Annotated in this window: 109 protein-coding genes (1 of these 109 running past the window's edge); 57 read left to right on the top strand and 52 right to left on the bottom strand. The window is 46.4% G+C overall.

Annotated features, from left to right (window positions below; all coding sequences use genetic code 11):
• The 5 genes in view from ACJJIE_RS08610 to ACJJIE_RS08590 are tightly spaced (at most 14 nt apart) and all read left to right on the top strand, a layout consistent with a single transcriptional unit that may run on beyond the window.
• A protein-coding gene (locus ACJJIE_RS08610) for a potassium channel family protein (protein ID WP_413665197.1) crosses the window boundary here: on the top strand, positions 1–718 show its 3' portion. 353 nt of this gene lie to the left of the window's left edge; only the last 718 of its 1071 coding nucleotides appear in the window; its start codon lies off the left edge, out of view; it ends in the stop codon at positions 716–718.
• Positions 703–1356 (top strand): YjfK family protein, encoded by a 654-nt coding sequence (locus ACJJIE_RS08605; protein WP_413665198.1) that lies wholly within the window; start codon positions 703–705, stop codon positions 1354–1356. Before ACJJIE_RS08610 ends, ACJJIE_RS08605 begins: the two co-directional genes overlap by 16 nt.
• A 14-nt stretch (positions 1357–1370) precedes the next feature.
• Positions 1371–1787: a DUF350 domain-containing protein gene (locus ACJJIE_RS08600; RefSeq protein ID WP_282933398.1), complete on the top strand. Its 417-nt coding sequence runs from the start codon at positions 1371–1373 to the stop codon at positions 1785–1787.
• Between the two features lie 12 nt (positions 1788–1799).
• Positions 1800–2414 carry a DUF1190 domain-containing protein gene (locus tag ACJJIE_RS08595; RefSeq protein WP_282933397.1) on the top strand — a complete coding sequence of 205 codons (615 nt, stop codon included), beginning with the start codon at positions 1800–1802 and terminating at the stop codon, positions 2412–2414.
• A 3-nt stretch (positions 2415–2417) separates the two neighbouring features.
• Complete coding sequence (locus ACJJIE_RS08590) at positions 2418–3584, top strand: glutathionylspermidine synthase family protein (protein WP_444894304.1); 1167 nt, start codon at positions 2418–2420, stop codon at positions 3582–3584.
• Between the two features lie 57 nt (positions 3585–3641).
• On the opposite strand, the gene ACJJIE_RS08585 is transcribed toward ACJJIE_RS08590, so the two are convergent.
• Positions 3642–4274: an acyloxyacyl hydrolase gene (locus ACJJIE_RS08585; RefSeq protein WP_444894303.1), complete on the bottom strand. Its 633-nt coding sequence runs from the start codon at positions 4272–4274 to the stop codon at positions 3642–3644.
• Between the two features lie 778 nt (positions 4275–5052).
• Between ACJJIE_RS08585 and ACJJIE_RS08580 the strand changes: the two genes are divergently transcribed.
• The 3 genes from ACJJIE_RS08580 to ACJJIE_RS08570 all read left to right on the top strand — a co-directional run bounded on the left by ACJJIE_RS08580 (position 5053) and on the right by ACJJIE_RS08570 (position 10468).
• Positions 5053–6528 carry a lytic polysaccharide monooxygenase gene (locus ACJJIE_RS08580; protein ID WP_444894302.1) on the top strand — a complete coding sequence of 492 codons (1476 nt, stop codon included), beginning with the start codon at positions 5053–5055 and terminating at the stop codon, positions 6526–6528.
• A 1653-nt stretch (positions 6529–8181) separates the two neighbouring features.
• The gene (locus ACJJIE_RS08575; protein WP_282933392.1) at positions 8182–9804 is read left to right on the top strand and encodes a vanadium-dependent haloperoxidase; all 1623 of its coding nucleotides are present in this window, start codon (positions 8182–8184) and stop codon (positions 9802–9804) included.
• Between the two features lie 85 nt (positions 9805–9889).
• Positions 9890–10468 carry a hypothetical protein gene (locus ACJJIE_RS08570; protein WP_444894301.1) on the top strand — a complete coding sequence of 193 codons (579 nt, stop codon included), beginning with the start codon at positions 9890–9892 and terminating at the stop codon, positions 10466–10468.
• A 281-nt stretch (positions 10469–10749) separates the two neighbouring features.
• Here ACJJIE_RS08570 and ACJJIE_RS08565 read toward each other — a convergent pair whose 3' ends face one another.
• Entirely contained in the window at positions 10750–12363 is a 1614-nt protein-coding gene (locus tag ACJJIE_RS08565) for a hybrid sensor histidine kinase/response regulator (protein ID WP_282933390.1), read from the bottom strand.
• A 331-nt stretch (positions 12364–12694) separates the two neighbouring features.
• On the opposite strand from ACJJIE_RS08565, the gene ACJJIE_RS08560 reads away from it, so the two are divergent.
• The 3 genes from ACJJIE_RS08560 (at position 12695) to ACJJIE_RS08550 (ending at position 15950) form a co-directional block, all read left to right on the top strand.
• Positions 12695–14107, top strand: coding sequence for an amidohydrolase (locus ACJJIE_RS08560; RefSeq protein ID WP_444894300.1), 1413 nt, complete (start codon positions 12695–12697; stop codon positions 14105–14107).
• A complete protein-coding gene (locus ACJJIE_RS08555) occupies positions 14104–15405 on the top strand; it encodes an amidohydrolase family protein (protein ID WP_444894299.1) in 1302 nt (433 codons plus the stop codon). Before ACJJIE_RS08560 ends, ACJJIE_RS08555 begins: the two co-directional genes overlap by 4 nt.
• 149 nt (positions 15406–15554) lie before the next feature.
• Positions 15555–15950 carry an MAPEG family protein gene (locus ACJJIE_RS08550; protein ID WP_108732703.1) on the top strand — a complete coding sequence of 132 codons (396 nt, stop codon included), beginning with the start codon at positions 15555–15557 and terminating at the stop codon, positions 15948–15950.
• A gap of 84 nt (positions 15951–16034) precedes the next feature.
• On the opposite strand, the gene ACJJIE_RS08545 is transcribed toward ACJJIE_RS08550, so the two are convergent.
• From ACJJIE_RS08545 to ACJJIE_RS08535, 3 genes are all read right to left on the bottom strand, one after another.
• A complete protein-coding gene (locus ACJJIE_RS08545) occupies positions 16035–16334 on the bottom strand; it encodes a YebG family protein (protein WP_108732704.1) in 300 nt (99 codons plus the stop codon).
• A 300-nt stretch (positions 16335–16634) separates the two neighbouring features.
• Complete coding sequence (locus ACJJIE_RS08540) at positions 16635–17252, bottom strand: LysE family translocator (RefSeq protein ID WP_282933387.1); 618 nt, start codon at positions 17250–17252, stop codon at positions 16635–16637.
• The gene (locus tag ACJJIE_RS08535; RefSeq protein ID WP_282933386.1) at positions 17252–17860 is read right to left on the bottom strand and encodes a DUF924 family protein; all 609 of its coding nucleotides are present in this window, start codon (positions 17858–17860) and stop codon (positions 17252–17254) included. Before ACJJIE_RS08535 ends, ACJJIE_RS08540 begins: the two co-directional genes overlap by 1 nt.
• A gap of 170 nt (positions 17861–18030) precedes the next feature.
• Here ACJJIE_RS08535 and ACJJIE_RS08530 point away from each other — a divergent pair, with 170 nt between their 5' ends.
• From ACJJIE_RS08530 to ACJJIE_RS08515, 4 genes are read left to right on the top strand one after another with little or no spacing between them, the layout of a single operon-like run.
• Positions 18031–18321, top strand: a complete 291-nt coding sequence (locus ACJJIE_RS08530; RefSeq protein ID WP_282933385.1) for a hypothetical protein — start codon at positions 18031–18033, stop codon at positions 18319–18321.
• A 60-nt stretch (positions 18322–18381) separates the two neighbouring features.
• Complete coding sequence (locus ACJJIE_RS08525) at positions 18382–19176, top strand: DUF6249 domain-containing protein (protein WP_282933384.1); 795 nt, start codon at positions 18382–18384, stop codon at positions 19174–19176.
• A gap of 11 nt (positions 19177–19187) precedes the next feature.
• On the top strand, positions 19188–19742 hold the full coding sequence (locus ACJJIE_RS08520; protein ID WP_282933383.1) for an RNA polymerase sigma factor: 555 nt from the start codon (positions 19188–19190) through the stop codon (positions 19740–19742).
• On the top strand, positions 19735–20109 hold the full coding sequence (locus ACJJIE_RS08515) for a hypothetical protein (RefSeq protein ID WP_282933382.1): 375 nt from the start codon (positions 19735–19737) through the stop codon (positions 20107–20109). Before ACJJIE_RS08520 ends, ACJJIE_RS08515 begins: the two co-directional genes overlap by 8 nt.
• A gap of 140 nt (positions 20110–20249) precedes the next feature.
• On the opposite strand, the gene ACJJIE_RS08510 is transcribed toward ACJJIE_RS08515, so the two are convergent.
• The 12 genes from ACJJIE_RS08510 to ACJJIE_RS08455 all read right to left on the bottom strand — a co-directional run bounded on the left by ACJJIE_RS08510 (position 20250) and on the right by ACJJIE_RS08455 (position 34386).
• Positions 20250–21305 (bottom strand): alpha/beta hydrolase, encoded by a 1056-nt coding sequence (locus ACJJIE_RS08510; protein WP_444894298.1) that lies wholly within the window; start codon positions 21303–21305, stop codon positions 20250–20252.
• 339 nt (positions 21306–21644) lie between these two features.
• A complete protein-coding gene (locus ACJJIE_RS08505; protein ID WP_444894297.1) occupies positions 21645–22529 on the bottom strand; it encodes an alpha/beta fold hydrolase in 885 nt (294 codons plus the stop codon).
• Between the two features lie 205 nt (positions 22530–22734).
• The gene (locus tag ACJJIE_RS08500) at positions 22735–24162 is read right to left on the bottom strand and encodes a hypothetical protein (RefSeq protein WP_444894296.1); all 1428 of its coding nucleotides are present in this window, start codon (positions 24160–24162) and stop codon (positions 22735–22737) included.
• 180 nt (positions 24163–24342) lie between these two features.
• Positions 24343–24942: a glutathione S-transferase N-terminal domain-containing protein gene (locus ACJJIE_RS08495; protein ID WP_444894295.1), complete on the bottom strand. Its 600-nt coding sequence runs from the start codon at positions 24940–24942 to the stop codon at positions 24343–24345.
• A gap of 183 nt (positions 24943–25125) precedes the next feature.
• A complete protein-coding gene (locus ACJJIE_RS08490; RefSeq protein ID WP_444894294.1) occupies positions 25126–25578 on the bottom strand; it encodes a hypothetical protein in 453 nt (150 codons plus the stop codon).
• Positions 25579–26497: 919 nt separating this feature from the next.
• Complete coding sequence (locus ACJJIE_RS08485; protein ID WP_282933376.1) at positions 26498–27223, bottom strand: hypothetical protein; 726 nt, start codon at positions 27221–27223, stop codon at positions 26498–26500.
• A gap of 744 nt (positions 27224–27967) precedes the next feature.
• Complete coding sequence (locus ACJJIE_RS08480) at positions 27968–29041, bottom strand: hypothetical protein (RefSeq protein WP_282933375.1); 1074 nt, start codon at positions 29039–29041, stop codon at positions 27968–27970.
• Positions 29038–29739, bottom strand: a complete 702-nt coding sequence (locus ACJJIE_RS08475; RefSeq protein WP_282933374.1) for an OmpA/MotB family protein — start codon at positions 29737–29739, stop codon at positions 29038–29040. The genes ACJJIE_RS08480 and ACJJIE_RS08475 overlap by 4 nt, the downstream gene beginning before the upstream one ends.
• Entirely contained in the window at positions 29732–31042 is a 1311-nt protein-coding gene (locus ACJJIE_RS08470) for a MotA/TolQ/ExbB proton channel family protein (RefSeq protein ID WP_282933373.1), read from the bottom strand. Before ACJJIE_RS08470 ends, ACJJIE_RS08475 begins: the two co-directional genes overlap by 8 nt.
• Positions 31042–32274, bottom strand: coding sequence for a class I SAM-dependent methyltransferase (locus tag ACJJIE_RS08465; protein ID WP_444894293.1), 1233 nt, complete (start codon positions 32272–32274; stop codon positions 31042–31044). Before ACJJIE_RS08465 ends, ACJJIE_RS08470 begins: the two co-directional genes overlap by 1 nt.
• 70 nt (positions 32275–32344) lie before the next feature.
• Entirely contained in the window at positions 32345–32959 is a 615-nt protein-coding gene (locus tag ACJJIE_RS08460; protein WP_282933371.1) for a bactofilin family protein, read from the bottom strand.
• A 1034-nt stretch (positions 32960–33993) separates the two neighbouring features.
• Positions 33994–34386: a hypothetical protein gene (locus tag ACJJIE_RS08455; protein ID WP_444894292.1), complete on the bottom strand. Its 393-nt coding sequence runs from the start codon at positions 34384–34386 to the stop codon at positions 33994–33996.
• A 166-nt stretch (positions 34387–34552) separates the two neighbouring features.
• Here ACJJIE_RS08455 and ACJJIE_RS08450 point away from each other — a divergent pair, with 166 nt between their 5' ends.
• Positions 34553–35494: an IS1595 family transposase gene (locus ACJJIE_RS08450; protein WP_444893221.1), complete on the top strand. Its 942-nt coding sequence runs from the start codon at positions 34553–34555 to the stop codon at positions 35492–35494.
• Positions 35495–36126: 632 nt separating this feature from the next.
• Here the strand turns inward: ACJJIE_RS08450 and ACJJIE_RS08445 are convergent.
• The 7 genes from ACJJIE_RS08445 to ACJJIE_RS08415 all read right to left on the bottom strand — a co-directional run bounded on the left by ACJJIE_RS08445 (position 36127) and on the right by ACJJIE_RS08415 (position 41901).
• Complete coding sequence (locus tag ACJJIE_RS08445; protein ID WP_444894291.1) at positions 36127–36912, bottom strand: PhzF family protein; 786 nt, start codon at positions 36910–36912, stop codon at positions 36127–36129.
• Positions 36913–37097: 185 nt separating this feature from the next.
• On the bottom strand, positions 37098–37715 hold the full coding sequence (locus ACJJIE_RS08440) for a hypothetical protein (RefSeq protein WP_444894290.1): 618 nt from the start codon (positions 37713–37715) through the stop codon (positions 37098–37100).
• A 645-nt stretch (positions 37716–38360) separates the two neighbouring features.
• A complete protein-coding gene (locus ACJJIE_RS08435) occupies positions 38361–38777 on the bottom strand; it encodes a YbaN family protein (protein ID WP_108732723.1) in 417 nt (138 codons plus the stop codon).
• A 239-nt stretch (positions 38778–39016) separates the two neighbouring features.
• Positions 39017–39853, bottom strand: a complete 837-nt coding sequence (locus ACJJIE_RS08430) for an energy transducer TonB (protein ID WP_444894289.1) — start codon at positions 39851–39853, stop codon at positions 39017–39019.
• Positions 39850–40284: a biopolymer transporter ExbD gene (locus ACJJIE_RS08425; protein WP_444894288.1), complete on the bottom strand. Its 435-nt coding sequence runs from the start codon at positions 40282–40284 to the stop codon at positions 39850–39852. Before ACJJIE_RS08425 ends, ACJJIE_RS08430 begins: the two co-directional genes overlap by 4 nt.
• Complete coding sequence (gene exbB, locus ACJJIE_RS08420; protein ID WP_444894287.1) at positions 40284–41237, bottom strand: tonB-system energizer ExbB; 954 nt, start codon at positions 41235–41237, stop codon at positions 40284–40286. Before exbB ends, ACJJIE_RS08425 begins: the two co-directional genes overlap by 1 nt.
• A 31-nt stretch (positions 41238–41268) precedes the next feature.
• Positions 41269–41901: a biliverdin-producing heme oxygenase gene (locus ACJJIE_RS08415; RefSeq protein WP_444894286.1), complete on the bottom strand. Its 633-nt coding sequence runs from the start codon at positions 41899–41901 to the stop codon at positions 41269–41271.
• Positions 41902–42127: 226 nt separating this feature from the next.
• Between ACJJIE_RS08415 and ACJJIE_RS08410 the strand changes: the two genes are divergently transcribed.
• The 4 genes from ACJJIE_RS08410 (at position 42128) to ACJJIE_RS08395 (ending at position 49058) form a co-directional block, all read left to right on the top strand.
• Positions 42128–42643 carry a sigma-70 family RNA polymerase sigma factor gene (locus tag ACJJIE_RS08410; protein WP_282933363.1) on the top strand — a complete coding sequence of 172 codons (516 nt, stop codon included), beginning with the start codon at positions 42128–42130 and terminating at the stop codon, positions 42641–42643.
• A gap of 29 nt (positions 42644–42672) precedes the next feature.
• Positions 42673–43659 (top strand): FecR domain-containing protein, encoded by a 987-nt coding sequence (locus ACJJIE_RS08405; protein WP_444894285.1) that lies wholly within the window; start codon positions 42673–42675, stop codon positions 43657–43659.
• Between the two features lie 263 nt (positions 43660–43922).
• Positions 43923–46619 carry a TonB-dependent receptor gene (locus tag ACJJIE_RS08400; protein WP_444894284.1) on the top strand — a complete coding sequence of 899 codons (2697 nt, stop codon included), beginning with the start codon at positions 43923–43925 and terminating at the stop codon, positions 46617–46619.
• A gap of 18 nt (positions 46620–46637) precedes the next feature.
• Positions 46638–49058 (top strand): PKD domain-containing protein, encoded by a 2421-nt coding sequence (locus tag ACJJIE_RS08395; RefSeq protein WP_444894283.1) that lies wholly within the window; start codon positions 46638–46640, stop codon positions 49056–49058.
• Positions 49059–49150: 92 nt separating this feature from the next.
• Here the strand turns inward: ACJJIE_RS08395 and ACJJIE_RS08390 are convergent, their stop codons facing one another.
• The 4 genes from ACJJIE_RS08390 to ACJJIE_RS08375 all read right to left on the bottom strand — a co-directional run bounded on the left by ACJJIE_RS08390 (position 49151) and on the right by ACJJIE_RS08375 (position 53209).
• On the bottom strand, positions 49151–50632 hold the full coding sequence (locus tag ACJJIE_RS08390; RefSeq protein ID WP_444894282.1) for a ricin-type beta-trefoil lectin domain protein: 1482 nt from the start codon (positions 50630–50632) through the stop codon (positions 49151–49153).
• A gap of 293 nt (positions 50633–50925) precedes the next feature.
• Entirely contained in the window at positions 50926–51207 is a 282-nt protein-coding gene (locus ACJJIE_RS08385) for a 2TM domain-containing protein (protein WP_444894281.1), read from the bottom strand.
• Positions 51208–51372: 165 nt separating this feature from the next.
• Entirely contained in the window at positions 51373–52002 is a 630-nt protein-coding gene (maiA, locus tag ACJJIE_RS08380) for a maleylacetoacetate isomerase (RefSeq protein ID WP_444894280.1), read from the bottom strand.
• Between the two features lie 76 nt (positions 52003–52078).
• Positions 52079–53209 carry a homogentisate 1,2-dioxygenase gene (locus ACJJIE_RS08375; protein WP_282933356.1) on the bottom strand — a complete coding sequence of 377 codons (1131 nt, stop codon included), beginning with the start codon at positions 53207–53209 and terminating at the stop codon, positions 52079–52081.
• 273 nt (positions 53210–53482) lie between these two features.
• On the opposite strand from ACJJIE_RS08375, the gene ACJJIE_RS08370 reads away from it, so the two are divergent.
• The 6 genes from ACJJIE_RS08370 to ACJJIE_RS08345 all read left to right on the top strand — a co-directional run bounded on the left by ACJJIE_RS08370 (position 53483) and on the right by ACJJIE_RS08345 (position 59865).
• A complete protein-coding gene (locus ACJJIE_RS08370; RefSeq protein WP_444894279.1) occupies positions 53483–53983 on the top strand; it encodes a MarR family winged helix-turn-helix transcriptional regulator in 501 nt (166 codons plus the stop codon).
• A 26-nt stretch (positions 53984–54009) separates the two neighbouring features.
• Positions 54010–55200, top strand: a complete 1191-nt coding sequence (locus ACJJIE_RS08365; RefSeq protein WP_444894278.1) for an amino acid aminotransferase — start codon at positions 54010–54012, stop codon at positions 55198–55200.
• A gap of 69 nt (positions 55201–55269) precedes the next feature.
• Positions 55270–56661: a class II 3-deoxy-7-phosphoheptulonate synthase gene (locus ACJJIE_RS08360; RefSeq protein ID WP_444894277.1), complete on the top strand. Its 1392-nt coding sequence runs from the start codon at positions 55270–55272 to the stop codon at positions 56659–56661.
• Between the two features lie 220 nt (positions 56662–56881).
• Complete coding sequence (locus tag ACJJIE_RS08355; protein WP_444894276.1) at positions 56882–57490, top strand: hypothetical protein; 609 nt, start codon at positions 56882–56884, stop codon at positions 57488–57490.
• Between the two features lie 756 nt (positions 57491–58246).
• Complete coding sequence (locus ACJJIE_RS08350) at positions 58247–58954, top strand: hypothetical protein (RefSeq protein WP_444894275.1); 708 nt, start codon at positions 58247–58249, stop codon at positions 58952–58954.
• 95 nt (positions 58955–59049) lie between these two features.
• The gene (locus ACJJIE_RS08345; RefSeq protein ID WP_444894274.1) at positions 59050–59865 is read left to right on the top strand and encodes a DUF817 domain-containing protein; all 816 of its coding nucleotides are present in this window, start codon (positions 59050–59052) and stop codon (positions 59863–59865) included.
• A gap of 27 nt (positions 59866–59892) precedes the next feature.
• On the opposite strand, the gene ACJJIE_RS08340 is transcribed toward ACJJIE_RS08345, so the two are convergent.
• Positions 59893–60963, bottom strand: coding sequence for an alkene reductase (locus ACJJIE_RS08340; RefSeq protein ID WP_444894273.1), 1071 nt, complete (start codon positions 60961–60963; stop codon positions 59893–59895).
• A 96-nt stretch (positions 60964–61059) separates the two neighbouring features.
• Here ACJJIE_RS08340 and ACJJIE_RS08335 point away from each other — a divergent pair, with 96 nt between their 5' ends.
• The 3 genes from ACJJIE_RS08335 to ACJJIE_RS08325 all read left to right on the top strand — a co-directional run bounded on the left by ACJJIE_RS08335 (position 61060) and on the right by ACJJIE_RS08325 (position 62952).
• Entirely contained in the window at positions 61060–62031 is a 972-nt protein-coding gene (locus ACJJIE_RS08335) for a LysR family transcriptional regulator (protein WP_444894272.1), read from the top strand.
• Positions 62032–62406: 375 nt separating this feature from the next.
• The gene (locus ACJJIE_RS08330) at positions 62407–62565 is read left to right on the top strand and encodes a VOC family protein (RefSeq protein WP_444894271.1); all 159 of its coding nucleotides are present in this window, start codon (positions 62407–62409) and stop codon (positions 62563–62565) included.
• A gap of 6 nt (positions 62566–62571) precedes the next feature.
• On the top strand, positions 62572–62952 hold the full coding sequence (locus ACJJIE_RS08325) for a RidA family protein (protein ID WP_444894270.1): 381 nt from the start codon (positions 62572–62574) through the stop codon (positions 62950–62952).
• A 117-nt stretch (positions 62953–63069) separates the two neighbouring features.
• On the opposite strand, the gene ACJJIE_RS08320 is transcribed toward ACJJIE_RS08325, so the two are convergent.
• Both ACJJIE_RS08320 and ACJJIE_RS08315 read right to left on the bottom strand, forming a co-directional pair.
• Entirely contained in the window at positions 63070–64032 is a 963-nt protein-coding gene (locus tag ACJJIE_RS08320; RefSeq protein WP_444894269.1) for a right-handed parallel beta-helix repeat-containing protein, read from the bottom strand.
• 329 nt (positions 64033–64361) lie between these two features.
• Positions 64362–65312: a right-handed parallel beta-helix repeat-containing protein gene (locus ACJJIE_RS08315; RefSeq protein ID WP_444894268.1), complete on the bottom strand. Its 951-nt coding sequence runs from the start codon at positions 65310–65312 to the stop codon at positions 64362–64364.
• A gap of 910 nt (positions 65313–66222) precedes the next feature.
• Here ACJJIE_RS08315 and ACJJIE_RS08310 point away from each other — a divergent pair.
• On the top strand, positions 66223–68439 hold the full coding sequence (locus tag ACJJIE_RS08310; RefSeq protein ID WP_444894267.1) for a M3 family metallopeptidase: 2217 nt from the start codon (positions 66223–66225) through the stop codon (positions 68437–68439).
• A gap of 321 nt (positions 68440–68760) precedes the next feature.
• Here the strand turns inward: ACJJIE_RS08310 and ACJJIE_RS08305 are convergent, their stop codons facing one another.
• From ACJJIE_RS08305 to ACJJIE_RS08280, 6 genes are all read right to left on the bottom strand, one after another.
• Positions 68761–69372 carry a hypothetical protein gene (locus tag ACJJIE_RS08305; protein WP_444894266.1) on the bottom strand — a complete coding sequence of 204 codons (612 nt, stop codon included), beginning with the start codon at positions 69370–69372 and terminating at the stop codon, positions 68761–68763.
• Between the two features lie 249 nt (positions 69373–69621).
• Positions 69622–70083, bottom strand: a complete 462-nt coding sequence (locus ACJJIE_RS08300) for a GNAT family N-acetyltransferase (protein ID WP_444894265.1) — start codon at positions 70081–70083, stop codon at positions 69622–69624.
• 209 nt (positions 70084–70292) lie between these two features.
• On the bottom strand, positions 70293–71945 hold the full coding sequence (locus ACJJIE_RS08295; protein WP_444894264.1) for an amidohydrolase: 1653 nt from the start codon (positions 71943–71945) through the stop codon (positions 70293–70295).
• Positions 71946–72404: 459 nt separating this feature from the next.
• Positions 72405–72806, bottom strand: coding sequence for a hypothetical protein (locus ACJJIE_RS08290; protein ID WP_282933338.1), 402 nt, complete (start codon positions 72804–72806; stop codon positions 72405–72407).
• Between the two features lie 1173 nt (positions 72807–73979).
• Positions 73980–74348, bottom strand: coding sequence for a DUF805 domain-containing protein (locus ACJJIE_RS08285; protein ID WP_353057047.1), 369 nt, complete (start codon positions 74346–74348; stop codon positions 73980–73982).
• Positions 74349–74378: 30 nt separating this feature from the next.
• Positions 74379–75842, bottom strand: coding sequence for an MltF family protein (locus ACJJIE_RS08280; protein ID WP_444894263.1), 1464 nt, complete (start codon positions 75840–75842; stop codon positions 74379–74381).
• Positions 75843–75989: 147 nt separating this feature from the next.
• Here ACJJIE_RS08280 and ACJJIE_RS08275 point away from each other — a divergent pair, with 147 nt between their 5' ends.
• The 7 genes from ACJJIE_RS08275 (at position 75990) to ACJJIE_RS08245 (ending at position 77974) form a co-directional block, all read left to right on the top strand.
• The gene (locus ACJJIE_RS08275) at positions 75990–76304 is read left to right on the top strand and encodes a hypothetical protein (RefSeq protein ID WP_282933336.1); all 315 of its coding nucleotides are present in this window, start codon (positions 75990–75992) and stop codon (positions 76302–76304) included.
• A gap of 97 nt (positions 76305–76401) precedes the next feature.
• Positions 76402–76671: a hypothetical protein gene (locus ACJJIE_RS08270; RefSeq protein ID WP_282933335.1), complete on the top strand. Its 270-nt coding sequence runs from the start codon at positions 76402–76404 to the stop codon at positions 76669–76671.
• Between the two features lie 65 nt (positions 76672–76736).
• Positions 76737–76961: a hypothetical protein gene (locus tag ACJJIE_RS08265; protein ID WP_282933334.1), complete on the top strand. Its 225-nt coding sequence runs from the start codon at positions 76737–76739 to the stop codon at positions 76959–76961.
• 20 nt (positions 76962–76981) lie between these two features.
• On the top strand, positions 76982–77179 hold the full coding sequence (locus ACJJIE_RS08260; RefSeq protein ID WP_282933333.1) for a hypothetical protein: 198 nt from the start codon (positions 76982–76984) through the stop codon (positions 77177–77179).
• 5 nt (positions 77180–77184) lie between these two features.
• Entirely contained in the window at positions 77185–77436 is a 252-nt protein-coding gene (locus ACJJIE_RS08255) for a hypothetical protein (RefSeq protein ID WP_444894262.1), read from the top strand.
• A 12-nt stretch (positions 77437–77448) separates the two neighbouring features.
• A complete protein-coding gene (locus ACJJIE_RS08250) occupies positions 77449–77685 on the top strand; it encodes a hypothetical protein (protein WP_282933331.1) in 237 nt (78 codons plus the stop codon).
• Positions 77678–77974 (top strand): hypothetical protein, encoded by a 297-nt coding sequence (locus ACJJIE_RS08245; protein WP_282933330.1) that lies wholly within the window; start codon positions 77678–77680, stop codon positions 77972–77974. Before ACJJIE_RS08250 ends, ACJJIE_RS08245 begins: the two co-directional genes overlap by 8 nt.
• A gap of 160 nt (positions 77975–78134) precedes the next feature.
• On the opposite strand, the gene ACJJIE_RS08240 is transcribed toward ACJJIE_RS08245, so the two are convergent.
• Positions 78135–79301 (bottom strand): PQQ-dependent sugar dehydrogenase, encoded by a 1167-nt coding sequence (locus ACJJIE_RS08240; RefSeq protein WP_444894261.1) that lies wholly within the window; start codon positions 79299–79301, stop codon positions 78135–78137.
• Between the two features lie 122 nt (positions 79302–79423).
• Here ACJJIE_RS08240 and ACJJIE_RS08235 point away from each other — a divergent pair, with 122 nt between their 5' ends.
• Positions 79424–79630, top strand: coding sequence for a DUF2905 domain-containing protein (locus ACJJIE_RS08235; RefSeq protein WP_282933328.1), 207 nt, complete (start codon positions 79424–79426; stop codon positions 79628–79630).
• A gap of 44 nt (positions 79631–79674) precedes the next feature.
• Here the strand turns inward: ACJJIE_RS08235 and ACJJIE_RS08230 are convergent, their stop codons facing one another.
• Entirely contained in the window at positions 79675–80781 is a 1107-nt protein-coding gene (locus ACJJIE_RS08230; RefSeq protein ID WP_444894260.1) for an L-dopachrome tautomerase-related protein, read from the bottom strand.
• Positions 80782–80808: 27 nt separating this feature from the next.
• On the bottom strand, positions 80809–81543 hold the full coding sequence (locus ACJJIE_RS08225) for a glycine betaine ABC transporter substrate-binding protein (RefSeq protein WP_282933326.1): 735 nt from the start codon (positions 81541–81543) through the stop codon (positions 80809–80811).
• A gap of 123 nt (positions 81544–81666) precedes the next feature.
• On the opposite strand from ACJJIE_RS08225, the gene ACJJIE_RS08220 reads away from it, so the two are divergent.
• Positions 81667–82578, top strand: coding sequence for a LysR family transcriptional regulator (locus ACJJIE_RS08220; RefSeq protein ID WP_444894259.1), 912 nt, complete (start codon positions 81667–81669; stop codon positions 82576–82578).
• A gap of 151 nt (positions 82579–82729) precedes the next feature.
• A complete protein-coding gene (locus tag ACJJIE_RS08215; RefSeq protein WP_282933324.1) occupies positions 82730–83323 on the top strand; it encodes an SRPBCC family protein in 594 nt (197 codons plus the stop codon).
• A 92-nt stretch (positions 83324–83415) separates the two neighbouring features.
• Here the strand turns inward: ACJJIE_RS08215 and ACJJIE_RS08210 are convergent, their stop codons facing one another.
• Complete coding sequence (locus ACJJIE_RS08210) at positions 83416–85587, bottom strand: TonB-dependent hemoglobin/transferrin/lactoferrin family receptor (protein WP_282933323.1); 2172 nt, start codon at positions 85585–85587, stop codon at positions 83416–83418.
• A 230-nt stretch (positions 85588–85817) separates the two neighbouring features.
• On the opposite strand from ACJJIE_RS08210, the gene ACJJIE_RS08205 reads away from it, so the two are divergent.
• The 6 genes from ACJJIE_RS08205 to ACJJIE_RS08180 all read left to right on the top strand — a co-directional run bounded on the left by ACJJIE_RS08205 (position 85818) and on the right by ACJJIE_RS08180 (position 94172).
• Positions 85818–86348 carry a MotA/TolQ/ExbB proton channel family protein gene (locus ACJJIE_RS08205; RefSeq protein ID WP_444894258.1) on the top strand — a complete coding sequence of 177 codons (531 nt, stop codon included), beginning with the start codon at positions 85818–85820 and terminating at the stop codon, positions 86346–86348.
• Positions 86348–86701, top strand: a complete 354-nt coding sequence (locus tag ACJJIE_RS08200) for a DUF2149 domain-containing protein (RefSeq protein ID WP_444894257.1) — start codon at positions 86348–86350, stop codon at positions 86699–86701. Before ACJJIE_RS08205 ends, ACJJIE_RS08200 begins: the two co-directional genes overlap by 1 nt.
• A gap of 2 nt (positions 86702–86703) precedes the next feature.
• The gene (cobN, locus tag ACJJIE_RS08195) at positions 86704–90645 is read left to right on the top strand and encodes a cobaltochelatase subunit CobN (RefSeq protein ID WP_444894256.1); all 3942 of its coding nucleotides are present in this window, start codon (positions 86704–86706) and stop codon (positions 90643–90645) included.
• 284 nt (positions 90646–90929) lie between these two features.
• Entirely contained in the window at positions 90930–91877 is a 948-nt protein-coding gene (locus ACJJIE_RS08190) for a hypothetical protein (protein WP_444894255.1), read from the top strand.
• A gap of 613 nt (positions 91878–92490) precedes the next feature.
• On the top strand, positions 92491–93168 hold the full coding sequence (locus ACJJIE_RS08185; protein WP_444894254.1) for a protease inhibitor BamI-like protein: 678 nt from the start codon (positions 92491–92493) through the stop codon (positions 93166–93168).
• A 233-nt stretch (positions 93169–93401) separates the two neighbouring features.
• Entirely contained in the window at positions 93402–94172 is a 771-nt protein-coding gene (locus tag ACJJIE_RS08180) for a zinc-dependent metalloprotease family protein (protein WP_282933318.1), read from the top strand.
• Positions 94173–94278: 106 nt separating this feature from the next.
• Here the strand turns inward: ACJJIE_RS08180 and ACJJIE_RS08175 are convergent, their stop codons facing one another.
• From ACJJIE_RS08175 to ACJJIE_RS08165, 3 genes are all read right to left on the bottom strand, one after another.
• Complete coding sequence (locus tag ACJJIE_RS08175; protein ID WP_282933317.1) at positions 94279–94635, bottom strand: DUF4870 domain-containing protein; 357 nt, start codon at positions 94633–94635, stop codon at positions 94279–94281.
• 45 nt (positions 94636–94680) lie between these two features.
• Positions 94681–95427, bottom strand: coding sequence for a metallophosphoesterase family protein (locus ACJJIE_RS08170; protein ID WP_444894253.1), 747 nt, complete (start codon positions 95425–95427; stop codon positions 94681–94683).
• Between the two features lie 87 nt (positions 95428–95514).
• Positions 95515–96147, bottom strand: coding sequence for a LysE family translocator (locus tag ACJJIE_RS08165; protein ID WP_282933315.1), 633 nt, complete (start codon positions 96145–96147; stop codon positions 95515–95517).
• Positions 96148–96273: 126 nt separating this feature from the next.
• Between ACJJIE_RS08165 and ACJJIE_RS08160 the strand changes: the two genes are divergently transcribed.
• On the top strand, positions 96274–97350 hold the full coding sequence (locus ACJJIE_RS08160; RefSeq protein WP_444894252.1) for an FAD-dependent oxidoreductase: 1077 nt from the start codon (positions 96274–96276) through the stop codon (positions 97348–97350).
• An 8-nt stretch (positions 97351–97358) separates the two neighbouring features.
• Here ACJJIE_RS08160 and ACJJIE_RS08155 read toward each other — a convergent pair whose 3' ends face one another.
• The 7 genes from ACJJIE_RS08155 to ACJJIE_RS08125 all read right to left on the bottom strand — a co-directional run bounded on the left by ACJJIE_RS08155 (position 97359) and on the right by ACJJIE_RS08125 (position 102552).
• The gene (locus tag ACJJIE_RS08155) at positions 97359–97736 is read right to left on the bottom strand and encodes a phytanoyl-CoA dioxygenase family protein (protein ID WP_444894251.1); all 378 of its coding nucleotides are present in this window, start codon (positions 97734–97736) and stop codon (positions 97359–97361) included.
• Positions 97736–97990, bottom strand: a complete 255-nt coding sequence (locus tag ACJJIE_RS08150) for an NAD(P)-binding domain-containing protein (protein WP_444894250.1) — start codon at positions 97988–97990, stop codon at positions 97736–97738. The genes ACJJIE_RS08155 and ACJJIE_RS08150 overlap by 1 nt, the downstream gene beginning before the upstream one ends.
• 24 nt (positions 97991–98014) lie before the next feature.
• Entirely contained in the window at positions 98015–99097 is a 1083-nt protein-coding gene (locus tag ACJJIE_RS08145) for a permease (protein ID WP_444894249.1), read from the bottom strand.
• Positions 99098–99231: 134 nt separating this feature from the next.
• Positions 99232–100665 (bottom strand): hypothetical protein, encoded by a 1434-nt coding sequence (locus ACJJIE_RS08140; RefSeq protein WP_444894248.1) that lies wholly within the window; start codon positions 100663–100665, stop codon positions 99232–99234.
• 284 nt (positions 100666–100949) lie between these two features.
• Positions 100950–101294 (bottom strand): ArsR/SmtB family transcription factor, encoded by a 345-nt coding sequence (locus tag ACJJIE_RS08135; RefSeq protein ID WP_413665278.1) that lies wholly within the window; start codon positions 101292–101294, stop codon positions 100950–100952.
• A gap of 246 nt (positions 101295–101540) precedes the next feature.
• The gene (locus ACJJIE_RS08130; protein ID WP_444894247.1) at positions 101541–101828 is read right to left on the bottom strand and encodes a phytanoyl-CoA dioxygenase family protein; all 288 of its coding nucleotides are present in this window, start codon (positions 101826–101828) and stop codon (positions 101541–101543) included.
• A gap of 367 nt (positions 101829–102195) precedes the next feature.
• Positions 102196–102552, bottom strand: a complete 357-nt coding sequence (locus ACJJIE_RS08125; protein WP_282933309.1) for a hypothetical protein — start codon at positions 102550–102552, stop codon at positions 102196–102198.
• A 386-nt stretch (positions 102553–102938) separates the two neighbouring features.
• Here ACJJIE_RS08125 and ACJJIE_RS08120 point away from each other — a divergent pair, with 386 nt between their 5' ends.
• From ACJJIE_RS08120 to ACJJIE_RS08095, 6 genes are all read left to right on the top strand, one after another.
• Complete coding sequence (locus ACJJIE_RS08120; RefSeq protein ID WP_444894246.1) at positions 102939–105221, top strand: TonB-dependent receptor; 2283 nt, start codon at positions 102939–102941, stop codon at positions 105219–105221.
• A gap of 468 nt (positions 105222–105689) precedes the next feature.
• Positions 105690–106301: a CHAP domain-containing protein gene (locus ACJJIE_RS08115; RefSeq protein WP_444894245.1), complete on the top strand. Its 612-nt coding sequence runs from the start codon at positions 105690–105692 to the stop codon at positions 106299–106301.
• A 490-nt stretch (positions 106302–106791) separates the two neighbouring features.
• Positions 106792–107715, top strand: coding sequence for a haloalkane dehalogenase (locus ACJJIE_RS08110; RefSeq protein WP_444894244.1), 924 nt, complete (start codon positions 106792–106794; stop codon positions 107713–107715).
• 248 nt (positions 107716–107963) lie between these two features.
• Positions 107964–108365 (top strand): GFA family protein, encoded by a 402-nt coding sequence (locus ACJJIE_RS08105; protein WP_444894243.1) that lies wholly within the window; start codon positions 107964–107966, stop codon positions 108363–108365.
• Between the two features lie 58 nt (positions 108366–108423).
• Complete coding sequence (locus tag ACJJIE_RS08100; RefSeq protein WP_444894242.1) at positions 108424–109572, top strand: alpha/beta hydrolase-fold protein; 1149 nt, start codon at positions 108424–108426, stop codon at positions 109570–109572.
• Between the two features lie 121 nt (positions 109573–109693).
• Entirely contained in the window at positions 109694–110617 is a 924-nt protein-coding gene (locus ACJJIE_RS08095) for a DMT family transporter (RefSeq protein ID WP_444894241.1), read from the top strand.
• Positions 110618–110746: 129 nt separating this feature from the next.
• Here the strand turns inward: ACJJIE_RS08095 and ACJJIE_RS08090 are convergent, their stop codons facing one another.
• Complete coding sequence (locus ACJJIE_RS08090) at positions 110747–111670, bottom strand: alpha/beta fold hydrolase (RefSeq protein ID WP_282933303.1); 924 nt, start codon at positions 111668–111670, stop codon at positions 110747–110749.
• Positions 111671–111852: 182 nt separating this feature from the next.
• Here ACJJIE_RS08090 and ACJJIE_RS08085 point away from each other — a divergent pair, with 182 nt between their 5' ends.
• The 4 genes from ACJJIE_RS08085 to ACJJIE_RS08070 all read left to right on the top strand — a co-directional run bounded on the left by ACJJIE_RS08085 (position 111853) and on the right by ACJJIE_RS08070 (position 114998).
• Positions 111853–112203 (top strand): winged helix-turn-helix transcriptional regulator, encoded by a 351-nt coding sequence (locus tag ACJJIE_RS08085; protein WP_282933302.1) that lies wholly within the window; start codon positions 111853–111855, stop codon positions 112201–112203.
• Between the two features lie 271 nt (positions 112204–112474).
• Positions 112475–113248: a class I SAM-dependent methyltransferase gene (locus ACJJIE_RS08080; protein WP_444894240.1), complete on the top strand. Its 774-nt coding sequence runs from the start codon at positions 112475–112477 to the stop codon at positions 113246–113248.
• Between the two features lie 314 nt (positions 113249–113562).
• The gene (locus tag ACJJIE_RS08075; RefSeq protein ID WP_444894239.1) at positions 113563–114369 is read left to right on the top strand and encodes a right-handed parallel beta-helix repeat-containing protein; all 807 of its coding nucleotides are present in this window, start codon (positions 113563–113565) and stop codon (positions 114367–114369) included.
• Between the two features lie 170 nt (positions 114370–114539).
• Positions 114540–114998, top strand: coding sequence for a cupin domain-containing protein (locus tag ACJJIE_RS08070; protein ID WP_444894238.1), 459 nt, complete (start codon positions 114540–114542; stop codon positions 114996–114998).
• The last annotated feature ends 345 nt before the right edge of the window (positions 114999–115343 follow it).

Genomic DNA, 115343 nt, shown 5'->3' with positions numbered 1-115343 from the left:
TGATCACACAGTAATTATCGGCTGGAACGGTACCAGAACGCTCCGCTTGATTGAGTTGCTACTCTCCAAAACAAACGGTAGCGCAGCAGAGATTGTCCTCTGTGTTGAAGCCGATATCGAAAATCCGATGCCGGGTAAGATTGATTTTGTCCGGGTGGAATCGTTTTCCCACGGGGAAGGTATGCAGAGGGCAGGGTTGGCCGATGCCGCTCGAATTATTATCGACAACCCTCTGGATGATGTAACCCTTACAACCGCCTTATTCTGCGACAAGCTCAGCCCGAACAGCCATAAAACGGCTTATTTCCAAGATGAAAATGTGGGTGAATTGCTCCGTGCCCACTGTCCCAATATTGAATGTATTCCCTCTGTCGCTGTAGAGATGTTGGCAAAATCCTCGCTTGACCCCGGTTCCGCAAGGTTGCACCGACAGTTGCTCGATAGCACTTACGGCATGACCCAATACAGCGTTGAATATCGGGGAGAGAAGCCTCTTCCTGTCGGTGAATTATTTGACCATTTTAAGCGGGATCTCTCCGCGACCTTAATTGCGGTACGTAGAAAGGGAGTGGTTAAAATTGACGTGAACCCGGGGCTTACCGATCAGGTCACCGAAGGCGACATGCTGTATTATATCTCTGCAAAGCGGCTCGATGAAAAAAGCTGTTTCGATATAAAAAGTAATGAAGAAGGTGTTGGTACATGTTTACCAAACTGATAAATAAAATAAAGGGAAAGGACGCTCCAAAGGTCAAGACTCCAGAAATTATGGGCTTGCGAATGGGGGCGAGTTTTGAGCTGGACCCTTTGGCTATTCGTCTGATACTCGATGAACTGACCATTGAATCCTGTTCACCGACCCAGATCATTAAAGCGGCCGGTGTTGTCGAATTAGATGGTACCTGGATTTATCGCTTTTACACTGATGATGATGCCTGGCTGCAAGTGATTGCTGAGGGCGGTCAGCGGGATGAGCATGTTGTCGATGTAAAGTTGTTCCATTTTTACGACACTCTGGATGTCGGTTCGGAGCAGGCTTGGAATAAATTGTTAAAGAGTGATATTGGCGCACCCAGTTATCACCTGCAGGATCGCTCTTATAGCCGTGTATGGACCGCAGCAGGGGATTACCACAACCCAGTGCATATGGCCGAGAAGACTTACGATGAAGATGGTGATTATTCAGTAACGGATCAATTCACCATGCTTTTCGAACGCGAATTGTCTGATCAGCAAACCGAATCCCTTTTTCTCTCAGCTGAAGAGAAAGAAGAGGATGCAGGCTACTTAAGCCGCAGCCTGGTGATTAGCACCGGCATTACTCTGACCCCCTCACAAATAACAATACACGGATAATAAGGAGATATTTAATGGACCAGCCTTATGATTTACTGACTGGTATCTTGCATTTTGCGGCCTACTTTGGCCTGTCGCTGGTACTTTTGATCGCGTTTAAATTTTTATACGCACTGGTGACGCCTCACGATGAGTGGAAGTTGATCCGCGAAGATAAGAATACGGCTGCCGCTATTGGTTTTGGTGGTGCTGTTTTGGGTTTTGCAATTGCCGTTGGTGGTGCTGCAAGTAACTCTATTTCTATTGTCGATTTCGCCATCTGGGCCTTGGTTGCATTGATCGCCCAGTTAATTGCTTTTGCCATTATCCGCTTTGGGTTTATGCCGCGTATTGTTGAGCGCATCGAAGATGGAGAGGTGAGTGCCGGTGTTATGTTGGCTGCAACTACAATCGCTGTTGGCGTATTGAATGCGGCTTGCATGAGCTACTAATTGGGGGTGGTAATGAAGCGTACCAAGAATATTAACCTGGCAAGGATGCGCAAGGGCGGTGGCTCCAATTTTTTACTGCGCCCACTTGCCTTAGGTGTAGCGGCTGCCCTGGTCGGTTGCTCCTCAGATGAGGAAGTTAAAGTTGTCTCTTCAGTAGATGACTGTGTGGCCAATACCCAGCTGGACGAAGCTCAATGTGAAGCAGCTTATCAGCGCGCGGTTGAGGAAGCGGAGCGCACCGGGCCCAAGTATTCCCGTCTCTCTCAGTGTGAGGCTGAGTTCGGTAGCTGCCAAGAGACCAGTAGCGGCGTCTGGATGCCTCTGATGGCGGGCTTTATGGTTGGCTCCATGCTCAATGACAGGGATCGCCACTATAACTATGGCTACTACAACCCGGTCTACCGCTATTCAGGTTCCCGTTACCGCGACAAGCTGATGACAGCTGACGGCGGCATCATTGGCGATTATGGCCGTTCATCTTATAAGGTGGATAAAAGCGCTACGGCGCCTAAGCCTAAAGTTACCAAAACTGTTTCCCGTGGAGGCTTTGGTGCAGTGGCATCGGCCAAATCCAACTGGGGAGGGGGTCGCTCCAGCAGTGGTGGTTCGCGCGGCTGGGGAGGTTGATTTGTGCTGAGGTTGCCGATTGGTGAGCGCCCGCGTTGGCAAGAGCGAGCGCAGGAGTTTGGGTTTCACTTCCATACCATGTATGGCGAACCCTACTGGGATGAAAGCGCCTACTATCAATTCTCTTTGGAGCAGATAGAAAAGCACATAGAAGATCCCACTGAAGAAATTCACCAGATGTGCCTGGATGTCGTTGCCCGTGTGCTAGAGGATGAGGAGTTGCTGAGGCGGTTCTGTATACCCGAGCAGCACTGGGACTTTGTGCGAACATCCTGGCGTAACGGCGACCCCAGTCTCTATTCTCGCCTGGACTTTGCCTATTCCGGACAGGGGCCGGCAAAGCTCTATGAGAACAATGCTGATACTCCCACTTCTCTGTATGAAACCGGCTTCTGGCAGTGGTTGTGGCTGCAGGACAATGTCGATCGCAGGTCTCTGCCGCTACAGTCTGATCAGTTCAATAGCCTGCAGGAAAAGCTGGTTAACCGCTTCCATGATTTACAGTTCCTGACCCCGGGGCGGGAGTTGCATTTCGCCTGCTGTAAAGATACGGAAGAGGACCGGGGCACGGTTCAATATTTACAGGATTGTGCCTCCGAAGCGGGGATCAATAATCATTTTGTCTTTATCGAAGATATTGGTCGGGATGAAGTGGGTCAGTTTACCGATTTGAATGATCAGGTAATTACCTGGATGTTTAAGCTGTACCCATGGGAATTTATGCTCCGCGAGGAGTTCGGGACCCTGTTGGCAGGAAGTAATGTCCGTTGGTTGGAACCGCCCTGGAAGGCGATTATTTCCAATAAGGCGCTTCTGCCAATGTTGTGGAAGCTTTTTCCAGAGCACCCGAATCTGCTTCCCTCTTTTTTTGAGGATGAGCTGGACAAGGCTGCGGATTTCCCGGAATTAGTTAAGAAGCCAATCTTTTCACGAGAAGGGGCGAATATTTCGGTAGTAAAAGGAGCGGATACCACTTTGCTATCCGATGGCCCCTATGGGCAAGAAGGATTTATCTATCAGGCTCTGCATCCTCTGCCCAAGTTTGGAAAGAACCATACCCTGGTGGGAAGCTGGCTCGTTGATGACTTGGCAGCGGGAATGTCCATCCGGGAAGATTCAAACCTGATTACCCAGGACATGAGCCGTTATCTGCCGCATATCATCCTCTAGGGCCCGCTAACGACTACAGGCGCTGACATCTAGCCGGCGCCCGCTCAATCCTCTTCTTTAAAAGTTATAGTGCAACCGCAGCTCAAAAAAATTCACTCCGGAATTTTCAGAACAGGTTCCTGCATTTGAGTAGTGCAGTGCGTAAGTTGTGACTCCCCAGCGGCGCTCACTCCCAAAGTCAGAGCCCAATCCAATTCGATCCTCAAACTGGAAATGACATCCCAGAGTTGTGTGATTTGTGTTTTTACTCACAATATTGGACTCAGTAATGTAACTGGCCCCCACGGAAAACTCGAAGTAGGGAAAGATAGGCTTGTCCCACTGGGGCAGGTACTCAAGCCTCCATACCGGACTCACTGACATACCGTGAACTAAATCCTCTCCCCGTTTGGAGACGTCTGGATCGCTATCGTCCAGGCTGGAGTGCCATTCAAAGTAACTGGTCTCCAGTCGTGTTTTGAGCGTCCATTTTTCAGCAAGGGACCACTGCCAGGGCAGGTCCTTGGATATGGCAAGGCGATATTGGGTGAGCTCGTTGCGACGATTGGAAAATCCCGGGCCGGCTCCAACAATTGCAGCCCACCGTTTATCCGGGTTTTTTGCCGTTTCAGCCAAAGACCAGGCTGGAAGCAAAAGAGAAGAGCATAACAGACACAGGCCGAGCCTGCGGATAATCAAGTACAACATCATCCCTGATCCTACCTTTCCTACTACGAATGGTGACTACAAGAAAATGATTGGTTAGGGAAACTCAAAATCATCCGGGTTCTTTTCCAGTGTAGACAGAGGTGAGCGAATATAGGTCTTTTATCCCAGTGGTAATTTACTAATAGGAATAATTTACTGGTCTGCAGTTGTATTTGTTGCCAGGAAAACACTTGCAGTGACAGTTTAAAAAAAGCGGTGACAGTGATAGTTCTCTGATTTGTAAAGAGGTCTTTTTCTCAGGATGAAATACGTGTTCGTAGGTTGGGGTAGCTGCCAATTTCCGCCCTGCTGGCAACTTTTGCGGGTAGGTAATATCGAGAGATTTATGGTTTTAAGGCAGTCAGGCTTATCTGTTTTGAATTGTAATAGGGGGTTGTTCGTGAGAGAGGGGTGTCACCTATTGATAATTAATGAGTGTGGGGGCTTGTATTAAGTTAAAAATCGTCTGTGAAATTTCTCATCCTGTTAAAGGTTTGCCTGTTCTCTATTTTAGGAGTCTCTGTAGTTTTTTCGTCCTATTTTTTAATCGATTATTTTTTCTTGAAAAAAAATACCCCTTAATATTATTTTCAAGGGAAAATGGTGCACTGGTGATCTTCTGAAGTTTGTAAATTTATATCAATAATTGTCAGGAACCGTGCTGTTAAGTAGCGGTCCATAATTCTGTCGCCAACATTACACATCGAATATGTGTATTGAGGATAAGGACCTGGTTCAGCTGGGGAAGGAGGTTGGACGAAATTGAATAACAGGCATAGATATGATTTTACGAAAAACCAAACTAGCATCTGCAATTAAACTACCTGTATTAAATAGTGCCCTGATGGCAATAGCACTGGCCGGTATGAGTTCAAATGCACTTAGCCATGGCTATGTAGAGGCCGCTGATGGTGGCGTTGCATCCGCTCGTGGAACCTTGTGCAAATATGCTCTCGATACGGGAGAGATGAATGTTGACTGCGGTGCTGTTCAATGGGAACCGCAAAGTATAGAAGGGGATGAAGGTTTCCCTGAAAGTGGTCCTGCTGATGGGCAGATAGCCAGTGCAGGAGATAGCTCTTGGTCAGAATTAAATGAGCAGTCCTCTGATCGCTGGGTTAAGAATTATATTAGCTCCGGTTGGCAAACTTTTAAATGGCGCTTTACCGCCAATCATGTAACCCGGGACTGGAAATATTACATTACCAAAGAAGGTTGGAATCCAAATGCGGTTTTAACCCGCGATCAATTTGATTTGGATCCATTCTGTGAGGTTGATGGCAACTATGAGCAGCCTGCGGTCAATACGACACACGAGTGTCAGGTGCCAGAACGTGAAGGCTACCACGTAATTCTTGCAGTTTGGGATGTAGGTGATACGGTTAATGCCTTCTATAACGTTATCGATGTCGAGTTTGATGGTGATAATGTTGTCAATACTGACTGGAGTGTTGCAGGCACTATTAATCCAACTCAAGATTTAAATGTGGGCGATAAAGTTTATACTCGTGTATTTGATAGCTCCGGTGAAAACTCCTCATATTCTACTGTCCTGGAAATTGCTTCAGATGAGCAGGGTATCGCTGAAAACTGGTCTCACGACTTGGCTGAGCTGATTAACCAGGAACAGAGTAGCATCCGCGCCGGTGATTACGATGGAAGCAGTAGTTTTGAGCCTCTATATGGCATCAACAGTATCTACTTGTTAGAAGGTAGCAGTTTAGAGAGTGTTGAAATTGGATATGAGCTTATCCAAGACCAGGATGATGACTCTACCGATGACGACAATAATTCCAGTGACGATAATTCGGATAATAGTGGAGACAATGGCGACTCTGGAAATTCCGGAAACTCTAGTTGTGAAGCGTTTGTCCAGCAGTATGGTGGTGATCCAGGCTACTCGATTGGCGACGTAGTTATCTATGACAATGTTGCTTATGAATCTACACATGAGCCAAACTGGTGGTCGCCGAGTGCTGCACCGCAATTCTGGAATGAAACTACCTGCGATGGCTCCGATGGTGGTTCAGACGATAGCTCTGATAACGGCTCCGATGACAGCTCTGATAGTAATAGTGGAGACGATAGCTCCGCAGTTTCCTGCCCTGAGTTCAATCAACCCTACGCGGGAGATAGCGCTTACCAGGTTGGCGATAGAGTGACCTTCGGTGGCCAGGTCTATATCTCAACCTATGGACCAAACTGGTGGTCTCCATCTGCTGCTCCGCAGTTTTGGGAAGAGAGCTCCTGTCAGTAACTAGCAAATTCAATCACCTACCTTTTGGTAGGTGATTGAACTGGGTTCAATCTAAGAGCATGGTTTCCTGAAGTTGGAAAGATTTATTAACCTATCTGGTGTATTACTTCTTGTGATACACCAATCTCGCTCTCTCCTGTTAGATGAACAGGCTTATTTCCCCACTCCTAATCAGCTCTCTGCTCCTGGGTTGAGATAATCAAGTGTTGTTAGTGGATGGCTCCATGAACAATGATCAATCTCCATTTCTGCACTATGTCCGCTTTATTGGGTCAAAAATGGCTCAATAGTTAGCTTGCACGCCTGATGTTTTATCTCCATATCGGTATTTTCGATCGAATAATACCGTCTAGCTATGGAGCTATAAATAAGTAATAGCAATTGCTTTTTTAGGCTTGGTTATTGAAGTTCTGGATTATATCGTCTGTCATTCCAAGTAAAATTTAGTTGAGTAGATAGAGTGTTTCAGGGGCAATAGTTGCTGAAACTGGAAAATAAACTATTTGCCTAGTCTAAGTGTTGATCTAAAAGTCTAACTGTCTGCATGGAAAGTTGTTAATCCCTTAAGCGGTGTTTACATTGGGTCATAGTGAATGTGCAATGTATTTTATTATTTTACTGCCTTAATAGCGTGATAGTGGAGGGTGCTTCTATAGGTTCTGTATGTGTGTGATCTCAAGAGTATATTTCTCATAGCACTGTCTGTGAATTGTCATCTACTGGCAATTTAATTGTTTCGAATGCTCAGGGCCTTGCGTATGACGACTTTGTTTTTGTTGTGCTGACTATGATTTTCGCGTTTAGATGTTAATTGTAGTTACGTATTTATTAATATTTTTTAGTATTGGGTTTTTGGTTGGGAATTGGTTGTGGAAGTTTTTCTTGTGGTGGGAAATTCCACTGGTTTGAATTTAACGGGTGTGTAAATTTATGAAAATAATTGTCAGGAACCGTGTTGATAAACCGTGGTCTATAGATTTGTAATAATTATTATATTCGAGGTTTGCCTCGCCAGGTAATACTAACTTGTTTCAAATGGGGAAATTAGACAAGGTTGAATAACAGGTAAAGAGATGAATTTACAAAAATCCAAACTAGCATCGGTAGTCAATCAATCCGTTTTTATGTGCTTGCTTAAGGCTGGAGTATTTTTCGAGGTTAGATCAAAGACTTTTAGTCGTAGTGATGAAGAGGCTGCCGATGGGTAAATTGTCGGTGCGGGAAACAGCGTCTGATCGCTAATTTTAAAATCATATTCGCTCTGATTGAAAAACCTTTATCTAGCACTTTTATACAGGTCCATTGTCCGCAATTTGTTGAGAAAATGGTCTCCCTTAGTAGCAGGAAATGGGAGGGCGAGCCGTATTCAGCTTGGCTCAGCATCTAAGAAATAACTACCTGATAAGAGAATCATTTTGATGTTTGGCCTTCTCTTCATTATCGGCGCCATGTCTATAGGGATGTATGAAATTAATCGATATGAAGCGGTAGGGATCAACATAGGGGGCAGGTTTGTAGTTTGCAAGCAGAGACTTGCGAGAAATATTACTCGGCATGATTTCTACAGCCTGATGCGATTTACGAAAGCATACTTACGGCCACTGATAGATGTACTGATTCAGCGCGCCCTTTAATATCTAAGGACGTAATACAATGAACCATATCTTTTTAAAAACATCAGCCTGCTTTTTAGCAGCCGGCTTATTACTGGCAACGGATGTTGTACAGGCTCAGAAGACGAAGGGTAAGCAGCCCAAGGGACAAACCAGTGCTTATCTAGGAGAAACCAGCCGATCAACTCTTTCCAAAGGTGTACTTGATCGGCTTGAGCGGACATCGGGGAAGTCTGGTGAGCTTAATAGACCTAGAGATCGTGTTGTATTTTGGTTTAACACGATGCTCGACTCATCGGCTATCGATCATACTCCCGACCCTGATACCGGTGAAGTGGATTTCTACCAGGGGGGGCCTACCCGGTCCAGTCGCGCATTCGCCATCGTACAAACTGCTGTGTTTGACGCTCTGAACGCCTTTGACGGTAAATACCAACCTTATAATGATCTCGGTGTGCTCGACACCAGAGATGCATCCAAAGATGCAGCTATCGCTTACGCCGCTTACGAAACCTTGCGCGCACTCTACCCCGATCAGGCAGAGCGATTGCAGGAATTACTGCAATCCGACCTCGACCAGTCAAGAGATAGTGCCGAAAGAATTGCCAAGGGCCAAGTGATCGGCGAAGCCGCCGCTGCGGCCATGCTCGCGGTGCGAAGCAACGATAAGGCCGACCACTTGGAGCCCGCTTATGGTGAGGGCGGTGCTGTCGCGGATGGGGATGACACCTATCACTCTACTTCGGTCAACACGGGTGCTACGGTACCGGGAGAATGGCAGCCAGATCCTGTGGACCCAGTTGGGCACGACTCCGTGGCCCTCGGAGCCTATTGGGGCAGTGTGACACCTTTTTCACTGAGTTCAGGTGATCAATTCCGCAGTCCGATTCCGCCTACAATTACGTCAGAGGAATATGCCGAAGCCTATGAGGAAGTGGCGGCCCTCGGCGGGTCCCCAGCCAATACTATTACCCCATCGACATCCACAGCAGAGACACGATTTATCGGGAATTACTGGGGATATGACGGCGTACCGTTATTGGGCATTCCCCCGAGACTATATAACCTTATCGCCCTGCAGGCAGCACTGGATAACAAAGTCGAGAATGAGCTGGATCTGGCCCGGTATTTTGCTTTGATCAATGTGGGGCTGGCGGATTCTGGTATCGCTGCGTGGGACAGTAAATACTATTATAATTACTGGAGACCGGTTACCGGTATTCGCATCGATGACGACAACCCATCGACCTTGCAGGATGAGCAATGGTTGCCGGTAGGGGTGTCAGTCATCAATACCACCATTGCGATTAGGCCAACACCGCCGTTCCCCTCCTACCCATCGGGTCATGCTACCTTCGGTGCTTCCACCTTCGAGATTATGCGCAGTATGTTTGGAGACCAGCCCTTTACTTTTGTATCGGAAGAATACAATGGGGAAGGCTTCGACCCTTTCACGCCGGATACACCGAGGCCTTTGGTACCTGTCCGTTTTGAATCCTATACCGCCGCTCAACAGGAAAATGGCCTCAGCCGCATTTATAACGGAGTGCACTGGGACTTTGACAATATTGCAGGCCAAGTCATGGGCGAGCAGATCGCGCAGAATTTAATGAACAACGTCGAAGCATTTAGCCTGATTAGTAGATCAAGGGCTCGCAGGTAAACGATTTTTACGCTATGAGCTAAATTCTCGCTCTCCATCAGGTGCCGCTCCGTAAGGGGCGGCCACACCAAAGGTAACTCACCGTATGAATAGCAAACGATATATTGCAGTGGCAGTGTTCGGAATAATCGCTTTTGGGTTTTTAGCTACGCACACACTCATAGAGCCAGTCGAAAACGAGAAGGTCTGGGTAGGTGAACAGGAGTCGGCACCGGATGTTGAAAGCGTTATCCACCCCGCAAAAACACCCGCTTCAGTGGCACTGGCTAGCAATGACATTAAGGCTGCATTCGAGCGGGATACTGTTATCAAGTTGAACAGTATTGTTCGTCGTTCCCTGACTACTATTCGTAAGTATGATGCTGAGATAAAGGCCGTCCGAGCGGAGAGTCTTGCGGCGACTCAAGACCGGGTTGATGGGCAGCAAGTGGCATCTGCGAAGGCGAGTCTCGCCAAGCTGCAGGAGTGGGATTTGGAAGCATCCAGGGCTCTCAAGGATATGAACGCAGCCGTTGAGGAGCTTGAGGCAAGTGGAGAGCACTATAACGCAGCAATTTTAGCGGGCATGGTACGCTTCGTGGAGGCTGTGTCCACTGAAATAGGAGACGAGCATACCAAGCTGACAAGATTGGTAGGGAAGGGGACCGTAGCGGCAAAATTGTGACATACCACTAAGAAAGCATCGGCTTGAAAATTATCGAGATTGTACTGAGCGGGAAGATGATGACATATCGATTGATTTTGGTTGGGGAGCTGCAAGCGCTAAAGTTATAGGAAGTTCCGCTTGAGCTGCTTTTGGGTAGCCTTATCCTGATTACTTTATCACTTCACTTTTTACAGCGAATTATCATAGAGGTCATTCCATAAGCCAACTAACTGGTATCTGAACTCTGTGGCGTAGTTGTTAGCTAGGCTGGTCGCGGCGATTCAGATAGAATTTTTTTGTTACCTGGGTAAAGTTATTTTTCCGCTGGTAATCATCTCTTCAATCTTTTTACTGAGACGCTCGAACGTAAATGGTTTCTGAATGCAATCCAGAACCCCGTCAGAAATTACTTCCTGAACTTTACTATCCACGCTGTAACCGGTGGAAAGAATAGCTTTCACTTCGGGGTTAATCCGTTTTAAAAAAGCGAACAATTCTTGCCCATCCATGCCTGGCATAATCATATCCAGTAGGACCAAATCTACTTCATCACTATATTTTCGGTAGTAAGTTATTGCCTGCTCCGCCGTCGCAAAGGTAACGACGTTGTGGCCGTTCATTTCGAACAGGGCTTTAGAGTAGGTGCGGACAATTGCCTCATCGTCGACAACCATAATGCGCAACTTGCGCTCGCGAGCCAGTTTCTTGGCCTGGTAAGTTCTCTTTTTGACTGGGGGCTTGGAAATTGGCAGGTATAGCTTAAAGCAGCTGCCAATTCCCTCACGGCTCTGACACTGTATAGCGCCCTTATGTAAATGAATGGTGCCGTGCACTGCGGCAAGGCCCAGTCCAGCACCACGTCCACTTTCCTTGGTGGTGAAAAATGGTTCAAAAATACGACGCCGCACTTCGTCAGACATGCCAGTGCCGCTATCGGTAATTGTTATTAAAAGATATTGACCCGGTTGAACTTCAAAATCAGCGATAGAAGCTGATCTTTCAATGGTGATATTACTTGTTACAAAACTCAGTGAACCACCGCAGGGCATGGCATCCTTGGCATTGATCCCAATATTCAGTAGGGCGCTCTTAAGTTGAGCGGGATCACCTACGATATGTGGGCGACTTGCATTTAACTGCTGCTCAATTTCGATTCTACGATCAATTGTGCGGGTCAGCATGGCGCAAACATCACGAATAATTTCGTGAGTATTACAGTCCTTAAGTTGGTAATTTCCTTTTCGAGCGAAGGTAAGCAGCTGCTTGGTAAGCTCTGCCGCATGCCGGGCTGTCGTTAATATATGATTGGTATACTCATTGATACGGGCATCAGTGGATATTTGTCGAATAACTTCAGCATAACCATTGATACCATGAATCATATTATTGAAATCGTGGGCAATTCCACCAGCAAGCTCACCGATGGCTTGCATTTTTTGAGCTTGTCGAAGCTCTTCTTCCAGTAATCGTTGTTTAGTGATGTCCGAGCCAATGCTGAGAATTCCCGCAGGATTGCCTTTTTCATCTGAAATGATTTTATTGGTCCAGGCGATCCATATACGCTTACCGCTTTTGGTAACGTTTTCATTAATATTGTAACGGTGTTCCTCTGGGGATTGGCAAATACGCTCTATCAATTGTCGTAGATCTCGGCCGCTTGTCTCGCTAGCAGGGACAATTGTGCCAATTAAATGTCTGCCAATTATCTCGGCTTCTGTATAGCCAAATAACTGTTGAGCGTACTCGTTAAAGGATGTGATACGACCGTGTTGATCGCAGCGCATAATGATCGAATTGGCATGTTCAACCAGCTCCCGATAACGTTCCTCACTTTTACGCAAGGCTTCATAGACTTGAGTTGAGTCTTTATCCGAATTGGTAGCAATCGATGGGGAGAGCGGAAAAATGGGCATGTTGTTTTCCTTGATCACCTATTTTTCCTCCTGAATGCGGCGGCCTGTTTTCCCGCCAGAAATTCCACCATGAAGATGTTCAAAAGTATATAGGCAGGGCGGTGTATTTTGACCGTATAGACATTCTTTGTTGACTGGCTGTTCTTTTTAGTTCGTTATGTCATCCCGTGTATTTTCGCGTTGCAGTAGCGATGCTTGCAGGCTGCTATGAATACTTTTGTGAGGGGGTATTTGTTTATTGCCGGTCATTTGTGACAAATTGGGTAGTGGCTCTGTCGGTACAAACTGGTAGCATTCACCGCCAATATTCAAAACAATTGGATGAATGACTATGCAGCTGCAATCCCGAATTCTCGGGCGCAGTATCGCGGCTCTATTAGGTGCCTCGCTACTGCTGTCCGCATGCGGAGAGAAGCGTGTTGACAGCGAACCGAGATCCCTCGATTTCGCTCGTGTGGACGCCTTCCCCTCCACTTATTCTGTAACTCAGTCCCGCCCTGTGTTGATTCAGGGAGCTACCCTGCTTACCGGCACTGGGGAGCAGCAAGAAAATGCGGACCTGTTGTTTGAAAATGGCAAGATCAAGGAGATCGGTAAGGGGTTGCAGGCCCCCGAAGGCGCCTTGATTGTCGATGGCAACGGTAAGTGGGTCACTCCCGGCATTATCGATGTGCATTCTCACCTGGGTGATTATCCAGCTCCAGGGATCGAATCTGCCCAGGATGGCAATGAGATGACCTCGCCAAACACTGCCCAGGTTTGGTCGGAGCACTCTGTCTGGACCCAAGACCCCCAGTTTCCCTTGGCTCTTGCCGGAGGTGTAACAACCCTGCAAATCTTGCCGGGCTCGGCCAACTTGTTTGGTGGCCGCAGTGTCACCCTGAAAAATGTACCCGGCCGCAGTGTCCAGGATATGAAATTCCCCGGCGCTCCCTACGGTTTGAAAATGGCCTGTGGTGAAAACCCCAAGCGGGTTTACGGTGGCAAAGGTAGCTCCCCCTCAACTCGAATGGGTAACGTAGCCGGCTATCGCGATGCCTGGATTAAAGCGAGTGCCTACAAGCAGGAGTGGGAGGATTACGTTGAGAACGGAGGGGATGAGCCCAAGCGCGACCTGCAGATGGAAACTCTGGCGGGCGTACTCAATGGCGATATTCTCGTTCACAACCATTGCTACCGCGGTGAGGAAATGGCGGTGATGATGGACGTTGCCAAGGAGTTTGATTTCAAAATTTCCACTTTCCACCACGCAGTGGAAGCTTACAAGGTTGCTGACCTGCTGGCTGAAAACAATGTCTGTGCGGCAATGTGGGCTGATTGGTGGGGCTTTAAGCATGAGGCCTACGATATGACCGAGGCCAATATCGCCATTGTGGATCAAGCCAAAGCCTGCGCAATGATTCACTCGGACTCCGGTGTTGGCGTACAGCATTTGCACGAGGAGACCGCGAAGGCAATGACTGCAGGCCAGCGTGCGGGCTTCGATATTCAGCCCAAGGATGCAGTGGTTTGGATGACCTTGAACCCCGCCAAGGCTCTGGGTATTGCCGATCAAACTGGCAGCCTTGAGAGCGGCAAGATGGCGGATATCGTTGTTTGGTCCGGCAGCCCCTTCAGTGTTTACACCCATGTAGATCAAGTTTTCATCGATGGGGAATTGATGTTCGATCGCGCGGACAAGAAACGTCAGCCACGCACCGATTTCGAGTTGGGTATTCTCGATGCAGAGGGAGAGCGACTGTGAGAAAAGTAGCTGTTTATTGTGTGCTGGCCCTGGGGTTGATGTCAGCCACTGGCCAGGCAGAGACCATCCTGATCAAGGGTGGCAAGGTACACACCCTGGCGGGGCAGGGCAGCCTGGAGTCCGCAGATATTCTGGTTGTGGATGGCAAGGTCCAACGGGTGGCCCCCTCTCTGGAGGTGACTGCAGATCAGGTAATTGATGCGCGCAACAAGGTGGTGACGCCCGGTGTGATAGCGCCCATTTCTGAACTGGGGTTGGTCGAGATTAGTGCGGCCAGTGCCACCAACGATCACCAAGTGACCGGTGACAGTATCGGTAGCGCCTTCAATCCGGTACCTGCTTACAACCCTAAGTCCACCCTGATCCCATTCAACCGGGCGGGTGGAGTCACCAGTGCCGTTGTTTCACCGGGAATCAGCACTTGGGACAGCGGTGCTATCGATGCTCAGCAGATATTTGCAGGGCGCAGTTTTGCTATCAAGTTGAATGGTGAATTTGATAGCGTCAAAGTAAAGAATGTTGCGCAAAAAGCTTATCTGGGAGAGTCCGGTGGTGAATTGGCCGGCGGCAGCCGTGCCAATGCTTATGCCAAGGTGGAGAACGCTCTGCGTGAAGCTCAGGAGTATCGTGATAATCGTGCAGCAATTCACCGTGGAGAGTGGCGAGAGCTGGATTACGATCTGGCAGATCTGCAAGCTCTGCAGCCGGTGATCGATGGTAAGGAGCCTTTAATGGTAACTGCCAACCGTGCCAGCGATATTCTTGCTGTACTGGAGCTGGCTAAAGCCTACAAGGTGAAGCTCATCATTGTCGGTGCAGCAGAAGGTTGGATGGTTGCAGACAAACTGGCACAGGCCCAGGTGCCTGTAGTCATAGATGCGATCAACAATATTCCGGCTTCATTTTCCAGTTTGGGGGCGCGGCTGGACAATGCTGCGATTCTGACCAAAGCTGGGGTAAAGGTAGCAATCAGTGGGCCCGATTATGTGGCGACTCACAATGTCTACCTTTCCCGTCAGTCCGCCGGAAATGCTGTAGCCAATGGCTTGCCCTACGAGGAGGCCCTAAAAGCGATCAGTAGTAATGTTGCTGAGATTTTTAATCTTGAGGGCGGTACGTTGGAGCAGGGCGCGGTTGCGGATATTGTGATCTGGAGCGGTGATCCCCTGGAAGTTACCAGCTACGCTGAGCAGGTCCTGATTGAGGGTGAGAATCAATCTCTGGTGAATCGCTCAACGCGCCTCAGAGATCGACACCTCAAGCCCGCAAAGGGCCATGAATTTGGTTACAAGCACTAAGATGCAAAGAGCGGGCTTCTAGCCCGCTTTTCTTTTCCCGTCTACCTATTGGTCTGAATGGTCCATTGGATTGTGCAGGATTTGTGTGGCGGAATACTCGCTTTCGGGGATATATTCCCTGGCCTGATTGATAAGAACAAGGAAAAAACATGGCGAATATCACAGCACTCTACACCGGCCTTTGTGCGCTTCTGATTATTTACTTGGCATTCAGGGTAGTCGAGTTTCGTCGCACAAAGAAAGTGGGAATTGGAACCGGAGATGATCGTTTCAATGAGATTAGGGTGCGAGTTCACGCTAATGCGATTGAGTACACTCCGATAGCGCTGCTTCTGTTGCTGGCTGCAGAATTGGGTGGTTTGCCCGCACTGTGGTTACACCTCTTTGGGGCGCTCTTTTTTATCTCACGGGTATTTCATGCCTATGGACTGACCAAGGGCAAAGGCGGGCTGCACTTTGGACGCTTCTGGGGAACTTTAATCAGCTGGGTCGTTATCGTTGTGTTGGCGGTCATTAACATTGTTAATGCCGTAATTAATCTTTGAAGTTTATTGGTGAGGCTCAGTATGAGCCCCACGCAAAAAAGCCCGGTAGAACCGGGCAGAGTACAGGGATGAATCTATAAGCGTTTACTGATTGGCGGCGAGCGGGGTTACGCGATCATCTTCGCTCTCCTGCACCATGTTTTCGTCTTCTTCGAGTAGTACTTCAGGCTTCCCTTTACAGGCTTTAGCCAGGGCATCGCGGCGTTTGGCCAACAGCAGGCCGATCTCTTCGCCCACTTGCTCATCAATGCTGTCGATGTGGCGCTCAATCAGCGACGTGATATTAGCTGCGAGCTCCAGCATCTTATCGTGTTCTTCAGCGTCTTTTTTGTTGTCGAACATTGCTCCGTCTCTATCGCATTTCCAAACAGCTACTACGGCCATCGTGTGCCTCCCAATCGTCTATTAGACTGTCCACTTAGTTTGTATGCCGCTACCCTAACTGTATAAATATTCAGTGTCAACGATGCGGTGAAGAAAGGGCCCTATGCGGTCAAAAGACCAGCAGGTGCGATGATTGGTCCGCCATTAAGCGTGAACACTGTCATAATGTGCATACAGCCAGACGCATTCCCCCCGGGGCGACTGGCTGTCTTCACATCATTTAACAGGCCCGCTTGCGGGCCTGTTTTTTATTTGGGTGTGGTGAACTGAGGTAGTGAAGCTTTCTGCAGGCCTGTGGCTTTAGATGCTAAGGATCAGCCGGGCAGCCAGTCCTATCAGTAAGATCCCGAAAACCTGTTGGATGCGATGGCCAATATGCTTGCTGACCAGCTGGCGTTTACGGCTGGCGTGAACCGCCAGGGCAACGATGCAGTACCAAATTGCATCCACTCCTGAAACCAGCGCTGCCATGCCCAGCTTGGTGCTCAGGGCTTGCTGTTCTGACACAAACTGGCTGAATAGGGCGGTGAAAAATACGGCGATCTTGGGGTTGAAGAAGGCAACACCAAAACCTTGAGCGATAGAGCGCTTCAGGCTCTGGTGTGGAGGTTGTACGGTTGCAGTACTGGTACCCGGTGCGGGGGCACTGAGGGCTTTCCAGCCCAGGTAGACCAGCATTGCTGCACCGGCCCACTGCAGAATGTTAAATAGAAGAGGAGAGCTAGTAATCAGCACCGCCAGGCCAAATGCGGTAAGAATTGCGTATATAGCGACCCCGGCTCCGTGAGCAATAGCACTGGCCAGGCCTTGTTGTAGGCCTGAGGAGGCGCTGCGTAAGACGATAAGAAGACTTGGTCCCGGTGACATGGCACCGAGGGCACAGATCCCTGCGAGAGATAACCAACTGAGTAAATCCATTATTTAAAGCCGCCCCCTTGAGCCAGCCATTCTTTTTCTGCTTGAGTGGAAGTGCGACCCAAAGCCGCATTGCGGTGAGGGAAGCGCCCAAATCGCTCGATGACCTCTTGATGGGCAAGGGCGTATCGATAATGAGTGTCGAGATAGGGCGAGGCAATTTTGTCTTCTGCGAAGGTTTGCTGCAACTGTCGAAAGTAGTCTACCGAGTGTTGCTGGGTCACGAGGTCTTCGCTGTGCTCTAGCGGCATGCCCAGGAATACCTGCTGGTAGAGCCCAAGATTCGGGGCCTCTCCGCGCTGAATCAGCGACATTGTAATTGCCAGAGCTTGGGAGTCTGCAGCGAACGCCTGGCGGGTGCCCCGGTAAATGTTTCTGGATAGTTGGTCACATACCAGTAGCAAGGCGAGTTCGCCTTTCAAAGTTTGCTGCCAATGGTCCAGCTCTCCACGCTGCGCTGACTCGGCAATAGCTCCAAACCTTGTCTTGATGTCGGCGTCCACTTCCGGAGTAGCGGCAAACCATAAACCCTGCTTCTCCGCAGCAATAGAGTTGCCACGAATATCAGTGCTGCCAAACCAAAAAACCAGGACATCATCAGGGGTTGTCATATCGAAGTTCTCATTCCGTATTGTGTTCCGAGTTTATCCGATCGTTCCAGCCCAGTGATGACCATTAGAAGGTGGTTCCAAGTGTTGGCGTAAAAAAAAATATACAGCTGCATCCAACTGGGCTCCACGAATCGTCATAGTGGCGTGCAAGGGAAAAACGGGAGATCACAATGTTTACTGCGAGATCAACTAAAAAGGTACAATTTTGCGTCGCGCTATCTCTAATAGTTGCGGCTCTGCAAGTGGGTCAGGTTAATGCCTCCGAGCTGACGCTTTCCCAGGATGGGATTCACCGAGAGCTCACACAGAAAATTGATCAGCAAATACTTAGGAAGCTTGGTGAGTGCACTGATAAGAGTGAGAAGGTTAGCCGGCTAACTCCTGTGCGTATTGCTGAGGAAAAGGAGCCCCGAGGAGGAATGGCTTACCCCTACTCCAAGGCTCGAATGATGGTGATGTAGGTCACCTCCCCCCAACGACGGTTTACACCACTGATAACGAAAATGATTAGAGAGTAAGTAATGAGAGCGAGAAATAAACAATCATTCCAGGCAGTCATCTGCTGTTGGGTGGCCATTGCGGCATCCAGCATAAGCATGGGCAGCTGGGCCCAGGAGGAGGACTCATTTGTCCCAGAGCCCCCGCCGCCGCCAGGTGTGGAGGCCTCCGAATCTGAAACCCGCGTCCGTATATTGCGTGAGGATGGTGTTCTCACGATCAAATCCGAAGGCGAGAATGGTGAGAAAAGTGAGGTTCGGGTTGACTTGGGGCAGGAATTTGGCGGCCCCCTAAGCCAGGAAATTATTGAACGGCTGAAAAGCAAGGGCATTCTGGATGTAGACGGCAAGGTTACTGAAGATACCCTGAATAGCGTACCGGACAATGTCAGAATCAGGTTATCGGAAAGTCGTGACTACCGGGGTAGGCACTGGGATCACCATGACTCACACCACTCTGGAAGTGACGACTCATCTGTAATCCCAATAGTAGCGCTGCTCTGTGTATTTGGCATGCCAGTGTTTATTGTCTGGTTGGTAACGCGCAGCAGCTATCGCAAGAAACAACTGGTTATGAGTAATATCAACCAGATGGTTGCTGATGGTCGGGATGTGCCCCCGGAGCTAATTGATCTTTTGGATGAGAGAGAGCCAAATAGCTCCAGTGATCGCGGTATCACTCTGATCGCAATAGGCGCTGCAGTATTCATCTCACTCTCAGCCCTTGCGGGTATTGGAGTAGGCAGTCTCGGCTTGATCCCTCTGTTTATCGGTGTGGCTCGCTATGTGAACTGGAAGCTTGATAACAAGCAGGTGTAGGAAAGGCGAGTATGGACCTCAATGACGAGGAATTAATCAGGCGGGCCGTCAAAGACGGGGACCAGCGGGCATACGCCCAGCTGGTTCGTCGCTATCAATCTCAGCTGCGATACTCGCTCCGACAGCTGTGTGATGGTGACCAGGGTCTGGCAGACGATATGGCGCAGGAGGCCTTTATTAAGGCCTATAAGGCGTTGCCGGCGTTCAGGGGGGATGCCCGCTTCAGCACCTGGCTGTACCGTATCGCCTATAATCTCGTCATGAGCCACAAGCGTAAGAATATGCCCGATGTGGATCAAGAGGCAGTGGATAGGGCTCAGGCCGATGAGGCTATTGAAGAATCCCGGCAGTTAGGGATGGCTAGGGACCTCACTGCCGCGATGGATACCCTGAGTGGCCCGCAACGGCAAGCAATCCATCTGTGTATGCACAGGGGCTTTTCTCACGAGGAGGCGGCAAGTATTATGAAATTGCCGCTTGGTACGGTAAAATCCCATGTCAACCGTGCTCGGGCTAAGCTGCGTAGCTTGCTACAGCCCTGGCGTGAGGAGGTGGTAAATGGTTAACTTTGAACAGCGCAACACGAAAGGTAACGCCTTGAGTGAAATGGCATTAGAGGGCAACGACCGGGAGTTTGACGCCTGGCTAAGTGAACAGCTCCAGTTCAATGAGCCCCATTTGGATAACGATGGTTTTTGTGACCGCGTGATGGCCGCGCTCCCTGCACAGCCTAAACGCTCAAAGCGTCGTTCCAGTTACTCTCAGTATATCGCGGTAGCAGCTGCCTTAGGGATCATTGCCTGGCAGTTCCCTTTCAGTGAGGTAGTTGCCGAGATGGCCAAGCAATCCATTAGCTTGTATAGCTTGGTAGGTGTTGGACTTTTATCTTCTTTAGCGGTAATGACCGGTGGCATTTTCGCCGCACGCCGCTAACGAGAGCCTGCCTTTATAGAAGCCCGCACCTAAATCATGATAGGGCGGGTAGCTTCCTTTTTTACTCTGTAAACTTTCCGATAAGTTTTAGTGGGCTCGCTTCACATTGAGAGTGTGTCTGGCCTTCGAGCTGATTTTTGTCAGCCTTTGCAGCGAGCGTGCTCTTCAGCCTGGTTGCACATCTCTTTCAATATGGTTTCCCCTGCCTCTTCATAGCCATTGTTCAGCAGGTAGTCTGCTGTTTCGACTGTGGCATCGACCCCGCCCGAAATTTCTTTAATGGTGTATGCGATATGGAGTTTTAATTCGCTAGCTGCGTTTTCAGAGTTGGAAATGGCATGGTGGGCCATCAAGCGCTGCAGGGTATTGGTGGGAATAACTACTTTGAAGCCAAATTTATCTGATAAATTATGGTAGTGGTTTGTCAGTCCATCAAACCCACTTACCTTAATTTCGTAAGTAGGTTCCCACCCTGTAAAGGTGTGTTGAAGGGCAAATTGCATAGAGTGATGTTTAGTCGTTCTGTGGGATTGCTCTGGGAATTTCTGGAAGGTAAAGGTTGCACCCGGTACATTTGCGAGAGCTTGGCTCAATTCGTCAAATGGGACTTGCATATGACTCCCCTCGTTAGCGATGGTCACGGTCAGCGGGGAAAGCTCTTTGAGTTGTTTAGGTGCTAAATTGGAAACTCGCCCGGTTATATATTTATCCTCTAATGATGGGCTAAACGCAAAGTACTGTGAAAATGGTGCTTTGTCGTTTAGCCAGTAGTCCAGTACGAAGCGGCCAGAGTTGGAGTGCCCAGACAAAATACTAAAATCTGCGGTTCGATAGTTTGTATTGACATAGGGCACAACTTCGTCCGCTAGGAACTGAGAAAATACTGTCAATTTACCTTGATCCGGGCGCAACTCCTTACCCATTCCCTCTACACCAATCACGATAAAATTGGGCACTTGGCCTTCAAGTAAATCGATAGTAGACAAAGTAGAAAGCATGTCCCACTGAGCATGTAATACGTAGAGCACGGGATATTCTTTGTCATTATCCTTATATTGTTCGGGAAGTTTCACCAAGATGGTTCGGTTTTCACCAAGGAAATCTGATTTGATTTCCGTCTTTTGTGCGAGAATAAAATCTGAAGCATTTGCTATCAGCGAACAAACACTTATCAAGGCTAAAAATAGAACTCTCATTTTCCACTCTCCATGTAGGTATTATTTTAGGGTGTAATACTAAAGTTCGGGTTAAATTAACCAGCTAAAACTGGCTGAAGAAAGCTGCTTTTGCCTACTTGTCAGGTATTTTCAGTAGAGGGTACTCGTGTCGACGTGCGCCGATGTTTGTGCCGGAAGAAGTAAACAATTTATTGTTATATGACTTAAATCTATTTATTGACCCTTTAGATGTCAAGTGCCTTGACTGGGAGATATGCCTTGTTGAGCGGGGGGTAAGTCGAAGAAGTAGGGCCTGCAGACTTAAAGCTTAGGGCAGGCTGAAGTCAGTCTTCCCTAAGTTTAACAAAATAGTGAATGCTACTTAGTTTCTATATTCTCCAGAAATTGATCGACCACTGCATTGAATTCATCGGGCCTCTCCCAAAACATCATATGCTTTCCCATATAAGCGGTAGTGGCGGAAGGGGTATTAGCTTTGATCCATTTGTCAGCCACTTCCTTAGCTTCATTTCGTACCACATATAGCATGGGAATCTTCCCTTCAAGGCCGATAAGGTCTTTGCTGTAGTCGAGGTAAAAACCAGTAGCGCTGGTAATTGCGGCGACGCTGCTAGAGGTTTGATTGGCGATATTAGACACCCAGGCAATATTTTCTGCAGTGGGATTTTCAAGCATCCATTTGACGAACTCTACAATCACATTTTCGCGATCCTCAATAATCCCCTCAGTGAATGAGCGCGAGTATCCGTCTGAATCATCATTCAGATACCAGACCCACTCGTCCCGGCTGGCCCCAGAAATATCCGGGCCAGTGTCGATCATAATCATGGCTTTTATCTTGTCAGTGCCGAACTGGTTGAGATAGGCCAGTTGCTCGGTCACTCCATAGGACCAACCCGCGAGAATCACGCTATCAAGCCCCAGCTTGTCAATCAGTGCAGCTAAGTCTCGAGCGTGTTGCTGATAAGTATGGCCCTCAACAGGCTTGGATGACATGCCCTGGCCGCGGGGATCATAAGCTAGCGCGCGATACTTGGTGGAGTCCTTGAAATGGGCAAGTTGATGCTCGAAAACCTTTGTAGACATCATCCAGCCGGGAATAAAGATGATTGTCGTATCGCCATTACCCGCTTGTTCGTAGTGGATAGTGAGAGAGTTGTCGATCTTAATTCTCTCTGCTGCCACATAAGTAGAAAAAATAGACAGGATGCTAAATAAAATTACCAGATGAAGAGTCTTCATGACGCAAATTAACCCAATAAAATTTCTATAACGTTATCAGAGGAAGTTCGTAGGCGAAGGGGCCTCGGCTACCAATATTCGCTTATGTCCACATTGTACCGTGGAATTACTCCTGTTAGTTGTTGCTGCAATATTGCCGGCCATATAAATTGCACAAACGTCCGTTTTATAGGGTTTATTACTTAAAGCCAAAGTAGGTGGGAGCTTACGGTAGTTGGTTATGATTTTTCCCATTTGGGTTGGTATAAAAATCTATATTGGGTGTGATTGCTCGGTATTTATCCAGGATGATCATAATGAAGAATAAAGGAATAAGTGACAGTGCTGAGAAGTGTAGTGCAATGAATTTGGTCTCCTCTTGTATGGGAGTGGAGGAAAATATAATTACTTCGATAATAAGTAAGAAAATAAATAAAAAACACTTATTGAAATCTGATATTGAGTCAAATATTTTGGGACCCAATATCCAATGCTTCCAGGATTTGTGCGCAATAGCATCTAGTAAGTAATAGAGACCGCAGGTAAAGCTAACCGATGTTGTAAGCAGTAGTTCAAATACCCAGGCGGGAGGCTTGCCTGGTGCGGGAGGCCAAGCATTCGTAACTCCAAATTCCGTAAAAGAGAGAATGGCAAAGAGACCGGTCGCCAGCAGTACAACTGGAAATCGAAAGACTAAAATTACCATACAGATTGCAGCAAAGGTCTCGAATACTCTCTGGGTTGGCATAAAGATCTCGGCGTGATCCGCTACCCAGGCCAAGGCTCCCCGATACCAATACGGTGTATTCCCGTATTCGACATAGGAGTTAATGAGACCTCGGTACCCTTCTACAGTAAACCAATTTAATAGCCCATCCTCAAAAACCTGAAAGACTAACATTACCCCGATGGTGAAGGTAAAAAGATCAATCCAGCGCCCTAATATCGGAGTTGAATCCTGTTTGGGGGGAGTATTTCGATACTTGTCTAAATACTTTGAAGCTATTGATAAAATGGCAACGGTAATGCTGGATAGGGCGCTTACAGTGAATACGTAATCGCCACCATTGCGTGACATTGTAAAGACCCCAAATAAGAGAGCAGATGCTACAACAATCGCACAACCCCAGGTTAATAGGCTTACTCTCGGTGCTATCACCGCGCCTAAAAACCGAGAACGAAAATTGTATTGAGAGTCTTTATGGAGCTTGTAAATGCTAACTGCCAAGATTAAGGCAAATAACGCAGGTGACAAAAACTCGAAGTACCAGCTGTTTTCTCCCATGTAAGTCAATCCCCACAGCAAGATAAAGCCGAAAAACATGAGTGTCGCGCCCAAAACAATAAAAACACGCAATATCAAGAGGGTTCCAGCAAGCAATAGTGCCAGGTGGAGTGTATAGGTCACAAAAGCTGAGTAGGGGATAAGGTAGCTGACCAGTGATTTGACAAGTGCAGGTGTGCCCTTAGTCTGTACAAACTGATGTAATAAACTTGCGAAGACATCCGGTGCCATTTGCCCATTAAAAAAGCGCATGATAACTAACTGAATACAGGCTGCGCCTAAGAGGAGGCTGATAATGGCTAGCCAAGTAGTTTGAGATGTGGCGCTTCTTGCTTGCTCAGTACTTAAGTGTAGGCTGGATATAAGCATGTATCTTATCCGAGGCCCTTTAAGATTGATTGCCTTATTAGTGATTATGGCAAATTAGGTAAATAACTTACAAATTTTCGCCGTGTTGATACTGTTGTAACTACAAGGCTGGCTACAGCCAACCTTGTAATCGATGAGTTGATAAGAAATTTCCAAAGCGACATTTGGTGACAGCTTTAATTATGAGTTTCTCCACTCTGCAGCCAGGTCAATTGCTTGCTGCAAGATTGGCCACTCCAAAAGACTTTGCTGGTATTTGGTAGCTTTCTCGCTTAATGAGATATTATAAACATATAGTCTATAAGCGAGTATTGCGTAAAATGCGTCTACAGCCCCAGCAGAGCCGAACATGAAGGGCAGTTTTGCTTTCGAGAAAATATCTTCAATCCTTTTTAACTCAGCCTGAATTCCAGAGTTAATATCCGGAGAGGAGTTGCTTTTATCTAAAGTGAAAGGGCAGTTGCTTCTTAAAGCGATAAAACCGGAGTGAAGTTCAGCACATAGGCTTCTTGATTGTGCTCGCTCAATATTTGAAGAAGGGTACAAGATGCCTTTGGAGAGCTCATTAAAATACTCAGCGATTGCTAGTGAATCATGAATGTAAGTATCTTCAAGCAACAATACAGGTACAAGTCCAGCTTGGGAATATTTAAGTACTTCGTTTTTGTAGTTAGGGCTGGAGAGGTCTATGGCTTTGATCTCAATGTCAAGGCCTGCGATTTGGGCGCATATCCAGACTCTTAAGGACCAGGTGGAATCAGTGCCTGTGATTAATTTCAAAACATGTACTCCTTTTTGGTGTTGCTGGAGAAAGTGGCAGGGTATTCAAGAGTATCCGAGAAGCTGTATGTTGCCTCCCTTCGCGATATTTAGAATAGAGTATACAGAATCTAGTGTTTAAACATTATACTGAGACTTTCATGCTGACTGAAAATTTAAGGGTGAATTTAGAGGTAGCATTAATTAGTCAGATAGCTTCTTCAGTAGTTCAATAATGTTAGGTTTTTCATCTGTTTTTCTCATAAAATACCGGGGGTATACCTTGTTTAAGTTTGGACCTCTCAGCAGAAAAATAAATTCTCCGCCTAATGATGACCCTTGGATATTGCCGAGTTGATAGTGCCACATTTCCCAAAATTCTACGTAAAATTCCGGGGGGACATGATCAAGATTGTTTTTAATTACACCATTTGGCATCAATTTAACATGGAGCCTAATCTTATTCCCTGATAAGGGACTGGTTCTCCCATCTGGATTAAAGGTGATTTCTCCGCTTGAGGTGATCATATCTACCTTTTGAACCAGAGCATGTGGAACGTGATCGGTGCTTTCTAGAAACTGTCCCAGTGTTGCAGGCTCTATAGATGTTCCATTTGCACAGCTAGAAAATAGTAGAAAGAAAATCAACTTTTTCATGAGTATTATCTATTTTTGTAGGTTATACCAGGCACAACATTGATTGCCTAGGGCGGAGCTTTTTAATAGCTGTTTTCGTCAGTAATGTTAGTATTTCTGTCTGGTTTCGATGGTTTTTCTATTCTAGTCAGAATATGAAGAGCCAATTCACAAGCCGCTACTTACTTGTACCTCATTATTCATTGGTACCTCAATAATGGCCAATCACACCATCGTTTACAAAGATATATCTCTATGCTTTGGTGTTAAATCCTTCTTGAGTTGAATTTTGGTGGTTGCTATCTAGGGCTTTAGTAAGTATTTGTTCGGGAAACTCCTGTAACAAATCGTCGGCATGTACGATAACGGTTGTCGGTAAAAAGTGATTGTAAGAAGGGCTTTTGATAGAGTTTTATTATGCCTTGTCTGCATCTTAATAAGTCTGAATAAATTTTTTAAGGCAAATGCTGGATCTGTGTTTGTGGGCGTATGTTGTGTCGGTTGGTATGTTCTCGGATTTTGATGTCATAAAGGGTTTTGGTACACTCCTGTCAAATTATTGTTTTAAATGTCACTTGTTTCGCGGATCATTATTTTCAGGAGGTGCTATATAAGTATGTGTTATGAAGTATTTTTTCTTGAGCGGCTGTAGGATGTAGGTTGGGTTTTTATGTTAGATGGATTTGGTTACTGCTAATTTTATAGGTTTTGTTCGATGAAATGTTCGGAAATATAGTCATTTAGCCGTTTCCAGTTATGGAGGCTATATTTGGCATCTGTTCGAGATGGTATCAGTGTGAGAGAAGCCCGCCAGCAATTTGAGTCGGTGGAGCTTGCTGACGGAAAAAGAAAGTTTGTGTCATTTCTAAGAGTTCATCTCAAGTGAGATGAAGGTTATATGCTGAGAAAGTAAAAGAATAAGCAAGAGCTTTTAGGGTTCCTAGATGGCAAGATTTGGAGCTCGAAAAATTCTGTCGCGAGGAACAAATTGAATGTGAAGGTCCCGAGAAATATTTGGTTCGCTGATATGCGAATAATCTCCGGTCGCTGTGAATTTATACATTTGTAAATTTCGTCCAGCGATATACCTTCCTAATCCCCAATAGCCTTGGTAATTAATGGCCTGATCATCAGGGATTTGATTTGCAAGAGTGCTTATTCTGCGATCAACACGTCGATTTCCAATCATGTTCCTTCCCATTCTTAATCCTGTTACGTGTGCAGACCCAATAGGGATTATTCCTCCTGGGCGCCCACCTATATTAAAATGGTGAATAACACGTCTCGCTATTCCTTTTTGACGTTTTTCTGAAGATTTCCAAGCTCCATTTCCTCTCCATGAGTCTACGCATGCTATATCCCAATTTTTTCGAGTAGCCAATTTGATTAATAGCTCTGATGTTTCAGTGTCAGTTACACCCCCTGCGAAGTAGTCTTTTATCCTTTGAGGGTAAGTGGCTAGGCTCCCCGCAGCTTTAATTTCATGTGGTGCTTCAACGAACAGCGAGTGAGGTTGATCGCTATTGTCCGCTATAGCTTCAGCAGCAAAGGAGAAACCGTGGGGAACATCGTTATGTGGCTCTTGTATAATTACTAGGCCGCCGGCCTGTAAAGTAGCTCGAACACGGGCTTTTGCATCTTGCAGGGTTATATTATTTACTGGCATTTTTCTATCTCCATCTTACTATAGAATGACTGATTCAGAGTCAAATGTAATCGGTATCCCTCTCGTTGAGGAGCACCTTTTATTTGGCTCGGACTCAACTACAAATGCAGGAGCTATCATAATTCGGTTTGTGTCATGCTCATTTAATTATCAAGCTACTCTTCATTAAAGTTGGGTTCAAGCGATAATTTCAGCATTCTTTTAATGTTTACTTAAATTCACGAATTATTTATTTATCGGCTCGTCGTTATGGTAGATGGTGGCTGCCTAGTAATGCTGTAGCTACTTTTTTGGTTTGTAGCATGGGTTCTATTTTTTCTGCTGGTCGTAAATTTCTGTGCCGGATATGGTTGGTGTTATGGAGGGGGTGATTAAATTATTTAGATTTTTATGATGATTGTTCTTTCTGGCGTTTTACTGAATTACGGTTCCGAGTCATCCTGGCATATGGGGAATAACTTTCTTGTGAAAAACAGTAACGAATTGATAGGGTGTTTCGAGTACACACAGCGAAGTAATTATTATTGTGCATTGCTTGCAATGCAGGATGCGTCTCTATTATTTTGAGCTTAAAAGCTATAAAAGATTTTGGGAGGGCTTCTATATTTCTGCTATAGCAAGTAAAAATATCGGAATCTTCAGGGCGAGTTTTGAAGCAATTAAATAGGCTAGCTCTTTGATTAAAGTGGGTTAAGAGGGAATGGTATCAAAAGCAAGCTGCCGATAGGCAGCACTTTGAAGTGGCTAGTTGCTTAGCCCTAATTCCCGCTCAATCTGAGCCTTTTTCCAAACTGAGTAACTGGCTGGTATCTTTGCCTCTTTGGTGCCATCGGCAATAATGGCGCGGCCGAGGTTTGGCCAGCATAGTACGGCCAATACCCTAGGCGCGATTACTTGGAAGACTTTGGGTGGCCCCATTAAGGATTTAAGCCTCTGTATTAATGGTAGCCAGGATGCGGGGACTACCTGTTCTGCGATCATCCATGAGGCCTGGGGATCACTGCCCAGTTGCTTTGCCAAGGATTCATAGCGCAATGTAGCGGCTCTCAGTGAGGCTTGGGGTGGTGCGAGTATGACAGCGCGGGCCCTTCTCTCTGCACAGAGCAAGCAAATCTCTTTGGGGAGACCGCTACTTTCTGCAAGCTTTTGGTTGAGTGCCCATCCACTGGCTTTGATATCGCATTGGCAGATAGAGCAGTTATATTTCGGGTTTTCAGGGGTAAATACAGAGCTAACTTTTTGGGGGCGTTCGCCATTTTTCCAGATGAGAGAGTGTCTTCGAAAAATATTGCTGGCAAAGTATCGGGTATAGGTCAGCCAGTCGATATTGGTTACATTGCCGAAACGGTCTTTGTGTACAACGTCGGGAATATTGTGGCTGTAAAGGTGACGTAAGCAGTGAGGGCATGGCTTTAATTGATCCTGGGGAAATGACTTGCACGCTTCGCTATAGTCACTACTGATCCAAACCGGCCCCTTATAGCTATTCACTATTGGGCATTTGGGGTAAATATGAACTTGACCAAAAGAGTCCGGGTTTTGTTCCAGGCCAAATAAAAAAACCGGAATACCCCGGTAGCGCCAAGCCACAGGTACGCTATCCAGATCGCTTGAATCGAGTTGCATTCCAGTACGGATGGCTTTGGCTAAGCTGTTTCGATCAGACATTTCAGATAAGCGCTGTGCTAAGGGGCGTTTGCCGGCTGGGAATGAATCTCCACCGCTAATCTCATAGGATACTGACAATGCTCGTGTGGCGCTTGGCAGCGCTGTGATAGCCTGACGGTTTTGAATAGGCTGAAATTTTGTGAGGTTCACAGAGCTTCCTCAAGGATTTGCAGGATATGGCTTTCTGAGTCTCTAACTACCCTGAATGCTACCCGGCGGGAGCGATCCGGATCTTCTACCCCATTCTTATCCAAGACTGGGCGAGCCGAGGAGTAACCGACAGCTGCTACCTTGGCCCGTACCAGGACGGCTTGCTGCGAAGGCAGTAATGAATGGGCATATTGCATTACGGCTCGTGAGCGCTGTTGGGAAAGTCGCAGGTTGTGGAAATAACCTGCTTCCGGTGCGGATTGGTCTCCCCATTCAGAGCTTGTGTGCCCTTCGATCTGTATTGCGGCAATGGAATCCATATAGGGCGTCAGCACTTCGATGTAGCGAGGTACAAAGGAGGACATAATCTCGCGGGCATTGTCGCTTAGGGTAAAGTCACCGGTTTTAAATAAGGCATCACTGTTATTAAATGAGATGGCCAAGGTTTGCTTATCCAGGGACGCTCCCCATCGAGTTAAGTCGTGGGCAAATTCCTGTTGCAGAGTTTGATAGATGGCCAACTGGGTGTCCCGGTAAGACTCAGCGAGTTCACGAATCTTGGCACGTTCGTCGATAAGGGAGCGCATTACAAAGACGGCAATACAGAGAAATACCATCATCAGGCCAGCCATCATGTCCGATAGACTAATCCATTGACTATCGCTGGACTCACTACTGGCTTGCGTGCTTTCAAACATGCGCCTCTCCAGTGATTCTCTGAGCCTGCGCATCGATTCTCTTCATTTGCTGGATGAGCTGGCGGAAGTCTCTGGAGAATTCTCCGCTTAAAGTGCCTAGGGCATCGCCCATCGCTGCCATAACACTATCTACTTCATCGCGTAGACGTTCATCCAGAAGCTCATATTGGCGCTTGATGCTGACATCGGCATTACTCAGATCGCGAGTAATCACTTGTGACAATTCGGTAATCATCTGGTTGTGAGTTTTGGCGATCAGCTGAGCTAGCTCGGCCACGGATTCCCGGTGACTGGTAGCCTGCTCGTGAATTGCTTTAGAGAAGTGGTTGGGGTCCATACTGGTAACCACATCGGCCAGGGCTACGACCCTACTGGTTCTTTGGTCGAATACTTCCGCCTGGGTCCTACTCAGGGAGATCAGGTTGGAAACCTGGGCCCCCAGTTGCTGTTGAGCTTGGTCAATTCCTCGGGTGAGCGCTTCAAACTTGGGCGCAATATCGGGGATCGATTGCTGTAGAACTTCAATAGAAGCTTGCTGCTCATTCAGCATGATTGATATCTGCTCTGCGTGATTGCGCTGCTGCTCTACCAGGGTGGGAATCACGTTGAAAATTTCTGGCAGCTCAGTAATACGTTGGTGTAACAGTAGAAGGTTTTCCTGAGCACCATTAATTTCATTGAGAAGAGTTGCAGTTTGGTCGCGGTAAATAGTTGCGAGTTCTGCGTGCTGCTGATGCTGATCTATTAGGGCTTGCAGGGCAGGGGATACGGCCTCCAATTGCTGGGTAAACTGCTGTAGGTTCTCACCCATCTGGGCATTCAGGCCGCTATTAAACTTTTCTACAACCGCAGTGAGTGACTGTAGGACTTCATCACTAATCTGTCGCTGGAATTTTGCCAGATCTTCGCGCTGGCCATTAATAGCTTGCAGTATGTCATCTGCTGTCGCTTTAGGGGCTTGTTCTTTAGTGAATATTTGAAAAATTGTTCGCAATATCAGGGAAAGGAAGAGTCCCAAAATACTGGTCATAAAGGCGGTTTCCAGACCTTGCATCAGTTCTGAAATTGAGGTGTCAATATCGTTTAGATCAAACCCGTAGATACCGATAATGATACCGATAAAAGTACCTAAAATACCGAGGGCCGTCAGTAGTGATGGTGTTTCCTTTACAAAGCGGGGAAACTTGCCTAAAGGGTAGAGGATTATGGCTATAGCACCAATGGCAAGCATGACCATAAGAAAGGTGTCGGTAACCTGTTCCGCAGACAACTTGGTTAACCAGTGGTAGAAAAACTGGGTCATTATTTATCCTTTACAACTTTTTGCATTGTTATTTCGTGATAAAAAGGTCCGTTGGGTATTCGCCCGGTTCCCTGGCTGAGTACTTTCATCTCTGGTAGAGATTTCACAACATCGGTGATGGTGCGGAGTTGGGTTTGCTTACTACCTGAAGCGTGAATATAGGTTCCAACCTGGCCCGACTTTTGAATTTCAAATACACCACAGTTAACGGGAAGCTTGTTTTGTTTAAATAGCAAAAAGTGCATCACGCCACCCTCACTGAGATATTGATACAGGGCCTTAGTGATCGATTGTATTTGCTCGGTGGAAAAGAAGTTGAGAAGATCCCAGAGGAGGATGCAATTGAGATCCTTTGGCAGAGTTGCCTGTCGCAATGCGGCCTGCACTGCTTCTTCAAATGGCACTTTTCTGCTGGTTTGCCAAGCGAGCGATGAGTAAAAATCAGAAATAAACAGTTCACCGACCTCCCTTTGGAGGTGCTCCATATTTCTCCCAGCCTTTTGCCCAATATCCAGAACTTTGCTGACCGGTGAGCGCTTAACGTGAGTCAGGGCGGTGCCTAGAGCGGTTAGCGAAATATTAGTAAGGCGGTTTTTCTGGAAGGCGGATACCGCTGCTGATGATCCACTGGCCATTACGGAAGTTGGCGATTTTACATTGCCATATTCAAACATTAATTCGATAAGGTCTTTACGCATCCCCTCTCTTTGTAGCAGGGAGGAGCGCAGGGAGAAGTTGCCCATAGTCTTCATTAAATTCAAGGATGAGTACCTATAAGTGGGCAGTGGTTCTTCCATGTGGAGCGGCTCTGTATTGAAGGTAAAGCCAGAAAGGCGCTTAAAGTCAGCGGGCCCCTTGGGCATAGTGCCGGTGTACAGCATTGTATGGAAAATGGTACGAGGCTTTAAGTGGGGTCGGATTTCCTCAATGAGCTTAGTAATAAGCTCAGGCTCCATAAAGTTGAATAGATCCCAACAGAGCACCACATCAAGCTTGATTCGTTGGGGCTTTTTGGTGAGATATTCAGAAAGCTTATCGGCCCTGACTTCTTTATCGAGGGCAGAGGTGTCCAGTAGCAGGCTGCGTAAATCTTCGATAAATGTCTGGCAGGAGCGCTCCAATAAAGGCTGTGTGGTGCCAAACGAAAGGCATCCCAAATCTAAAACTTTACTACCCGGTTGAATGACTTCATCCACCAAAGCAGCAATACCAAATGAATGATGCTGCAACATATTTCCCACACCAAAACTAAAGCCCCGGCATTAGCCGGGGCCCATATTGAGGACTAGCTAAGAAGGTTTCTTAGCTTTCCTCAGCTTCTTCTTCGGTTTCTTTAGCGCCGAAGAGGTAGTCGCTAGTGTCGGACAGGCGAGAGGAATCGCTTGTGCTCGTGGTGCTGGAGGAGTAGGTAGAGCTACCGCGAGTACGGGCTGCCGGCTTTTCTTCTGCTGCGGGCAGGTCTGGGTGTACCAGACGATCAGAGAACTCCTTGTGGCGCTCTTTCATTTCGGAATCGGTATCAACCATGTCCATGGAGCCACGGAATTTACCGCCGTCGTCCAGCTTGATTCTCGGTGCAATCAGATTGCCATTAACTTGTGCGGTGTTGCGAATTTCGATCAACTCATCGGCAAGGGCATCGCCGTCCAAGGTGCCTTCTACAACAATATTTTTTGCGTGGATATTGGCAGTAACTGCACCACCAGTGCCAACAGAAAGATTGTGGCCAACCATGATCACAGTACCATCAACAGTACCTTCCACGTGCAGATCTTCGGTACCGATCAGCTCGCCACGAAAGTTAATACCTTCACCCAGCACTGACTTGGAGCCGGAGCCCGAAAGAGATGATTGCTGCTCAACAGCGCTCATGCCTGCTAAAAATGGTGTGGAGTCATTGCTTTTGTCAGTGCTCATAGAAATAAGTCTCTCTGTTTAGAAAAGTCAGCTGTTGCGTCGATTGCATCGATAACCGTGGTTACAGGGTTGTCGATACGTTGGGTTTTTGTTAAATCGGAAAATCAAAATTTTCAAAAGTGATAAGGCACTTTTAATGGCGGGTACAGATTATTTTGATACTGAATAAATCTATCAAAGCAAACGACCCTACATTTATGTCAATTTTTTTTCTTTGCCATGAGTGTTTTGCTAAAAAAGAAAATTAGACTATGAGTGCTTTTGGTCACCTAAAATATCCCTGTCTCTGCCTTTTCCCTATTGTGCACATACCTTAAGAACGACTTCCTTTGTCCTTTTACACTTTTCGTCTCTCTCGTAGAGTTGCAATGCACATTTTCTCGTGCTTGCATCAAGGTGAAGAAGAGGTTCTTCCGACCTTAAGCTACGATCGATTTTTGCGATTGCTCTTGATATCGCTATATTCTCGCTATTTACTTCAGACTTGACCTGTAAGTAAATATTTACTTCCTTTTGTGGAGGGCATACTTCTAATTGTCTGCTGATGGGTATCGAGCCTACTGGCACAAAACAATATATGATTGGAATACTACCTACAGCGAGCTTACCAGCGTTTTCGGTCCGGCAATCAATCAAGCTGACCTCGACTTGAATGCGCTGAATTTAGCACGGATTGCATGCTAAAAGTGTGACTTGTAGCACTTTTTGGTCGTGATGATCGTCGTTTCTTGTTTTTTAATCTACTCGCGATTTTCGGTATAAAATATTGCTGCAATATGCGACGCATTCATATGTAAAGAATTGTTTATGTTGGCATCTGGATTAATGTCTGAGCCTTGCATTCTTCCGCTTCCAAAATCTTACCCTAAATGTAAGTGTGTACTTATTTGCAATAACTACTAGGTGTGCTCAGGAAGGCAGTTTTCGCTAGGATATATATCACTCGCCGCATACCTCTCAGGCCCACCCACAACAAGGTAGGCCTAGGAGATATTCCTGATAGCGTTGATGAGGTGCCAGCCTTGCTGGGCAGGCTAAATTTCAGGGGTAATTTGGATTTTAAACGGGGTTCCGTTTGAAGTTTTAAACTCTACCTCTGCAGCTTGGTTGAACCCTGTCACCAGAATGGGGCTTGCTATCTGCTTATAACCACTAGAAGCCCCAAATTCATATATTTTCGTCTGTAATCGAATTTGGTTTTCAGAAACTTGCTCGGCAGATACCTCGAACCTAAGTGTGTTTTCGATTTGGATTTCGCTTTCATCTCCTTTGTTATTGAGGAGGCGGACGGAGGCCAGGTTCTCGTTTCTGGTGCTGGCATCTACCTTAAGCATTATTGGAGAAGCTGACGATAAGGAGGTATACAAGAGCAAAGTCGTACCCAGGGCCAATATTGCGGTGAGATATTTTCTGCCCTGCTTGGCCATCGATATTTTCGGGTTTTCTTCAAGGATTATATCTATGGGCTCCAGTGAAAATGCTGAAGATATTGCTTTAATTGAATCTTGAGAGGCATTTCCACTTTCCTAATTACCACCCTTGCAAAGCCATATCTAACTGTATATAAATACAGTTAGACGTAGGGAATAGATCATGGCTCGCAACAAGGTACAGTTCCAAAAAGGCATTAGTTTGACCCAATTCCTTAAAGAATATGGTACTGAAGAGCAGTGTTTCGAGGCTCTCTGCCAGTGGCGTTGGCCAAACGGGTTTTCTTGTCCTCACTGTGGTCATGACAAGCATTGTGATCTATCTCACCGAAAGCTCAAACAATGTAATCGATGTCGGCGCCAGACATCGATTACTTCCCGCACAATCTTCGATTCCACCAAGTTGCCCCTAACTACTTGGTTCCTTGGGATTTTTCTCATCACTCAGGATAAGAAAGGTATCTCTTGTATGGAGTTGTCACGTCATTTGGGTATCTCATACAACGCAACTTGGCGTATGAAGCACAAACTCATGCAGGTGATGATGGAGCGAGACCACCAATACAAGCTATCTGGCTTCATTGAGCTGGATGATGCCTATCTCGGGGGAGAGCGTACAGGATGCAAACCCGGGCGTGGGGCTAAGGGTAAAACGCCCTTTGTGGCTGCGGTTGAAACTACTAAAGAAGGACGGCCAACACGCATCAAGCTCTCTATTGTCAAGGGATTCAGGAGCAGTGAAATTTCTGCCTGGAGCAAAAAACACCTCTGTAACGGCAGTACAGTGATCTCTGATGGCCTTGCGTGTTTCAATGCCGTTACAGCTGCGGGATGTGCACATGACAAGATCGTTTGTGGTGGCGGTCGGAGTTCCGTTGAGGAGCCTGAATTTTATTGGGTGAATACGGTTCTCGGTAATTTAAAGAGTGCTCTACGTAGCACCTACCATGCAATTAGACCGAAGTATGCACAGCGTTATTTGGCTGAGTTCCAATACCGATTTAATCGGAGATTTAATTTGTCAGCACTTATTCCCCGACTTGTCTTTGTCTCACTTCGGACACCACCGATGCCAGAAAGGTTGCTGAAAATTAGCTTAGCATAGGTGGTAATTAGGTCCACTTTTTTCTATCCGTTGAATGGCTCTAAGGCTTAATGATGCAACATCGGCTAGTTGTTGTTGACTCCAAGCTCTAGTTGTTCTCAGTTTAATAATTTTCTTTGAGTTAACTTTCATTTCCATACTTCTGTCCCCTGAAAATTGAGCTCCATTTTCAGGGGGGCAGTCCTTATTGGTTACGATGTTCCTGCGACGCTTACCTGACAGCTATATGACCTTGTCCAAATAATAGACTGTCTGTGCAATTTACGGTCAATGGTGGCGTGTTTGAAGGTTAGGTGATTCACTGATGTACTACAAGGGGCGCGCAATCTTTAACTATTGCCCTGGATCTACATTCTGGGTCAGGAAGACATCTATAGGCTCTAAGTTCTCACTTTGAGATAAGTAAAAGGCTAGGGTGTTGAGTCAGGTTGTAACTGGAGGTTCGGATAGTGGCTCTTCTGTTTTTTTTTGGGGGGGGGAGGTTACCACTAAGCAGAGCCGAAGAGCTTTTAATGAGAATATGTAGCAAGATGACTTGTGGAGCTCCTGAGCAATTCCGTAATATCTCTGTGAGCCAGTGATATCACAGAATTATTTAGAGGCTCCTTATATAAATTTTACTTTCCAAGCCATTAAATCTTAATACTGCCGTGAAGATAATCTACAGCGCCTCCCTTGAGAGAGACTCTGTTACTATGCAGTTCGCAGTGGATTAGTCCAGTCCGCTTGGAGAGTTGCTTAGCTAAAAGCACATCCTTTTTAAATTGTTGGCTCCAATATGGTGCCAGTTGACAGTGCGCTGACCCGGTCACAGGATCTTCGTTTACCTTTAATTTTGGATAGAAGCATCGGCTAACGAAATCAATATCGTTACTTGCCCCAGGAGCGGTAATGACAACTCCTCGTTTATCCAGCTGGGAAAGTTTTATAAAATTTGGATTTACAGATTTTAGATCGGTTTCGCTACCCAAGACAGCTATATAATCATATGCACACAGAACTTCTCGCGGAGTGATGCCGAGGCCATCAATAAGAGCATCTGGTGCTTCTGTGGGTACCGGAATGCTAGCCGGAAAGTCCATGCTATAGACAGCTCCCGATCTCTGGACTAACAGTGGGCCACTTTTTGTATCAAACTGGATGGTTTGGCCTGAGTATCTTAAATGAGTAAATAGAACGTGGGCAGCTGCGAGTGTGGCGTGGCCACATAAATCTACTTCTGCTTCAGGAGTAAACCATCTCAGAGAAAAGGTATCTTCATTTTTAACAAAGAATGCGGTTTCAGAAAGGTTGTTTTCCTCAGCTATCTTTTGCAGTGTCTCATCCGCAAGCCAGTTATCAAGAGGGCACACAGCAGCAGGATTACCTTCAAATACCTCGGTGGCAAAGGCATCTACTTGATAAATTGCTAGTTCCATTAGTTTTTTCCTTGAGAAATAGATGCTATTTTCGGTCAGTATAAAATTATTGTGATAGTTGGCTTGTTTATGTCAGTTTTGTTTGTGGTATACAAACTATCTAACGGCTAAGGGAAGCTAGGATGCTCATACCTGGGTGTCCTGTAGGGCGGGCCTTCAAAGTCCACAGAAATATAGCGAATTATTTACAGGCTCTCTAGTTGCGCAAAGCGACGTTCGTAATAAATCAAGCCGTTGGATATGCGTATAATCTCAAGAAGGTCTCCAGAAGAAAATCCAACAACAATCTTAATCGGTGCTTCTTCACTGTATTGGAAAAGTTGTTCGTTTTTGCAGAGTTCTCGCGCTAAGAGGGATGTATAGCATAAGCTGAAACCAATGTATCCATCTCTATTTAGGTGTTTCGGCTTGTTAGCTCCTTTACACAAGGCTGCAATGTTTCTCAAATATCTCGAGCCCAAATCAGATTTTGAATATATCCAATCCTGTCTGCTTTTAAATAGTTGAGGAAGTAGAGTTAAGCTGATATCTGGGAATTCCCGGCCAATACGATCTCTGAATTCACGCAGCTCGAAATATAGGATTGAAGGAGGAAGCGAGTCCCCAGCAGCTACCAGCTCTGTATCGAACCATGTTTGGGCTAGGTCAAGTTCATCCGTTCCTAGCATAGTGGGCAGCTTTAGCCATGCCAAATTGGGGATTCGGCCATCAGCCCAAAAAGAAAGGTTGTCAAGGCCGTCTTGGATGGATTCATTTTTTTCCAGCGTGTCGAAAATCACTTCATAGTATTCAGCTATAGACAAACCCCGAACTCCTGTCATGTCCCATTTTTGCTTAGTATATCGATCAAGCAAGCCAGAGGGGACGTTTTTGGCTTTTTCTTCTGACTCAGCAGTATGTGCGCTGGGGCGCAATCTAAAACAACCATCCCGTTCGAAATGAAATTCCAACAAAAGCAAAGAGAACGGACAGCACTGTAACTGGGATAATATGGTATGCCAGCGCAGTGAGATTTTTTGCAGAAAGATTTGGAATGATTCGCAGCCTTGCGTCAATTGCCAGTAAGAAAGTGCATGCCAAAAGAATCAGTTTGAAGGATATCAGGCGAGAAATTGGATTGGAGAAGTTGAGCCACTGAGATAAGTCAGGCATTAGGGTATATGAGAGATATAGCCCGGAGAGTATTTGGATGAGCAGGGCGGGGATGCCAATCTTTTCGTAGCTGCTTTCAAACCGGGAAAGAAAAGCTACATCCTTATCCCGTAAAACTTTGGGTAGTATTGTGCAGGCAAGTATCAGATGCCCACCGGTCCAAATTGTTGCACCTAGAAGGTGAAAAAAAAGTACTACGTTGTACATCCTGTCCCCCAGATAAATCCTTGTTGGGGGACTATAGCGCTAAAATCTACGGGTGTCTGCTGCCAAATAGGGGTAGAAAGTAGCGTTGTCTACTCCCTGGGTTCCGGCCGGGACCAAATCCAGTAGGCGCCGCAGCTGATGCCGCCAATGGTAAAGCAAAGAAGGTAAATATTACTGATATGAAGAATGGCAAAAGCTAGGGATATAGCCATTGTCAGGCTGGCCAGTAACTTGGTTCTGCGGCTTACATAACCACTGCGCCAAGTCCGCAATAGATGCCCAAAGAGATGGTGTTCTTCGATCCATTGGTGCAGGCGCTGGGAGCTGCGTGATGCGGCCCAGGCACCGAGGACAATAAATACAGCCGACGGCAGGCCGGGAAGAATGGCTCCGATAATGCCAAGGGCGATAAAAAAGCAAGCAGCGGCGCCCCACAACCAGCGCATCCAGCCCTTTGCCAACGGCGGGGTGTAGGACATTACGCTGTCTTCAGTGGATTCTTTCATTCGGTACCTCTACCTTCTAGCTTATTGCAGTAGTCGTGCATCAAAAGTAACAATATTTGTCCGCTTGGTCTGCTTGATCATAAGCAGTTTACCCAGCACCTAGTCAATAGAGTCAGCAGGCCGATAGGTCGCTAGTGCAGGGTAACGGATTATGTGGATGATTTCCTCTGTCCAGGGAGGTGACTTTCTGGTTTTTGTGAAGCCAGGCCTCCCAGTTCTGAGAAAGCAATTTATTTTGGTTAACGAATAAAAAATTCGACCGGAACGGCCATTGTCAGAGGATCACCGGGTACCTCTTCTGGTGGCCTAGGCAGTGGTTCTGCCCTGCGCACCAAGGCCACGACTTCTCGGTCGAGAGACGATATGCCACTGGCTCGGTGCAGCTCAACCTTTAGTACTTTGCCTTTTCTGTCCATCGTGAATTGTACCCAGGGAATACCTTGTTGACGCCGTATTTGGGCGCTACGGGGGTAGCGTTTTCTTCGCTCAAGGTGAGCCTGTAATTGGTTCTGCCAGGTTAATCTGGCTTGTGATTCCCTCTGGTTCAAGGCGCCCACTTCCGGTGCCGCAGCTTGCTCTGCTTCTGCTACATCTGCCGCGAGGGGGGCTGATGTTTCTTCAATAACAGTTTCTCCAGTAGCCTCTCCACTGGAGTCTTGTTGCTGTGCGATTTCCTTCTCTTCCACTGGCTCGGGAGTCTCTTCCTTTTCCTCCGTAGGGAGCTCCTCTTCGGGCTTTTCAATGGCAATTTCCGAGGGGGCTTCTGGCAAAATAACAGGCTCTGGCTGCGCAGAGGTTTTTTGTGGCTCGCTGCTTCGCTGGTTTGCGGGAGAAGATTCCTGTTGTTGAGGACCTACCGGTAGCGACGTGGGTGGTGCCACTGGAGCGGCTACCATACTGACTTCAAATACCTGTGGTGCTGCAGCAGGGGGCAGCGCCAGTTCGGATTTGGGCTGCCATAAAAAATAGGCGGCAATAAGTCCGTGAAGGGCTAGGGCGCAGCAAAAGGCGCTGAGAGATAGAAAAAATCGCGGACGCTTCGCAGATTTTACCTTCGGGCCGGCCAAGAGGCTCATTGGTTTACGGTCGCCGGTTTATCCAGACCTACCAGAGCGATTTTCTGGTATCCGGCACTGGCAAGGCGGTTCATCAGGTCCATCAAATCCCCATATTCCACTTTGCTGTCGGCACGCAGCAGGATTTGCTGTTCTGTGCCAATTTCATTTGCCAGGAGTTCAGCAGCTAAGTTCTCCCGCACAATAACTTTGTCCTCACCGAGAGTCAGGGTGAGGTCCTTTTGCAGGGTGAGATATTTCGGATCTTCTGCCTGGGGTTGTTGTGGAGCTGTCGCCGAGGGTAGATTGACGGGCACGCTTACAGTGGCCAACGGAGCCGCAACCATAAAAATAATTAGCAATACCAACATCACATCGATAAAAGGTGTGACATTGATATCGTGCTGTTCTGGCAGTTCTTCGCTATTGCTGCTGTTGAGATTGAATGCCATTAGTTGACGCCCTGAACCTGCGGTATCGCGCGCTTTTTGTTCGCGCTAACCAGTTCGGCGAGCGGGCGCGCATTTGGATGATGGCGATCCAGGTCCCGACTAATCAGTACCATTAAGGCGGTGACATTATCGGCCAATACCGCACGATAGTTGCCGATAGCGCGGGAGAAGTAGTTGTAAATTACTACCGCTGGAATTGCAGCAACCAGGCCGATCGCAGTTGCCAGCAGGGCTTCGGCAATACCTGGAGCCACTACGGCCAGGTTTGTGGTTTGGGTTTTTGCGATACCGATGAAACTGTTCATGATGCCCCAAACAGTTCCGAATAGACCGACAAAGGGGGCGACGGAACCGATGGTTGCCAGAATTCCGGTGCCACGGTTCATGTCGGTAGCGAGAGAAGCCTGGACTCTTTCCAGGCGAGCCAGAACACGCTCTTTCAAGCCGTCATCTGACACTGGGCCACCAGAAGATAAGTCGAGTTCGTGGCGACTCGCTTCTACCAATAACAGGGCACCGCCGGTTTGGCCTGAAAGCTTCGATTCGGCATTGGCGAACGTCTTGCTTTGGATCAGGATTGCCAATAATTGTTTGGCCTTGCGAGGTGTTATTACCAGCTGCACGGTTTTAAAAAGCCAAATAGCCCAGGTTAAAACAGAGGCCAACAGTAGGCCGATCATTACGCTTTTAACGACGATATCCGCGGCGTGATACATTCCCATGGGAGATAAATCGTGTGCGCTGAAAGCGGTATCTCCAATGTTGGAGGTTGCAGTCGAGGTAGGGTTGTCTTGATTTTCTTGCAACCCCACGGAGGTTTCCACATCTCCCTCGAGAACTATTTCTGTATTGCTTTGTTCGCTTGAGTTGGAATTATTTTCCTGCGCTAAAGCCGGCAATGGGCCCAATGTGCTGCCTAGCAGGCACAATAAAATTACAGTCCAGATTTTCATTACCGACTCCTGGCTTCAGGTGAAAAATAAATTAGGGTGTAGCGGGTGCTAATAATTGTTCGACATTTTGTCGTGCAAAAGCAAAGGCTTGTTTGGCCCCATTGAGGGCTACTTCTTTTTGCTCTTGGTTGAGCTCAAGAGCATCTAACGCAGTTTTGAATTGGCGCCAGTGTAACCCGCGACCGTCTTCATGTCCTGCCAAGTGGCGTGCGCCGAACTCTTCTGATAAATCCAGATGTTTGCGCGCGTACTTGAGAAGGAATGCCGCTCCTAAGTTGGAGCCTTCAACTACGTAGAGCCAGCCCAGTGCAGAGTGGAAATCAGTAATTGTGACTTCTGCTGCGGCTTGTTGATCAGCTTTTAAATCGCTCTCGGACATCTCGAAATCAGCACAGTCCTGGAGGACTGCTTCAGAGCGGTCTCTCTCTTTCAGGCCGGGCAAAAAATTATTTAATTCGTCACTTTGAAACCAATCAGACACCGCTTGATGCAGTCGCGACTGCGTGCGAACAAACAGTGCATATCGCTCGCGATTGGAAAATGGTGACAGGGACATAATGCGTTTATCTAAACTCTCGTGGGTCGTATTAGTGCCTTCTTTCAGCCAAGCGGAAAAGGTGGGCTCTGTTGGTTCAACGGATTGGCATTCTGCTGGGTTGCTCACGGGATTTTTCCAAAACAAATTAAAAATAACCGCCCGGTTATTCCGGTGGCTTTGTAATGGGTGACGGACCAAATTCAAATTAACCCATCCCGTTGATCAATATTTTTTGAAAAATTCGCCGGGTTATTCCAAATTGATATAACATTCTCAGCTCAGCTACTTTAAATGAGAATAGATATCATTTACAGTCCCCGCCCTCAAAAGATTACAGCGCAAGGTCTGAGTTTTGGCCCCGGAAACCCCTTCAACCCCAGGATTTGATGAGCTTTACCAAGAGCACCATGAATGGCTTGTCCGTTGGATAGCGCGCCGAACTTCCGGTGTTGATAATGCCCAGGATTTAGCTCAGGACACTTTTATTCGTCTGTTGGATAGGCCGAGCCTGCCTGCGGGGATTCGAAGCCCGAGGGCCTGGTTAACCAAAGTGGCCGGGAACCTGCTGATCGACCAAGCCCGTCGCCAAGTGCTGGAGAAGAATTATTTAGCGCTGCTGGAAAATTTGCCGGAACCGGAATGTCCTTCCCCAGAAGATAAGTGGGAGCTATTGGGGCTTTTGGAGCAAATTGATCAATTGCTCAGTGGTCTGCGCCCGATAGAGAAAACGGTATTTCTAATGGCGAGACTAGACGGCTTAACATACCGCCAGGTGGCCGAGCAGCAGGGGCTGAGCCTTTCCTCAGTAGAGAAATATATCGCAAAAGCCATGCTCAAGTGCTATGCCGCTGCGTACGATAACGAATAATTTTCTATGGACTTGGAACTTGCTTGCTGATGTCAAACGCCCCAGAAAAAAATAGAGAAAAAATTCCTGAAGCAGTACTGTTGCAAGCCGTTAGCTGGCGCGTTCGCCTGGGTTCCGGCGAGGCGCTTGACTCAGAGCGCGATGCTTGCAGTCAATGGCGTTCGGCGGACCCTCTGCATGAACTGGCGTGGCAGCGTTTTGAGCGGATGGAGTCGCCTCTAGATACGGTGGCTCGCCGAGCGCCGCGTTTGGCCCATTCCACCCTAAATCAAACCGATGCAGAAATTCGCCGTTTAAATCGCAGGGCTGCTCTTAAAACCATGGGCGGTGGTGTCCTTGGGGCTTTTGCCGTTGGCCTGGTGGGATATGACACCGGTTTGCTGAAGTATATGTCTGCTGACTATTCCTCTGGTTCTAAGCCGGCCCAATATACTCTGGATGATAAGAGCCAAGTCTGGCTAAACACCGGTAGTGCCATTGAATGGGAGTCGGGCAAAGCAATCCGTTCCCTTGTGCTGACTAAAGGTGAAATGCACTTGACCAGTGCCGCTGACCCGAGGCCAATGCAGGTATCGGTGCCTCAGGGGCAGCTGATTTCCCGTGACTCGCGCTTTTTTGTCCGCAATGGCGATGACCACACGATTTTGCAGGTTGTGGAAGGTGGGGTGCAGGTTCAGCCGAGTGCGGATATAGAGCCCTTTGCAGTTAAAGCGGGTGAGGCTTATCGCCTTACTGGAGCCGGTTCGCTCGCTCTGGACAGCAAGATGTTTGATTACAGCGGATGGATTGACGGGGTGCTTTCAGCTCGGAGTATGCCATTAGGAGCGCTGCTTGAAGAGTTATCTCGCTATCGTGTTGGTTTTTTACGCTGTGATCCGGCATTAAGAGATCATCAGGTTTCCGGGGTTTTCCAGCTTCACGATATCGATACCATCCTAAAAATATTGGCGCGTTCGGCAGGAGCTGAACTGAGCTATACCACGCGCTGGTGGGCAACGATTCAGTTGCCGGGCTGATAGTAAGTTGCATCGCTCCCAGCCTTCCCCTGTTCGTCCGGGCCGACGGTTTTTTCGGAACGGGCAACCTTTAATTCCTGCTCTTATTGCCAGATGACCACAAAAAAGTTATCCGAAGGTGTCATTTTTTATTTTTGATGACGCTTTTGATTGCTAGTTTTCCCTCCGAAGCAAAAAAAACAAAATAATTCTCATTTAGATTACGGGTTTTTGATTTTCGTTCGGCTTCCTAGTTATACACCTGAGAATAGGAAGCCGCTTAAATGCAGTCCCGCGCCCCAAAACATATTTTGCCCACCTTGTTGGCACTGTTGTTGGCCGTAGTTCCCGTATCGAGTTTTGCGCAAGCCCAGCAGGGCAATACAGCGTTGATCGAATTCAGCTTGCCTGCGGGCAATCTGGGAGATGTGCTTAACCTCTACTCGCGTCAGGCTGGGGTAACGCTCTCTTTCGACGAGAACCTGGTGGAAACTATTTCTGTTCCAGCACTATTTGGAAGCTATCGTGCAGAGGAAGCTCTGTTGAGCTTGTTGCGCGGTACCAATCTGCAAGCGGTTCCCGTTGGTAGCGGAGCCTGGTTGATCCAGTCTGCTGGAGAGCAGGATCTGATGGTACTGGACAGCATCCAGGTTGAGACTCGAGATGGTGGTGAAAAAGACCAGGAATTTCGCGAGTCCGGTTCAGTAAATATTCTCACCCAGGAAAATATTGAGCGCTTTCGCGGTACCAGTGTTGGCGATATTTTTCAGGGTACCCCCGGTGTACTTATCAGTGAAAACCGCAATTCCGGTGGTCTGGATGTCAATATTCGCGGTATGCAAGGGCAGGGTAGGGTTCCTGTCTTAATCGATGGCAGTCGCCAGGAAACAACGATTTATCGCGGTTATGCCGGGGTTTCCAGTCGCAGTTATATTGACCCAGATCTGATTGGGTCCTTGCGTATTGATAAAGGCCCAGTAATGGGTGCCGAGGGCACAGGCGCTACCGGTGGCGTTGTCAGTGTAAATACCCTGAGAGCGGAAGATGTCGTAAAACCCGGCGAATTGTCGGGTTTCCGTGTTCGTGTCAGTGGTATTGGAAACAATAGCGAAGCCCCAAAGCCCGGTACCTACGCAGGCTATTACCTGCCGCGAAATGCATATCGCTCCGATTGTCGCTTTGCCAGCTATTGCACAGACGACTATGCAATGCCGGAGAGCTTTGCGCCTGATTACGGTATGGACAGTCCCAGCTTGTTGGATTTCGAAGGTTACGCGGCGAGTTTTGCAGGCGCCCAGCGTTTTGAGTGGGGTGATTTGGTGGTGGCCCACGCTCAACGTGAGCAGGGCAATTACTATGCGGGTACTGATGGTCTCGCACCGGAAGTGATTGTTGGCGAATCTCAAGAGTTGGCCTGGTATACCGAAACCCCGGTCACTCTTGTAGGGGCATCTCCATTCCGCGCGGGCGAGCAAATCCCCAATACCAATTTTTCTAGTGACTCCTGGCTATTAAAAAGCAGCCTCTACCTGCCAAAGGACCAGAGCCTGGAGCTGGGCTACCTGCGCTATAACAGCATTTATGGCGAAATGATGCCCTCCCAGATTGTTTCTTTTGGGCAGGCGCGCCAGTGGCTTGATAGTGAGGTACTGAACCAAACTTATACCGCTCGTTACCGCTGGCAACCCGTAGAATATGACTGGGCAGATTTGCGTATTAATTTCTGGCATACCGATGCGGTTACCGACTTGAATACCCCTGATGTGGGTTCTGTTGAGCTGGAAGACAATACTGCGCGTACCGATGACTATCAGCGATTTGGTTTGGATATAACCAACAGCATGCGCTTCTACCCCATGGGTGAGCTGCGCTGGGATTACGGTATTTCTGCTCAGTGGGAAGATATGGATACCGACACTCCGGCAACCGATAGTTTTTATTCCGGTTCTCGCAGTGGTTGGCGCGATGAATACAGTGCATTTACCAGTATTGAGTGGCAACCATGGCCGGAGTGGACTCTTGAATCAGGGCTTCGCTATACCCGTTTCTCCTCAAAAGATAACAATGCACTCCCGCTAAGTACCAGCGACCCTGCATGTGTTGCTGATGGAGAAGGTGGCTGTTTACCGGTTCACTATAAAAATAATCACTCTGGCACTGCGCCAATGGTGATCCTGACCTGGGAGCCGATTAAGGGCTTACAGTTTTATGCCCGCCATGCACAGGCATTGCGTATGCCGAGTCTTTTTGAAAATACCTCCGGTTGGTCGGTGAGCCCGGCGCTGGATATTCCACTGAGCCCTGAGCACGCTAAAAATAATGAAGTTGGGATTAACTACCTAAATGGTCAGTTATTTGAAGCAAATCATCAGCTGCGTGCAAAAGTAGCTTACTTCGAAAACCATGTTGATGATTATCTGACTCGCACCCAGCCCAATGCCTGGGAAGAGTCCCAAGATGGTCTCGACTTCTTCCGCATGCGTAATATCGACAGTCTCGACTTAAAAGGTTTGGAATTGAACCTTGGTTATGATGCTCACTGGTGGTTGCTGGAGCTAAGCGGTACCAAGTACAGCCATATAGAAGTCTGTAACGTCGGCAGTTACGTTCGCTACTACTGCACAGATTGGGGCATCCCGGAAAGTTATATCAATAACATGATCCCGCCAAACTGGCATGCCAGTGCTCATTTTGGTCTGCGTTTGTTCCGCAAAAAATTGGAGTTGGGGGTGCGCGGTACTTTTGTTGGTGAGCGGAATTCTATCCCTCGTTACAACGCACCCACTAGCTTTAATGAGCCTGTTTTATGGCACAGCTATGAAGTGCTGGATATTTATACCAGCTACCAATTTAACGATAGTTTCTCGATGGATTTCACCGTCGATAACGTGGCCGATAAATATTACCTAGATGCTTTGAGTCTTGGTCTTGTTCCCGCACCTGGGCGCACTGCGAGACTCAGTCTGACTTATCAATATTAATTATTTGGAGCACCACAGATGAAAAGAGCAATAGCCCTATTGGGCATGCTATGTCTGTCTCTCACGCTCGCCGCCTGCGGTGGTGGATCGGGCGGTAGTTCAGTTAAAAAACCCACTGCTAGTATCAGTTTGTTGTCTCCTGTGGATACTACTTTCTCTCTGGCAGATGGTGACGTTACTGTTCAGCTGAATGGAACTGATAGCAGCAGCCCAAGAGATGCGAATCTCACTTACCGGTGGGAGCTGATTGAGTGGCCTGAGCTTAGTTTGGCTGAGCTTACCAGTGCAGATGATGCTTACACTGAATTTACCGCAGACCTTCCAGGGGACTATGTGGTAAGCCTGATTGTCGATGACGGTACTGAAACCAGTGAAGCGGCTCGTATGACGTTGACTGCAACCAGCCCATATCCCGTAGCGATTACTGAACCTGTACACAGCATTATTCTGGGTACGGAAACTCTGGGTCTTGACGGTAGTCTGAGCACGCCCCCGACTGGTGAAACTGGGGACCTGGAATATTTATGGACCCTCGTTGAAAAACCTCTAGATAGTGCCGCATACCTGATAAATAGCGATTCAAGCAAGCCGACATTGCATTTGGATATCGAAGGCGAGTACAGGCTTGAGTTGGTTGTAACATACAACGGCGTTGCCAGTGAGCCCGCAGAAGTTCTGGTGACAGTTTCGGCGGGTGATGCACCTCCCGTTGCAGTGACAGAAGAGCAGACCATTGTTCTCGGTGAGCAAGTTGTATTGGATGCTAGCGAGAGTTATGACCCTGAGGGTAATTCGCTGCAATATCGTTGGAAATGGGATTCCAGTCCAGTTGAAACGGATGGCGTACCAATTCCTGAGTTGAAAGGTCAGACAACCTCTACCCTTAAGTTCACACCTGTAGCTGCCGATACTTACAATTTGATTTTGTTTGTTTTTGACGGTGCTAGAAAAAGTGAAGAGCGTGAAGTCACTATCGTAGTGGAAGCCGATTCCGATGCGGAAGTGAATGAGGCTCCAATCGGTGAGATTGAAGCAACAGGTTATTACCCATCCTACAGTATCGGAGAGCAGGAGCTGGGGCTTCGTGCGGAGTTCAATTTTGTTGGCTATGACCCGGAAGGCGATGCCCTGCAGATTATTGATGCGGAGCTAATCGAAAAACCTGACGGCAGCGTTGCAGAATTGGAAGACATTGGCTCCTGGAAGCCAATGGGTAAAAAAATCCAAGAGTTGGATGTTGTAGGCACTTATCGTGTAAGCATGACCGTTTCTGATGGGGCCAACAAGGTGACATTGGAAGCGACTATGGAAGCGAAGATTGGTAACGTAAATGGTTACCCTTCCACTCGAAGTGTCGAAGCCCAATCCAAGTCTGTTCTGGTGGGAGAACCGCTGATCTTTGATGCTTCCAGTAGTGACCCCAATGATGATCCGATGACTTTCCATTGGGAGCTGGTAGATAAGCCGGATGGTAGTAATGCGGTTATTGAGGCGGTCATTGAGCCCGAGAGTCAGGAGCTTCGCCGAGCGCAGGTAATTACCGATGTGCCGGGTTCCTATACTGCGCGTTTAATCGTAAGTGATGATCGTGGTTTATATGCAAAGACGTATTCTGAAGATGACGGTCTAGCTAAAATTTCCAATGCAGTACCAGAAATTCGCTCCGTAGTTTGGGCGCGCAACTGGGGTAGTCTGTCTACCGGGGAAGATTTCTACCAAATTCTACCGTGCATGTCCCTGTTGCACCGCCCGGTCGTAGTTGACCCGGATGGTGATGAAGTATTCACCTATGAAGAGCTGCATAGCGCTCCAGAAGATGGTGAGTACACGAGCTATCCTGATAGCGATGACTGTGAAAATACGACTGGCACTGTATTTTCCAAGGCGGGCACTTACGTATTCCGCTACTATGCTACTGACTTAATTGATAATGCGCCGAAATATGATTTTGTTGTAGAAGTCGAGCCCATGAGCAATGCTAAGGGCGTTCGTCTGCGGAATATTAACTCCTGGGATGAAAGCCTTTGGCTGCCGATGCCCTATGAGAATATTCCGACTTACGCTACCCCGTCTAACTTGCAATGGGATACCTCCGCGACGGAAGAGGAATACTTGCAGTGGTCAATGACTGCCGTTGACTCCGACTACACGATTGAAAATGTACAGGTTCAGCATATCAATGGTGACTTGAAAAGCCTCGCTCCCTGGTTTGAAGGACTGGAAGAGGGGCAAGTTATAAGTAAAGGCGAGTCTCTTAACTTTAAAACCTGGATGCCGGCTGTGCCTTGTATTCGTACTGATGACAAAGCAGAGGGATTCCATTTCTCTTTCAATATTAAAGAAATTCCGGAATTGAGCTTCACCTATGAAACCTGGGTGGCTGCTGATGACGGTATCTTTGGTGATTGGAGGGAGTGTGAAGCAGGGGAGTTGGATTAAATCTCCAGTGACTTTCGCAAGAACTCGGACATTGTATTTGAGTTGAATAAAAGGGCATCTATCACGATGCCCTTTTTTGTTGAAGCCTGTAGTTAAAAACTACTCTGCTCCCAATCATTGATTGTTTCTAAAGCAAACTGTTGGCTCTTATCGCTTTCATCACATTTGTAAACCTGAAGACGCTCACCTACGTCGGCTGAACTACCCGGTGCGTCTATACAGTAGGTCCAGTTCTTATCGCGATTCTGGATGATTCCACTTTCCTGGATTTGCCATTTTTCCGAATTGCCGCCGTCACAATCCCACAGGTGCATTTTATCGCCGTTATCAGCAGAGCCAGTGTTGAAGTCAACACAGTATTTATTATTACCCTTAGGGCGGAGTTGGCCTTCAGCAGTGTAAACAAACTGCTGTTCATTGCCGGAGCCACAGTTGTTCATATTTAGGTTTGAGCCATTGCTATAGCCCTGGGAGACGGTCATGCACAAGTCAGCATTTGACGCAGAACGGATTCTCAAATAGCCGGGAAGACTTCTCCTTACTCCTACAAAAGGAATTGCCGTGCCAGTATAATTGGGGGTGGTTGCGACTGTATCAGGATCTATCCCAATTGCAGTGGCACCATGTGCGATTGCTGTAAATATGTAGCCGTAGTCGGTATTGCTAAAATCGCCAGAACTATCCCATAGGTGCATCAGCTGTTTGGTTTCAGCGGCTGCGTTGGCTGTTATCTGGTAATGATCGCCAGCCTGGACATTGCCGCAAAATATTCTTTGCGAACTACTGCTGTCTATTGAATCAATGGAGCCGGTAAATTCTTCTGGATCTGCGGTATCTATATCAGGACATAAAAATGCGCTCATCTCGTAAGAGTCTAATGCGGATTCCATTCGATTATTGACGTTGCCTGACTGTCCTCCGGTAAAAATAACGATTACTTTTTTGCCGTTATTTAATAAGTTGCCAACGCTAGGCCATCCTGTACTTTTAAGCGTGGTACGGTAATTTTCTGAGGAAGAAATTTGTTGTAAATATGAAAGCATATCCTGGTAGCTGTACTGGAGGTCGCCCAGCTCTTGTTGGATATACTGGTCAAGCAAATAAATTTCATCTGCATACCAGGCGTTAAACCAATCTAAATTGGTTTTCATATCGATATACAGCATTATTGGCGCTTCAATAGTGTTAACGGAGAGCCAGGATTTGATATCGTCCAGACAGTGTTCCAGACGATCATCATCTCCGTTGCTATTGCACATGTGATTACCGATGTCGTTTTGTCCATGAGCAACATAGGGCCCATGGCTGCTACCCTGCCAGGCACCGTGATCTACGACATCGATTTCCAGTGATCGAAAGCCTTTGTCGAGCCAGTCAGTCAGTGTTTCACCGTTTTCTAGCCGCTCATAGCTGTTATGGGGCTGTAAGTAATAAAGCTCATCAATACGATGCTCACTGGTGGCTGCTTCTGCTTGGTAATCGGGCCAGTGAAAAGTGTCAGCTTTACTGATGCTGGGTATAGATACCGAAAGTGATAGACATAGAGCGCCTGTAGAGAATTTGAGGAAGGACATTGGGGTTCCTGTTATCGTTTTAATAGTATATTTATTATTGTTATATAAAAAGTGTGTTAATACTTTGTTACCAGAACTCGATAATTTAAGCCTGTTAATTAACTGTTTTTTGTCAAACGGCTTGGGATGCGTAGATTTTTATTTAGATTGCAGGTAATTGTTCGTAAGTAGGGAAGTATTTGGAGTTTTGTGTTGAAAGCGAGGGGTTTGGAGAAGAGTACTTTAAGGAAAGTACTCTAACATCTAAAGCATATGCTTGTATTTGGCGATGCTCCATCGTGCACGATTTATTGCTATTTACGCCCCATTCTCTTATCTACCTGCTTTCTCTCCCAATCTTCACCAAAGAAATTAAATAAATTGAAGGTGCTAATTGCATGGGAGGCGAGCCCTATACCCCAGCCAAATGCCGCCCAGAGTGACCATAAGTATCCGGGAGCGAGTATTAAGTTGGCAATTACTAGCCCCGAGATAACCAATAAGTAGGTGATTAGGTGTTGGTAAAAGCTCTTCAGCTTTTTGACATGCTCAATGACTTCTTTTTCTTTGGGGGAGATCTGGTCTTGGGAGTTCATATTGATGACCTCGGCTGATTAGCTACAGCAGTGGGGAATATTATTATTCGAGTTATTTTCAAGTTTGGATAGAGATATTAACCACAGGCAATGAAATGTGGCAAGTAGTGAAATTTTCGAGTGTATGTAGGATGCCCGATGCGACCGGGCATCCATAAAAGGGTACTACACAATACAGTCTGGCTGTTCTGAAGGGTGGGCCTTAATAAAGGCCGGCAGTTCATTGCAAGCGTCTGTGATTTTCTGGATTTTGGGGTACTGGGGCATATCCAGGCCAAAGCGTTCCGCACTGTATACTTGCGGGAGTAAGCAACACTCGAACAACCCTGGATTGTCTCCAGCGGCGAAAGGCGAGGGTCTTAATTGCTTCTCCAGCGCGGAGAAGCCCAGGTGTATCCAGTGCTGAATCCATTGAATTTTTTGCTCATCACTGACTTTGAGTTCAGCCTGGAGGTACTGCAGAACCCTGAGGTTCTGTATAGGTTGAATATCGCTGGCAATACTTTGCGCGAGCGCGCGGATATGTGCGCGGGCCTCAGGCGCTTTTGGAAGTAGCGCTGGTTCTGGGTGGGTTTCATCCAGCCATTCCAAAATGGCGAGGGATTGGGTGAGACTGGTTTCGCCATCATTCAGGGTTGGCAGTAGCCCGTGTGGATTCAACGTGCGGTAGTCGTCTCCGTGCTGATCTCCCTTGAGCAGGTTTACCGGGTGATACTCGTATTCCAGGCCTTTCAAATTGAGCCCGATACGCACTCGGTAGCTGGCGGATGAGCGAAAGTATCCGTAAAGGTCCATTCTCTTTCCTTTTCTTTGTTTTGGCGTTTGGCTGTTTGAATGTCAGCCTTTTTGGTGTTGTCTGGATGCGCTGTATTCACTTTGGCTTCCAGGAGTTTACATAATCTGTTAGCTCCACGGCATGGGCATCCGGGAGAATATCCCAGGGGGTGCGGCTGTCGATCATTACAGCAACTTCATCGGTTTCCTTGCGCGCATGCCGGGCCCCGGTAGCAAATGCCTTGGGGTGGGGGCCGTGGGTGAATCCCATGGGGTGGAGGGTAAGCATCCCCGGATGAATATTGTCGCGGCTAAAGAAGTCACCGCGGTGATAGAAGATGAGTTCATCAAAGTCATCATTGTTGTGAAAGAAGGGGACTTTGAGTGCGCCCGGGTCACTCTCAATCGGGCGAGGTACAAAAGTCGCTACAACAAAACCTTGTGCGACAAAGGTGGTATGAGCCGAAGGGGGTAGATGGTAGCGGTGGCTCATCAGCGGGCGTATATCGCGCCAGTTGATACGAACGGTTAGGTTGTCCCCAGTCCAACCACAGGCGTCCAGTGGGTTGAAGGGGTAGGTAATGGTCGACAGCTGTTGCCGGGCTTTAACTACAACCCGCCACTCATCATCGCCCTGTTGATCGAGAAAGGCTTTATCTATACGAGGCACATCCAGCATCGCCTGGTCAAAAATTGCATTGGGGCCAAGGATGCCTTTTTCGGGGAGCTGAAAATGGCTACCTATCGCCTCTACCATCAATAGTTCCAGCGGCTCATCCTCTGTCGGCGTCAGGCGCCATAAGGTGCCGCGGGGCAGCAGGATATAGTCGCCATCGCGAATAGAGAGATGGCCGAAATCACAGAACAAGTCGCCACTCCCATTGTGTATAAACAGGAGTTGGTCGCCGTCAGCGTTGCGCACCAGATGATCCATAGGCTCCCGGCAGGTCCAGAGGGCGACCTGGCTATCCTGGTTTCGCAGGATCGGCTTTTGATCCCAGGGGCTTGTTCCTTTGTGCTTCATTTGCGTGGCATCAAAAGCGTGGGGACGCAGTGGACCTTCGAACTGGCTCCAGCCGGTGGGGGGATGGCGGTGATAGAAGTGGGTGCAGGGCCCAAAAAAACCCTCTTTGCCCATTTCCCTTTCAAAGCTGTTGGGTGGGAAATCTGCATGGGCTTGGCGGCTTGTATTTCCTTCCGTTCGCGGAAAGCTGATCCACTGTTTCATGGCGTGGCCTCGCTTCTGTGCGGATGGTTCGAAGGGGTGGCGAAAAATTGAGCATCTCAGCGCCACTTACACGCAAATTTCTTGCGCCATAGACCCAATTAGTTCGCAAATATGGCGCAAAAAAACCTATACTGTCCGGCCATTTTTTCGTATGGCCCGGTAACTTTCCCAGAAAGTATTTGTGCCGATAGTGGTTACAATTGAAACCAATGTTAGTTAAATTGAGTATCAGGTACAACCGGGACACCCGAGCAGGCAGGTTTGAGGGCAGCTATGACAATCGAACAAAACACGCGACCCACCGTTGTTGAGAACGACGAGCTGCGCCTCGAAAAGTTCTTACCCTACCGCCTCTCGGTACTTTCCAACCGAGTGAGTAATGCTATTGCGCAAGCTTATGGTGCGCGCTTCCACCTCACCATTCCTGCTTGGCGGGTTATGGCAATTCTGGGCCGTTTTCCCGATTTATCCGCCGCCGAGCTGGTTGAGCAGACGGCGATGGACAAGGTGGCAATCAGTCGGGCCGTCTCGTCCCTGTTAAAGAATGACTACATTACACGCAGTGAAGATCCCGGTGACCGGCGCCGGCAAGTGCTGAACCTGTCGGAGCTGGGGCGTGATATTTATGCCCGCATAGTGCCGCTGGCCCATCAGTACGAGAATGACTTGATGGCATCCCTCTCCACTGAGGAGCGGGAACAACTGGATTGCATTATTGATAAGTTAATGGTGCGCGCGAAGGAATGGTCTGAGCGCGGCCTCGTTGATGAATAAATGAGATAACTAAGAGGAGTTTTCAGATGTTTGAGCATTTAAACAGCCTTCCGCCAGATCCGATTTTGGGCCTTTTGGCCAGCTACCGCGCGGATGAAAACCCCAGCAAAATTGATCTCGGTGTGGGCGTCTACAAAGATGAGGCAGGCCATACCGCTGTCTTGCAAGCCGTTAAGGAAGCAGAAACCCGCCTATTGCAGGGTGAGGAAACCAAGGCCTATATCGGCCCGGCCGGAACTCCGGGTTTCAACACCGCCATGCAGGAGCTGGTACTGGGTGCCGGGCATCCTGCGTTGGTGAGCGGTCGCGTTCGCTCAGCTCAAACTCCCGGTGGATGTGGTGCTTTAAGAGTTCTGGCGGAATTGATTGATCGCGCCAAAGCTGGGGCAACCGTGTGGGTGAGTGACCCCACTTGGGCTAACCATGTGCCGCTTCTGGGTAATGCGGGCTTGCAAATCAAGAGCTACCCCTACTACGACCGCGCTACCAGTAGTTTGCAGTTCGACAAAATGGTCGAGACTCTGAAGGATGTGGGTGAGGGCGACGTTGTTCTTTTCCACGCCTGCTGTCATAACCCCTGTGGTGCGGATCTGTCCCGTGAGCAGTGGAAAGTGTTGGCGGAAATGGCGCAAAAGCAGGGCTTCACACCGTTTATCGATATGGCCTATCAGGGCTTTGGCGAGAGCCTGGAAGATGATGCCTACGGCCTGCGCTTGATGGCTGAATCTGTTCCAGAAATGCTGGTTGCGGCTTCCTGCTCGAAAAATTTTGGCCTCTATCGCGAACGTGTTGGCCTGGCTATGGTGATTTATGCGAATGGTGAAGCTGCCGATAAAGGCCATAGCCAGATGCTGAGCGCTATTCGTGGCAACTATTCCATGCCACCTTCCCACGGTGCTGCCATTGTAGAATCTATTCTTACTGATGCGGGACTGAAAGCGAACTGGGAAGCTGAGCTGACCGAAATGCGCGAGCGTATTAACGGTTTGCGTGCTGGATTGGTAGAAGGGCTCGCCGCAGCGGGTGCTGCCGGTGAGTTTGGCTTTATCCGCCAGCAGAAAGGGATGTTCTCATTCCTGGGTATCAATCCTGAACAGGTACAACAGCTACAAAAAGACTATTCCATTTATATGGTGGACTCTAGCCGAATCAGCATTGCCGGCCTGGGCTCCATTAATATGGAATACTTCTGCAAGGCTGTTGCCAGCGTGCTGTAATTTCGGCACATTTGGGGGTGAGCAATATGCTCACCCTTAAGATTTATCCTTTAGAAGTAAGAGTGAAAGATGGAAGTTGAGCTAGGAGTCCCAGTGCCCGAATCCCCCACCCAAATTTGGACCCCCCAGAGCTGGCGAAACTTCACCGCACATCAACAGCCCCAATACACCTCTGCTGAAGACGTTACCCAGGTAGCTAAACAGCTCTCTGGTCATCCGCCCCTGGTCTTTGCGGCAGAGGCTCGCGAACTTCGCCGTCAGCTGGCTCAGGTTGCCGAGGGGAAAGCCTTCCTTTTACAGGGTGGTGATTGTGCTGAATCTTTTGCCGATTTTAATGCAAACCGTATTCGCGATACTTTCAAGGTATTGTTGCAGATGGCTGTCGTGCTCACCTTTGCCGGTAACCTGCCGGTGGTGAAAGTTGCGAGAATGGCCGGCCAGTATGCCAAACCCCGTTCGGCGAATACCGAGACGGTGAACGGAGTAGAACTGCCCAGCTACCGTGGCGATATTATCAACGGTATTGATTTTACCGCTGAAGCACGCATACCTGATCCACAGCGGATGGTAACTGCCTATAACCAGTCTGCTGCGACACTGAACCTACTGCGGGCCTTTGCCCAAGGTGGTTTGGCAGATTTGCACCAGGTACACAAATGGAATCTCAGCTTCCTGAAAAATAATCCACAGAGGGAGAAGTACGCCCAGTTAGCTGAGCGCCTTCAGGAAGCTTTAGAATTTATGGCGGTATGTGGTGTTACCTCTGAAAACACCCCCGCAATTCGTGAGACGGTACTCTATACCTCTCACGAAGCACTTCTACTCGAATATGAGCAAGCGCTGACTCGCACTGATAGCCTCACTGGTAAGTGGTATGACTGCTCTGCACATATGTTGTGGATTGGTGAGCGCACACGACAGCTGGATGGTGCTCATGTGGAGTTTCTTTCTGGCGTTTGCAATCCGATTGGGGTGAAAGTTGGCCCCAATATGCAGCCGGATGAGTTGTTGCGTTTGATCGATAAACTTAACCCTGAGAATGATGCGGGTCGCCTCACCTTGATCACCCGGATGGGTGCCGATACCCTGGGTGAAAAGCTACCGGCTTTAGTGCGCGCTGTGCAGGCGGAAGGGCGCTCAGTGGTATGGAGTACGGACCCGATGCATGGCAATACCGTTAAAGCGGGTAACGGCTATAAAACGCGGGATTTTGATAAGATCCTGCGGGAAATTCGTGAGTTCTTTTCAGTGCATTGGGCTGAGGGAAGCCATCCCGGCGGTATCCATCTGGAGATGACCGGTCAGCATGTTACCGAATGTACCGGTGGCGCCTGGAAAATTTCTGAGTCAGATTTAGCTAGCTGTTACCGCACCCAATGCGATCCGCGTTTGAATGCCGATCAGGTATTGGAGTTGGCATTTTGTGTTTCTGAATGGTTGCGAGCAGGTCGAATTTCTTGATTTGCAGTTCGCCATAGTTCAGAGATCTTGAATCTAAATCCCCTTATCTTGACCCTTTGGTTTAGGTAAGGGGTTTTTTTATTTTCCCAGCGTAAAATTACCGCTAATTTACCTTCCCTGGTTGCCTTCTTCATTGTAAAGAGATGCCCTGTTTGCATTTCAAAGGTTAATGCTGATAATTCCATGGGTTAACTGATAATGACAATCTTTGGGGATGGATATGAAGAAGATCAATTCATTTATGCTGTTAAAGGTGGATAGTATTGTAAAGCAGCTATTCTTGCCATTTTTTGCGCTGATGATAGGTTGCGCCTTAATTATTCTTCTTGGTGGCTACTTTGAAATACCTTATTGGGGGGTGTTATTAAGTGTAGCTGGTTTTTGTTTCGCAACTAAACCTCTAGAAAAAACAATTCGCCCTTTATCTTTCCAATTAAATCGATTCCCACAACGGGATGCTATTGAAGCCACAGTCAGATATAAGGCCGCGAACATTAAGGGGGCTTTAGTCTCTGCAAGTATAGAGGGTGATAATTTGCATGTGGTAACTGAGGGGCATAAGAAATCAGGTGAAATCAAGCTGCCAATTGATGAGGTTGGAGGTAAGTTATCTTCTTTTCTTGTTGAGGCTGTAAGTAATTTGGAGGGAATAACTTCTCTCAACGACAATGCTCAGATTAAAGAGACGGGCATGGACGTCCATAAGAAAGTTAATCTTGAAAATATAAGCCTTCTTCGGATAGGCAATATACGTCACTTTTTGACAGTCAAGCTAATCCTGATTCTTGTGGGTATTTCTTTGAATGTGTGGATGTTGAGTTTTGTTTGATGCTGCGGTATTTGGGTGAGTTAGGTGGGGTACTGGCTTTACCTAAAAAATACAATTATGGGGTTTCTGATTAACGGAAAGGTGGTGTAATAGTGCGTACTCTGGAATTTTTGCTAGGTTTAAGTCTTGTATGCCTTGGAGTTTACAGGGCAATCAATATTGAGATCGATATTTACGCGATAATGCTAGTCGTGCTTGGTGTAGGTTTAATGGCACGATGGTCCGGTTCCTCCAGTAGGGGGGAGGATGATGGTTGGTATGATAGTGATTCAGATAGTAGTTCGAACGGCAGCTCCTACAGTAGCGATGATTAGGTTATCTCGTCTGGCAAACTGTTGTTAAAGATTGCTATATTGGCCCGTTGTGCGTGCGGTAACTTGCATTTGTCAGGATGATCTATTGCGCTGTTGATACTCGCCGATTCTATGTGCAGGAGCCTTGGTTTGTAGGGGGAGAGGCAGCTCCCTTTCTGATTAATCCCCTGGTATTTCATTCCCCTCTCTATAACTGGCATGACTATATTTTCAATATAGTTATGTCATGTTCACATGCAGAAAGAGCACAACTCAAGATTGTCGAAGAGTGTGGTGTTCAAATTATAATCGAGATTGCTAGAGAAAGCTTAGAAATAGGGTGTAATCGATTTTGGTCTTTAAATCTGTATCATGTACCATTTTGCACTGGCTTGGAGCTTAAGTGAGTTGTCTGCAGTGCTAGCTAACCAGTTTGAAACTGGTTTTATAGGGATAGAGCAAAATGACAGATATGGTAGAGGGACATTACTCAGTCAGTCGCAGGAAGTTTTTGGCTGCAAAAATATTGGGGGTATTGTCAGCATTAGTAGCAGTGCTATGGGCACTTACCCAGTATCTATTTCCTGAGCCCATGATTTACCTATACGGCATATGGCGCCCTGAGTATTTTGTAGCCTTTATGGCTATTGTGATTGTGTGCACTTCGCTATCTCTGTGTATTTGGAGCTACTTAAAAAATCGCTACCTATTTGGTGTGGTTGTGGTTTTGGCTTATTCGATCTCTTGTTTTTCATTTTTTATTCTGGGGAAGGAGTATCACAGTCCGGATTTTGCTGCAGTTCTTCCAAAAACGACTTCTGAAGGAGGTGTTGTTTACCTGCAAGGGGTCGAGATCCATCACAATCATTGTGTAAGGCAGGGCGGTACAGTGCAGTGCCGTATGACAGTGACTAATCGGAGAAGTCATCAAAAAGTAAGGCTTTCCTCCTGGCGCCTGATTATGAAAGATGGCGCTGTCTTCAAGGAGTATGAGGCATTTAGGGGGGGGCAGGAGGTGAGGGGGATGGTACATCTGGAGCTTCCCCGCGGTTCTGAGGCTGAGCTGGAAATCGTATTTTTTGAAGTCCCTGAGAACTATACTAAAATCTTGAATCTCGGTTTTAAGGCTGGGAGTAAAGAGTTTGGATTTAAAAACATAAATGTCAGATAGTTTTTTCTAAAGATAGAAAGGTAATGGAATCGGTAGGCTGTGAAGCCACAGAAATTTTCCTCTAGGTGTTGTTTGCAGTGTTATCAAGTGTGGATTTGAAACGATATATTCGTGAGTTCTGGTTGTTTGGCTTGAGGCAGGCTTATGCCTGTATTTTTGGTGGCTTCTTGCTGGGAATCATGATTGTCACCAACTATTGGTATCCACTGGAATCGATTCACCGGTATGACTTTATCTTTTTGGCTGCTATAGCCTTTCAGGTCTTTCTTCTAGCTACAAAACTGGAAACATTCAGGGAGTCAATAGTTATTGTCGTATTTCATGTCGTTGCGACCGTCATGGAGATCTTTAAGACCTCCGATGCTATTGGCTCATGGAGTTACCCGGAAGAGTACTTCTTTGGGATTGGTAATGTGCCACTGTTTACAGGGTTCATGTATAGCGCAGTGGGCAGTTACATTGCTCGAGTGTGGCGAATTTTTGAATTTGAATATTCTCACTATCCATCGAAATTACTGACAGTTGTTCTGGTTGTGTTTATCTATGTCAACTTCTTTACACATCACTATATCTGGGATTTCCGCTGGGCATTACTAGCGGGAACAGCGTTAATGTTTTATCGAACCAATATTTACTTTAAGGTCGTTGAAAAGCATCGCTCTATGCCGCTTCTTTTGGGGTGGTTGCTGGTAGCACTGTTTATTTGGTTTGCTGAAAACATTGCTACTTTTGCAAATATATGGATTTACCCTAATCAATCCCACGAATGGCAAATGGTATCCCTGGCGAAGCTCAGCTCATGGTACTTGTTAATGTTGCTAAGTTTTGTGTTGGTCTCATTGATAAGTAATATAAAGATCCGACCTGTGGCGGTAGCCAATCTGAGTGAGGAGGGTAGGTCGCCTGCTTAAGGCGACCTATCTGCAAATACGAAGAGGTCAGGACATCGTGGGATAATTGGTATAACCGTTTGCACCGCCTTGGTAGAAAGTGCTCGGGTCTGCTTCATTCAAGCTGGCCCCTGCTTTAAATCGCTCAAGTAGATCCGGGTTGGCCAGGAATGGAACACCAAAGGCCACTGCATCCACCTGTTGCTGACCAATGGCCTCATTGGCCTCATCTCGCCCGTAACCCATATTACCGATTAAGTTGCCCTTGTACTGGTCCCTGGCGGGGGTCAATACATCTCCAAGTTGCTCGCCTAGAAAGTCCGCTCGCATCAGGTGCCAGTAGGCCAGATTAAATTTATTGAGTTTGTTGGCGAGCCAGCGGGTATGTCCCACGGGATCGCTGTCTTTCATGCTATTAAATCCGTTTAGGGGGGATGTTCTTAATCCGACCTTGCCCGAGTCCCAAACCCCGATGACGGCATCCAGAACTTCGAAGAGTAGGCGTGCACGATTCTCCAATGTCCCACCGTATTCATCTGTTCTTAAGTTTGAGCCATCCCGCAGGAAAGTGTCCAAAAGGTAGCCGTTAGCACCGTGAACCTCAACTCCATCGAAGCCGGCGTCTCTTGCATTGACTGCCCCTTGCTTGAAAGCCGCAACAATTTCTGGGATCTCTTGGGTTTCAAGGGACCTTGGGGTGGTGTAAGGTTTTTTTCCATTCGGTGTGTGGACCACATCATCAATGGCTATTGGGCTTGCAGCTACTGCGGTTGTGTCATTGTTCAAATCAGGGTGACTAGCCGGTCCACCGTGCCACAGTTGTAAGAATATCTTGCCGCCTTTTGCGTGAACCGCGTCAGTGACCCTTCGCCAGCCTTCAACTTGCTCCTGGGAATAGATGCCGGGCTCATGGATAAAGGCTGAAGTACCTTCGGTAACCATTGTGGCTTCGGCAATAATCAGGCCGGCACCCGCCCTCTGTGCATAGTACTCAGCCATTAAAGGGGTAGGTACATGGTTTTCAGCTCTTGCGCGGGTCAGGGGGGCCATCACCGCACGGTTAGTTAGTTTTACATCACCTAATTGAATGCTTGAAAACAAGTCTTGTGTCGCAGTCATCTTGTTCACCTAAAATGTTGTCGCTAAATGCAGTTGTCTATCGATGGCGCACAGACTATTCTCTTGGGTGATTTGAAACAATAAGGCATTTGGAAATTGATTGTTCGCGATTTGGAAACTATAGACTTCCGAACTTTATCTATCTTTGTGACCACTTGCAGACTGATGAGTCTGACTAACTGCGCTGAAGAGCTGGGATTACCCAAATCTACAGTGAGTAAGGCCATATCGAAGTTGGAAGAACAGTTACAGGCCAAGCTGTTGGAGCGATCTACCAGGAAAATTGAGATTACTGATGCAGGTAAAGTCACTCTGCGTCGCGCTTCTCTACTGGTAGAGGAGTTCAAGTCCTTACGTGAAGATGTGCGGGAAATAGAGCAGCAGGTGCAGGGCCTTTTGCGTATTTCAGCACCTCCAGCCATGGGAAGTTATTTGGCCCAGTATATCCTTCCCCCATTTTTGCAGCAGTGGCCTAAAGCCCAGGTATCCCTGGAGCTCTCCAACGCTTTTGATGACCTTTTTATTCAGGGGATAGACCTGGCAATTCGTGTTGGGCAAATTGCAGATGACCGCTTGGTAGCAAAAGAGGTTGGGTATACGACCCAGGTATTGGTTGCAAGCCCACACTATTTAAGGGAGCACGGGATACCTGAATCACCAAAAGACCTTCGTCAGCACAATTGTATTACTGCTGGCGTGGCCCAGGAGTCTGCCATTTGGAGTTTGGTATCCGAAAGTTCAACAGAATCAGTCGAGGTGCGCAGTAATTTTCATTGTGATAACCCGGAAATGGCTAAAAGAGCTGCCGCAGGGGGAGTGGGTATCGCTCAAATTCCTGTCAATAGCATGATCTGTGAGTTGGAGAGACAGGAGTTGATTCGTATCTTTCCAGACTGGCATGCGATCTATATGCCTATCTATTTGGTCTATCGGACTGGAGTCAACAAGCCAAAGCGAGTCTCGGCTTTATTGGACTATTTATTGAGCATCAAGGAGCGTTTTGAGTTCGGCCCAGATCACCAGTTATGCCAATATAAGGAGTGTCCACTTGGAGCTGGGAAAAAATAGGGGTTGAACTGCGCTGCTTTAAAAGTTGCATCATCTCCGGCGCAGAAAGTCTTGTAGTTTCCTGAGTTGATTAAATGTAAATACTATTTAGGTGTTTGCTTTCGTTTGGTCTTCGAGACAGCACTTGGATTTTTACTGAGGAAAAATAAAGCATGATCTCTCACATCACACTTGGTGCTAATGATCTATACCGGGCAAGCCAGTTTTATTCGCAAGTTTTCGAGATTTTTTCCTGCTGAAGAGGTCTATCGCTCTGATTCAGTAATATTTTGGGAGTTTAAGGGCTCTCTGACAAAGCTGGCAATTACTGTGCCGTACGATAGGCAGGCCGCAAGCTTTGGTAGTGGCACTATGCTGGCCCTGGATGTTGGAAGTATGAAAAACATTGATAAAATTTACTCCCTAGCCCTTAAGCTCGGGGGAGTGTCAGAAGATAATCCGGGTTATAGAGATTCAGGCTCTTTTTCCGGTGCATATTTTAGGGGGTTGGATGGGAATAAAATTGCCATATTTACACGTAAGATTTCAGGGTAGATTGAAATGAGAAAGTTGGTGAGTTCTGGCTCATATCTTGAAGAACCCATAGGTTTTTCCAGGGCCTGCAGAATAGGAAATCAAATTGCCGTTTCTGGCACGGCACCTTTATTGGATGGAAAATCGGCCTATATTGGTGATGTTCGTGGTCAGACGAAGCTTTGTCTGGATATTGCCGTTACTGCGCTGAAGGAGGCTGGTGGAAACCTGCCTGACGTGATACGAACGCGTATAATGTTGGTTGATATTAGGTGCTGGGAGGAAGCCGCGAGAGCGCATGGAGAATTTTTCTCGGATATTCGACCTGCATGCACTTTTGTGGAGGTAAAAGGATTTATTGATCCCGACTGGCTGGTGGAGGTCGAGATGGATGCGATTGTCTTATAGATTTCTTGATCTGACTGACCGCACTACTTATTAGGTAATTTCAGTTTCCATGATGCCCTGATAGGGCTACTACTCTTAAATACTAAAAGCAATAACCCTTTCGTGTTTGTCAGCAATTCAATCAAGACAGTTTGGGTAGGTACTCCCGGCGATGTTCCCTGACCAAAGATTATTGTTAATGCTACAGTCTTCGGCTTCGAATAGATCAAAAAGGTCGAATATTCCATTGCCAGTTGTAGTGTTAAAAACTATGCTATTACCGATAACATCAATTCCGGCAACATAAATCCCGTAGGCACCATTGTTGCTGCTGGTATTTTGGCTAAGGCCATTGTTAGACGCTAAGCTCTGCAATAAAATTCCAGATGATCCATTACCAGTTACTGTATTATTTGAAACAGTGCATGAGCTACCCCCAATGACAATGCCTGTACTGTCATTATTCAAAATAGTGTTGGATACAAAAATATTGTAGTTTCCGTATAGCTCGACTCCATCACTATCCGAGCCGGTTATGGTGTTTTCTATTATCGTGTTGGAAACTCCAAATATCTCCATGCCTTCATCACCGGAGGACTCAATAGAATTTTGAGAAATATAATTATAATTTCCATTGATGTCGATGCCATCGTCTGAATCACTCCCGTCTCCCACTGTATAGTTGCCAATTACAGCATTGCTATTACTGCTCACGACAATGGCGTCATCTAGTGGGAAAAATATGTTGATACCGTATACGGTATGAAATCCTCCATCTGAAAGAACAATCGCATCGTTACAGCCATTTATTGTTCCTGTGGACAGTTCACCGGATGAACCCGTAAGAGCTATGCCATTTGACTGATCCAGCCCCGAGCAGGTCAGTGTGAATCCTGCCATATAAAGACTGCCACCGGGCCCCTGAATGGTTAGGGCTGCACTGTTGGGGTCGTCGATTGAGCAGGTTAGATCCTCTGTAAGTGTGGCTGGTTCTGTAATAATGTCGCCACATTCTATGGCACTAATATTTGATGACAATGAGATCCCTAAAAGTATTAGGGTTGCGTATAGAGTTTTTGGGTAATTAATGGGGTGCAACATGTTTAACTCCTTTTAACAGATTTAGCAATTGTAGATAGTTTCAGTTGGATGCGCTTGCGAGGGTAAATTTAGGTGTCTGTATCTTTTAACGTGATGAATGGAAAATGTATTTTCTAGGTGTATGGTGGTTTTTAATTAGGCGCTTTTGGAGTGGTAGGGTTGTGTATATTTGAGGGGGCTGGTTTTAATTCGGGGATGCAGTATGACAATAAAAAGCGATTCTCCTTTTTAATAGAGAATCGCTTTCAAGTTCAAAGCGTGGTTGACAGGGAAGTTAACTATCTAGCACTTTTTGAATTCTTTGCCTTTTATTTCATCCAGGGCTTAATTCAATCCAAGCAGGATGGGTCAGACGTGGTAAATGTATTGTTTTGCCAGGTATTACTGTCAGTACAGTCAGGGTCAAGTGGATCAAATAAGTCGTAGGTTTGGCCCTGTGATACGTTACCAGAAATAGTATTGTTGGTGGGCTCATCATCCAAGATGAATATCCCATTAGTGCCATTGTTAACGACATTATTATTGGAGATACTATTACTGTCGCCTTGATCTAGATTGATTCCCCCTTCCTCATTATCAGAAACATTATTTAGCGAGATAGTACCGTTGTCGCTATCAATTTCAATGCCACTACTGCCATTGTAAGCGGTAATGTTATTCGTCACATGCGCAAAGATGCCATCAATCTCTATGCCGTCATTATCAGAGTAGTAAACTTCGTTAGATGTCACCGTGTTGTAATCTCCTCCAACCTCAATACCTTCGTCACCGGCAAACTCAATGATATTGCTGTTGACGAGATTGTTATTCCCCTGAATATCAATACCTTCATCGGAGTCTGTGCCATCGCCAACAATATGCATATTGCTAACTACGTTGGAGTCACTTTCGACATAAACAGCATCATCACCAAAGTCCGTGATAGTGACACCAGTGACATAATGGTTGCCGTTTCCTCCAAGAGTCACGGCATCTCCGCAACTGATTACACTCCCCCCGGTAAGTCGGGCACCACTCCCGAGTAAAATAATACCAGTGCCAAATTCATTGGTAGAGCAAGTCAGGCTGTAATCGCCCATTGTTAAGCTACCAGATGGCCCTTCTATTGCTATGGCGACAGAAAATTCATCAGCAATAGTGCATGTTAAATCACTGTCGAGAGTAGTAGGTGTAGTTATTACATCACCGCAGCTAACAGTCTGAGCCTGTGAGCCTGTGGTAATACCCATTGCCAACACTGCTATAGCTGCGCTTAGAGGTAAACCGGATTTCTTCTGCATGAGTCTGTCCTTAACTTTTAATCAGTTGAACGAGTGATTTAATAGAGTAAAAAAACCAGATTTCCGGGTTTGTTATTTGTGCTTGAAAAAGAGCACCTGCGTTTCGTTTAAATATTGCCCGATTTGTCTCGGTTAGATAAATATTGTTTTGAAGTTTCTATAGTATTTTTTAATGAGAATAATTATAAAAAATCGCATAAAATGCGTAAAAGTATTCCTGCGACTGCAAGTGTTATTGTAAAGTTCGCTGATGTATATGAAAAATTTTTTAATGCGGTATTTGGTTGTCGTTAAATAGCTTTTGCTAAGGGAAACTATTTTAAATAATTATGGGTTTCACATTGGAATGATATTTTTCGAAAGATAAAAGTTTCTGCTAATTATAAATAGAAATAGGATTTCTTAAGTTCATTTAAATCTGTCGGCCATGTTTGTGCTGGTTTTTAAATCGGGGTAGATCTAAATGCCAGCTACTGCATTGAGCAAAACCTGGTTTTCAATCTGAGCAATCATGTGCCCATGATGCTTATGTACTAATAGGTGCGAGATAACAATCTTTAAAAATACACAATGGAAAAGATGTGGCGCTTGTTACGATTCTCTGTTGAGGGGTTGTTTGGGCGAGACTTAAGGTGCATCTTGATGATAGGAAGAATTACCTATGACCCGGTAAAAGCTCTAGGTCGAAACTGTTATTGTGGCCGTATCAGGGTTGCAATCGAGAGGAAGCTGTATGGGGAGTTATTTCGCTCAGACTCTATAGTCAAATTTTTAGGAAGTTATCGCGTATTTCTTTCACTTTGCCGCAGTCATGGCTGAGAATGGCGGTAGTATTGGCGGGCATAGGCCAACTGGGGTTAAACTCCCGCTCTTAAAACTATTACAAAGCTCTATCTTAGAGGAGATACCAATGCGTCAAACAATGATCGCACTATCCGTGGCCGCAGCTCTTGCGGTAGTGGGCGGTTGTGGTGAAAAGGCACAAAAGGCTGAGGTGGTCAAAGATACCGTGAATGCGGAGAAGTCCATGGCTGTTAGTCCTGAGCACGCCAGCAATATGCTTTTGGCGGAGTGGACAGGCCCTTTTGGTGGTGTTCCTGCGTTTGACAAGATGAATCTTGAAGATCTCAAGCCCGCGATTGAAAAGGGAATAGAGATGAACCTGGCAGAGCTGGACGCCATTGCGGCAGACCCTGCTGAACCGACCTTTGCCAATACCTTTGTGCCGATGGAGCGCAGTGGAGCTGAGTTGGGCCGCGCATCTTCTTACTACGGAATTTGGGCTGGGAACATGTCTTCCCCTGAATTCCGCAATGTCCAACGCGAATTGGCACCTCTTTGGGCTGATTTTGAGTCCAAGATTTACCAAAACAAGGCTCTCTTTAAGCGTATCAAATCTATCTATGACCAGCGTGAGTCTATGGATTTGGACGCGGAGCAAAAACGTGTTGTTGAGCTGGTATATACCCAGTTCGCAACGAACGGCGCTACCCTGGAAGGGGAAAAGAAAGAGCGCTATGCAGAGATCAATAAGCGCCTGGCAGAGCTTTACACGAAGTTCTCCAATAACGTTCTCGCAGATGAGGAAGGCTACGATATCTTCCTGACCAAAGACCAGTTGGGCGGTCTCCCGGATTCCTTTGTTGCCGCAGCGGCTGCGCTGGCGGAAGAGAAGGGAGAAAAAGGTAAGTATGCTATTACCAATACTCGCTCTTCCATGGACCCCTTCCTGACTTACTCAGACAATCGCGAGCTACGTAAGCAGGTTTGGACCAACTACTACAGCCGGGGTGACAACGGTGATGAGCACGATAACAACGCTATCATCGCTGAAATCCTGAAGCTGCGCGATGAGCGCGTTGGCCTGCAAGGCTTCGACAATTACGCCCAGTGGCGCTTGCGTGACCGTATGGCCAAATCGCCAGAGCGTGCCATGGACTTAATGGAAGCGGTATGGCCAGCTGCAGTGGCTCGCGTAAAAGAAGAAGTGGCTGATATGCAGGCTGTGGCTGATGCCGAGAAAGCCAATATCACTATTGAGCCATGGGATTATCGCTACTACGCGGAAAAAGTTCGCAAGGCCAAATACGACCTGAACTCTGATGAAGTGAAGCAGTACCTGCAGCTCGATAACCTGCGTGAAGCTATGTTCTATGTAGCTGGCGAGCTATTCAACTTTGAGTTCACTCCAGTGAAGGAAGGCACGGTGCCGGTATTCCATGAAGACGTTAAGGTCTGGGAAGTTACCGACAAGACCAGTGGTGACCATATCGGCCTCTGGTACCTGGACCCATTTGCCCGTTCAGGTAAGCGCTCTGGGGCCTGGGCAACCATGTACCGCGACCACTCAACTTTTGATGGCAAGAAGAATGTTCTTTCTTCCAATAACTCCAACTTTATCAAGGGGGCTCCGGGTGAGCCTGTATTAGTAAGCTGGGATGACGCTGAGACCTTCTTCCATGAGTTTGGCCATGCGCTGCACTTCCTCGCCTCCAATGTAACCTACCCGACCCTGAACAGTGGTGTGCGTGACTACACCGAGTTCCAGTCCCAGTTGCTGGAGCGTTGGTTGTCTACCGATGCAGTTATCGATAACTATTTGGTGCACTATAAGACCGGTGAGCCAATTCCGGCAGACTTAGTGAAAAAGATCAAGAAAGCAGCCAAGTTCAACTCAGGATTTGCCACTACGGAGTACCTGGCATCTGCACTGGTGGATATGAAGTTCCACACCGCTGATCCTGAAGGTATTGATCCAGACAAATTTGAGCGTGAAACCCTGAAAAAGCTGGGTATGCCGGATGAACTGGTTATGCGTCACCGCTCCCCTCACTTTGGCCATATCTTCTCCGGTGAAGGCTACGCAGCTAGCTATTACGGCTACATGTGGGCTGACGTACTGACTTCGGATGCTTCTGAGGCATTCGCCGAGTCCAATGGCGGCTTCTACGATAAGGACGTAGCGGCGAGACTGGTGAAATACTTATTCGCCCCTCGCAACGCCCTGGACCCGGCAGATGCCTATCGCTCTTTCCGTGGTCGCGATGCCAATATCGAAGCGTTAATGCGCGATCGAGGCTTCCCGATCCCTGAAAAGAAAGCGAGCACGGTAGCTGTTAAGGACTAATTAGCAATAGTCCCCGTGACGAAAAAGCCGCATCATTCGATGCGGTTTTTTTTTGATTTAACTTTGTCTGTGAGTGTTTCAGCTGGTTTCTTATTTCACCCTCTGTGAAGTTTTTTTGCTTGTTTCGCCACAGTCGCTAATTAATTTAGCTGGAAACATAATTATTTTGAATATATTCCCGATGTTTAACTTTATTAATGGCTTTCAGATTTGAAGGATTTCTTTATAAGAGTTAGTGCGTAGCTGGTACTAAAATAAGCTTTGGGATACAGGCAGGATCTGATGACAAAGGTTAACTGTGGGCTGAAAATAAGCCATTGTTTAGCCAACCCGAAATCTCAACACTGTTTTCAATTTTTCCGGTACAACCTTCCTGGTATCAGAAAGAGAAATTTCCTTGTGTACCTTGGATAGGCGATTTAAGCCCTGATCTTTAGTAAAGGCTTCCATTTTCTCAAAGCTAATTGGCTCATCTTCAAATCTCCCTAAATGGAGCATTTGTACACACTTTTCCTCTGAAATAGTTTCAAAGTTAACTTGATTCAGCAGTGGATTTGTTTTTTTGTTTTTAACGTAGTTAAGTATTTCCTTGAATAAAGGTAGTTTGACAAAATCAGGTTGACGTATCATCAGCTTATAGACGAAATCCTCCTTCTTGATCTCCCCAGAATAACTCTCCTTAGCTTTATTATTGATATCCCAAACTCCCTCTAATGGGTAAACTGTGAAATCAAAGTATCCACTCGGCTTCTCATCCATTTTTTTTGGGAAGCATTTTGATGGCATAAGCCAAGGAATATAGGGCGCCGATACGGCTCGTAAACGCCTCTTCGGCGGGGCTTCCTTCCCCATGAATAGTGATGTAATTGAGTTTTGGGGCCTCAATAACTTCAGGTTGAGTTTTAGGGATGTAGAGAGATTTTTCTTCGCCATTCATGCTTTACTGACATAGTAGTTCCCTAGGTTTTGTTATATTATTTTACTGTTTTTATATACAGTATTTAAGGTGGATGATTAATTGTTGATATTTGGTTGGTCAAGTTAGATTAGTCGAAAGGATTTTTGCCACTTAGAGTCGATTAGCTTTTCGATGACTTTGAGCTTGGCGCGCTGAGTGATACTTGAGCGATGATTAAAAGGTGCGAGTCTGCCATTCTGGGTAGGGACTGAGTGTTGACAGTTTTATTGGCGCCTAGTTGTAATATCTAGTGAAAGTCGCAACATATCTTTGTGTTGAACCCCGTCTTCGACAATGGGCTGATCATAATTGTGTAAAAAATAATCTTTGTTGACAGATTCTACCCTGAATCCATGGCGCTGATAAAAAGTTAACTGATAGCCAAAAGTACCGGTTCCCAGCTCTACCCTGTGAATCCCTTTGGAGCTGAGCTCTGAAAGAGAGAACTTTAAAAGTTTTGAGCCAATCCCTTGCTGTCGCATTTCAGGGGACACTGAAATATTAAAAATCTCAGCGATTGCTGTGTCGATTTCTTTTACTACGCAAATACCTTCCACGGTACCTGCATCAATTGCTGCGAAGCACCATGACTCGGGTAAATAAGTGTCTATTTTCTTTTTAGAGGGGTCTGCTTCAAGCAAAAGATATAAGGGAGCATCACTTACGGGTATTTGGATGTATTTCATAGCGCGCTCGATACTGTTTCTACTAGTGACATTAGCCCTTGTGCGCTTTATTCATAAATTTATCTAGTATGCACAAAAAATAGTATAGAAATACTGTAATACAAGTCTATTCACGAAATAGTGAGGGTAGTTGGCGTTTATATGGGATACTGCCTTTCGGCAGTATCCATAGGCTTGAGATTCTGAGGAAATTGATGCTCAGTATCTGGCTATAGGGATTTACGGTAAACTTGTTCTCCCTCAATCCAGGTCTCTAGAACCTGTACTTTCCAGATCTCTTGAGGATCTATGGTAAAAATATCCTTGTCCAGCAAAATAAAATCGGCGAATTTTCCGGCTTCAAGGTTGCCGATGACTGTTTCCTGATGGCTGGCATAGGCTGCATCCAGTGTAAAAGCGCGCAGAGCTTGTTCCAGAGTCATGGTTTCTTCTACGCGCCATCCTTTACTGGGGTTACCCTGGCGATCGCGACGAGTAACGGCGGCGTGTAATCCAAAAAGGGGGTTCGCGGGTTCTACAGGGAAGTCGGAGCCTGCGGCTATAGGGGTGCCTTGTTCCAGTAGTGTCTGCCAGGCGTAGGCGCCGATCAGGCGTTCATTCCCCAGGCGGTCGCTGGCCATATTCTTATCGCTGGTAGCGTGAGTGGGTTGCATAGACGCAATCAGGTTGAGCCGGGCGAAGCGCGGAATATCTTCCACCTCAATAACCTGGGCGTGCTCCACTCGATGACGATGGCTAGCCTGGCTCTCTGCCTTGTTTAGGGTTTCCAAATGGTTCAGTACGATATGGTTAGCCCTGTCGCCGATCGCATGTACGTTAACCTGGAAGTTATTGTCGGTAGCTAGCTTGAGCAAAGTCAACATTTTGTCTTCCGGGTAGAGCAGCAGCCCCTTTTCCTGAGGGCGGTCGTGGTAGGGCTCCAGCAGGGCTGCGCCTCGGCTGCCAAGTGCGCCATCGGCGGAAAGTTTGATGCTGCGCAGATACAGGCGGTCTGATGGCTCGCCAATATGTCCCGCCCGCAGTAATTGAGCATAGTTGTGGCTCTCTACTGAAAGCATAGGGTAAATACGTAAAGGAATGGCCTTCCTTTCGGCTAATTCCTGATAGGCGTGGAGGGTCTGCTCATTGATGCCAGCATCATGGACACTGGTCAACCCCAGAGAGAGAGCGGTGGAAAAAGCTTTTTGTAAGCTACTTTTTTGTTGGGCCAAAGTGGGTGCGGGTATCGCCTTATGCATCAGGCTCATGGCGTTATCGATCAATATGCCTATCGGTTTGCCGTCCTTATCCCGCAAAATCTCGCCTCCCTCTGGCGATTGGGTATCCTTGTCAATCCCTGCTAGCTCTAAAGCTTTGCTATTAGCCCAGCCTGCGTGTCCATCGACCCTGCGTAACCAGATTGGCTGGTCTATTTGCAATTCATCGAGATGCCTGCGGGTTGGAAAAGATTTGTCGGGCCAGGTAACCTGATTCCAGCCGCGGCCCGCCAGCCACTCATTGGGTCCCAGGTTTTTTGAGTACTGTTTAATTGCTGACAATGACTCCGCGAGAGAGTGATCTCGTAAATCTAATTCTCCAGTGAGCTGCCCAAGGCCCAACATATGTCCATGGGCATCAATTAAGCCAGGTAATAGTGTCTTGCCTTGGGCATCTATTTTTTTTGCACTGGGGTACTTATTATATAGCTCAGCTATTTCGCCGGTTTCTAATACCTTACCTTGCTCGAAGGCTATAGCGTTAAACTGGATAAGATCGCTATCCGTAGTATGGTAGCCGGAAATGTTATGGATAAGTGTTGTAGCCGTAGAACTACTAGAGTTGACGGTAAGAAGTAGTGAAACCAGAATCTGGGCAATCCGCATAATGGGGTGTCCTGTTATTTTCCTACCTGCCATTCTATGGTGACTGAGCGACCAATGGGAAGAGGTGTTCAGGATGAATGTATTTGCAAGAATATCGAGCGAGAATAACTAGATTAAGCTGGGTAGAGGCAGGGAAGAAATAGTTGTGGTGGTTTGAGGTAGTTAAAAAATTGAATAACTTTGATTAGTTTGCCTTCCAAATTATTTCTATATGTATGTAATTTTATTTTCTTTTCATAATTAAGCTGGAGTTTCGTGTTTGTACTTGTCGGGTGTAAATATAAATTCCTGATCGAAACAAATATGAATTATTGGTTTTGAGGGAAAGTGACACAGCTTTCTCCAGGCAAATAGTATGAGCTAGCTGCTTAGGAAGCGCCGCCAGATACTAAAGTGGCGTTCCTCTCTCGTGTTAAGCATGCATTAATACTTGTGACAATATTTTTATATAGTAATGCTTTAGTGAGTACTTGGAGGTTTCCCACTTGCTTTTATGTTTGCCACTTGTCTTATTCCCAGGCCAAATCTTTTGGCTACGGTTGACCTGGACTCCCCTCCTTGCAGTGCATGTAAAATCTCACGATTACGCTCTTGGATGTCGATCTGCCTTGAAGTTGGTAAGGTAAGATAAGTACCACCATAGGCGACGCTAAGGATCTGTAGTGACTTGATTGGCAATATGTCAATAAGTTTGCTTCTTGTTGGGTATTTGGGGATATAGACATCTTGCCCCCCAAATGTGGAAATAAGAATGAACATATCTGCATAGCCAATCAGTTCGATAAGTTCTTGCATCAGATCTGGTAACTTCTTGTGATCAATCTCCGCATTGTGCAAGCGGTTATGGTTCTCTTGCTTCATACCGTCGTCCTTGTCAGATAAAGCTATTAACGAGGGTACGATTAACTATATCTTGTGGCGTAGAGTGAAACGTTTCCCTGTGTATTGAGATGCATACTTGTGAAGTTTGTAAATAAAAAGGAATTTTTCCCTATACACCTTTTGGCAGTATTAGTTTCTCGGGATTGTACCGAATGAGCACTGAAACTGGCCGTTTTTATCGGTGTTAAAGTCATTATTGATGTATTAATTTTTCTAAGAAGATGTGTTAGCAAGCCCCTTTTTCTAAAGGGGGAGGCGGGGATATGTATTTCTAAGGCCGCTGGATTTTAAATTTCAAAAAAGAGGTTTGCAAGTTAATAGTTTTCCGGGTAACTCTTGGTAAGGTTGGTGATTTGTCCAGTTGCGCTGAATTAATACATGGTAATATTGGTGATTGCATTGTTAGGTAAAGGCTCTCGCCATTGTAGTGCTACTGAATGCTTACCTCATGGTCCTAGGGGTAATTAGCTGCAGCAACAGATTTTGTTGCGCTGTAGAGCTAGAGTCATTAGGTTATATTCTACGGAATTTAAGATGGGTGCATAATTAATGATAAACTGGAGTGTGAGATTGGCACCTTTTTAAGCGGGGGAATACATGGTAATGCCTGATATTTTATTTAAACTCCTTTAGTCATAAAGTTGCCAGCCTAAGCTGATCTTGTATCCAAAGTGTTCTTAAGTTGGAAAATCCATAGTGATTAACAATAAGATCAGAGCGGAAGTATTTATTCTCAAAGCTATCTATATAGTTTAAACGCCGATAAACTTTGCACTGGAAGATAAAAAGGTGAGGCGTAAGAGTATGGATTAGCGTATTTTTTCAAGTTGATAGCACTTTTTAGTTCTGTAGTAATTGTAGGGTTTTATATCTCCACTTTAAAGATGGTTCTATTTTTTGTGTTTAACTTTTATTCTTGTGTTGCTGGTGTCCTCCTTGTCGTATTTTCTGTGAAAGATTGTCGTGATTCCTTTGAGAGGGGGTAGTCGGAAGTTTTCTTACGGGCTTGGTTGTAGTGTGTTTGTATTTCTTAATGTGAAATATATATTGGCTAATTAGTTTCCCGTGTGAATTTCTACTTTCATGAGATGCTCGATAGCTTAGATTATTTGTATCGATTTGATAGTGGAAAATTCCTTGTGGTTTAGTGATCTATTTGTATTTTGGTGGGTTGATTTCGTCAGGAGCGAGAAGCAATTCTGCAAGAACCCATATTGCCCCAATTCCCGGAAGTGCGACTAGCAGCATGCGGCGTGGGAGTCCTGAGCGCTGAAGGCGTTTACTGCATACTGTAAACGTGGCCCAGGCTATAGATGTTTGAAGCGGAATAAAGATAGCTGCGAACACTATTTCAGCAGCCCTCCAACTGTAATTGCTATAGTTAAAACCACCGAACTCCAAAACGAGACCTAAGGTCAATTGTATATAGACTACTGGGAGTATAAAAAATAGCCAAAACTGCTTCCGGGTTACGTTCCCCTCAAAACTGAAGTAAAACTGTAAAAAACTTGGCCTTTTCATAGGGCTTCTTTCCATTTGGGGTTGTGAGCGTCAGTGTGTGACTAATAGCGATTGTTCGGCGTTTTGAGGTGATTTTTTGCTTGTATTTATACTTCTAAGTCGGGTTCTGTATTTCTTTTCTTGAGTGAATATCTTGCGAACATATAGACGGGTTTCTGCACCACGGCAATAGCCATATCGAACTATTGGATTATTGTAGAAGTCCGCTTTTTGGAGTAATACGATATAGTCTTCAACACCTTTACTTCTATTGGTTGAGAACCATTGGTTAGGGTTTTCTCCTGCTTGTTTAGCTAGTCGCTGGGCATCTAGCACGTGTCCAGCGCCTGCATTATAAGATGCAAATGTAAAAGCCATTGCGTCTTGTACAGGTAAATGTCTCCATCGCTCGTACTGTTTTACGGTGTATTTAACTCCACCCTTAATATTTTGTGCTGGGTTAAAACTATCAATTACCCCCATCTCTTTAGCTGTTTCAGGCATTAATTGCATTAGTCCCTGTGCTCCAGCGCGAGATACTGCATCTGATTTGAAGTTTGATTCTGCTGAGCTTTGAGCGGCAAGCCACACCCAATCAAATGGTTCAGTTTCGAAACGTTTAAATAGATTGTCCCATGGGCTTAAGGAACCTTTGGGAGGCACATATAAATCTCGTCCGCTTTCTTTTCGAAATCTTAATCGGGTGAGGTGAGATTTAATTATGGACTGAGCTTCATCGCCTTCTAGCCAATTGTTTAAGGAGTTAAGTAGTGAGCTATCGCTATTCTTATCTAATGCAAACGCAATACGCCGATTTACTCCAAATACAAATGATGTATCCAAATTTTGATTGTATCCATTACTTCCATTGACGATATGTTCATCGGCGATTGTAAAATCTATCTCTCCTGTGCTTACAGCGTCTATTAATTCAAGTACTGATATCTTTGAGGATGCGGGAGTTATGGTTATTGCTAAACTATTGTCAGGATTAGTAGGGAATCGTAAAGGAATATTTTTTGACTTTGCAAATGTCGTAATTTCCTCCAGGTAAGCGCTGTCGGTATGTATGGTTAATACTTTTCCTCTGAGTTCTTCAAAGTTAATTAGTGCAGGTTTTGTTCTTTGTACAATTACTTCCCGTGTTTCAAAAAGTGTGCTACTAAATACCAGGTTTTTTTCTCTACTGCTAGTATGAGTCAGATCTGATGCTGCTATATCTACCTTTCCATTCCTAACCATAGTCAGGACTTCATTTATTGAGGCCGCCTTTTGAAAATCTATTTTCAGGCCTAAAACGTTTGCGTAAGCTTGTAATAGGTCACACTCTAATCCAGCAGGTTGGTCTTGGTGAAGGTAACACCCCACGCCATTCATGCGCGTAGCTACGGTCAGAATGCCTGACTCTTGGATGACATCCAAACGTTTTTTAGATGGAATACTGATAGATATAGAAACGCTAATCAAGATTAACATAGTAGGTAATAACATCCACAATCTATTTGTATGGATCATGGTTTATTCCTCAGTTATTGATGACTGAGAATATTTGTCAATATCACTCTTTATATAAATCGGGAACTATTTCCTAATTAACTGAATCTTCGATGACGAATAGTCTGTGATTGCTGCAAACATACAAGTCTTTAAAAAGGAAATGACATGGCTGATGAAAGTGATAATAAGTTGGAAGGGATTGATCCGGCGCCTTACCGTGATCGGCTAGATCCAAAAGTTTCTGATCAAACTACTGGAAGTACTGCGCAAAGCTTAAATCTTGATGGCTTACGTGATTTATCTGCACTATCTAAGTTGCAAGTTCGTGAGTTTACTCATACGAGTTCTACTCAAATGCAAGCCACATCTAATGCTATGACACAAATGGCTGCGGCGGGTGCTACGGCAGTAAATTCTGTATTAGGCGGTAGCGTTAAAAGTAAAGAGCGTAAGTCTTCTTCCCTGTCAACTGATTACTAACAGGGAAAAGCTTCCTGATTATCAGTAAATACTGATTCAAATACAGTGCTAGAGCCCAATAACTGGGCTTGTAATTAACTTTGATAGGAAAAAAATTATGTCTGATGAAACTAAAACAGAGGATGGCATTCAGCCTTCACCTTACCGTGATCGTGTAGATCCAAAAGTATCTGACCAGACGACTAGTTCTTCGTCACAAAGTCTGAACTTGGATGGCTTACGTGATTTATCTGCCCTTTCCAAGCTACAGGTTCGAGAGTTTACCCATACGGGTGCTACTCAGATGCAAGCCACCTCCAATGCAATGACACAAATGGCGGCGGCTGGTGCAAAAGCAGTTAACTATATTATGGATGGTGGTAAATAAGGCTGGCAAGCCTTAAAGGGGGGGCAGTGAATCCATCACTGTCCCTTTTATGCAAGGAGCATGCTATGAGCGATACATTTCGAGACCGGCTGTCAGGGAAAGTAGTGGACCAGATGGCGACCTCTGCGGCGTTGAGTCTTCATCTGGATAGTTTGAGAGATTTGTCGGCGTTGTCAAAATTGCAAGTTCGAGAGTTTACTCATACTGGTGCGACACAAATGCAGGCTACAGCAAATTCTATATTGCAGATGTCTGCGGTAAGTGTACGTACAGTAAATCAACTTATTTAATTGATTATGAGGGTTAATCTATGGCGAAGTCGGAAGATACATTAACTATTCGTGAGCTTTCCGGAGAAAAGGGAAGGCTTATTGATGTCATGTCAAGTGCTTACCTCCAGCGTTCTATCAATAGTGCGGTAGAGACTACTTTACAAGATCAAGTGAATGCACGAAATCAGCGAATGCTATTGATGACAAAGCAACTGAATAAAATTGTCGATCTTTAAGATCAATGGATGATGAAGGGGGGGCTGCAAAAGAAGGGAAGAAAATGTCTTCCTCTTTTTTGGTTCAATCAGCGGCTGATCATTTACGGGATACCGCTCTGCAAACCTCCACTATTGCCGGTAAAGCTTTTCAAAAATGGTTGATGCAGCCACTAAACTTGTTCTTTCTGCTGATTATTATTGTTGCTCATATTCAATTGATTGTGGCAGTAGTTCAGAGTTTTTTGATGTTGTTGTTATCAAAGCTTATGGGATAGAGGATTCTATGTATGTCTGATAATGAGCCTGATTTTAACAGTTACTTGCCGGAAGATTTTGAGGAGCAACTTGATAGGCTCATTACGAGCCAGGGCACAGATACCGATCTGGGGCAAGAGTTGCAGCAGTCAATTATGGATATATGCCGTGAAGTTAATGATGCCTTGACTAAATCGTTCTCGGATATATCAAAAACAGGTTTTGAATTGGAAGTCAAAGACAAGCAGCAAGGAGATAGCAATGAGTGAGAAAGTTGAAGATGCCACCCAGCCGGATGTCAGTAATATTTCAAAGCAGATTGTAAGGAATACTGTAGAACTACAGGGGATTCATTTTCTTCAGGGGAAATTTGACTCATTGCGAGATGAACGGCTGAGTAATATGATGCTGAAAAATAATATTATGATGAAATGGTTGCAGAATCCATCAGATACTCATTATAAGGAAATAATTACTAGTATCGGGATCAATTCTTTAAGGGATGATGTGAAGGATTCATACAGGTATGCATTAGATATGGTGAGTCAAAAGAAATGAAGTTTTACCAATTGTCCTCAAATATGATTTTTGCCTAATCCTTCAATTATCTTTTATATTCGCAGGTTGAGGTTAAGGGAGTAAAACGTGCATAGAGAACTTGCCTCAAGGGGCGAATTTTTAATTTCGTCCCAAGTGACTATGGATATTTAAATTTAGATTATTGTTTTACTGGGTCTATACGTATTAAATGGCCCTTGGGTCCATCCGTGAGTATATAAAGACCGCCATCATGGTCTATTTCGACATCGCGTACACGGTCCCCAATAGGTATCCTTAGCTCGTCAATAGCGACATCATCTTTTATCTGAATGACCCGTAAATCTTCACTAACTAATCCGGCGGAAATCAGTCTTCCTCTCCATTCGGGGAAGGTATTGCCGGTATAGAATGCCAGTCCTCCAGGGGCGTGGGTATCGAGCCAGGCCAGTGCGGGCGAGGTAAATTCTGCATCCTCGATTTTGAAGGCTATATTGGAGCCATCCCGGTAGTCCCGACCAAAAGTGACCCTTGGCCAGCCATAGTTACTACCAGCTTTGAGGCGGTTCAATTCATCGCCTCCAGCGGGGCCGTGTTCGGAGGACCAGATCTCCCCACTTTGTTGATCGATCACCAATCCTTGAGGGTTGCGGTGGCCAAAGCTCCAGATTTGCGGCAGGGCATCTGCTTGGTTTTTGAAAGGGTTGTCGTCGGGAATGGAACCGTCCCCATTTATACGAATAATAGAGCCGAAGTGGGTTTGTAGGTTTTGGGCCTGTTCCCTGGCAAAAATATCGAGGAATTCTTGCGGGGGATTACCGCCATCGCCAACGGTAGCCAGTAACGTTTTATCAGGTAGGAAGGCGAGCCGGGAACCGAAGTGTGCGCCGTTATTTTTACCCTGCGCGGACTTGAATATCTCTTCAAAATTTTCCAACTTGCCGTTATTCCACTTAGCCCGACCAATGGCAAGTCGGTTGTTGTCCATATTGCCAATGGCATAACTGAAGTAGAGCATCTGGTCTTGAGGGAAGGTGGGGCTCACAGCGATATCTAGTAGGCCTCCTTGGCCAAGAAACAAGATTTCTGCTGGAAACTTGATAGGGTCCGCCAATAATTTTCCATCTTTTACAATTCTGAGTTGTCCGCTGCGCTGGGTGATAAGAAAACTTCCATCGGGCAGGCTGGTTATACCCCAAGGGTATTCAAGTGGGCCGGCGATTGAAGTAAGGGTAACCTCTTCGGCGAGCGGGATAGTGCCCCGGGAAATCAAAGGATTACCCTGGCTATTGGCAGCAGTGCTAAAAAAGATGCAGATTGTGACAACTACACTAAGGAGGTATTTCACCACATGGCCTCTATCGATTTGTCTCGGGATTGGGCATAGATAGAGTAGTCACTGGGGAATGTCCAGGCAGTGCGCCAGGGTAATTGTCAGGGCGTTAAATCACTCTGTAGGGAGGTGAATAGATGTCCCGCTGGTTGATTATCGCAGGAATAATTTTAGTGCTGGTTGGGGTGCTATTGCACTTTTCCCCAGGGTTATTCAGCTGGTTTGGGCGCTTGCCGGGAGATATTCGCGTGGAGTCGGGGCGCACCCGTTTTTACTTTCCAATTGTGTCGATGATTATCGTTAGTTTGGTATTGAGTTTACTGGTGAATTTATTTCGACGTTAATAAAAAACCGCCAGGGCAACTATCTCCTGGCGGTGAGAGGGAGTTTATGGAGTGTAGCGGAAGCGCATCAGCTTGTAGGGTGGCTTGGCATTACCAAGGCCAGAACTGAAAGCAGGATGCTGGTGAAGCTGATCCTGGGTGATATATACCCAGCCATTGCTAATAGCGAGGCTGTCAGGCCAAGAGAGTTGTTTGTCCTGTAACAGGGTTTGGTAATTGCCCTGGGTGGTCAGTCCAATGGCGTTATTCTGCAGGTCGGTAACCAGAACGCCACCTTCCGGTGCCATTGCAATGCCATCACTGGGGTTTTTGGGGCCAAATTCTTCAATTTGTGCGGTTAATTTGCTCTCGGAAATATCGGCGTCCGCCAACTGTGCCGCAGGAAGGCGGAAGATTTTGTCGCCGCTGAGGCTGCCAAAGTAGAGCCATTCAGCCTTGTCGTCCAGGGCAATGGGGTTGAGACCAAAGTGCAGGCTTTTATTCGTATCACCTTCAGTTTTAGCCGCTAGCAAAACTCCGCCGATGATGAGATCCTGCTTTGGCGGCATAAATTCATTAGCGCTTTCCAGTACGCGCCGAGAGCGTCCGGTTTTCAGGTTGACGACAATAATTGCCGGTTTGGTCGCGCCGTTAAAATTACCGAAGGACATATCGGCGATGTAGACTTTTTGGCGCTTTTCATCTAGGGCAAAATCCTGCGGAAATGAATTTTCCACTAATGCGGACTTGGAGATTTCAATCTGTTGGTGCAGTTTATTATTGACGCTGTCCCAAGCGACAAGTTGGACGGGTGTATTTTCACCGCCCATATCCAAGATCCAGACGATGCCTTTGCTGTCAGAGTGAATGCCAATTACTGATCCAAAACCCACTTCACCTTGTTCAGGCCCATCCGCCCAATCTCGATTGGGAAAGGGTTGCTTGGAGCCGTTGGCCATTACCTCGAGTACTTTTAGTTTTGGCGCATCTAGTGGGTGCATGCTGACCAGTACCCGGCCATTGGGGGTGACAGTGACACCGGCAGCGCGGGATTCGCTGAATTCAGTGACTGTTTGCAGTGACTTCGCTTCAGCTGCGTGAGTGACGCTGGTGGCTAAGCTGCCAACACCTGCAAGAGCCAGTGCGGCAAATAGTATTTTCGGGGACTTCATTGCGACTTCCTTAAATTTTACGGTGTCTTAGTTTTTGGCTTGTTTGCGCAGCGCATCTTCCAAGGCGCTGAGCTTTTTGTTGCCGATATAAAGCTGAGACAGCGCAGCCAGGGCGGCGCTGCCAATTTTCTGTTTGGCATCTTTGCGCACGATGAGCGTTGCTTCATCTTGAGTGCCGAGAAGCCCTTTGGGCTCTTTTAGTGCGCGGATGGTGTAGCGGTTGTGGAGAAATTGTGGGTGCCACAAGGGGATTACTACCCAGCGCTCCTGCGCTACGGCGTCTTCAAAACGGTTGAAGCAGTCCGCTTCTGTTCCCGGTCGGAATTCGTAACCTGCCGTATCGAGGCCATAGGCCTGGATCATTTCAGCGGAAAAGCGGCTAATACCGGCACCGGGATTGATTCCCTGGATCAGGCGATCCATACGGGTGAGGGCGGGTTCGCTGAGGAGGTCATCAACGCTGGCAATTGTATTTTCGGGCACATAATCCGGCACGCCCCAGATACAGTAGGGCTCATACAGCACGGTCACTTTTTCTACCTGGTCCAGCAGGGGATTCAGGTAGACTTCGTGGCTGGAGGGCAGCCAGGCCGAAGTTAAAAGGTCGATTTCCCCGTTTTTTAGCAGCTCGAAGGCCGCCTCATGGGGGGCGGACTTGAAGCTGGTTTGGTGCCCGTGAGCCTCAAGAACCTTGGCGACTTCCCGGGCGCTGGCCTCGTGAAAAGAGAGCGCAATGTGTCCGATGCGAATACTGTTATCCATAGCGAAACTCCCTAGTGTAAGTTTGTGACTGTGCAGTAGTGACTGCGATAGGGGTATTGTGGTTGCTTTGATTTACCGGATAAACTGCTTTTAATAGAAATCAATATTCGGTATTTCCGATCAATGCTAATAGATAATCTCAAACTGTTCCTGCAAATTGTTGATAAAGGTAGCCTGGTCGCCGCAGCGCGGGACTCGGGCCTGTCTTCCAGCAGGGTTTCCGAGCGCCTTGCGGCACTGGAGTCACACTTTGGTGTGGTGCTACTGAATCGAACAACCCGGGCAATTAGCCTGACAGAGGAAGGTCGCACCCTGATTGAGGGTGCTAAACAGATTCTGGGTGAAGTGGATGACCTTGAAAGCCGTATCCGATCAGGGGCACAGACCCTGTCCGGTAGCATTCGCGTAAGTGCCCCCTGCGACTTGGGGCGGGCGATTGTGGCCCCGGAAATTGACCGCTTCTTACTGGATCACCCGGCTATTTCTATTGAATTGCTGTTGTCGGATGGTTATGTGGACATCGTCGGTCAGGGTATTGATATTGCCTTGCGTTTCGGCACAATCACCGACAGTTCACTTCGGGTCAGGACCCTGAGCCAAAAACAGCGCATCCTCTGCGCTTCTCCCAGATATTTACAAGAGCGCGGCACTCCACAAAAGCCTGACGACCTGAAGGGTCACAACTGTCTGGTAATGCGTTTCGGTGAAAACCTGGATAACCACTGGCGCTTTCTCGACGGCCGCGATGGATCGGGGAGTGAGCAAACTGTGGTGGTGCGTGGTGACCGGGTGACCAATGACGGGGAACTGGCTCGCCAGTGGTGCCTGAAGGGAAGTGGCATTATTTTAAAATCAGAACTGGATGTAGGGCCGGATATCCAAGCGGGCAGGCTGGTTCGCCTGTTAGAAGAGTACACTCCACCGCCGGTACCGCTTCAAATGTTGTTCCCACCAAGCCGGGCCCAGCCGCGCCGGGTGACGGTGTTTGCAGACCGATTGGCCATTAAGTTTGGGCTTACTGCGGCAAGTGCTTAGCAGGCTTATGTCTGTCAATTTTTACTTTGAATATTCCATTTAATTGCTTTGGGGCTGTGGCATTTTTTTATTCTTCTATAATTAGGTTTATGACTTTCTAGTTCAATTTATCTCAGTGCCGATATTAAGTATTTAGTGGCGGAGGCAGTTAATGATACTAGACATCATCTATGCAGTAATTATTCTGTACTTATTACTTTGCCTGGTTCTCTATTTTAAAGACAAGTCCTACTTCTATAAGAATTCGGTCATTATCCAAGCTCCGCCAGAGGCCCTGTTTGATTTTGTGGTAGACCTGCGTAGCTGGGAAAGCAAATATCCCAATACTTTGTTTGCTGAATACAATTTAGGGGGAGATAAAACCACGGTGGGTAGTGTTGCGATCGAAAAGTACTGGGGTATCACCGGCTACCACGTAATGAAACATCAATTAATGAATTATGAGCGACCCAACAAAATTGCCTGGGAGGGAAAGATAATTTACGGCGGAGCACTAGTTCTTCTGTTTTTACCGATCACCAAATATATAACCGGTCATTTTAGTTACTCCATAACTGAAATGAAGGGGGGATCAAGCCACTGGGAGAGGCAGTGTTATTTTAAAATGCACTCGGCTAATCCATTATATCGGTTGGTTTACCTGATCTACATGCCACTATTCAGACTTGAGCTGTTGAAGGCGTTACGGCTGTATCAGGCGGAAGTGAAAGAGATGATGGAGAAAATCTACACGGATCAGTTTTAGTTTTGTGGGGCAATAAAAACAAAAAAAGGCCGCATGGGAGTACGGCCATCAAGGGACTTATTTGCGAGGTAGGAGAGTGTAAAACTCGTTAATTAAAAATCGTATCGGATTGACGCAGAGAAAGTACGTCCCGGCGCAGCATTGACAGAAAGATCACTGCCTTCATCCCAGCCTGCAACATTCAGGTAGGGAACGTAGTATTTATCCATCAGGTTGTTAACCGCCAAGTTCACAGACATGGAGTCCATTACCTGATAACCCAGGGTCCAGTCTACAGTGCCATAACCGGCAGTTTCAGTAGCGCCGTCGTTCACTTTTTCCATACGGTCTGCCCAGCGTACCAGTACCTGGCTGGAGAGTTTGGCTCCGCTGTAGCTGGCACCGACCACGCCAGACAGTGGGCTGATGCTGGTTAGGTATTCACCGGTGGTGTCGTTTTCACCGCGCTGGTAGCTGGCATTAGCAAACAGTTCGATCGAAGGAGACAGGTACCAGCTGGCGCTCGCCTCTATACCTTTGATGGTGACAGATTCGATGTTCTGGTACTGGTACTGCTCAAATACATGAGAGAAACTACCGTCGTCATCGAATACGGTTTCGCTATTAACGAGTGTGGTTTCCAGGAAATCATCGTATTCGGTATAAAACGCTGCAGTACTGAAAGCTACCGGGCCCAGGTGCCCGCGCAGGCCGAGCTCGAAGGTGTCACTGGTTTCCGGTGACAGATCGTCGGCGGGAAGTACCTCATAGATGTAACTGGAGGTCGGCTGCAGGTAGTGCTCAATGTAAGCTAAATCGTAGGCCGGTACTTTAAAGCCCTGTCCATATTGGGCAAAGGCAGATAACTTTGGATTGATTCGATACAGAGTGCCCAGGTTGAAGGAAACATTGCTTTCTTCAATGGTGGCAAATGGAGTGCCGTCAGTCTTCAATGCGCCGTTCGGGTCCATTTCGTACCAGTCGTAGCGCAGGCCCGGGGTAACGGTCAGCTGGCCATTGGCGAATGACATTTCGTCATTGATAAACAGGCCGGCGCGCGCCACTTCGTTTTCTGGGAATTTCTCGGTGGTGGAGTCCAGGGTGGAGCTACCCGCAACTTCACGGTATTGGTGAACGGTACGCTCGCTCTCGGTTTGCTCCAGGTCCAGACCGTAACCCAGGGTATGGGTTTCATTCAGGGTTTTGCTGGCGTTGGACAGCAGGCCGATAGTGTCCTGGCGGTAGAGGCCGGTTTCCCACATATCGCGGATTTCGATCACGCCGAACATGGGGGCGTTGATGTCCAGTTGCCCGTACTGCTCGTCTTCCTGTTCAGACTTGTTGTTGTACAAGCTGATATTTACCTGATCGTAAATCGCAGTTGGAGTCTCGCTGTGGTAGCGGAGCTGGTATGCAGTGGTCTCTTTGTCGGAAACAGATTGTTCAGCGACGATGTTGTAGCCGTAGTCGGCGAGTCCGCGGAAGTAATACAGCAGGCCATCGGCACTGTCACCGACAGTTTCCTGGTTCCAGTGGTCGATGCTGAAGCTGATAAAGTCTTCGCCACCCAGGTTGTATTTACCCTTGTACAGGATGCTCTTCGATTCAATCTCGAAGGGGTCCTGGGTTTCGTCGTAGTTCTGTTGTTCTTCACCATCGCGGAAGGTGGTGTGCAGCAGTTGCTCAAAATTGCCGGTGCGCAGGGCAAGGGTAGGGGAAACATTTTTCTGGCTGGTGATGCCGTTGTAGCCGGTCTTGATAGAGCCGCCAAACTGCTCGCCATCTTCCAGGTAGTCGGAAGCATCTTTGGTGGTGAATACTACGATACCGGCAAGGGCGTCTGAACCGTACAGGGAGGAGGCTGCGCCTTTGGCAACTTCAACCTGCTTTAGGGTGTCCACTTCAATAAAGCCGCGACCAATAATGTCGTTTTGGCCATTGGCGCCATAACCCTCGTTCACCCGCATACCGTCTTTGATAATCAGTACACGGTCACCGCCCATGCCGCGCACCAGAATATTCTGCGCGCCGCCAGCCTCACCGGTTACTTCAACACCGGGCTCGTATTGGAACAGTTGGTTCATGTCATTGAGCTGAAGTTGCTCAATTTCTTCATTGGTCACCACGGAAACGCTGCCCGCAACGTCTTTCAGGGGTTTTTCTGCGCGCCCGCTGACGACGATCAGCTCGAGTTCATTGCTGGACGGAGAGGTCGGGGTCTCTGCGTACAGATTTGAGGCGGAGGCTAAGCCCAAAATGGCTGCTGCTAGTGGGCGACGTTTCATGGTGAATTCCTTGATGTCGTTGATTCGGTCTGCTCGTTAAGGGTCTTAGTGCTGCCCTTTCGCTTGGTCTTGTCGACCAGTTCGGAGCGAGATTATATGGATACTTATTAAAATGTAAAGCTAAATGCGAATCACTATCAATAAGATTAAATTTGACCTTGTGAGTTTCTTTGGGTAGTTTCCGCCCAAATTCGTGAACAGCATCAATTTCCGGGCTTGGGAGGCTTGCGGTGAATATTCAATCAGTTGAGACCTTAATGGCGGATGTGGCCGACTTGTTTATGGCCCCAGTATTACTGGCAATCCTGGTCCTTTTTATCTATTCGCTATATGCCGCAGGGCGCTTTATTTCACTGTGGATGCTTCGCCGCAAAAATGCCGGAGCCTATCGGTTGGCATTGAAGCAAGGTCGGGTTGAGCGCCTGCCGGGCTACCAAGTACACAACTATTACGTGAATAACCCTTTGGCATGTGACGACGAATTGGAAGTTTTTGCGTTGAGAAAACTGGAACTGTTGCGCATGGCTACCCGGATTGCGCCTATGTTGGGTTTGATTGCCACCATGATTCCCATGGGGCCGGCACTTCGCGCTCTGGCCGATGGCAATATTCAGGGAATCAGTGAAAACCTGATTATTGCTTTCGCCGCTGTGATCTGGGGCTTGGTAATTTCCACGATTACCTTTTGGCCTGCCTCAGTGAAAAAACGCTGGTTTGCCTCTGAGCTGATCAATATCCGCAAGCTGAAGGAGGCCGACTGATGCGCTTCCTAGACGAAGATGAAGAACTGAATCCTATTCTGAGCGCAGTGAACCTGATCGATGTGTTTCTGGTCATTATCGCCGCGCTGCTGATTGCCATTGCGCAAAACCCCTTGAACGTTTTTTCCAATGAAAAGGTCACGGTGATTAAAAATGCCGGCGAACCCAATATGGAAGTGATCGTCAAGGACGGTAAGGAAATCAAACAATACAAATCCACCGGGGAAATTGGCTCAGGGGAGGGCACCCGTGCGGGAGTGGCTTACCAGATGGCCGATGGCAGCCTGGTTTATGTACCGGAAGGGGAAGGTAAAGAATCTCCCGTCGGTGAAAAAGCTTCGGGGGGGAATTAGTGGTGCGTAATAAACTATGGGCACGTTTTGTGTGCCTGTTGATGAGCTTGGCTTTTGCAACCTTTGCCCAGGCTAACAATAAACCCAAAGTACTCTTGATGATGTCGAGCCACACGGCCAAGGCAAAAGGTACATTGCTGGCTGATCTCTCTGCAGACCAACCCTTTGAGCTGGAGATCTTTAACAGCAAAGGTAAGAGCGATGAGGAAATTGACCTGGCCTGGTCTTCCGCTGAACTGATAATGCTGGATGGCATCAATCCGGCGCTTTCTGCTTTTATGTTTGGCAAGTTCCAGCCAATGCTGGCCAAGCATCCGCAAGTTCCGGTGATTTCCCTGGGGGATGCAGATAATAAGTCCATGAACCAGGGGTTGGCAGAGTCCGAGCATCGGGCGCTTGCCGCTTATTTTAATAATGCGGGCCGCAAAAACTACCGGCATATGATGCAGTTTTTGTCGGCAGAGGTATTTGACCTTTCCAGTGGCTCAGTACCGGAACCGATAATTGTACCCAAGGTGGGTTTTTATCATCCCCGCCTGGAGCAGCTAGTTACCGATAAAGAGGATTTTTTCTTTGACTGGTTAAAGCCCGCTGATAAGCAGCCAGTGATTGCCGTGGCTATCCATCGCTCCGTGGTGGATTACGAGCAGCAGCAGGTTGTCGACACCCTGTTGAATGGTCTTGAAGCTAAAGGTGCCAAGGCTTTCGCCTTCTTCTTTGAAGGCGAAGACTTGCCGCTTTCCTATCCAGACTTATTGCAAACCGAAGGCGGCAATACCCGTGTCGACTTGATGATTAATTACCGCTCCCTGCACTATGTCAGCAAACGCCGCGCTGAATTTGAGCAACTGGGAGTTCCGGTTATTCATGCACTCAATTACACCGAGGGCAGCGAAGAAGAATATTTTGCTGATAACAGCGGTGTATCTCCATCCCTGACACCATTCTTCCTGGTAATGCCTGAAGATACTGGCAGTATCGATCCGGTGATTATCGCTGCTAATAAAGACGGCAATAAAGTAGTGATGGATGTACAGATGCAGGCCTTGATAGAGCGCGCCTGGAATCACGCCTCCCTCGCTTATCAAAGCAACACCAATAAAAAGGTGGCAACGTTTATTTGGAACTACCCGCCTGGGGAAAAAAATATCGGTGCGGCTTTCCTGGATGTACCCAGCTCGATTGAGTCGATTGCCCAGGCAATGCGCGAAAGAGGCTATGAGGTACATATCAGGGATTCAAAAACCCTTATCGATTGGGCCGGGCAGTTGTTGCGCCCCTATTATCGTCGCGAAGACAGCGTAGCCTTGATCGATAAAGGGTTGGCTGATTGGATGCCACTGACCACCTATCAAGCCTGGTTTGACCAACTGCCTGCAACTGTACGGGATCCTATTGTAGAGCGTTGGGGCAAGCCGGAAGACAATGCCATGTTGGCCGAACATAACGGCGAGCCTGCATTTGTTATTCCCCGGATGACCCTCGGCAATTTGATTGTGTTGCCGCAAGGCGTTCGCGCGGATAATGCTAAGGATCACTCTTCCTTATACCACGATATGAAAACCCCGGTGAACCACGCCTACCTGGCAGTTTACCTCTATGCACGGGAAACCTTTGGTGCTGATGCCTATATCCACCTTGGAACCCATGGCTCCCAGGAGTGGCTCAGTGGCAAAGAGCGGGGCCTGTCGGTTTACGATGCACCCAGTTTGGCCCTGGGAAATATCCCGGTGTTCTACCCCTACATTATCGATAACGTGGGAGAGGCCATGCAGGCCAAGCGCCGTGGCCGTGCCACCATGATCAGCCACTTGACCCCAGGCTTCGCGAAAGCGGGCCTATATGCGGAAGTGGCTGAGTTGTTCGAGTTAATTGGCAATTACCTGGTATTGTCTGAGGGGCAGACCCGGGCCAATACCCAAGAGCGTATTATCGGTCTGGCCGAAGAGCTCAATATGCTCAAGGATCTGGAAATCAGTGCTGAAGCCTTAAGAGCGGATTTTGATGGCCAACTGAGCCGCTTGCAGGATCATTTGGGTCAATTGGCAGAGATGAGCCAGCCGCTGGGCATCCATCGTTTTGGTCAGTTGCCAAAGACCGAACACCTCACCAGCACCATGTTGCAAATGTTGGGTGAAGGGTTTATCACCGCAGCGGATGAATATGAGGCGGAGCACGGGTTGCGTTTGCCGGAAGAGCAAACCCGGGATGAGCGCAATGTTGTGGCTTTGGAAGCGCAGGCGGGGTTCCAGTTGCTGGATACCTTCCTGGAGGGCGGTGAGCTGGAGCAGGTTCCTGAGCCCTTGCAGGCCCAGTTGGATCAGGCTCGGGAATACTCCGATAACTTTGCCAAAATTGCCGAGCTGGAAAACCTGATGTCGGCACTCGATGGTAACTACATTCCTGTAAGCCATGGGGGTGACCCGATTCGCAACCCGCAGGCGGTGCCCACCGGCCGCAACCTGATTGGCTTTAACCCGGCTAAGGTGCCGTCGAAAGAAGCCTATGAAGCTGGTGTACAGCTGATGGACCAGACCATTGCTGACTACCATGCAAAGCATGGCCGCTTCCCGGACAAGTTGGCTTTCTCCTTGTGGTCCCTTGAAACCATGCGCCACCAGGGTGCCCTGGAAGCCCAGATCCTGCACGCCCTGGGCCTAAAACCCAAGTGGAACCAGCAGGGCAATGTTACCGGTACAGAAGTTATTCCCTACTCGGAATTAAAGCGCCCGCGTATTGATGTCGTAATCTCTGCGACAGGCCTTTATCGGGATGCTTTCCCCAACGTGATGCTGTGGTTGGCAGAAGCCATCGATAAAATGGCGCAGATGAAAGAAGACAATAACTTTGTCTACCGCCACAGCCAGGCATTGCAACAGCAGCTGCTGGAAGACGGCAACAGTGAAGAGGATGCTCGCTATTTGTCATCGGTGCGTATCTTCTCCAATGAAAGCGGCAACTATGGAACGGGCCTTGCCGCCGCCAGCCTGGCCTCTGACAGCTGGGAGGGGGATGACAAGCTCGCTGACCTCTATATGCGCCGCATGGGCTTTGCTTATGGCAAAGATGAATCCCGCTGGAGCGAGGATCAGCGCAGTGTTGAGCTGTACGGCAAAGTGCTGTCTGGCACTGATGGGGTGATTTTCTCCCGCTCCACCAACCTCTACGCAATGATGACCAATGACGATCCCTTCCAATACTTTGGCGGTATCGGTCTGGCGGTTCGCAATCTGGATGGCGCAACGCCGGAAATGTATGTTTCCAATTTGCGTCGCAAAGATAACGTAAAAGCGCAAACCCTTGCGGAGTTCGTCAACCAGGAAATGCGCAGCCGTTACTTCCACCCCCGCTGGATTGAGGCGATGCAGGACTCCGGCTACGCAGGCGCTACCGCTATCCTGGATCGCGTCAACAATATGTGGGGCTGGGAAGTAATGACTCCGGAAACCATTCGCGACGACCAGTGGCAGGAAATGTTTGAAGTCTACGTGGATGACAAATATGAAATGGACATGCGCGAATTCTTCGAAGAGCACAATGCCGAGGCCCTGGCCCAGATGTTGGAGCGAATGCTGGAAGCGGTGCGCAAGGGATATTGGGATGCTAAGCCTGAAACCCTGGAGAAAATGGTAGAGACCTACACCGAGCTGGCAAATCAGTTTGATGTGGCTACCGACAATGACAAGTTCAAGGAATTCGTCAATCAGCAGGCATTAGGGTTTGGCCTCGCGGCCCTGGCCAATGCCCAGGCATTGGATAACCCTCAGGTTAGCAGCGCCAATGCTGCGCAACAGGTCAGTGGCCAGAAGCTGGAGCAGGTTGCAGAACCGACTCCCAGTGATAAGCCGGAAAAGCTGATATGGCTACTGTTGATGGCTATTGTGTTGGCAGGCTTTGTAAGCAGTTTCTTTGATCACAAGTGGGTGCGAACCAAGCCCGCTTAATGCCCTTCCTTAACGGCACCCGATCTGCTTAAGACCGGGTGCCGTTAGCCTCCCTCTGTTTTACCCCTCCCGTGTAAATAATCTTTAAGCGGCCATGACCACAGGGTTAAGAATTGTTGACCCCGGCAACTATTACTCTCTTGCTGTGTTAACTTTCTATATAGAAGGTGAAAAGTGTATTTTGATTATTTTCTAAATCACTAAACTAGCAATTTGTCAGATTAATAGGGCTACAGGTTAGTGCGCTCCTGACCAAAGCTGTCTCTCGAAAGGAGGTTGGAAAGATGGGAAAACGATATCAGGCGGCCTTCTTGGGCCTTATCTCGATTACGGCAAATGCGTGGTCCCTGGAGAATCACTACTCTGGTGCTGGGAGTGTGGCTGAGGATTCTACCAAAGTGGAAACACAGAACCTGTTTTCCTGTGCTTTCGGTCGCTCCCGGTTGTCGCCAATGGGGGAGAAGCAGGTCGAGGGCAAAGCCTTTACCGTTCCGGCTGAAGTGAATTACAGCAAGCGGTACTTTGCTGCGGATCTCTATAACCAGTGCTCTGGGGTCACCCCACCCTCATTGGGTGATATTGATCTTACAAAGGTACCGGTGATCGATATCGACAAAGAAGGTGAGGTGGTTACTGGTTATATCTTTGCCGACAATTATTTTGAGCTATATATCAATGGCAAGTTAGTTGCTGTTGATCCGGTTCCATTTACGCCCTTTAACTCCAGTGTGGTTAAGTTCAGGGTGAAGAGGCCCTACGATATCGCTATAAAAGCGGTTGACTGGGAGGAGAACTTAGGAGAAGGCACAGAGAGTAACAGAGGTGTCCGCACCCATGCCGGTGACGGTGGCTTTATTGCCAGCTTTTCAGATGGCACCAAGACGAATTCAAAGTGGCATGCACAAACTTTTTATACAGCACCTATTTATGATTTGGGGTGCTTGAAAGAGCGGGGAGAAGAGCGAACCTCATTGGACTGTGCTGAGAGGCCCCCAAAACCAGGTGCACAAGTCTATTCTCTCCACTGGGATATTCCGAAAAATTGGAAAGTCGATGACCGCTACCTTTCTTGGCCTTATGCGACAGAGTACACGGAGCAGCAGATAGGTGTGGACAATAAAGCGGCGTATATGAATTTTCGGAAACAGTTTTATGGCAGTGGTGCTAAATTTATCTGGTCAAAAAATATAGTCCTGGATAATTTGGTGTTGTTGCGCTATCGAGTTGAGTAACGGTGTCACCACTGGCCAATTAATTACTGTGCGCTGAAGTTACTGCGTACGTCTCTATCTCTACCCAATCAAGAATTAACAGATTGTCTGAATTGCCTGCCTAGTTACGATTCTCCAGTTTGTCCTTATATTCACTTTTTTCTAACAGAAAATTCCTTTCCAAAATTGAAGAGAAATTTTGAGCTCTCACTTTTTTCTTCTATTGTCTTTCGCACGCTGAAATTGTTGATCCTGCTTAAAAATCTACCAAATTTGTTTCCTGTGAAACTTGTTTTTTTGGATTTTACAAATGGTTCCAGCGCGTCTTCGGGGGGGTTCGCCACTGGTATTTGGCTTGAGCTAATTTGGTGCAGAATGGGTTTTCGTGAAATATGTCTACTTTAATTCCGAAGTTCCCCACAGTTTTGAAAAATAATTTTGATTCTGTTCAATTTTTATGAAAATTATGTGAAAAATTTCCTAAAAAAAAGCTGCGTGATAATTAGGATCGATCGTCTCAACTAAATATCGAATGTTAAGAATCGTAAAGATGCCAACATGAGGTAGGGCTGGTTAAGCTGTCGATAGGACGTGCTTTGCCGTTGCACGTAGCATTATTTTGAGAGAAAAGCTTGTGAGAAAAATAATTCCTCTCGTCGCCATTGCTGTGGCAGTAGGGTATTTCGTTTGGGCCAAAAGCCAATCTGAAGGTCAAAAACCAGTCGCTGAGCTGGAGAAGCCCAAACCTGCAATCAGTAAATCTGCTGAAAAAGCAGAGCAACTCAAACCTGAAGAGGTTCAGACAGGTGAAGAGGAACTCCTTGGAGGTGATGAAGAAAAAGCACTTTGGGTCGAGTCAGAGCTGGCCAGGAAAGTTCTTCATGAAAATGGCCGCTTACCAGTAGATCTCAATGGTGAAACCTATCTCGAGCTGGATATTGAGATGCTCCGGAATCTCACAGTTGGTGATTATGTCGACATTGACTTGCCTGGCATTGAGGGTGACTACGATGCACAAGTTGGTAGTATTGAAGAGCATGCCAGTGGTAATAAAAGCTTACAATTAAACTTCCCGGGAATGACTCGCCTGCATGGCGCAACTTTTACGCTCGGAGCAAATTCCGTCTATGCTCAGCTAAACCTACCTTCTGGATCATATACGATGGAAGCTCAAGGTGGTTTTGCATGGATAGCGCCTAATGGTGCATTAATTAAAAACCACGTAGAGAAACATGATAAGGATATGTCCTCGGAAGCACCTCGTGACAAAGATTGGTCGGATGAAGATGTACCTTTAAATGACTTCAAATAAGAAGAAATTGATTCATGGCGATTGTGCTTTGAATTAATAATCAGGCAAAGGAAGGCCCAAGAAAATCCTGCGAATACCGGGGGCTCGTCTCCTCAGGCGATTAAAATGCTAGGGATAGATTTTTAATCGAGTCAGGGTATTAAAAATGTATTGTTAACTCCTTTGGGCAGCAATTTTAATTAATTGCTGGGGGAGGAGTGTGCACTACTTATTATAATAAAAGGAGTCTTATAATGAACCTGAAGAAAAGCCTGGCCGCTGCTATTGCAGCGATGACGGTTTCCGGCGCTGCAAGCGCGGATACCGTTGATATTGCTATTATGTACACCACCCAAGCGGCGGAATACACTGGTGATATCTCGGCCAAGATCGACAACTATATCAGTTATGCCAACAATTCTTTTTCAAGAAATGGTATTGATATTCAACTTAACTTGGTAGATAGCTGGCATGCTTCCAGCTCTGACTACCGTGTAAACGAAGATACCCTAGATCTGATTACCTTTCACAGCACTGTAAATAGCTGGCGAGCCTCTGAAAAGGCTGACATGGTAGTATTCCTGGGTAAAGCCGAAGAGACCGTAATTGATGGCAGCACCTATATCACTTGTGGTATTGCCTGGGTTGGACAGGGTAGCAATGGCACCATGTACTCCAGCGCAAAAGAGCGTGCTTATAGTGTAACTGGCGTTGACTGTGGCTATAACACTTTCGTTCACGAGCTGGGCCACAATATGGGTCTGGTTCACTCAACCAAGCAGGGCGATACCTCTGGTGGTGTATACTCTTACGGCATGGGTCACGGTGTAGATGACAAGTTCTCTACCATCATGGCCTATCCTTGGAGATATGGGGAAAACGTTACTCAGTATGATTGGTTCTCTGATCCTGACTGGTACGAGTGTGGTGGCTTGGCCTGTGGTGAGCGCTCAAACGGCGTAGACGTTTCTAACGCTTACCGTGCTCTCGGTCCTATCACCGATGATCTCTCTGGTTACTACTAATCGGCACTAATCTGCTGAAAGTAATTGTAGAGATTATTGGCTTATAGCCAAGGGGAAATCGGGAGGTGCTCTCCCGATTTTCTATCTGTAAGGTAAGGTTAGCTATTTAACCAAAAAATCGAATACTGAGCGGGTAGCGCCAGAACTGGCCTTCATTGGCCCGGATTGCACCAATCACAATAAATATAACATTGATTATTGCTAATGCAATCAGCCCAAAAATACCGATAACAAAAAATATCAGTATGACAGAAATTATAGAATAGATAAGCAAGCTTAACATCCAGTTAAATATCATCTTGCCGTGTTTATCGATTTCTTGAGAGCGGTCCCTTGTTGTTGCCCACATAATAATGGGTAAAACAAAACCAGCACCAGGAATTACGATCCAAGCCAATTGACTTAGATGAAGCAGCATTATGAAGGTATTTAGTTCCATATCCCAAGGGCGATAATCTTCCATTTAGCGAATTTCCTTTTATCCAATATCCTGTGTAAGCAGATTTACCTAGCTGGCTCGTCCGGTTGATAGATAGAAACCCCAGTCATCCCTCCCTTGCGCAATAGCAGCTCGGGCAGCTTTATCTGCATCATAACTTACCTTAAAAAATTCTGCGCTCCAGGCTCCGTTTTTGCTTCTCTCTATCAGGGCGTAACTCGCATGGGGGCTAAAGGTTTCCATAATATGGGGTTGCGGTTCACTGTCAGTATAAGCCGGTAGCCCAGCGCTGCCTGGATTTACGACCAGCTGGCCACTACTGACAGAGATACAGCGTGGTTGATGTGTATGCCCACATAGAATTACTTTTGAGGAAATCTTTCCAAGGAGGTTGAGGATTTCATGGTTGGAACGTATCTGGGGGCGGCCGCTGCTGGTATCTTCCAGCAGATATATGAGGTCACTACTGGGTGTTCCATGGCAAAGAAAGACTTCATCGGTGATTTGTAAGCTGGGTGGTAACTGCTTCATCCATAATAGTGGTTCAACACCAAGGTCTTTCAGAATAAATTGCAGGGTTGGGTTGCTTTCTATTTCGGTAGATGTGGCTTCATATATTTGCCGGTCCTGATTACCGCGAATTGTCGTGTAACCTTGCTCCATTAAGCGTTCATAGGTGAGTCGTGGCGCAATAGGGCCATATAAAATATCACCCAGGTTCACCGTTAGATCGGCGCCTCTCTTTTTTAGATCAGCAATAATGGCATCGAGGGCATAAACATTGCTATGGATGTCAGACAGGACCGCTATTCGCATTGAGCTCTCCGCTGGACTGCTGAAAGTACTTTGACTGCCGCTATATTTTCACAGAAAGCTTCCAGTCGTCCATAAAACTATAAAAAATCAGCGGTCAAAAGCCAGGCGAGAGGCCAAGCCGAGGAAAATAACTCCAAGAAAACCATCCAGGTGCCGCTGAATATTGGCCTGTGTAGCAAGAGATTTTCCCAGCTTGCTAAACGATAGGGATACCAGGGTGTTAAAAGCCAGCGCTGTAATGCTTAAGAGTACGCCCAATACAAGGATTTGGGTCGTGATTGCTTGGGATGACACGGTAAATTGAGGCAGGAAAAGGCTAAAGAAAAGTAGGGCTTTGGGGTTCATTAGGTTGTTGAGTAAGCCCCGGGCGATCAGCTGTGTTGCCGGCAGAACCACGGTATCTGGTTGGTTATTTTGTCTCACTTTATTTTTGCGCCAATTGCGAAGGAGTGACAATCCAAGCCAAGTTAAGTATACGGCGCCTACCAGTTTTACTACCAGTGCTACCAGAGGCATCGTCTGCATAATATGCCCGAGTCCGAGAGCAACTAGCGCCGTTTGCACCATCCCGGCAGTAAAAATGCCCAATGAAATCATTGCTCCTGCAGTAAATCCGCGAGCCGAAGAGTAAGCAGATATTAATAGTAGGTCAGGACCAGGGGAGGCCGCTAGAACAATCGCTGCGATCAAGAAGGCGGGTAAAATACTGAGGTCGATCATATGAGGGGTGCCCTGAAATTGCGATTTTATCACAGCAGGCGAGTTTACTTCTATGATGGCCGTGCCTTGCTTTTTCCCGGGCTCCTACAATAGAAGTGAGTTCTACGACAGAGTGCAACACTACCGATGAGCCATATAGACCGGGTATTAGTGGTTGGTGCGGGTCCAACGGGGTTGGCGGCAGCTTGTGCTTTGTCTTTCTATGGAATCAAATGCCGAATTGTTGAACGCCGTACCAAGCCCAGTGAACTCTCTCGGGCAGTCGGTATTTTTCCCTGCACAATCAGGCGCCTTCTTAAGGTTGGTGTTTCAGATAATTTGGTCTCTGAGGCGATGCGACTCTGCAAAGTTCAATATCTTCAAGCGGGTAGGCCGTTGTTATTTTTGGATAACCGGGGCGATGCATATAAAGAGTATGTGGGCTTTGGGTTACCACAAAATCGCACTGAGGAGATTTTGAAGGACGCTCTGCTCACACAGGGTGTCGTAGTTGAATACGGTATTGCCGCTACTGAGGTGGACTCTAGTGAGCACAGAGTGGAAGTCACCCTGTCTGACGGCAGTGTCGAATGCTTTGACTGGTTAATTGCTGCTGACGGCGTTCATTCAACAATTCGTGAGAAGCTGAGTATTCCATTTCCTGGTACAGATTTGCCGGAACCTTGGGGAGTCGCTGATGTAGATATAGAAGGAGAGTGTGATCCTGATTTAGTTAGTGTGGATATTCAGCGGCCCGGCAATCAATTTACAATTACTTTACCTATGGGTAAACAGCGTTTAAGAGTAGTTGCTACCCAGCCAGATGCGTTGGGAGCACTAGATGTGCCGCTAAAAATTAAGAATATCCATCGCTCCGGTAGTTTTCAAATTTCAATTCGGCAGGCGAAGAGTTATCGCTCCCAGCGCGTACTTTTAGTCGGAGACGCCGCTCACTGCCATTCTCCCGTAGGTGGCAAGGGTATGAATCTGGGTATTGCCGATGCGATAGCTGCAGTTGATGCGATTATAAATGGCACAGTAGATAGTTATTCAGTTGAAAGACATAAAATAGGCGCGGCGACGATTCGAAAGACAGAAATCGTTAGGCGAATGATAAGCTCAAATTACTGGTTTAATAAAATGCTGATACGGATGCTGGCAAAGCTTATCGTAACTTTCCCTGTAGTGCGACATGCATATACTCAAAATCTGACCAAGCTTTAAATGAACGTTTATTCTTTAAGGATTTCGTTGTAACCGTAGGTATCATTGCCGAAAACCTGAAAAGTGTCGATTTTAGGGGTATCATATTCGACAAGTCCCTCATAGGTTGAATATAAATCTTTTCCGTAGGGGGCTACCTTTATGTGGTTGGCAGTGCATCTTCCTACAAAGGAGAACCTTCTACTATTATCGCTGGTATTGGAATGGGAAGCATGTAAGTTCAATAAAGAAAAGATCAAACACTCCCCAGCTTTCATCTCTAAATCTATCACCATAAATTGATTAAGGAAATCATCTCCAATTAATTTTATGGAGCTAAATAAAATAAGAGTACTTTTATTAATTAGCTCCGGAGTTTTGGCAGCTGGACCTAAATACTCGTCCACTATTTCACGGCCTGTAAGTATTCCCTATTTGGATATACCCAGCCATTCATATCAAGGAGGTTAGCAACTGCTTTATCAATGATATAGGGCCAGGGTGTAAAAAACCGAATATGGCCCCAATCCAGCATGGCGCTGCCGGCCGATATGCCTTTCTCTAAAACCAAGGGCTTTAATTTTCTCGACAAGAGCTGTACAGCGGCAGCAATTCCAATAGGCCCTACGCCAATGATAATCGCGTCGTGTATCTTGTTCATTAGTCTCCTCCAAAATACCTGGAATTAAAACAGAAGGGTGTACAGGTAACCGGCTGTGACAGCCATACCTAAAACCACCACTAAAAATGCTGTGATCATCTGGGTTTTAAAGATGGACCTTAATAGGATAACTTCTGTCAGGCTGGCGCCAGCACTGCCGATAATTAGTGCCATTACCGATCCGAGAGCCATGCCCTTTTGCACCAAACCAGCACTCAGAGGGATAACAGCAGAGGCACGTATATAGAGTGGAATACCGATTACAGCTGCAATTGGAATCGCGTACCACTTGTTTTCTCCTGCGTAGGTTACGATCAAATCAGTAGGAATAAATCCGTAAATGAGTGATCCCAGAGAAATACCGAGCAGTAAATAGGGGAGTGTTTTTTTAAAATCTTTCCAGGTGGAATTCCAAATAATGACCCAGCGATTTAGTTTCTGGGTTTCTACTCCCCCCTCAGAATCACAGCTATTTGCCGGAGTATTGATACAGCAGGTTGTAGTTTCTCCAGTTTTTGCAGCTGATGATAGAGAAGATATTGTTGCTGTATTGGTTGCGCCAGTTGTAGTCAAGACTCCATTATTAAATGCCAGATTATTGGCTATCCCTTTGTTCTCATTGGGTGAAGGGGGATTTTTACTATTTGTGTCTCGGTAGACGCCATCGCGGACAAAACGCTCGAATCCAAATTTTTCCAGTGCAAATCCCGCAGAAATTGACACAGTCATCGCTAGAGTGAAATAAAAAATCGCTACGTTGAGACCAAATGTAAAGATCAACAAGCCAATAACAATCGGATTAAGTAGAGGGCTGGAGAATAGGAACACCATCATTGGTCCGAAACCAGCGCGGGCGCGAAGTAGTCCCTTCAAAAATGGAATAGTAGAGCATGAACAGAAAGGTGTAATGGAGCCAAGTAATGCGGCTATTACGTAGCCTCGGCCATTGCGTGAGCTTAGGGTCGCTTGGATTTTTTCCGGTGTAATGTACTGCTGCAATACACCAACGAGGTAGCTGATAGCTAAAAATAATACTGTCAGCTCAACTGCAAGAAAAGCAAACATAGAGAGAGCTTCTTCTAGCATGGATACGAACTCTGGGGGCATTGTTTTAGCTCCTTAATTTAATTTGTTAGTACCAGAAATATAGAAATAATGAATTTTGTCAGTGTGTTTTCATTAGCTTTGAAGTGTGATTTATGGTGCCAAGAGATCCCTTTTACTGATCGCTTGTGATGTTGTCAGGCGACATTGGATATCAGTGAATCTAAAACGCCCTTGCCACTATGCACGCCACCCTCCATTTCCTGAGAGGATTTACTCCGAACTAAGTAGCCAGCAAAACCTTGCTCTGAAGTAGCTGGTTGACCATTGAAATGAATAGTAAACATACCTATTTCACTGATTAAATCGCCTACTAAATATAATTCAGAGTCTCTGACTACCAGGGCGGGATTGTTTCTAGGGGGCGGGCTCAAGCGTGGCATTAGTGCCCAGGCAGGGTATTCGTCTACTGAGAGCTGTTTGAGTTTCAGCTTGATATCCTGGCCAAAGACACAGTGCCCGCCGCCTTCTCCCTGATTTTTGAGCACCCACTTAGAGGCGTTCTGCTGACTGAACCATCCTATCGTCTCTGATGAAATTGGTTGCATGTCGCCAAGTAATGACTTGATTAGAACCGCTTCATCTTGGGATACATTGAATCCGGTTAGCGTTTCTACTGACATGGACGAAAGGATCATTTGTACACGCTTGCTGGTAGCCAGTTGTTGGCTTACGGTTGCATTAATTGCGATCCGATGGCTCTCAAGCAAAATTCGCGATTGCATCAGTGTTTCACAGCAGCGCTCGCTATCCAGGTCTTTGGCGACATAATCACAGTAGTTGTAGCCGGCTCGTAAATACACGCAATCTACAGGGCCTATTCCTTGCAGCAGGAGCCTATTGTTGGGGCCTGTTACCAGGCCCGCTTTGAGTTCGCGAAAGGTCTTTCGTACCGTACGTATGCCTTTTTCAGCTAAGGCATATTCAAGAAGGTGTTGGTCGAAGACATTGTCCTCATACTCCTGTATCACCATTAGAAATGTTGGGCTGCCACCATCTCCAAATTCGCTTTTGATGGCTCTTGTCGCATCGGCAAGGCCTTGGGAGAGTCGCTCAATTGCTGGGTTCTCTATAGGTTGGCCGTTCGAAGTATTGGACCAATTGGAATAGGTCTCAGGACTTTGCGAGCGGATGAATTGGTGCAACTCGTAAATACGCTGCCCAAAGGGCCCCATTCCTGCTGCGATTCCATTGAACTCAATGAGCTTTGGTCCTTGGCTCACATCGTCCATAAAGTCACTTCTCATAATCAGGAGGGGGAGGCGGGGCGCATTTTTTATTTGACCATGCATGGCGAGTAAGGCACCGAAAAACGGGTCTCCATGTGCAACAGGACTGATAGCTTCGTGAAGAAATTGGTGATCTTCTGAAACTTGATGGATCAGCTTTCCCAATAGGGGTACTGCTTTCTTTAACGTCTCAAACCGTTCCAGAGCGATAGTACTTGGGGTAAGGCTAAAAGGAACATGGCTCGCTGAGCCACGACTAGATTTGAAAGCCAAGCCATGGGCAAGCCCCCACTCTACCGCTTCATTGGCTGCCTGAATGGCGTTTGGATGGCTCTTTTTCATGGTTTCCTCAGGCCTTTGTATGCTGGGGTACACAACTCAAATGATATGATATTTCTAGAATAATGGAAATATAGGTGTTAAGTAAAGGTGTGTGTTCGAGTTATTTCCGAGGTATCTAAGAAAGGTATCAAGGGGAGGGAGCCAACTAAAGCTGGCTATTGCTGTGAATGGTCATTCTAGCGGTACCTAATGCAGAATTTAGGGCCTACATGTACCTATCGGGGTGAAGAGAGGAAAGTTCGGACGTCATCGATAGAGGTCGCCCAAAGCAGGAGCGACATTGTTCAGTGCTGATCCGGTACCGCACACTTGATATCAGGACACTTTATCGGTGTATTGAAATCATCGTGACAGCATTCATCTTGTAAAAACTGAATAACCTCAGTTAAGTGCTGATATTCGGCTACGCAGAACAGGGTTCGGCTCTCACGACGCTGGAAGATCAATCCCGCCGAAATCAGACTGGAAATATGGTGGGAAAGGGTTGACCCGGGGATATCTAACTGCTCCTGGATGTTGCCTACAGGAATACCCGGTAGGCCAGCTTTGACTACTTTTTTGTAGATCAACAAGCGGGTTGGGTGTCCCAGCTCTTTGAGTGATTTGGCTACTTCTTCGATTTCCATCATGATTTGGTCATAAGTTCTATATTCGTCGAAATATATACAGTTTAGTGCTAAAGATAAAGTGTCGTGTGGAGGACTGCTCAAGCTAGTGCTGCCACTAGTTTTTTAGGATATTGAGAGGAAGCTACATTACTTATATTTCTTTAAACTATATTACCAAACTTACCGAAATAATGCTTTTACTGCTAATTGCCCTATAGCAGGAGGGGTAATGTCTATTCTGAAGTAGACTCATCATCATCCAGGATTTCACTGTAGTCGTAAGAATCTTTGCCAAACACCTGAAAATTGCAATGTGAATTCCAGCAAGTCCTTCATGGTTGAAACGTTGTCTTTGCCATAAGGAGCAACTTTTACGTGATTATCTGTATACCTCCTGGCAAACGAAAATCGAGATTTATCTTTTGATGTGTTTGCATAAGATGTGTGAATATTTAGGGGTGAGAAAATAAGGCTTTCGCCGGCTTTCACTGCCAAGTCTATTACCTCCAGATCATCAAAGAAATCTTCTTCAATAATTCCCCTTGCGTTGAACAAAAGGATGGCCCCTTTTTGAAAGATCTCGCCAAAAAGGAATTGCTTAGCAACTCCTTTTCGTCTTCAGCACTAGAAAACAGGTTGGCCAATGTACTTTTCTTTCTCTTCGGTGGGGCTTTCATTTAGGTTGCCCAGAAATTTTTATTTCAGGAGTTTTTAATGCAAAAGTCTTTAGTGTTAATGAATTGATCTGAGACTCAAATTCGAAGAAGTTTATTTAATGGCATAGGCATAGATAGCGGCTAAAACGTGATCTGCACATGAAAGGGCGCCGTCAGTAGAAATAAAATCTCAGCTTATGTGATCGGCGCCCAGAAAACTTTGGATTGCTATAAATCTTGGCCTCGCCAAGTTTTGGCTAGCAGGCTTACTGATGTTTAGCCAGTTCGACCGGCCCATGGTCATCACAGTGATCACCATGAACATGGTGAAGTCGCCCGTTAACCAGGTAGTCAACATGATCTCCGTGGGGAACCTGCTCATGGCCACAGTTTTTGCCGTGGACATGGGAGCTGTCGTAGCCCCCTGTAACAGGGTGGCAACCCTCCGGGTTTTGGGTGCTTACTTCCAAGACGTGCTCGTCGTAGTGGTCTTTGTGGGGATGGTGTAGGTGGCCGTCATGGAGGTAGCAGATATGGTCCCCATGGCGAATGGCTGTGTGGCCACAGTGGCTATTATGGGTATGTGAATGATGCTCCGCCTGTTGGCACTTGCCTTTTTCCATGATAACTCTCCTGGCCGCTTGGCACTTACATGGAACCACTCGTCGTCGAATGCTTCTAGAATCAATAATTTGGCGCCACATTTGGACAGCCCTACATACTAAATCTAAGAACATCCGGGTGTAGTTTCCAAATATGAACTTCTACCAATGGCAGAAAACCTGCCCCTACCCCTCAATTCTTGATCTACGAAGGTCTAACGGATGACTAGTCACTCAAATCTAGCCATTAATTCAATTTGCAATCGATTGCATTTGCACATTATAGTTAAAGCACGGTGCATCTAGTAGCGTTTAGCAACTCCTTATGCAATCGATTGCATAAAGCTTTATAAAAATAGCACCGAAGTATCAGAACAGATAAGAATGACGACGAGAGGGAAGAGTTGATGAGCAAGAAACCATTGGCGCAGGCCGTATCCATGGCCGCGCTCTCCGTTGGTCTTTGCGGCTATGCCGCAGCCCAAGAAATTAGCCCTGAAAACGATATGGTGATGGAGGAAGTCATCACAACTGGCACCCCAGGCGGTGCGGGCATGCGTAAGCTGGATGCCAGCTTTTCTATCACAACTTTAAGTGATGATGAGATTAGCAAAGCCTCTCCTTCAAGTACTGCAGACCTGTTGAAGTCCGTTCCAGGCCTGTGGGTTGAGAGCTCTGGCGGTGTTTCTGGGGCAAATATCGATGTTCGCGGTTTCCCCGGCGGTAGTGATGCTCCCTTTGTCACGGTATCCATGAACGGATTGCCTCTGTATCCAGCGCCAACACTCTCATTTTTAGAAAACTCTTCTCTATTTCGTGTCGATGAAACTATTCAGCGAGTGGAAGCTCTACGCGGTGGACCTAATCCGGTTTTCTCCAATGGCCAGCCAGGTCTGACTACCAACTTTATCTTAAAAGAAGGTACTGAAGAGACTGAGGGGCGCTTTAAGTACACTTTATCTGACTATGATCTGCAGCGAACAGATGCCCTAATGACTGGTAAGCTCGCAGATGATGTTTATTACATGGTCGGGGGCTACGTATCTTCCTCCCCAGGTATTCGCGATGCGGGTTTTGATGCGGAAGAAGGGCATCAATTTACCCTGCACATCACCAAAGAGATGGATAACGGCAAAGCGGGTTTTTACATCCGGGATACAAAAGATACTGGTACCTGGTATTTGCCCAATGCTGCATTTCTGGAAACAGATTACACCCAGGTAGGCCCCAGTAATCGCAAGGTTTCTGTACCTATCACTCAGGCTGACGGTAATGGCGGCTCAGAAACTACCTGGGAAACTTTCGATATGGGCGAAGGGCGCGGGTGGAATGGAAATGTAGCCGGTGCTTATCTGGAGCTAGACCTGGGCGATGGATGGAGTCTCACCGAGCGCTTTGGGCTTACCGCAGGTAACGCTGATACTTTGGGTTTTGTTCCTAATGGTGCGCCCGTATCGCTAAATTCTCTTACTGACCAAGCAGTAGTAACCGCCTCTGGAAACGAACTTAGTGGCGATACTGTGGTACAGCAGTTTGGTGCCTGGGTAGTACGCAAAGATATCGAGGCTACGACAAATGACATTAGCCTGGCAAAAGAGTGGGATAACTTTAAGTTAACTGCCGGTTATTACACCTCAAGCTGGGAAGTTGATGAATGGTGGTCCCTGGGTAACCAGAAATACTATGTATTGGGTCAAGATGGGGAGCTGATCACAGGAGCTGCAGATGGTTCTGAGCTTACAGGAGACCTTGCCTGTAATACATCCGCTGATATCTCAACTTGTGACTGGAAATATGATGTGGATGCTGTGGGTGATGCCCGTGAAAACGCGCTTTACCTTGCCGGCGAGTTTTACTTAGGAGATTTCACTTTCGATCTGGGAGTGCGTTCCGCAAACCGCAAAACCAATTACTCCGTGGATGATGATGAACGTGACGGTAATTTTACCACCTATAAAGCAGACGAAAATGGTACTGCCTACACTGCGGCAGTGGACTGGGCATTTGCCGAAAATATGGGCACATTCTTCCGTATAAACTCCGGTTTTAAATTCGCAGACTTTGACAACTATCGAGAGTTTGGTGACAGCTTCATTGCTGGGTCTGATCTTGTGATCGACATTGAGCAATACGAACTGGGTTATAAATTACAGGAGCAAGATTACTCCCTCTTTGCGACGCTGTTCTACAACGAAACCCAGGGTATGCCTGACTGTATCATCGGCAGCAGTACCTGTACTCGTTTGGAGACAGAGGCGCTTGGTCTAGAATTGGACGGTAAAGTTCACTGGGGAGATTTCACCTTTGGGTTAAATACTACCCTGCAAAAGCCAGAAATCACGAGTGGTGAATATGAAGGCAACCAGGTTATGCGTCAGCCTGAATACCAGGTGCGCCTGAGCCAGAATTATGATTTCACACTGAATGACATTGATATGGCTGTGTATACCGATATCAGTCGGGTGGGTGATCGCTTTAATGGAAGCAACAATGAAGTAACTTTGCCAGCCTACACAAAAGTTGATCTGGGTGCGGTGGCTTATATCAATGATATTACTGTCCAGTTGGCTGTGGACAACTTAACTGATGAAGATGGTATCACCGAAGGTGATCCCCGCGATCCGCTAGCGTCTAATGTCCGCTACATCTTACCGCGCAATATCAAGCTTAGCTTCGCGTACGATTTTTAACCTCATGCCTCTCCCATAGGCTTCCAAGCTTTGCCGCATACTTCTCCAGTGTGCGGCTTTTTTATTGCCTGAAAAATTTAACTACTATCCATTTTCAAATCCATACAAATAATGGAGCTTCGATCTTTGTGGTCTAACCCAAATCCTTCCGGAGCCTCTCCAATAAAGTATGTGGTCAAACTGCTTTCATGAAACGAAATTAGAGTCGAGGTGGAGAACCCCAAGGTCATTGCAGGTGTGAAACCTTAACGTTCGTATACAAATTTAACTTGGCAGTGGAAGATAGTTCTACTAAGTTATGAGCAGTTACCCCAATTCCTATTGCTAGCTGTATGTTGACGTTCGGACTAAAAAGTGGCATTAAGGTGGCGTAAGGGTTTGTTAGCTGTACTCTTTTCCCCCACCTATTATTAGTTTAGTAATGTTTCATATGTATTAGTGATTTTGGGTTGGTACATTTTTGGTAATATGAAAAAATTTATTGGCTTTCTTGTTGTTGTTTTGGCAATACCACTACTCGTCTATTTTTCTACCTATAAGGGGGAAAGAAGTTTTACCAATCATCATGGCCTTCCAAATGTTAATCTGGTTGTCGATAATGCATATTCTCTTTGGTTTACGCCTTATGATCCACTGATGGGGATGTATAATAATATAGGAGGGAAACTTGGATTTATTGTCTGTAGTGATGTACCTAATATCGCTTACGGAATGGCTGGATATTCATTTCAGGTCTTATTGAGAGATAGTTTTGTAGAAAATCCAAATTTTTATGATGCTCGAAATGGTAATAATCCAGAGAATCCATTTTTCCATCGCCGAGCAAGAAATCTATATTCCTATTTCAAGTCAATTCAATCTTTGAAACCAGCATCTTATAAGCCGCAGTTGGGGGATTTGGTTTTTTATAGAAAGACTGAAAAAGGATATATTGCCCATGTTGCTTTAGTTACTTATGTTGATAATAGGGGGTATAAAATCATGGAGTCAGCACCCAAAACCCTGTTCGCCAGGGAAGTAGAAATGGATTCTCCAGTGAAAAGGGGCTGGATCTTGGCGGGCTTTGGTAAAGTGTATTGAGGTGTTGTCCATGATTCATAGTCATGAGAGATATTGTTCTTACAGTGATATATGCATCCCAGTGACTTTTGTAGCCTAATTTCTCCTAGGCTCAATTCCTGTTCACTGATAATTGAGATATATTGCTGGTAGACAGCTTACATCCAGATGGGTATTTCAATACATCTAACATGTTTTTAATGGTAAGAAGTTTGATTAATCGGCTGTACTTAGCTCAATGGTTTCAGACTTGCCAGATTGGCATTATGAGGTAATTTAAGTGATCTGGCGCCTAATAAGGTTTCTAAATGTAAAAATTAGAGATCGTGCCATGTTTTAGGAGCATATTTATCCTTATTATCTAGTAGGATAATAGGTATTTTTCTACAGTTACCTTTTCAGATTTGAAGCACCGATAAAAGCGCCACAATGGATGATCTCTGGATTCCCACTGATCTAGCTTTTCAGAAGCAAGGCGCTAACTTAACTTTCAACTAAAAGAGGGTTGCCGATGTCTATTGAACGATTGAGAACTCCTGAGGAGCGTTTTTCTTTACTACCGGGTTTTCCGTATACCCCTAACTATATTGATAGCCTGGAAGGCTATGATTCTATGCGTATGGCATATATCGATGAGGGGGAGCAGGATTCGGATACCACCTTTCTTTGCCTCCATGGGGAGCCCAGTTGGGGTTACTTATATCGGAAAATGATCCCAGTTTTTGTTGAGGCAGGACACCGGGTAATTGCTCCAGATTTGTTTGGATTTGGTCGCTCAGATAAGCCCGTCAATGAAGATGTGTACACTTTTAACTTCCATCGTAACAGCCTGATGCGTTTGATTGAGCATTTGGATCTTAAGAATATTACGCTGGTTTGTCAGGATTGGGGTGGACTTCTGGGATTGACACTTCCAATGGATATGCCGGATAGATTTACCCGATTACTGGTAATGAATACGGCTATCGCAGCAGGGGATGGCGCATCAGAGGGGTTCTACCACTGGCGGAACTTCTCTGTCAATGTGCCTGAAATCCCTGTGGGAGGGCTCATTGCCAATGATGCTCAATCTGAGGTCAATTTATTCGATATAGTAGCCTATGATGCCCCTTTTCCAGACAACCGCTATAAGGCTGGCGTTCGTCGATTCCCGTCAATTGTACCGGTTGATCCTGATATGGAGGGAGCAGAGCTAGGGGTAAGGGCTCGAGAATTCTGGTCTAGGAGCTGGGGTGGTGAGAGCTTTATGGCGATTGGAATGAGGGACTTTGTACTTGGTGAGAAAGTGATGGAGTTGCTGAGGGGAACCATCAAAAACTGCCCCGAGCCTCTCAAAATAGCGGAGGCGGGCCACTTTGTGCAGGAATATGGTAAAGAAATTGCTGAAAAGGCTCTCAGCCACTTCAAGCTTTCCTCTACAGTAACTGAAAATTAAGAGCGTACTAGTGCCGGGATAAGTTAGATCCTGGCGCTTTATTCCTGTGCAGCCTAAGAGGTTTAGGTTGCTCTCATCTTTCATAGCTAATTTACCACTGGGACTCTGTTTACCTTAGTCTTGTCATCAAACTTCAGTGTGCTCAAAGTGGGGCTTTTATCGATAACTATTACCTTTTATAAGGTAAATGGTATTCTGCACAGCTCGAATAGATACCTTAAGCCATTATTTTGAGTTGGGGGTTTAATATGATCAATGGTAGCTGCCACTGTAAAAGTGTCAAATTTGTAGTTAATGAGAAATCACTGGATGTTCGCAAGTGTTATTGTGAAACATGTAGAAAGCTAAGTGGAGCTGATTATTCAGTGGTGGCATTGGTGAATAGGAGTCAGTTTAAGATTATTAGTTCTCCCCAGAAGCTTTTACAATATATTTCTAGACCAGGAAAAACTCGGCACTATTGTCCCACTTGTTTTGCCCCGGTTTTTGTTGAGGTAGAACCCCAATCTAATCTCTGCCGGATTCGTCTGGGATTACTTGATGATAATCCTGAAGTTAATATATCTGGTCACATGTGGGTTAGTGAGATGCCCTCTTGGTGTAGTATTAGCGATAATCTTCCGGTATTCACTCACGATTACTCTGAATGATAAGACAGAGTTAGAAACTGTGGGCTGGTAAGTTGAGTTGTAATGAAAGGGTATTTGAATGAGAAGTATATTTGTTTTATTTTTGTTCTTTTCGGTTAATGTCCTAGGGGAAGTAGCACATTTTCGTATAGATTCAGAGATCCTGGGAGAGGAGGTTACAGCTCGCGTATCTTTACCGGATACCTATCACCATTCTGAGAGTTTTTCTTATCCTCTACTAGTGATATTGGATGGCTCAACGCAATTTAATCATATGGCGTCTAGTGTACATTTTTATAGTACCTATGCTGTTATACCTGAAATGATAGTGGTCGGTATCAGCACTCAGGATCGGCTCGCATATTTTACTCCCACTGAACCCGAAGCCTACACGGGGCGCTCAGGCAAAGCTGACAAACTGACAAAATTCTTGGAAGACGAATTCTCAGGAATCTTGAGTGAGAAATATCGAATTTCTCCATATTCTATTATCTCAGGTCACTCACTTTCTGGGCTATATACTAGTTACTTGGCAATTAATAATGAATCTATGTTTGATGCAGCAATTTCAATTAGTCCCAGTTTATGGTGGGATGATTCATCTCTTATAGATGATTATAAGGGTAGCCATGCAAGTAAGGAGAATAAGCCTTTTAGATGGTTTCTGAGTATGGCAAATGAGCCAAATGAAATGCCGTCGGCTTTTAACGGTATGCTTCAAGCATTAAATGATATGCCAAGATCAGGATTGTACTTCTCTTATGCACGATTCCCCAATGAAACACATGACAGTACACCCTTAGTAGGCAATGCAAAGGGGTTGCAAGCAGTTTTCTCTGGTTGGAATGCTGTGCCTGAAATTGATGTTATGTCTTTAAATGAATTAAAAGAGTTTTATAGTTCTAAAGTTGATGAGTATGGCTATTTATTTCCACTTTCTGTACATCAATATAATGTCTATGGGCTTAAAGCGGCCTATGAAGGTAAGACTGATTGGGGGATTGAGATCCTAGAGCAGGGAGCTAAGGAATTTCCCGATTCTGAGATTTTATGGGATAGTTTGGCAACTGCCTATAAGTTGGGCGGAAAACTAAAGGGTGCAATGAGTGCTTCAGATCGAGCCGTTAAGTTAGCAGAAGAGACCAACTCAATCTTTCTCAGCGAAATAAATACTCAAAATGCTCAGCTTAGAGCCACGCAGGTAGAAGGTTCTTTGGGAGATATATAAGAGAGAGGATAGGGTAGTACGAGCATAAGATTACAGTAGGATTTTGGGGCGATAAACTTGGTATACACATTGGAAATTTCATACTTCAATAGAATCTGTAGTCTTTATTAGAGAGTTTAAAGTGAAGTTTAAAGACAGTCGTGGAATTATTCTGACTATTTTGGCAATGCTCTGTTTGGCTGGTATGGATGCAACAGGTAAGGTTCTCGTTCAGAACTATTCTATCGTTCAAATAATGGCGATTCGTTTCGCGATATTTTTTTTCATCGTTATAAGCTTGGCGAGACTCAAAGGGAGCTTGGAGTTAGTGCGAAGTAAAATACTTGGCACTCAATTAGCCCGCTCTATTGTTCTCGCCCTTGAGGTGTCAGTATTTGTTTTTGCTTTTAGTATGATGTCTTTGGCTTATGTGCATGCTATAGCTGCGACAACCCCATTATTCGCAATATTAATGGCTGGATGGTTTTTAGGGGAGAGGATAGATACAAGGAGCTGGGTAAGTGTTGCGGCTGGATTTATAGGTGCCCTTATTATCATTAGGCCTGGAATGGGAATGATGGGTTGGCAAACCTTGATCCCCATCTTGGGAGCTATCCTATGGGCCGCATATCAAGTGCTTTCACGCCGTGTTTCACACTTTGATAGTGCCGATACAACCGTTTTCTATACCGCGACTATGGGTCTTATTATTTTTGGAAGCTTAGCACCATTTTATTGGGTAGAGCCGACAGTATCAGGGTGGCAATTGTTGATTTTAAATGGGCTCTTAGGTGCAATGGGCCACTATTTACTGATTAAGGCACTGGCACTTACTCCAGCTTCTATTTTGCAGCCCTTTAGTTACGCTTTACTATTTTGGGCTATTGTTATTGGCTTTGTAATCTTCGGAGATCTGCCTGATGGAATTACATTATTTGGCGCCTTCGTAATATTGGCTGCGGGATTTTATGCTTCAGACCTAGGCCGCGCATTGATTGGTGTTTCACAGATTAAGGCCAAAAAGGGGAAGGATGATGCTGAATCAGAGTCAAAGTTAATGAGTTAAAAAACCAATTTGATAAAGGGCGCTCTAATGATGGTAGTTGAGCCCCATTAATATATCGGTGGCGAAATTGTTTAACGCCACCTTGAATTCAGTTAGTGATTAGGTATCTGTTCTTAGAATATTTAAAACTCATGCGTCACGATGCTCAAGGAAGCCGCCATCTACCCAATTGATTATCAAGTCAACATACTCTTGTCCAGCATCTTCCGATGAGAAGTGAGATGCGTTGTCAAATATAACTAGCTTGCTATTGGGGATATGCTTGGATAAGGCAGTCGCATTATCCACTAAAACAAATGGATCTCTCTTGCCCCAAGTGATCAATGTCGGAACTTTAATACCATTTAGTTTTCTCTCAATCCATGGAAGCTCTTTCGAATAGCTTCCAAAGAAACTGATGGCGCACTTGTGACTATCACTATTAAAGGCTATGTCATAGTACTCTTGGATAGCTCGTTTGCTGGGTTTGTAGTTGTGATAGCCGTCTTTGACGGCAGTCAGGAAGTTGGTTTTCATTACTGACTTCTTGTTTAAGCCTTTTGCTATCCAGCGAACCATTCGGGATCTGACAACGGCCATAAGAATAGGAGAGAGTTTTGGAGGGAAGGTGCCTGGGCCGTCAAAGATATTGAGACTCAAGAATCGTTGAGGGTGGTTAATAACGGCCGCTAAAGCAATAGGCACACCCACATCCGGCCCTACCAGGTGGGCCTGCTTGATGCCAAAATGGTTCATTATTTGAACAAGGGCTTCGCTCAGGCTGCTTGGAGACATATCTCCTTCCTCCGCTTTTGATAAGCCAAATCCTGGGATATCAAAGGCTAGCACATCAAACTTTTCACTAAATGCTTCAATGGATGACTCCCACATGCGAATACTTTGGGGTAGACCATTCAGCAGTAGTAGGCTGGGAGCCTGAGGTTTTTCCTTGCGTAGAAAGCGAATGTTAAATTTCCCTACAGAGACAAACTGCGGTGTAAATATATCGTCAGCGGTTGAGGGTCTATTGGAGGCGTATTGGGTGAGGGCCTTGTCTAAGAGAGCTTGGGTCATAACAGGGTATATATCTATATGGGTCTATAGGTGATTTCGGGTTAAGTTACTTATTTATACTAGGTTACTCACTTGAGAGTTGGTTGCCAATAAGGCACTATTAAGTGGTTAAGTTACTTTTTGATAACCTATGGAGTGGAAGGGTGGGGACGCAGAATAAAAATAGTGAGAGGCGCGTGTTTGTGAATGATGATGAATGTCCCGTTCGTAATGTAGTAGCTCAAATTGGTGACAAGTGGTCCATCCTGATATTGTTTGCCCTTGTTGATGGTCCAGATCGCTTCAACTCCCTGAAGTCGCGTATTGAAGGGATTTCACAGCGAATGTTGACGCAAACCCTGCGTGACTTAGAGCGCGATGGTTTTGTACTCCGTACTGTCTTTGCGCAGGTTCCAGTTAAAGTGGAGTATGAATTAACTGACCTGGGAAGGGGGTTATCTGCAGCTGTGTGGAAGTTAGTCTCTTGGGCAGATGAACATCATCCCGAGATTCGTAAAGCGCGCCTAAGATATGATGAGGATAATCAATCGTAGATTAAGGATTCTATCTTCTATTGTCCCCATTTAGGGCTTTTCTCAAAGATTCTTAGCCTGCTTTATAGTAAATCATGATTTGTACTTGCAATTTAGTTCAATAGAGCCTTTTGTAGCTGAAGCATTACTGTAAATATATAGTTAGAATGATTGGCAATCTTAGTTTTCTTGAACTTGAGGCATAACGGAATAGGACTTACAAGTAAATTTAAATTTCTTACCCTTGATAATTAAATAAAATCGATAAATATAAGTAATTAGAAGGTGAGTCATGGATTTTTTTGAAATTAACCGACACTCCTGGGATAGCCGCACCCGTATTCATGTGAAGTCTGAATTTTATAATATTGATGGATTTCTAAGCGGAAAATCTACCTTAAATGAAGTCGAGCTTTCAGATATAGGTAGTGTGTCTGGAAAAAGTTTACTCCACTTACAGTGCCATTTTGGATTGGATACCTTATCTTGGGCTCGATTGGGGGCGAAGGTGACGGGAGTTGATATTTCTTCTATAGCCATTGCTGAAGCACAGGTTCTTTCTGATCGTTCAGGTTTACATGGAGAGTTTATCTGCAACGATATCTACAGTTTTGGAGAGTCAAACAATAAAGAATTTGATGTCGTCTTTACTTCCTACGGCGCACTCTGTTGGTTGCCGGATATTGAACGATGGGCATCAGTTGTTGCTCAATGCTTAAAGCCGGGGGGGACTTTCTACATCGCAGAATTTCATCCATTTTATGATATTTTCTCTGGTTACACATACTTTCATCGAGCCGATCCAGATATTGAAGAGCAGGGTACCTATACAGAGAATGATCGGGGTGACAAGTCTACCCTAGCCACCTGGTCACATCCGATTAGCGATGTTGTGAGTGCATTATTAAAATATGGTATTCAAATCGCTCAACTAAAAGAATACCCGTATAGTCCTTACAACTGTTTTGATGGCATGGAGGAGCGTGAGAAGGGGAAATACTACCTGTCTTTTAAAGGACATGAGATTCCGCTAATTTATACTATTAAAGGTGTCAAAGTTACTTGAGACAAAGAGCAATAATAGTAATCAGGCTGGCGGTAGATTTGCGCAGATTTTTTTTGGGGGAGGGAAAAGGAGGGTAATGAGTGCCGCCCCCTTAAACTTCCCATGTAAAGGCCCATTGGCTTCATATCCAACACTGCTTTCTTGCGTTTTGTCTAATTGGCGTAGATAGCCACTATTTACCATTCACAGATGTTTAGATTCCGTACTTAGTTGCCATTTCTTTAAGAGAAATTTCTTATAGCCCTTTTAACAAGCTGGATCACACTCTGTTCAGGAGAAGGTCATTATTAACTGATTTTATAGAGGGTAGTAAGATGGCTATATGGCAATTACAAGGTATGAAGTGTTCTTTATCTATATTTGCAGGTGCTTTTTGCTTGCTAATATCCGGGCTTGCATCGGCGGTTGATTGTGGTGATACCATTAACACCCGAGAAGTTTTGGATGATGATTTGGTATGTACAGATAATATCGCGATAACCATTGTTGGCCCAACTGGTGGCCTGGATATGAATGGTCATACCATTACTTGTGACAATAATTCTGCAATAGGCATAGATGTTGTCGGTCTTGTGGGGTATTTGGAGGGCGCAGGTACTATATCATTCTGCCAGACGGGGGTTAGATTGGCTGGTGATGGATTTCATAATGTAACCAATATTTCTGCTAACAATAATGACTTTGTAGGGTTGGCAGTATCGAGCGACTTCAATCTAATTACTAATTCAAGTGCTAATGGTAATGGTAATACTGGTATATTAGTTACGGGGCTAAGAAATACCTTGATCTCAAATATTATCGAAAGTAACTTACTAGATGGGATTCAGTTGGATGGTGATGCCCCAAATTTAACCCAAAATTATATATATGATAATAATCGATATGGAATTTATATTGCTGATTCCAGCTTCGGGAACTATAGCCAGAACACCTCTGAGATGAATGGTTCAGTGGGTATCTATATGGAAGCGGATAATCAGTTTTTTAATTATATTCTCAACAATACATCTGAGAGTAACACGGTTTTTGACTTGGAAGAACTAAATGCAAATGCATGTAGTAATACCAATGTTTGGCTTGGAAATACTTTTACTACTGCTAACCCCAGCTGCTTAAATTAGAGCTGCCTGCAAGGCTCATCCTAAAGTAATCTGGGTGAGCCTGTGTTCAATTCGTATCCGCTCAACCATTTTGCTTGTTGTTCTATAAGGATTAAATTTCACTGATGCATTATGTGGTAATGTAATATCAGACATATTTATAACTCTGATTACAAGGTGCTGATTAATCCATGAATCCTGATAACTTAATTGATCATCCTGAAGGCGGGAAATTTCTTCAGGTGTTTAAGTCAAATTCAAAAGTAACAAGGGAGGATGGGCAGAAGCGAAGTGCATTGACGCATATTTACTTCTCCCTACAGAAAGGTGAAGTGTCGAAATTTCACCGGGTCGAATCTGATGAAATTTGGAACTTATATCAGGGGGACGGCTTGTTTCTTTATATTTGGACTGAGGGGGATAGCTGTTTGCAAAAGATTGAAATTTCTGCAGAGAATAATACATTTTGCTGTGTTGTTCCTGCTGGCGCTTGGCAGGCTGCTGAGCCAATGTCAGGCCCCGTGCTTGTGGGCTGTTCGGTGGGGCCTGGGTTCGAGTTTTGTGACTTTAAATTGATTGATGTTGAAGATCCAATAACAGGTTATATCTGCAAGATAGATCCTTCCCTGGTAAGATTTATTGAACAATAGGATTTTATCGAGCTGCCACTAGATTATCTAATAGTGTCGATTGGCAATGTTATTTTAGCTTGGAGTTGTTTCCTGCTGATGTCTTGGACATGAAAACATCCTTCTTGTCCAAATACTGGTTTCAAAATATAACTGGCACTTATGATGAAAATTGTGCTGCTTCACTGAGCCAAGTATTGCCGTGATAGCAATGTATTTAATAGTTGTTGGTATTGCTGATTCCCTGGTAACTAAAGAATATCCGCCCCCGTTTTATCAGGCGAAGTAAGGCCCCTTAAGCTGATAACTTTTTCGTTGAGAATAATTTCTCATGGTTGATTCTCAAATTTAGACCAATATGGGTTA

The organism is Microbulbifer maximicatervae (SeqCode) (assembly GCF_052467325.1).
Note: the sequence above shows the minus strand (reverse complement) of the source record. Positions and strands in the feature narration are given on the sequence as shown.

Coding starts and splice junctions, on each gene's coding strand:
- ACJJIE_RS08370 (WP_444894279.1), top strand. CDS start 53,483: ATGACAATCGAACAAAACACGCGACCCACCGTTGTTGAGAACGACGAG.
- ACJJIE_RS08525 (WP_282933384.1), top strand. CDS start 18,382: ATGAGAGCGAGAAATAAACAATCATTCCAGGCAGTCATCTGCTGTTGG.
- ACJJIE_RS08305 (WP_444894266.1), bottom strand. CDS start 69,372: ATGGCGAAGAAAAATCTCTCTACATCCCTAAAACTCAACCTGAAGTTA.
- ACJJIE_RS08235 (WP_282933328.1), top strand. CDS start 79,424: ATGTCCCGCTGGTTGATTATCGCAGGAATAATTTTAGTGCTGGTTGGG.
- ACJJIE_RS08445 (WP_444894291.1), bottom strand. CDS start 36,912: ATGGAACTAGCAATTTATCAAGTAGATGCCTTTGCCACCGAGGTATTT.
- ACJJIE_RS08425 (WP_444894288.1), bottom strand. CDS start 40,284: ATGGCATTCAATCTCAACAGCAGCAATAGCGAAGAACTGCCAGAACAG.
- ACJJIE_RS08125 (WP_282933309.1), bottom strand. CDS start 102,552: ATGGAAAAAGGCAAGTGCCAACAGGCGGAGCATCATTCACATACCCAT.
- ACJJIE_RS08540 (WP_282933387.1), bottom strand. CDS start 17,252: ATGGATTTACTCAGTTGGTTATCTCTCGCAGGGATCTGTGCCCTCGGT.
- ACJJIE_RS08260 (WP_282933333.1), top strand. CDS start 76,982: ATGGCGAAGTCGGAAGATACATTAACTATTCGTGAGCTTTCCGGAGAA.
- ACJJIE_RS08270 (WP_282933335.1), top strand. CDS start 76,402: ATGTCTGATGAAACTAAAACAGAGGATGGCATTCAGCCTTCACCTTAC.
- ACJJIE_RS08160 (WP_444894252.1), top strand. CDS start 96,274: ATGAGCCATATAGACCGGGTATTAGTGGTTGGTGCGGGTCCAACGGGG.
- ACJJIE_RS08355 (WP_444894276.1), top strand. CDS start 56,882: ATGAAGAAGATCAATTCATTTATGCTGTTAAAGGTGGATAGTATTGTA.
- ACJJIE_RS08080 (WP_444894240.1), top strand. CDS start 112,475: ATGGATTTTTTTGAAATTAACCGACACTCCTGGGATAGCCGCACCCGT.
- ACJJIE_RS08220 (WP_444894259.1), top strand. CDS start 81,667: ATGCTAATAGATAATCTCAAACTGTTCCTGCAAATTGTTGATAAAGGT.
- exbB (WP_444894287.1), bottom strand. CDS start 41,237: ATGAAAATCTGGACTGTAATTTTATTGTGCCTGCTAGGCAGCACATTG.
- ACJJIE_RS08395 (WP_444894283.1), top strand. CDS start 46,638: ATGAAAAGAGCAATAGCCCTATTGGGCATGCTATGTCTGTCTCTCACG.
- ACJJIE_RS08465 (WP_444894293.1), bottom strand. CDS start 32,274: ATGTTGCAGCATCATTCATTTGGTATTGCTGCTTTGGTGGATGAAGTC.
- ACJJIE_RS08320 (WP_444894269.1), bottom strand. CDS start 64,032: ATGTTGCACCCCATTAATTACCCAAAAACTCTATACGCAACCCTAATA.
- ACJJIE_RS08570 (WP_444894301.1), top strand. CDS start 9,890: ATGAATAGCAAACGATATATTGCAGTGGCAGTGTTCGGAATAATCGCT.
- ACJJIE_RS08530 (WP_282933385.1), top strand. CDS start 18,031: ATGTTTACTGCGAGATCAACTAAAAAGGTACAATTTTGCGTCGCGCTA.
- ACJJIE_RS08070 (WP_444894238.1), top strand. CDS start 114,540: ATGAATCCTGATAACTTAATTGATCATCCTGAAGGCGGGAAATTTCTT.
- ACJJIE_RS08455 (WP_444894292.1), bottom strand. CDS start 34,386: ATGGCCAAGCAGGGCAGAAAATATCTCACCGCAATATTGGCCCTGGGT.
- ACJJIE_RS08350 (WP_444894275.1), top strand. CDS start 58,247: ATGACAGATATGGTAGAGGGACATTACTCAGTCAGTCGCAGGAAGTTT.
- ACJJIE_RS08580 (WP_444894302.1), top strand. CDS start 5,053: ATGATTTTACGAAAAACCAAACTAGCATCTGCAATTAAACTACCTGTA.
- ACJJIE_RS08315 (WP_444894268.1), bottom strand. CDS start 65,312: ATGCAGAAGAAATCCGGTTTACCTCTAAGCGCAGCTATAGCAGTGTTG.
- ACJJIE_RS08510 (WP_444894298.1), bottom strand. CDS start 21,305: ATGAGAGTTCTATTTTTAGCCTTGATAAGTGTTTGTTCGCTGATAGCA.
- ACJJIE_RS08115 (WP_444894245.1), top strand. CDS start 105,690: ATGAAAAAATTTATTGGCTTTCTTGTTGTTGTTTTGGCAATACCACTA.
- ACJJIE_RS08165 (WP_282933315.1), bottom strand. CDS start 96,147: ATGATCGACCTCAGTATTTTACCCGCCTTCTTGATCGCAGCGATTGTT.
- ACJJIE_RS08450 (WP_444893221.1), top strand. CDS start 34,553: ATGGCTCGCAACAAGGTACAGTTCCAAAAAGGCATTAGTTTGACCCAA.
- ACJJIE_RS08190 (WP_444894255.1), top strand. CDS start 90,930: ATGGGAAAACGATATCAGGCGGCCTTCTTGGGCCTTATCTCGATTACG.
- ACJJIE_RS08135 (WP_413665278.1), bottom strand. CDS start 101,294: ATGATGGAAATCGAAGAAGTAGCCAAATCACTCAAAGAGCTGGGACAC.
- ACJJIE_RS08325 (WP_444894270.1), top strand. CDS start 62,572: ATGAGAAAGTTGGTGAGTTCTGGCTCATATCTTGAAGAACCCATAGGT.
- ACJJIE_RS08435 (WP_108732723.1), bottom strand. CDS start 38,777: ATGAAAGAATCCACTGAAGACAGCGTAATGTCCTACACCCCGCCGTTG.
- ACJJIE_RS08275 (WP_282933336.1), top strand. CDS start 75,990: ATGGCTGATGAAAGTGATAATAAGTTGGAAGGGATTGATCCGGCGCCT.
- ACJJIE_RS08330 (WP_444894271.1), top strand. CDS start 62,407: ATGAAAAACATTGATAAAATTTACTCCCTAGCCCTTAAGCTCGGGGGA.
- ACJJIE_RS08245 (WP_282933330.1), top strand. CDS start 77,678: ATGAGTGAGAAAGTTGAAGATGCCACCCAGCCGGATGTCAGTAATATT.
- ACJJIE_RS08210 (WP_282933323.1), bottom strand. CDS start 85,587: ATGAAACGTCGCCCACTAGCAGCAGCCATTTTGGGCTTAGCCTCCGCC.
- ACJJIE_RS08170 (WP_444894253.1), bottom strand. CDS start 95,427: ATGCGAATAGCGGTCCTGTCTGACATCCATAGCAATGTTTATGCCCTC.
- ACJJIE_RS08105 (WP_444894243.1), top strand. CDS start 107,964: ATGATCAATGGTAGCTGCCACTGTAAAAGTGTCAAATTTGTAGTTAAT.
- ACJJIE_RS08140 (WP_444894248.1), bottom strand. CDS start 100,665: ATGAAAAAGAGCCATCCAAACGCCATTCAGGCAGCCAATGAAGCGGTA.
- ACJJIE_RS08460 (WP_282933371.1), bottom strand. CDS start 32,959: ATGAGCACTGACAAAAGCAATGACTCCACACCATTTTTAGCAGGCATG.
- ACJJIE_RS08110 (WP_444894244.1), top strand. CDS start 106,792: ATGTCTATTGAACGATTGAGAACTCCTGAGGAGCGTTTTTCTTTACTA.
- ACJJIE_RS08290 (WP_282933338.1), bottom strand. CDS start 72,806: ATGAAGCAAGAGAACCATAACCGCTTGCACAATGCGGAGATTGATCAC.
- ACJJIE_RS08535 (WP_282933386.1), bottom strand. CDS start 17,860: ATGACAACCCCTGATGATGTCCTGGTTTTTTGGTTTGGCAGCACTGAT.
- ACJJIE_RS08340 (WP_444894273.1), bottom strand. CDS start 60,963: ATGACTGCGACACAAGACTTGTTTTCAAGCATTCAATTAGGTGATGTA.
- ACJJIE_RS08360 (WP_444894277.1), top strand. CDS start 55,270: ATGGAAGTTGAGCTAGGAGTCCCAGTGCCCGAATCCCCCACCCAAATT.
- ACJJIE_RS08515 (WP_282933382.1), top strand. CDS start 19,735: ATGGTTAACTTTGAACAGCGCAACACGAAAGGTAACGCCTTGAGTGAA.
- ACJJIE_RS08175 (WP_282933317.1), bottom strand. CDS start 94,635: ATGGAAGATTATCGCCCTTGGGATATGGAACTAAATACCTTCATAATG.
- ACJJIE_RS08255 (WP_444894262.1), top strand. CDS start 77,185: ATGGATGATGAAGGGGGGGCTGCAAAAGAAGGGAAGAAAATGTCTTCC.
- ACJJIE_RS08300 (WP_444894265.1), bottom strand. CDS start 70,083: ATGAAATACATCCAAATACCCGTAAGTGATGCTCCCTTATATCTTTTG.
- ACJJIE_RS08375 (WP_282933356.1), bottom strand. CDS start 53,209: ATGAAACAGTGGATCAGCTTTCCGCGAACGGAAGGAAATACAAGCCGC.
- ACJJIE_RS08390 (WP_444894282.1), bottom strand. CDS start 50,632: ATGTCCTTCCTCAAATTCTCTACAGGCGCTCTATGTCTATCACTTTCG.
- ACJJIE_RS08295 (WP_444894264.1), bottom strand. CDS start 71,945: ATGCGGATTGCCCAGATTCTGGTTTCACTACTTCTTACCGTCAACTCT.
- ACJJIE_RS08565 (WP_282933390.1), bottom strand. CDS start 12,363: ATGCCCATTTTTCCGCTCTCCCCATCGATTGCTACCAATTCGGATAAA.
- ACJJIE_RS08430 (WP_444894289.1), bottom strand. CDS start 39,853: ATGAGCCTCTTGGCCGGCCCGAAGGTAAAATCTGCGAAGCGTCCGCGA.
- ACJJIE_RS08600 (WP_282933398.1), top strand. CDS start 1,371: ATGGACCAGCCTTATGATTTACTGACTGGTATCTTGCATTTTGCGGCC.
- ACJJIE_RS08100 (WP_444894242.1), top strand. CDS start 108,424: ATGAGAAGTATATTTGTTTTATTTTTGTTCTTTTCGGTTAATGTCCTA.
- ACJJIE_RS08560 (WP_444894300.1), top strand. CDS start 12,695: ATGCAGCTGCAATCCCGAATTCTCGGGCGCAGTATCGCGGCTCTATTA.
- ACJJIE_RS08225 (WP_282933326.1), bottom strand. CDS start 81,543: ATGGATAACAGTATTCGCATCGGACACATTGCGCTCTCTTTTCACGAG.
- ACJJIE_RS08405 (WP_444894285.1), top strand. CDS start 42,673: ATGTCAAACGCCCCAGAAAAAAATAGAGAAAAAATTCCTGAAGCAGTA.
- maiA (WP_444894280.1), bottom strand. CDS start 52,002: ATGGACCTTTACGGATACTTTCGCTCATCCGCCAGCTACCGAGTGCGT.
- ACJJIE_RS08285 (WP_353057047.1), bottom strand. CDS start 74,348: ATGAAAAGGCCAAGTTTTTTACAGTTTTACTTCAGTTTTGAGGGGAAC.
- ACJJIE_RS08280 (WP_444894263.1), bottom strand. CDS start 75,842: ATGATCCATACAAATAGATTGTGGATGTTATTACCTACTATGTTAATC.
- ACJJIE_RS08545 (WP_108732704.1), bottom strand. CDS start 16,334: ATGGCCGTAGTAGCTGTTTGGAAATGCGATAGAGACGGAGCAATGTTC.
- ACJJIE_RS08585 (WP_444894303.1), bottom strand. CDS start 4,274: ATGATGTTGTACTTGATTATCCGCAGGCTCGGCCTGTGTCTGTTATGC.
- ACJJIE_RS08310 (WP_444894267.1), top strand. CDS start 66,223: ATGCGTCAAACAATGATCGCACTATCCGTGGCCGCAGCTCTTGCGGTA.
- ACJJIE_RS08595 (WP_282933397.1), top strand. CDS start 1,800: ATGAAGCGTACCAAGAATATTAACCTGGCAAGGATGCGCAAGGGCGGT.
- ACJJIE_RS08265 (WP_282933334.1), top strand. CDS start 76,737: ATGAGCGATACATTTCGAGACCGGCTGTCAGGGAAAGTAGTGGACCAG.
- ACJJIE_RS08120 (WP_444894246.1), top strand. CDS start 102,939: ATGAGCAAGAAACCATTGGCGCAGGCCGTATCCATGGCCGCGCTCTCC.
- ACJJIE_RS08200 (WP_444894257.1), top strand. CDS start 86,348: ATGCGCTTCCTAGACGAAGATGAAGAACTGAATCCTATTCTGAGCGCA.
- ACJJIE_RS08385 (WP_444894281.1), bottom strand. CDS start 51,207: ATGAACTCCCAAGACCAGATCTCCCCCAAAGAAAAAGAAGTCATTGAG.
- ACJJIE_RS08475 (WP_282933374.1), bottom strand. CDS start 29,739: ATGTTTGAAAGCACGCAAGCCAGTAGTGAGTCCAGCGATAGTCAATGG.
- ACJJIE_RS08470 (WP_282933373.1), bottom strand. CDS start 31,042: ATGACCCAGTTTTTCTACCACTGGTTAACCAAGTTGTCTGCGGAACAG.
- ACJJIE_RS08250 (WP_282933331.1), top strand. CDS start 77,449: ATGTCTGATAATGAGCCTGATTTTAACAGTTACTTGCCGGAAGATTTT.
- ACJJIE_RS08090 (WP_282933303.1), bottom strand. CDS start 111,670: ATGACCCAAGCTCTCTTAGACAAGGCCCTCACCCAATACGCCTCCAAT.
- ACJJIE_RS08400 (WP_444894284.1), top strand. CDS start 43,923: ATGCAGTCCCGCGCCCCAAAACATATTTTGCCCACCTTGTTGGCACTG.
- ACJJIE_RS08180 (WP_282933318.1), top strand. CDS start 93,402: ATGAACCTGAAGAAAAGCCTGGCCGCTGCTATTGCAGCGATGACGGTT.
- ACJJIE_RS08505 (WP_444894297.1), bottom strand. CDS start 22,529: ATGAAGACTCTTCATCTGGTAATTTTATTTAGCATCCTGTCTATTTTT.
- ACJJIE_RS08485 (WP_282933376.1), bottom strand. CDS start 27,223: ATGCCAGTAAATAATATAACCCTGCAAGATGCAAAAGCCCGTGTTCGA.
- ACJJIE_RS08520 (WP_282933383.1), top strand. CDS start 19,188: ATGGACCTCAATGACGAGGAATTAATCAGGCGGGCCGTCAAAGACGGG.
- ACJJIE_RS08550 (WP_108732703.1), top strand. CDS start 15,555: ATGGCGAATATCACAGCACTCTACACCGGCCTTTGTGCGCTTCTGATT.
- ACJJIE_RS08145 (WP_444894249.1), bottom strand. CDS start 99,097: ATGCCCCCAGAGTTCGTATCCATGCTAGAAGAAGCTCTCTCTATGTTT.
- ACJJIE_RS08575 (WP_282933392.1), top strand. CDS start 8,182: ATGAACCATATCTTTTTAAAAACATCAGCCTGCTTTTTAGCAGCCGGC.
- ACJJIE_RS08605 (WP_413665198.1), top strand. CDS start 703: ATGTTTACCAAACTGATAAATAAAATAAAGGGAAAGGACGCTCCAAAG.
- ACJJIE_RS08150 (WP_444894250.1), bottom strand. CDS start 97,990: ATGAACAAGATACACGACGCGATTATCATTGGCGTAGGGCCTATTGGA.
- ACJJIE_RS08490 (WP_444894294.1), bottom strand. CDS start 25,578: ATGAAAAAGTTGATTTTCTTTCTACTATTTTCTAGCTGTGCAAATGGA.
- ACJJIE_RS08230 (WP_444894260.1), bottom strand. CDS start 80,781: ATGAAGTCCCCGAAAATACTATTTGCCGCACTGGCTCTTGCAGGTGTT.
- ACJJIE_RS08365 (WP_444894278.1), top strand. CDS start 54,010: ATGTTTGAGCATTTAAACAGCCTTCCGCCAGATCCGATTTTGGGCCTT.
- ACJJIE_RS08500 (WP_444894296.1), bottom strand. CDS start 24,162: ATGCTTATATCCAGCCTACACTTAAGTACTGAGCAAGCAAGAAGCGCC.
- ACJJIE_RS08215 (WP_282933324.1), top strand. CDS start 82,730: ATGATACTAGACATCATCTATGCAGTAATTATTCTGTACTTATTACTT.
- ACJJIE_RS08075 (WP_444894239.1), top strand. CDS start 113,563: ATGGCTATATGGCAATTACAAGGTATGAAGTGTTCTTTATCTATATTT.